The sequence below is a fragment of the Xanthomonas sp. CFBP 8152 genome, from assembly GCF_014199025.1.
GTDB lineage: Bacteria > Pseudomonadota > Gammaproteobacteria > Xanthomonadales > Xanthomonadaceae > Xanthomonas > Xanthomonas arboricola_B.
In genome coordinates this window covers 111708-227050 of record NZ_JACHNO010000003.1, presented here as the reverse complement: position 1 = coordinate 227050, position 115343 = coordinate 111708, and the positions used below count along the sequence as shown (strand labels likewise).

Below are 115343 nucleotides of genomic sequence, written 5' to 3'. Positions count from 1 at the left end.
ACGCGTTCGGCTAGCGGGTGCTGGCCACGCTGGTCACTCGACGCCGCGTACGAACAGCAGCTCCAGATCGCGCATCGGCACGAAGTCGGCCTGCCTGAACTGGAAGGTCAGCGGGTCGATCTTTTTCAGCGCACCGTCGAAGCACAGGCTGAGAATGTCGCTTGCGGCCTGCTTGCGGATGGTCAGCTGGAAGTCCTTGATCGGGCCGTTCCAGTTCCTGCCGGTGGTCAGCACATAGCGCAAGTTGGCCCAGCCCAGGCCGTGCGCACGCTCGCGCCGCCGCATGCTGGCCTTGGTGGCCGGTTCGACGCAGGTGCTCTTTGCATACGACTCCAGCAGGAACGCGCTGCTCTGCGGCACGCCGGTGGACAGGCTGGGCGCGTAGGCATGCCGGATCTGCACGCTGCCGCGTGCGGGAAAGACCTGTTGCCAGACGAAGTACTCGCTGAGCGTGAAGCGTGGTTGCTGGTCCTTGTCGATCCAGCGCGCCGGCAACGGCTTGCGCCCTCTCGGCACGTCGCCCGACTCGGTGAACGCCGCGATATCGTCGGTGCTCCAACCGGTTGCGGCCAACGCCTTGGAGATGTCGCTGCCATCGTCCAGCAGCACCACCAGCTTGCGCGTGGTGGTCACCGGCTTGCCGTCCACCCACAGTTTGAAATCGGTCAGCTCGCTGTGATCGGCCATGCCGAAATACATCGGCGGCATCGGGAAGGCGATCGGCACGCTCAACGCGCGCGCGCTGTGGTTGGTGAACACGTAGTCCACCTGCACCCGCTCCTCGCTGAGCAGCAGCGCTTCCTTGTCCATGCTGATATCGGGCTGATGCAACAGCCGGATCGTGCCGTTGTCGTCGCCGAAGCTGCTGTCGTTGGCCTGCGCACTGCCGCAGCCGAGCGCGGCCAGCGCAAGGATCAGCCCAAGCGGACTGCGCGGAAAAGAAAATGGCTGCATGGATCCCCTGGAGACCGGCACGCACCGACGCGCCGCAGGCGCACAGCATGCCACGCAGCTGCCAATACCGCAGCGCGGGCATGCACGACATCAACCGCTCATGGCGTAGAGTCGCACGCCCCGCGCCTCCAATCCCACGCTCCGATGCCGTCCTACGTTTTCCTGCTGGCGGTCGCCGCCTGCCTGGTGCTGCCGCTGCAAGACGGCCTCGCTGCTGCGCCCGAGCGCAGCGAGCCTGCCGGCGTTGTCCCAAGCTGCACGGCCGATGCATACAGCAGTTGTCCGTCCTGGATGCCGTCGCAGCGGGAGATGCGCACGGTGCTTGCCGATTACTTCTGCGATGCCGCCGATCGCGGGCTGGTCCGGCCACGCGTGAGTCGCGTGGTGCGCGCCGAGACCTCCCAGATCACCTGCGCTGCCCTGGGTCCGGAACCGGATTCCAACATCGTCTGTGGAGGCGATATGTATTTCATTGGCCCCGACGGCCGTACCGATTTCGTCACCTTCAGCCCGACCATGCATCGTCAGGACGATGGGCGCTATGCGATCTACGAAGGCGAGGACGACAACGAAGACGCGGTGTGGCACGTGCCATCCCCACAAAGCGCGTCCAAGGTCTGCACGGGCCAGCCGTTGCGCTGATTGCCGTCTGCGCAGGTGACCTCACGCGACGCGTCGCTGCGGCGATCGGTCTGCGCACTGCAGACCAGCGGACGAATCCGCTCAGTCTTCTTCGGGCGGCGGCAGCACGATGCCGTCGGCATCAATGGCGAGCTTGCCGGCCATCAGCACCGCCTGGGTGCGGTTGGTGACGCCCAGCTTGCGCAGGATCGCGGTGACGTGCGCCTTGATCGTGGCCTCGGACACGCCCAGATCGTAGGCGATCTGCTTGTTGAGGCGCCCGGCGCCGAGCATCTGCAGCACGCGGAATTGTTGCGGAGTGAGATCGCGCAGGCGCTGGCCCACTTCGCGTTCTTCGCTGTCGGTCGGCGGCAGGTTCTGCGCTTCGGCCGGGATCCAGCGCTCGCCATCGAGCACCGTGGCCAGGGCCCGGCCGATGGTGTCCGAATCGGCGGATTTGGGGATGAACCCGAACGCGCCATGGTCGATCGCACGCCGCATCACGGTCGGTTCTTCGCGCGCCGACACCACCACCACCGGCAGCTGCGGGTGCAGCGAGCGCATGTGCACCAGCGCGCTGAATCCCTGCGCGCCCGGCATATTGAGATCCATCAACAACAGATCGGCGTCCGGTTGCGCATCGGCCAGGGTGTACAGCGCATCCACCGTGTCGGCCTCGAACAACTGCACCCCCGGCATCACACGCTGCACTGCCCCGCGCAAGGCCTCACGGAACAGGGGATGGTCATCGGCGATCAGCAGGGTGGTCATTGAGGGGCCGGGAATCGGGAATTGGGAGTGGGGAATCGAGAATCGGGAATCGCAAAGGCAACAGCGAAGGCAGCAAGGCAAGCAACAGCAAGACGGCGAGGTAACGGCGACGTCAGTGTGACGGGGTTGAAAATCAAGATCTGCAGTGGAGAGGAGTGGGCCGGGGACCGCTTTTATGAGTCCCAATCCGAACATTTACTCACCGCTCCTCAGGGAACGGCTCTAACCATTCCCCACTCCCGATTCCCCATTCCCGACGCGCGTCAGCGCGCCAACCGTTCGCTCACCAACGAATCCACCACCGACGGGTCGGCCAGGGTCGAGGTGTCGCCGAGTTGGTCGGGTGCGTTTTCGGCGATCTTGCGCAGGATGCGGCGCATGATCTTGCCCGAGCGGGTCTTGGGCAGGCCCGGTGCCCATTGCAAATGATCCGGCGAGGCGATCGGACCGATTTCCTTGCGCACCCAGGTCACCAGTTCCTTGTGCAGTTCCTCGCTCGGGGTTTCGCCGGCGATCAGGGTGACATAGGCATAGATGCCCTGGCCCTTGACGTCGTGCGGGAAGCCGACCACGGCCGCCTCGGCGACCTTCGGGTGCGAGACCAGCGCGCTTTCCACCTCGGCGGTGCCGATGCGGTGGCCGGAGACGTTGATCACATCGTCCACGCGGCCGGTGATCCAGTAATAGCCATCGGCATCGCGGCGGCAGCCGTCGCCGGTGAAGTAGCTGCCCGGATAGGTGCGGAAGTAGGTGTCGATGAAGCGCTGATGGTCGCCATAGACCGAGCGCATCTGGCCCGGCCACGAATCCAGCAGCACCAGGTTGCCTTCGGTGGCGCCTTCCAGGATCTTGCCTTCGGCATCCACCAGCGCCGGCTGCACGCCGAAGAACGGCAGGGTGGCCGAACCCGGCTTGAGATCGACCGCGCCGGCCAGCGGCGAGATCAGGATGCCGCCGGTTTCGGTCTGCCACCAGGTGTCCACGATCGGGCAGCGACTGTCGCCGACCACCTCGTAGTACCAGCGCCAGGCTTCCGGATTGATCGGCTCGCCGACACTGCCGAGCAGGCGCAGGCTCTTGCGCGAGGTCTTCTTGACCGGCTCCTCGCCGTCGCGCATCAGTGCGCGGATCGCGGTAGGCGCGGTGTAGAAGATGCTGACCTTGTGCTTGTCGATCACTTCCCAGAAACGCGACACGGTCGGGTAATTGGGCACGCCTTCGAACATCACTGCGGTGGCGCCGTTGGCGAGCGGGCCGTAGACGATGTAGCTGTGGCCGGTGACCCAGCCTACATCGGCGGTGCACCAGTAGATGTCGTCCTCGCGCAGGTCGAACACCACTTCGTGTGTGTAGCTGGCAAACAGCAGATAGCCGGCGGTGGTGTGCAGCACGCCCTTGGGCTTGCCGGTGGAACCGGAGGTGTAGAGGATGAACAACGGATCTTCCGCGTTCATGCGCTCGGGTTCGCACTCGGCCGGCTGGCCGTCGACCACATCGTGGAACCAGCGATCACGCGGTGCCTGCATCTCGACCGCACCACCGGTGTGACGCACAACGAGAACCGTTTCCACGGTGTTGGTGCCGGGCAGTTTCAGCGCCGCATCGACATTGGCCTTGAGCGGAATCTTCTTGCCGCCGCGCAGGCCTTCGTCGGCGGTGATGATCAGCTTGCTCTGGCAATCGATCACACGGTCGGCGATCGAATTGGCGGCAAACCCGCCGAACACCACCGAGTGCACCGCACCGATGCGCGCGCAGGCGAGCATGGCCACGGCGGCATCGACGATCATCGGCAGATAGATGGTGACCCGGTCGCCCTTCTTGACGCCGAGATTGCGTAGCGCATTGCCGAGCTTGCAAACGCGCTCGTACAGCTCGCGATAGGTGACCGGGTAGGACTGCGCGTCCGGGCTGTCGGGTTCGAACAACAGCGCGGTCTTGTCGCCGCGCGTGGCCAGCTGACGGTCCAGACAATTGACGCTGGCATTGAGCTCGCCATCGCCGAACCAGCGGATATGGAAATCGTCCAGCGCATAGCTGACGTCCTTCACCTGGGTGGGTTGCTTGAACCATTCCAGCCGCTGTGCGGCCTTGCCCCAGAATTGCTCGGGGTGTTCGATCGATTCGCGGTACAGCGTTGCGTACTGCTCGCGCGTAACGCGCGCATCGGCGGCGAACGCGGAATCGACGGGATAAACATCAGCCATGGCACCCTCACTTGCGATGAGCTTGTCGGAAGAGGGCGCGACAGCCGCCCTCGGTAGACAATCAGTGTGCCGTATCCATTCTGTCCCGGTGTTCAACCGGGCGTTAGACCTTGGTCTTAACCGTCACCGCCGATGCTCCGCAATCCGTTGCCGGTCCTGATGCGACGATCTGTCACCTTGTGGAATGCTGCGTTGCAGCTACGACCAAAGGCGAATAGGCTCCAAAGCGCCCACTGCCTCACGCTCCGCACAGCATCGCCATCAAGTGCGAGGCCATATCGGGGAGAGGGGTCCATGACACACCGTACTGCACCGTTGGTGCGCCATCCGTTGGCGGCTGCCTTGTTTGTGGCCAGTCTCCTGCCGGGCGTGGCGTTCGCGCAGACCGCCAAGGAAAAGGCGCTGGAAACGCGCATTGCCGAGCTCGAGCGTCAGGTGCAGCTGCTGGTGTCCGCGCAGCAACAGCAGCAAGGCCAGATCGCCCAGACGCAGACCCAGGTGACCGAGGTGCGTGCCGTGCAGGCGCAGGCACCTGCCGCGCCTGCGGTGCCGGCAGGCAAGCGGCCGATCCAGATAACCAGCATCACACCGAACGCGGCGGCGGGGACGACGTTCCGTTACGGTGGTTTCATCAAGGCCGATTTCCTGACCACCCGCACCTCCGACGGCGCATTGCCCGAGGGCGCGGTGGGCCGGTACCTGTACATCCCGACCCAGACGCCGGTCGGTGGCCAGGCCTCGAGCACCGACACCGACTTCCACGCCAAGTTCTCGCGCTTCAACCTGGGCGTGGACACGGTCACCGAAAACGGCGACAAGCTCACCGGCTTCATCGAACTGGATTTCTTCGGCAACGCGCTGGCCAGCCAGGTCAACAATCTGTACGGCGGCACCTTGCGACACGCCTACATGAGCTGGAACAACTGGCTGGCCGGCCAGACCTGGTCCAACTTCATCGATGCGACCATCCTGCCCGAGGCGGCCGATATCGTCGGGCCGACCGACGGCGCGCTGTTCAGCCGTCAGGCCCAGATCCGCTATACCCGCGGCGCCTTCAGCGTGTCGGCGGAAAACCCCGAGACGCTGACCACGCCCTACCAGGGCGGCAACACCATCCTGGCCTCCGACCATGGCGCGATGCCGGACCTGACCGCGCGCTACAACTGGAAGGGCACCTGGGGCACGTTCGGCCTGTCGGCGATCGCGCGGCAGTACCGCACGCGTAGCGCGCTGACCAACGACACCGACTTCGGCGGCGCGATTGCCGGCGGCGGCCGCTGGATCATCAATTCCAACAACGATCTGCGTTACCAGCTCAGCTACGGCGAGGGCCTGGGGCGCTACCTGGGCCTGGGCAACGGCTCGGATGTGGAGATCGACATGGAAGGCAACATCCAGACCGTCAGCACGATCGCCGGCTGGGTGGCCTGGCGCCACGACTACAACGCCAAGCTGCGCAGCACGATCATGTATTCGCGCGTGAACTACGACCACGACATCGCCAATACCGGCGCGCTTGCGAGCAAATCCCAGCAGAGCATCCGCGCCAACGTGTTCTATTCGCCGTTGCCCAAGGTCGATGTGGGTGCGGAACTGATGTACGGCCGTCGCGAAGCCGAAAATGGCGACAGCGGCGACATCTCGCGCATGCAATTCACCACCAAGTACAGCTTCTAGTTTTTGCCACTGGCGGCTCGTTCCACTGCGGTGGGACGGGCGAGGCCACCGTCGTTTTACCCGCGCTCTACCAGGAGACAGACAATGACCGTCTCGAATGACGCATTGATCGCCAAGATCGATGCCAATCCGAAGTACCACGCACTCAAGCGCCAGCGCAATACGCTGGGCTGGACCCTCACCGTGCTGATGTTGCTGGCCTATTACGGCTACATCGGCCTGATCGCCTTCGACAAGGCCTTCCTGGCCAGACCGATCGGCAACGGCGTGACCTCAATCGGCATTCCGATCGCGATCGGGGTGATGGTCTTCACCATCGCCATCACCGCCATCTACGTGCGTCGCGCCAACAACACCTACGACCAGCTGACCGCGCAGATCCTCGAGGACGCCCGCAAATGAGCAAGTATTCGCGCCTTCTCCTGATTCTGGCCGGCCTGATGCCGGCCGGCATCGCGCTGGCAGCCGGTGGCGACCTCGGCCAGGTCGACAAGCAGCCCACCAACTGGGTGGCGATCGGCATGTTCGCCTTCTTCGTGTTGGGCACCTTGTGGATCACCAAGTGGGCGGCCAGCAAGACCCGCTCGGCGTCGGACTTCTACACCGCCGGCGGCGGCATCACCGGTTTCCAGAACGGCCTGGCGATCGCCGGCGATTACATGTCCGCCGCCTCGTTTCTGGGCATCACCGCAGCGGTGATGGCCAATGGCTACGACGGCCTGATCTATGCGATCGGCTTTCTGGTCGGCTGGCCGATCCTGACCTTCCTGATGGCCGAGCGGCTGCGCAACCTCGGCAAGTACACCTTCGCCGACGTGGCTGGCTACCGCTTCGCGCCGACCGCGATCCGCAGCTTTGCCGCATCGGGCACGCTGGTGGTGGTGCTGTTCTATCTGATCGCGCAGATGGTCGGTGCCGGCGCCTTGATCAAGCTGTTGTTCGGCCTGGACTACTGGGTGGCGGTGACCCTGGTCGGCGTGCTGATGATGGTCTATGTGCTGTTTGGCGGCATGACCGCCACGACATGGGTGCAGATCATCAAGGCGGTGCTGCTGCTGACCGGCGTGACCTTCATGGCGGTGGCGATCATGTGGCACTTCAACTTCAGCTTCGAGGCGCTGTTTGCCGAGGGCGTGCGGGTGAAGACCGCGATCGCGGCCAATGGCGGTGCATCGCCCGAGGACGCAGCCAAGGCTGGGCTGTCGATCATGGGCCCGGGCGGTTTCGTGAAAGACCCGATCTCGGCGATCTCGTTCGGCATGGCGCTGATGTTCGGCACCGCCGGCCTGCCGCATATCCTGATGCGCTTTTTCACCGTTCCCAATGCCAAGCAGGCGCGCAAGTCGGTGCTGTGGGCCACCACCTGGATCGGCTATTTCTACATCCTGATCTTCATCATCGGCTTCGGTGCGATCGCACTGGTGCTGACCAACCCGCAGTTTGCCGATGTCGCCACCGGCACCATCCATGGCGGCAAGGGCGCGGCCAACATGGCGGCGGTGCTGGTCGGCAATGCAGTCGGCGGCAACGTGTTCATGGGCTTCATCTCGGCGGTGGCCTTCGCCACCATCCTGGCGGTGGTCGCAGGCCTGACCCTGTCCGGCGCCTCGGCGGTGTCGCACGACCTGTACGCCACGGTGATCAAGAAGGGCAATCCGGCGCCGGGTTCGGAGCTGAAGGTCTCGCGTGCCACCACCCTGGTGCTGGGCGTGATCGCGGTGCTGCTGGGCATCGTGTTCGAGAAGCAGAACGTGGCCTTCATGGTGTCGCTGGCATTCGCCATCGCGGCCTCGGCCAATTTCCCGGTGCTGATCCTGTCCCTGCTGTGGAAGAACTGCACCACCCGTGGTGCGGTGGTCGGCGGCTTCCTGGGTCTGATCTCCTCGCTGGTGCTGACGGTGCTGTCGCCGTCGGTGTGGGTGGACACGCTGGGCAATGCAGCCGGCTCGGCGCCATTCCCGTACACCTCGCCGGCGCTGTTCTCGATGACGATCGGTTTTGTCGGCATCTGGCTGTTCTCGATCCTGGATCGCAGCCCGCAGGCCGCCAACGAACGTGCCGCATTCAAGGCGCAGCAGATCCGTGCCGAAACCGGCCTGGGTGCCACCGGTGCATCCGGCCACTGAGGACCAGCGGTCAAGTGATACGCAAACGCCGGCCTCGTGCCGGCGTTTTGCATGTTGGCCGTCACGATCGGGGCGCGCCGTGGCCGACCGCGACGTCATGCCGTGTGAAGAGCGTTTGTGCGCCAACGTCGACCCACGCGATCTACGCAGCGGTAGCGCGATCAGGACTGGGTGGTCAGACCGCGGCCATGATGGAACGCCCCGGGCGTCATGGCCGGGTGGGCGTGCCGGACTGACTGGCGGGGCCACGGTACCATTGGCGGTTTGAACCACGGTCCGCGCCACGCCATGAAGATTGCCTCCTGGAACGTCAACTCGCTCAATGTGCGCCTGCCGCACCTGCAACAGTGGCTGGGCACATTCGCGCCCGACGTGGTCGGTATCCAGGAAACCAAGCTGGAGGATCACAAGTTTCCGGATGCGGCGCTGGCCGCTGCCGGCTATCGCAGCGTGTTCTGCGGGCAGAAGACCTACAACGGCGTGGCGATCCTGTCGCGCTCGCCGGCGCTGGACGTGCAGATGGGCATCCCCGGTTTCGACGACGTGCAGCAGCGCGTGATCGCCGCCACCGTCGACGGCGTGCGCATCGTCAACCTGTATGTGGTCAACGGCCAGGACGTGGGCACCGACAAGTACGCCTACAAGCTGCGCTGGCTGGCCGCGGTGCACGACTGGCTGGCGCAGGAACTGCACAAGTACCCGCAGCTGGTGCTGCTGGGCGACTTCAACATCGCCCCGGATGCGCGCGATGTGCACGATCCGGCGGTGTGGAACGAGCACCACATCCTCACCTCCACCGCCGAGCGCGCCGCATTGGAACAACTGCTGGCGCTGGGCCTGTATGATGCGTTCCGGCTGCATCACGACGCCGCCGAGCAGTTCAGCTGGTGGGATTACCGCCAGGCCGGATTCCGTCGCAATCTGGGCCTACGCATCGATCTCACCCTGGTCTCGGAAGCCTTGCGCGCACGCGCGGTGGAGTCGGGCATCGATCGCGAACCGCGCACCTGGGAGCGTCCCAGCGACCATGCGCCGGCCTGGGTACGCCTGGCCGAGGCGGGCGCATGAGCGAGCGGCACCTGCGGCGTAGCACGCACAAGATCGGTGATGTCACCCTGGGGCCGGTGCATCGGCTGAGTTGCCACTGCGGCGCGGTGCAGATCGATCTGGATCTGCCGCACGGCCTGCTCGATCCACGCCGTTGCGACTGCTCGATGTGCCGCCGCCGCGGCGCCATCGTCGCCTCGGTGACGCTGGATGGCCTGCACGTGCTGCAGGGCGAAGACGTGCTGCGGCTGTATCAGTTCAACACGCACGCGGCGGCGCATTACTTCTGCGGCGTGTGCGGTATCTACACGCATCATCGGCGGCGTTCCAATCCCAACCAGTACGGCTACAACGTCGGTTGCCTGGAAGGCGTCAATCCCTACGCGTTGAATATCGCCGTGCCGGTGGAAGACGGGGTGCACCATCCATCCGATCGTGCTCCGGCCGATGGCTGAAACGACAACGCCCGGGCGAGCCCGGGCGTTGGATGGTCCAGCGTTGTACGCAACGTTAGCGCACGCGTCCACGCGTAAACAGATTGACGATCGCCAGCAGGATCACCGCGCCCACCAACGACCACACGAAGGTCCACAACGTGATGGCCTGATTGATCCCGCCACCGAACAGGAACCCGGCGATCAGCGCGCCGACGATGCCCACCACAATATTCAGGATGATGCCTTGCTGCGCATCGCGACGCATGATGATGCTGGCCAGCCACCCCACGATGCCGCCGACGATCAACCAGATGATGATGCCCATGGTGCCTAACTCCTCATGCGATTGCACCGGAAGTAGTGCATGGGCGCCATTCAACGCAGATGGGCGTGAAGTGACTGTCGAGCGCGGTCGCACGCGCATGCGGCTGTTGTGCTTGGTGCACGGAGCGTGACAGCGCACGCAAGCTGGCGGATCGGTCCGGTGCAACTGTGGCTGCGTCCGCACCGGCCTGGCGAGCGCGGCGAACCGCAGGCGCGTGAACTGTTGGGCCAGGCCCTGGCCCTGGAACCGGCCCGGGTGCCGCTGCTGCGTGACGAGCGCGGGCGGCCTTCGCTGCAACCGGCCTTGCCCGACCGGGACACTGGCTGGAGCCACAGCGGCGGCTATCTGCTGGTCGGCCTGGGGCAGGGCGTGCGGCTGGGCGTGGACCTGGAACGCATCCGCGCGCGCGCGCGTTTGCTGGAGATCGCGCAGCGATTTTTCCATGCAGAGGAAATCGCGCTGCTGGCCGGCCTGGAGCCGGACGCGCAGCAGGCACTGTTTTTCCGCCTGTGGTGTGCCAAGGAAGCGCTGCTCAAGGCGTACGGGCATGGCCTGTCGTTTGGCCTGCATCGGCTCGCCTACGCAGTGGCGCCCGACGGCGCATTGCGGTTGCAGTGGTGCGACCCGGCGCTTGGCCAAGCCGCGCGATGGCAGTTGCACGAATGGTGGGCCGCACCGGACTGCCGCGCGGCACTGGCGTTCTATCCGTTGCCGACCGAATAGGCGCGGCAATCGATTCACCGCCTGTCTGCAGCGCAGGTGCGCGCTGCGTCCTGGACCGGAATGCGGGATATGCCGGCCGTGGGTTCCTGCCGCGGCCGGCCCGACCGGCGTCTCAGGCACGTTCCCGCCGCGCCGCCGCGTGCGGCAAAATCGGCTGACGGAACAGCGCCACCCCATCAGGATCGCGCAGCGTCACCGAGACAAGGTGCGCCACAGCAGCGGATGATCCTGCCCACGCACCCATGTGGTCCACGCCACCATCGCCAGCATGCGCGGCATGCATGCACCTGCACGCCAGCCAGCTGCGATAATCGCGCCATGAACGATGCCGCACTTCCCCCCGATGTAGCCGCTGCGCTGGCCGACGGCCTGCAGGCCCAGTCCCTGGATGCGGCCTTTGCCGCGCCGTTGTTGCGCTATCTGACGCTGCTGGTGCGTTGGAACAAGACCTACAACCTCACCGCCGTGCGCGACCCGCGCGAGATGGTCACCCGCCATCTGCTCGATTCGCTGGCCATGCAGCCCTACATCGCCAGCGGCACGCTGGCCGATCTGGGCACCGGCCCCGGCCTGCCCGGCATCCCGCTGGCGATCACCCGCCCGCAGCTGCAGGTGACCCTGGTGGAAAGCAACGGCAAGAAGGCCCGCTTCATGCGCGAGGCGCTGCGCCAGCTGGCGCTGGGCAACGCACGCGTGGCCGAGTCGCGCGCCGAGGCGCTGGACGAGCCGGCCGCCTACGACCATCTCACCGCGCGGGCGCTGGATACGCTGGCCGGCATCATTGAGGTCGGCGGCCACCTGCTGCGCCCGGGCGGCAGCCTGCTGGCGATGAAGGGCATCTACCCGCACGACGAGATCGCCGCACTGCCCGCCGGCTGGACGGTGGGCGAGGTGCATCCGCTGCAGGTGCCCGGCCTGGACGGCGAGCGGCATCTGGTGGTGGTGCGCAAAGCAGGCTGAAACGGCCGGCCTGTCCGGTCGCGTGCATTCACTCTGCAACCCGCAATCCCCAACCCGCAATCCCCAATCCCCAATCCCCAATCCCCACGCTGGGACTTCCGGCCCATGGCAGCTGCCGCCCGGGCTGCCATGATCGAACGTTCGATCCGAACGCAGGCCGCCCGCACGTGACATCTCCTCTTGCCGCCGCACTCTCGCTCGCCCTGCTGGGCGCAAGCCTTGCCGCCACCTCGGCGCAGGCCGCCGCACCGGCACCAGTAGCGCCTGCCACGCTGACCGCCGAGCGCCCCGCCGATGCGCGCTTCCGCGCCATCTACGAAAAAGAATGGAGCTGGCGCCAGGCCGAGACCGGCCAGGCCGACGAAGACAGCGACACCACCGGCGACAATACCCATCTGCCCGATGTCGGCCCGGCCGCGCAGCAGGCGCGCCTGGCGGTATGGGACGGCGTGCTCAAGCAGCTCGACGGCATCGACCCGACACAGCTCTCGCCCGCCAACCAGGTCAACTACGCCATCTACCGCCCGCAGGTGGAAAACCTTGCCGCCGAGGTGCGCCTGCGCCTGTACGAGATGCCGTTCAATTCGGACAGCTCGTTCTGGTCCAATCTCGGCTTCATGGCGCAGCGGCCGATGAAGACCGCTGCCGAATACCGCGCCTACATCGCGCGCCTCAACGATGTGCCGCGCTACTTCGACCAGCAGACCGCCAACATGCGCGCCGGCCTGGCACGCGGGTTCAGCGTGCCGCGCGCGGTGCTGGATGGCCGCGACGTTTCCATCGCCACCGTGGCCGATGTCAAAGATCCCACCGCGTCCAGCTTCTACGCGCCGTTCAAGCAGCTGCCGGCGCAGATGTCCGCCTCCGAACAGGCGCAGTTGCGCGCACAGGCCAAGGCCGCGCTCAGCAATGCAGTGCTGCCGGCCTACAGCAAGCTGCTGAGCTTTTTCCGCGACGAGTACATGCCCAAGGCGCGCACCACGCTGGCGGCCGAAGCGCTGCCCGAGGGCAAGGCGTTCTATCGCCAGCAGATCCGCGAATACACCACGCTGGACCTGACCCCGGAGCAGATCCACACGATCGGCCTGGACGAGGTGGCGCGCATCCAGGCGCAGATGGACGCGATCATCCAGCAGGTCGGTTTCAAGGGCAGCTTCGCGCAGTTCCTGAGCTTCCTGCGCACCGACCCGCAGTTCTACGCCAAGACCCCGCAGGAACTGCTCGATCGCGCCGCGTGGATCTCCAAGCGGGTGGACGGGCAGGTCGGCAGGTTCATCGGCACGCTGCCGCGTGGGCGCTTCACCATCAAGCCGGTGCCGGACGATATCGCCCCGTTCTGGACCGCCGGCCGCGGCGGTGCCACCACCTACTGGGTCAATACCTACAACCTGCCGTCGCGGCCGTTGTACAACCTGCCGGCGCTGACCCTGCACGAGTCCTCGCCGGGGCATTCGCTGCAGGGCTCGCTGGCGCTGGAGCAGGGCGACCAGCCGGCGTTCCGCCGCGAAAACTATATCTCCGCCTATGGCGAAGGCTGGGCGCTGTACACCGAGAAGCTCGGCCAGGAGATGGGCATCTACGAGACCCCGTACGAGGAATTCGGCCGGCTCACCTACGAAATGTGGCGCGCCTGCCGGCTGGTGATCGACACCGGCGTGCACCACGACGGCTGGAGCCGCGAGCAGGCGCTGGCTTACCTGCGCGAGCGCACCGCGCTGAGCGAGCACGAGGTCACCACCGAGGTGGACCGCTACATCTCCTGGCCCGGCCAGGCGCTGAGCTACAAGCTGGGCGAGATCAGCATCGTCAAGCTGCGTGCCGAGGCCGAACAGGAGCTGGGCGACCGCTTCGACATCAAGGCCTTCCACGACGCGGTGCTGAAGCAGGGCTCGGTGACCTTGCCGGTGCTGGAGCAGCAGGTGCGCGCGTTTATCGCCGCGAGCAAGGCGCGCCCGGCAACGTCCAAGCCCAGCGCCGCCGCGCCCTGACTCAGGCCAACGGTCCGCTCCACGTAGGAACGGACCCGGCCGCGACGCCGTGCCGACCCTGGCGCCGTCATGGCCTCGATCCCAGTTCCAGGTAATCGTCGGCAGCTTCTCGCCCTCCCGGGCGCTGTCTGCGAACAACCAGCTGTAGGCGGAGTGCCATCGAGCTGACCAGGACGGCGTCGCGGCCAGGTCCGCTCCTACGACGCTGCGTGCCAGGCCGTGCATGCGATTGTGTAACTGCCCGGCCCCCGGATACGCATGCGCCGATGTTGCTGCGTCTCGCCCGCCTGTTGCGTCTGATGGCGCTGGCCAACGGTCCGCTCCACGTAGGAGCGGACCCGGCCGCGACGCCGTGCCGACCCTGGCGCGGCCGCGGCTTGGGTCATCCAGGTGGTCGCTGGCGACCGACGTTCCGCGCGCTGTGCGCGAGAAACCGGCATCTTGGCGTGATGCCATCGATCCGACCGGACGGCGTCGCGGCCAGGTCCGCTCCTACGATGCTGCGCGGCAGGCATGCGATTGTGTAACTGTCCCGGCGCCGATACGCTGCGCCCATGCTGCTGCGTCGCGCCCGCCTGTTGCACCCCTTGCTGCGGCTGATGGCGCTGGCGGTGCTGGCCATGGGCGTGCTGGTCGCACCGGTGGCCTGCGCGCTGGGCGATGTGCATGCGCTGGCGCACGACCGGATGCATCTGGATGACACCGCGCCGCACGGCCATGACGGCGCCGACGAAGGCGATGCCGGCGAGCGCGATGGGGCCGGTCTGATGCACGCCCTGATGCACAGCGGCTACTGCCACGGCCAGAATCCTGCCGTGGTGCCGGCGCTGGGCTGGCTGCCGTTGTCCACGTACCCGCAGGCCCAGCCCGTGGCCGTGTTCGCACACTACCGCTCGCAGCTGAGCGAGACCGGATTGCGTCCCCCGATCGCGGCCTGATGCATCGCCGGCAGCTGCCGGCCTGTCCATCGATCCCGATTCCGGAGACACCCCATGTGGTTGCGACTGACGGCACTTGCCGTCTTTGCGGTCGTGCCGTGCGCCATGGCGCAGGACGCACCGCCCAAACCCGTGCTGACCCTGGACGACGCCATCGCGCGCGTCGCCCGGCAGCACCCCGACCTGCGCCTGGCCGATGGCCAGCGCACGGTCCTCACCGCCGAAGCCGAGCGCGACGCGCTGCGTCCGCCGTTGCGCGTCGGTGCCGAACTGGAAAACGTATTCGGCAGCGGCTCGACCCGCGCGCTGGACCAGGCCGAGCTCACCGTCACCCTGGCCGGCGTGCTGGAGCGTGGCGGCAAGCTGGACGCGCGCCGCACCCTGGCCCAGGCACGCATCGACGCACTGGCCCCGCAGCGTGCGCTGGCGCGCCTGGACGTGCTGGCCGAAGTCGCGCGGCGCTATCTGGCCATTGGCATGGCCGCGCAGCGGCATGCGGTCGCGCTGGAAGCCCTGGCCCAGCGTCAACGCACCGTCGGTGCCGCGCGCCAGCGGCTGCAGGCCGGCGCATCGCCTGAATCGGTGCTGCTGACCGCACAGGCCCTGCAGGCGCGCGCGGAACTGGAGCGCGATCGCGCCCAGCAGGAACTGCTGGCCGCACGTCGCCAGCTGGCGGTGCTGTGGGGGCGGCGCACGCCGGACTTCGGCGATGTCACCGGCGACCCATTGCAGCTGCCGGCGGTTCCCGAGTTCGAGGTGCTGGCGCAGCTGCTCGATGCCACCCCCGAACTGGCGCGCTTGAACGGTGAGCAGCGCGTGCGCGAGGCACGGGTGCGGCTGGCACGTAGCCAGGCGCGCCCGGATCTGGACTGGCAGGTGGGCGTGCGCCGGCTCGAAGCCAACGATGCCACCGCACTGCTCGGCAGCGTCTCGCTGGCGTTGGGCAGCGCCGCGCGTGCGCAACCGGAGATCCGCGCCGCCGAAGCGGAGCTGTCGTTGCTGGACATCGAACGCCAATCGCAGGCATTGGTGCTCTACACCACGCTGGCCGACGCGCATGGCCGCTACCGCGCCGCGCAGCTGGAAGTGGCGCGCATGCGCAGCGATGTGCTGCCCGCACTTGCGCGTGCCGATGCCGCCGCCGAGCGCGCGTACCGCGCCGGTGCCACCAGTTATCTGGATTGGGCGCAGCTGCAGGCACAGCGCAACGATGCACGCCAGCAGCAATTGGCCGCCGCGTTGGAAGCGCAGACCGCATTGATCGAGATCCAACGTCTGACCGGGCAGCCGTTCGTGGCCGACAGCGCTACGCAGGTGGGGCCATGAGCGCTACCTCCGCTGCGCGTTTTCGCCCTGCCTGCCTGCGTCCGCCTGGATCTGTTGTGCCGGCATCGGTATCGACGCCTGCAACCGCGTCGGCATCCAGCAGTCGCCAAGCGCTGCTCGCGCCTAGCGCGCACCCAAGGCATCCGGCGCACATCTTCTTCGTTCGTTCGCCCGACGCACAGCGTCGGCGCCAGCCAGGATTTTCTTCGATGACACGTTTTCTGATCGCGCCGCTGTTGCTGGCGCTGCTGCTGGGCGGCTGCGGCCGCAACGGCGAACAATCGCAGGACCACGCAATGCCCGGCGCCGAAAGCGAAGCCGACGCACATGGCGAGGAAGCCGAAAAAGGCGCGCACGGCGGGCGCCTGCTCCGCCAGGACGGCGACAGCGTGGAGCTGGCGATTGCCGAAGACGGCACGCCGCCGACCTATCGCGCCTGGCTGTACCGCGACGGCAAGCCTTTGCCGCCCGGCGCCGGCAGTGTCGAAGTGCGCCTGACCCGGCTCGGTGGCATCAACGAAGTGCATCGGTTGCGCGCGCGCGACGATGGCAGCCTGTTGGCCGATAGCACGGTCGGCGAGCCGCATTCGTTCGATGTGGAGGTGCGCGCCACCGTGCAGGGCAAGTCGCATCGCTGGGCCTATCCCAGCTATGAAGGGCGCACCACCATCGCGGCGAAGATCGCGCAGGACGCCGGCATCCGGGTCGCGCCGGTCGGTGCCGGCAGCATCGCCGACCAGCACGAGGTGCAAGGTCTGCTGACGCCGGCAGAAGGTGCGCAGGCGCAGGCCGCCGCGCGCTTTCCCGGGCCGGTGTGCAGCCTGCGCGTCAACGTCGGCGACCAGGTGCGTGCCGGCCAGGTGCTGGCCACGGTGGAGAGCAATCTGAGCCTGACCACGTATTCGGTCAGCGCACCGATCAGCGGCACCGTGCTCGCCCGCAATGTCAGCCTGGGCAGCAACGCCAACGAAGGCCAGGCGTTGTTCGAGATTGCCGACCTGTCGCGCTTGTGGGTGGATCTGCACATCTTCGGCGCCGATGCCGGGCACATCACTGCCGGCGCACCGGTGACGGTGACCCGCATCAGCGATGGCGTGGTGGCGCAGACCACATTGGAGCGCGTGTTGCCGGGTACGGCCACCGCGAGTCAGAGCACGGTGGCGCGCGCGGTGTTGCGCAACAGCGATGGCCTGTGGCGGCCGGGTTCGGCGGTGAAGGCGCGGGTGACGGTGGCGCAGCAGCCGGCGGCGATGGTGGTGCCGGTGGGGGCCTTGCAGCAGTTTCGCGACTGGGAGGTGGTGTTCGTGCGGGTGGGGGATGTGTACGAGGTGCGGCCGGTGAAGTTGGGTGCGCGCGATGCACGGCAGGTGCAGGTGGTGTCGGGTTTGACGGCCGGGGATGCAGTGGTGGTAGAGCAGAGCTATCTGGTGAAGGCCGATATCGAGAAGTCGGGGGCGTCGCATGATCATTGATCGCTGCGCTTCCGGATTGTGTCTGCCTCGACCGCAAGCGCGTGCTTGCGAACAGCTCGTCCATTCTTCGGTGAAACCTTTTTTACGTCATCCACGCGCTCACGTCGCAGGCGATCACACACGCAACCGGGTGAGAATCTGCGCGGCGAAGATCGGATGCGCCGGGGGCGATCGCGATGTTGGCGGAGGTCGGGATCCCGGCTGCAGTGCCGCCGGCCGACGGCAGCCCGCTGCGATTGCACAGGCGTCGTGCGTGCGTACGCACGCACTGATCGGTGTGGCTGCGCACGCCGTTGCGCCGAGTGTGCGCGGAGGTGTGCGTCATGCTTACTAACATCATTCGGTTTGCGATCGCGCAGCGGTGGTTGATGCTGGCGTTGACGGCGGTGTTGATTGCGATCGGGGCGTGGAGTTTTTCGCGCCTGCCGATCGATGCCACCCCGGACATCACCAATGTGCAGGTGCAGGTCAACACGGCCGCGCCGGGGTACTCGCCGTTGGAGTCGGAGCAGCGGGTGACGTTTCCGCTGGAGACGGTGTTGGCGGGCTTGCCGGGGCTGGAATCCACACGCTCGTTGTCGCGCTACGGCTTGTCGCAGGTGACGGCGGTCTTTGCCGATGGCACGGACCTGTATTTTGCGCGGCAGCAGGTGGCCGAGCGGCTGCAGCAGGTCAAGTCGCAGCTGCCGGCCGAGTTGGAGCCGCAGCTGGGGCCGATCGCGACCGGGCTGGGCGAGATCTTCATGTACACGGTCGAAGCCAAACCGAATGCGCGCAAGCCCGATGGCAGTGCGTGGACGGCCACCGATCTGCGCACCCTGCAGGACTGGGTGGTGCGCCCGCAGTTGCGCACTGTGCCCGGCGTCACCGAGGTCAATACCATCGGCGGCTACGCGCGGCAGATCCACATCACCCCGGATCCGGCACGCCTGGTCGCCCTGGGTTTCACGCTGGACGATGTCGCGCGCGCGGTGGAGGCGAACAATCGCAACATCGGCGCCGGCTATATCGAACGCAACGGCCAGCAGTTCCTGGTGCGGGTGCCGGGGCAGGTGGACCACATCGCGCAGATCGGGGCGATCGTGCTGGATCGGCGCCAAGGCGTGCCGATCCGGGTGCGCGATGTGGCGCAGGTCGGCGAGGGGCGCGCGTTGCGCACCGGGGCGGCCACCCAGGACGGCACCGAAGTGGTGCTCGGCACGGTGTTCATGCTGGTTGGCGCCAATAGCCGCACCGTGGCGCAGGCCGCCGCGCAGCGGCTGGAAGTGGCCAATGCCAGCTTGCCGGCCGGCGTGCAGGCGGTGCCGGTCTACGACCGCACCGCGCTGGTGGACCGCACCATCGTCACCGTCGCCAAGAACCTGATCGAAGGCGCGTTGCTGGTGATCGTGGTGCTGTTCCTGCTGCTGGGCAATGTGCGCGCGGCCCTGATCACCGCGGCGGTGATCCCGCTGGCGATGTTGTTCACCCTCACCGGCATGCTGCGCGGTGGCGTGTCCGGCAACCTGATGAGTCTGGGTGCGCTGGATTTCGGCCTGATCGTCGATGGCGCGGTGATCATCGTGGAGAACTGCCTGCGCCGCTTCGGGCAGGCGCAATTGCGGCTGGGGCGGGTGCTCGAGCGCGACGAGCGTTTCGAACTGACCGCCGAAGCCACCGCAGAGGTGATCCGGCCCAGCCTGTTCGGCCTGGGCATCATCACGGCGGTGTATCTGCCGGTGTTCGCGCTCACCGGCATTGAAGGCAAGATGTTCCATCCGATGGCGATCACCGTGGTGCTGGCGCTGACCGGTGCGATGTTGCTGTCGCTCACTTTTGTCCCGGCGGCAATCGCCTTGTTGCTCGGCGGCAAGGTGGCTGAGCACGAGAACCGCGCGATGCGCTGGGCGCGCGGCGTGTATGCGCCCTTGCTGGATCGCGCGCTGCGTCACGGCCGTTGGGTCGGTCTCGGTGCGGTGGTGGCGGTGGCGCTGTGCGCGGTATTGGCCACGCGCCTGGGCAGCGAGTTCATCCCGAACCTGGACGAAGGCGACATCGCGCTGCACGCCCTGCGCATTCCCGGCACCAGCCTGGAACAGGCCATCACCATGCAATCCACGCTGGAAAAACGCATCAAGCAGTTTCCGGAGGTGGCGCATGTGTTCGGCAAGCTCGGCACTGCCGAAGTGGCGACCGATCCGATGCCGCCGTCGGTGGCCGATACGTTCTTGATCATGCATCCGCGCGCGCGGTGGCCGGACCCGCGCAAACCCAAGGCGCAGCTGGTAGCCGAGATCGAGGAAGCGGTGAAGCAGCTGCCCGGCAACAACTACGAGTTCACCCAACCGATCCAGATGCGCATGAACGAGCTGATTTCCGGCGTGCGTGCGGATGTGGCGATCAAGGTCTACGGCGATGACCTGGACACCCTGGTCACGCTGGGGCAACGCGTGCAGCAAGTCGCCAGCACGGTGCCGGGCGCGGCCGACGTGAGCCTGGAGCAGGCCACCGGCCTGCCGATGCTGGCGGTGGTGCCCGATCGCGTCGCACTGGCCGGGTACGGGCTCAATCCCGGCGCGGTGCAGGACACGGTGTCGGCCGCGGTGGGTGGGCAGGCGGCCGGGCAGTTGTTCGAAGGCGACCGCCGGTTCGACATCGTGGTGCGCCTGCCGGAAGGCCTGCGTCAGGACCCGACGGCGTTGGCCGATCTGCCGATCCCGCTGCGTGGCGATGGCGAGCGTGCCGATGTCGACGAGTCCAGCCGCGCGGCCGGCTGGCGGAGTGGCGAACCGACCACGGTGCCGCTGCGCGAGGTCGCAAAGGTACAAACCGTGCTCGGGCCCAACCAGATCAATCGCGAAGACGGCAAGCGCCGCATCGTGATCACCGCCAATGTGCGCGACCGCGACCTGGGCGGATTTGTGGCCGAGGTGCAGCAGCGCGTGCAGGCCGAGGTCGTGCTGCCCACCGGCTACTGGATCGGCTACGGCGGCACCTTCGAGCAACTGATCTCCGCCGGCCAGCGCCTGGCCTGGGTGGTGCCGGGCACCTTGTTGCTGATCTTCGCGCTGCTGTACTGGTCGTTCGGTTCGCTGCGCGATGCGCTGGTGGTGTTCAGCGGCGTGCCGCTGGCGCTGACCGGCGGCGTGGTGGCGCTGGCGCTGCGCGGCCTGGCGTTGTCGATCTCCGCGGGTGTCGGCTTTATTGCGCTGTCGGGGGTGGCGGTGCTCAACGGCCTGGTGATGATCGCCTTCGTGCGCAGCCTGCGGGCCGAGGGCATGTCGCTGGAGCAGGCCTTGCGCGAAGGCGCGCTGAGCCGCCTGCGCCCGGTGATGATGACCGCGCTGGTGGCCGCACTGGGCTTTGTGCCGATGGCCCTCAATGTCGGCGCCGGGGCCGAAGTGCAGCGCCCGCTGGCCACGGTGGTGATCGGCGGCATCGTCTCGTCCACCTTGCTGACCCTGCTGGTGCTGCCGGTGCTGTATCGCTGGCTGCACCGCGAGCGGGCGGGGCCTGCCAGTGCGGGCTAAGTGCTTGCGGCACATAGGAAAGCCGTGCATAATGCGCGGCTCGCTGTGCCCGGATCGCTCCGGATGGCGGCACCCAACGCGATGGGGTTGCCGGCTTGTTCCCAGCGTAAGTTCTTGATTCCCAACGTTGCGTGGCAGCTTGACGCTGTCGGGGCCGCCGCTCCCCAGGCTATGGGTGGCAATTCATTTATCGAGGTGCGTAATGTCCCGCGTATGCCAAGTGTCCGGCAAGCGTGTGCAGACGGGTAACAACGTCTCCCACGCAAACAACAGAACCCGTCGTCGCTTCCTGCCCAACCTGCACGAGCGTCGCTTCTGGGTCGCCAGCGAGAACCGTTGGGTGAAGCTCCGTGTCTCCGCGCATGCATTGCGCACCATCGACAAGAACGGGATTGATGCCGTTCTGAAAGAGCTGCGTGCGCGCGGCGAAAAGGTCTGAGGAGTAAGCAGTCATGGCAAAAGGCAAGCGTGACAAGATTCGTATGATTTCCTCGGCCGCTACCGGCCACTTCTACACCACGGACAAGAACAAGAAAAACACTCCGGGGAAGATGGAAATGATGAAATACGACCCGGTCGTGCGTAAGCACGTGATGTACAAGGAAGGCAAGATCAAGTAATCCACCGATTACCCGATCTGCATTCCAGCAAACACCCGCCGAAAGGCGGGTGTTTGCGTTTGGGGAGCGTTGCGGGGTTTGATCGCAACAATGGTCGGCGTGCACTCCCCTCTCCCTCGGGGAGAGGGGTTGGGGTGAGGGTACGGGGCAAAGCCACTCGCAGTGGTTGGAGCACCAGAGGCTTCGCACGTACCCTCAGCCGCCCCTGCGAGGCACCTTCACCCGATGGGAGAAGGGAGCGAGACCTCGTTTTTCCGATTGCACGCACCGTCAGTGGCTTGCAGTTCGAGGCGAAGCAGCCGGCGTTTCACTTCTGAAGGCGCGTGGCGACGCGTTTTACGTCGCAGGCGGTGACCGTTCTCCGAGGCGCCCCCTCATCCGCTCCTGCGGGACACCTTCTCCCGATGGGAGAAGGAAGCACAGCTGCAGCCGCGCGCGCAATTGCGTATCCAGGCGCGGATACGCCCGCTGCGCATTGCCTTCGAACACTTGGCCCTGGTCGGCGTCGGAAAGCGCCAATGCATCGAGGTAGCGCTTGGTGCTGTCGAAGTACTGGCCAGTTTGCGGGCCGATGCCGCGCACCGCACCGACTATCTCCGGGACAGGACCGCTACGCCATCCAGGGCGTCCACCCTGGTGCCGGTTGGCAGCAATGCGCCACACCAGGAGCCGGCGATGTCGGTAAACGCCAGCACTCGGTGCAGCGGTGCCGGGCATGCCGGACCCATTGCGTTCACGCACCGGGCCGTCAGAATCGGAGCCTTCTTGAGAACGGATCGCTGATGCTGCCTGACTGGTTGCAAGGGACCTGGCTGCTGGCGCTGGACTGGGTGATTCGCCTGGCCGCGCTGTTGTGGATTCCGGCCCGCACCACGCCGGGTGCGGCGCGCAGCTGGTTGCTGCTGATCGGCTTCGTGCCGGTGGTCGGCCTGCCGCTGTATCTGCTGTTCGGCCACCCATGGTTGTCGCGGGTGCGGGTGCAGCGCCAGGCCACCGCCTCACAGGTGATCCGCGAGCAGCAACTGCCCCTGCACGCCTTGCGCTGGACCCCGCAGGCGGACACCAGCAGCGCCGAGGTGGTGCCGCTGATCGAACGCCAGGGCGATTTCATGCCCACGCTGGGCAACGCGGTGGAACTGCTGGACGACTACACGCAGTCGCTGCAGGCCTTGATCGCCGCGATCGACACGGCGCAAAAACGCGTGCATCTGCTGTATTACCTGATGTTCGACGACGCGGTGGGCGATGCGGTGGTTGCCGCACTGCTGCGCGCCGGTGCGCGTGGCGTGCGCTGCCGCGTGCTGCTGGATGCGGTGGGCGCCAAGCGCGGTCTGCGCCACTATCGCAAACGGCTGCAGGCCGGTGGGGTGGACGTGCTGGCGGTGTTGCCCGGCGGCCTGCGCTGGCGCCGCAGCGGGCGCATGGATCTGCGCAACCATCGCAAGATTGCGGTGATCGACAATCAGGTGGGCTTTGTCGGCTCGCAGAATCTGGCCGAGGCCGGCTTCATCGACGGGGTGCCCAATCGCGAGCTGGTGGCGCGCGTGCGCGGGCCGGTGGTCAATCATCTGGAAGCGGTGTTCGCCAGCGACTGGTTCACCGAAACCGGACAGCGTCTGGACGTATGGCCGGATGCGTCGGTGTGCGAGGCCAACATCGCCACGCAGTTGCTGCCCAGCGGGCCGGCGTATCCGTTCGAAAACGCGCGCGATGCGATCAACGCGGTGATCCATCTGGCGCGGCGCAAGGTGGTGCTGGTGACGCCGTATTTCGTTCCCGACGAAGCCTTGCTCAGCGCGTTGCGCATTGCTGCGGTGTCGGGCGTGGATGTGCAGCTGATCCTGTCGGAGAGCAACAACCAGATCCTGGCGGCCTGGGCGCAGGAGGCGTATTTCGAAGAGCTGCTGCGCTGCGGGGTCAAGATCGCGCTGTATCGCCCGCACTTCCTGCATGCCAAGCACTTGAGCATGGATGAGGACATCGCGCTGGTCGGCTCGATCAACCTGGATATCCGCTCGTTCGCGCTCAACGCCGAGATCGGCATGCTCTGCTACGACCAGGGCGTGGTGCAGCGGCTGCGTGCGATCGAGCAGGATTATCTGGCCAATGCACGCCAGCTGGAGCTGGAGCAGTGGCGCACGCGCCCGGCCTGGCGCCGCAGCCGCGAAGGCATTGCGCGCCTGGCCGATGCGTTGATGTAGAAGTTACGTGTGTACCCGGTCCGTGCGGATGCAGTGCCCATGGGGCATGGGGTGATGCCTGCGGCGGCAGGTGTCGTGGTGATTAGGCGGCCTGCGCCGGCAAGCTCCCGCTGGGTGCGCGTGTGCCCGCGTTCGAACGGACGCGTCAGGCGACCGGCACGTCTGCGTGGCTATCCCGGCCATCGCGGCGGGCATGGCCGCTGTCATCGGTGCGGCGCGACGCATCGCCTACAATCGCCGGATGAATGAACTGCGTGATCCCGGCGATGCAGTGATCGCCATCGTTGGCGGTGGCGCATCCGGTGTGCTGGTGGCGCTGCAGCTGTTGCGTCAGGCCGTGGCGCCGGTGCAGATCGTGCTCATCGAGCCGCACGCGGTGCTGGGCGAGGGCGTGGCGTACTCCACCGCGCGGCCGGAACACCTGCTCAATGTGCCCGCCGCGCGGATGAGTGCGTTGGTGGAGGCGCCGCAGGATTTCGTCGATTACCTGCGTGCGCACGCCTGCTGCCCGGAGCTGGAGGACGCGCAGCTGCCGCAGCACTTCGTCGGGCGCAGGCACTACGCGCCCTACTTGCGCGATCGTCTGCAGGCCGCGCGGGCGCAGGGGCCGGCGACGCTCACCGTCCACAGCGCCCGCGTGCAGAGGTTGCAAACCGATGCCGATGGCGCGCTGTTGCAGCTTGACGATGGACAGACCGTGCAGGCCAACAGCGTGGTGCTGGCGGTAGGCAATGCGTTGCGGCCCTTGCCGCTGCGCGGGGCCACCGGCCTGTCGGCAGCGCAGCGAGTGGAAGCCTGGGATACCGACGCAATCGCCGCGTTGCCGCAGGACGCGGCGGTGTGCATCGTCGGCTCGGGACTGAGCATGGCCGACACGGTGGTGACGCTGGTCGCGCAGGCGCATCGCGGGGCGGTGCACGTGGTGTCGCGGCATGGGCTGCTGCCGTTGCCGCAGGCGCACTGCGTGGCGGCGGACTTCGATCCGCAGCCGTTGCTGGCGCTGTCGCTGCGTGCGCGGATGCGCAGCTTGCGGCAGCACGCGCGGGTTGCGGTGGCGCAGGGTCTGCCCTGGCAGAGCGTGATGGAGCGTCTGCGCCCGTTGAGTCAGGCCCTGTGGCAAACGCTGTCGGTTGCCGACCAACGCCGCTTCCTGCGCCACGTGGTGCGCTATTGGGATGTGCATCGTCACCGCATCGCCGCGCCGGTGCATGCGCAACTGCAGGCGATGCGCGCGCGCGGACAATTGCAGCTGCATCGCGCGCGGCTGGATGTGGCATTCCAGGCCGGCGCGTGCGTGCGGGTCAGTGCCGGCGCCAGTGCAGGGCATGCCTTGCAGCTGGATGTGCAGACGCTGGTCAACGCCACCGGCGTGGAAATGCGCGTGCAGGCAATGCGCAACCCGCTGCTGCAGCAGCTGCTGGGGCAGGGCATTGCGGTAGCCGGTCCGCATGGGATCGGGGTGGATACCGCTGCCGATGGCTGTCTGATCGATGCCGATGGGCATGCCAATCCGCGGTTGCGGGTGATCGGCAGCCTGCGGATCGGGTCGTTGTGGGAAAGCCTGGCAGTGCCGGAGTTGCGTGAGCAGGCGACGGCGATTGCGCGGGACCTGTTGGAATTGCCGGGGCGGTGAGGGGCGGTGTTCCCTTCTCCCGGCGGGAGAAGGCGGCGCGTCGCGGCGGATGAGGGTACGAGCGAAGCCCCGCATTCCCAACCGCTTCATCGCAATCTCAGCCGCAGCGACGCCACAACCGGTAAAATGCGGCGGTGGATGTCTCTCATTTGCTCGATCATTTAAACCCCGCCCAGCGCGAGGCCGTTTCCGCGCCGCCGGGGCACTACCTCGTGCTGGCCGGCGCCGGCTCCGGCAAGACGCGCGTGCTGATCCATCGCATCGCCTGGCTCAATGAAGTCCAGGGCGTGCCCAACCACGGCATCTTCGCGGTGACCTTCACCAACAAGGCCGCCGGCGAAATGCGCCACCGCACCGACCTGCAGCTGCGTAACGGCAGCCGCGGGATGTGGATCGGCACCTTCCACGGGCTGGCGCATCGGTTGTTGCGTCTGCACTGGCAGGATGCGCGGCTGCCGGAAGGCTTCCAGGTCATGGACAGCGACGACCAGCTGCGGCTGGTCAAGCGTGTGGTGCAGGCGCTGGAGCTGGACGAGGGCAAGTATCCGCCCAAGCAGATGAGCTGGTGGATCAACGAGCAGAAGGACGAAGGCCGTCGTCCGCAGCATATCCAGCCCGAGCCCAACGACGACTGGACCGAGGTGCGCCGGCAGGTCTACGCCGCCTACCAGGAGCGTTGCGACCGCTCCGGCCTGCTGGACTTCGCCGAGTTGCTGCTGCGCGCGCACGAACTGCTGCGCGACACCCCGGCCTTGCTGGCGCATTACCGTGCGCGCTTCCGCGAGATCCTGGTCGACGAGTTCCAGGACACCAATGCCATCCAGTACGCCTTCGTGCGCGTGCTGGCCGGCGAGACCGGCCACGTGTTCGTGGTCGGCGACGACGACCAGGCCATCTACGGCTGGCGCGGCGCCAAGGTCGAGAACGTGCAGCGCTTCCTGAAGGATTTCCCCGGCGCGCAGACCGTGCGGCTGGAGCAGAACTACCGCTCCAGCGCCAATATCCTGGGCGCAGCCAATGCGGTCATCGCGCACAACCCGGACCGGATCGGCAAGCAGCTGTGGACCGATTCCGGCGACGGCGATCCGATCGATCTGTATGCGGCCTACAACGAGGTCGACGAGGCGCGCTATGTGGTCGAGCGCGCGCGGCAGTGGGTGCGCGACGGCGGCAGTTACGGCGAAGTGGCGGTGCTGTATCGCAGCAACGCGCAGTCGCGCGCGCTGGAAGAAGCGCTGATTTCCGAGCAGCTGCCGTATCGCGTGTATGGCGGCATGCGCTTCTTCGAGCGTGCCGAAATCAAGGACGCGTTGGCGTATCTGCGCCTGCTCACCAACCGTAGCGACGATGCCGCGTTCGAGCGCGCAGTCAATACGCCGACGCGTGGCATCGGCGATCGCACGCTGGATGAAGTGCGTCGCCTGGCACGCGCCAATGCGTTGTCGCTATGGGAAGCGGCGATGCTGTTGACGCAGGAAAACACACTGGCCGCCCGCGCCCGCAATGCGCTGGCCGCGTTCCTGAGCCTGGTCGGCCAGCTGCATGCCGAAACCGGGCAGATGGAACTGGCCGAACGCATCGACCATGTGCTGATGCGCTCGGGCCTGCGCGAACATTGGGCCAAGGAAAGCCGCAGCGGGCTGGATTCGGAATCGCGTACCGAGAACCTGGACGAGCTGGTGTCGGTGGCCTCGCGCTTCACCCGCCCGGACGATGAAGACAGCCAGGGCATGACCGAGCTGGTCGCCTTCCTGGCCTACGCCTCGCTGGAGGCCGGCGAAGGCCAGGCGCAGGCCGGCGAAGAGGGCGTGCAGCTGATGACGCTGCATTCGGCCAAGGGCCTGGAATTTCCCATCGTGTTCCTGGTCGGCCTGGAAGATGGCCTGTTCCCGAGCGCACGCTCGCTGGAAGAAAGCGGCCGGCTGGAAGAAGAGCGCCGCCTGGCCTATGTGGGCATCACCCGCGCGCGCCAGAAGCTGGTGCTGTGCTACGCCGAATCGCGGCGCATCCACGGCCAGGACAACTACAACGTGCCCTCGCGTTTTCTGCGCGAGATTCCGCGCGAGTTGCTGCACGAGGTGCGCCCGAAAGTGCAGGTCTCACGCACTGCCTCGCTGGGCGCGGCCCGCGGCGGACCGGTGCATGGCGTGGTCGAAGCCGCACCGATCAAGCTCGGTGCCAATGTCGAACACCCCAAGTTCGGCGGCGGCGTGGTCGTGGACTACGAAGGCGCCGGCGCGCATGCGCGCGTGCAGGTGCAGTTCGACGACGTCGGCGCCAAGTGGCTGGTCATGGCGTATGCGAATTTGACGGTGATGTAAGCGTTTCTTCTATTACTGGGAGAAGCACCGTAGTAGCCGCCGCTAATTGGACGACGAGGCGTTTCCTTCTCCCAACGGGAGAAGGTGGCGCGCAGCGCCGGATGAGGGTACGTCGTGGCGATATAACGCCACACGCCTGTACAGACTTAGTCTTGCAGACAGGCAAAACGTTGCTTCTTATAATGCCTGGAACGCTGATCTCGCATGCAATGCAGTCGAGGAGATATCGATGCGCTCGGCGACGCTGGCAGTGGCGATGAGAAAATTTCGACAGCACGGAGCGAGGCAATGATGGTGGAAGCTACTATAAAAGCTTTTGTGGAAGCCTCGATTTCTGCGGAGGAATTTGAACGGAGTATTCAGTCCGATGCATCCTTTGAACGTCTTCTAAAGAATGAAGTGCGACTGCCTGCCTACATCCAGGAAGCTGATCTCTACACGCATCTGATCAGTCAAGACTACAGTCGGATCGGTTCTGTCTACAATGTTCAACAACTACTTTGCAGCTTCTTGAAGAAACACGAGATTGCGCATATTTGCAGTGAAAAATATGGCGAATTATTCGAGTTGACGCTGAAAGTTCAGCCTAAATGGCTTGATCTTCCAGCGTGGTACTTTTCCCGCGCTATCGATGGTGAAGGCGCTAGCAAGGGGAAGGCGCTGGTGGGGATGTTGAAGAAGAAGATCGCGCAGGATTTTCGCTTCTTGAAAGCTGCACCGAAGTGGTTGCAAAGTCCCGATTGGCCCTTTGTTGAAGGAAGACCGTTGGTGTTTGTAGGGCAGATCGACATTGGCAGTCTTCGTCACGACACGGCGCAGCTGTACATTTTCTATGATGAGCACACTGGAACATTCGTAACTTCCAGCCAATCCTGTTAAAGGCTGTTGGTCTGGGCAATATAGCGGTCAGCGAAAGCTTCAATATGATGCGCACACGTGCGACGCATCCGACACCCAAGGTGCGGTCGTAAACTGGACATCTGACTGTCCTTGCGGACGCGCCGTTGTGCGCTGCCCGATGCATCACCGCGTCATCCATGACACCCTGCGATCGAATCGGACGCAGAGGAACACACGAGCGGATGTGCATAAAATGAGGCCAGCAGGCGAGCTCTACAATCCTGCTTGAGTGCTACTGCAACCCAGCAGCAGAATTGATCCGCATCAAGGTCGACGTCGCTGCACCCTGTCAGGCTGCCATTACCGGCGATGCAGCCGGTCACTTCGGAGGTCACCATGTACAAACGTATCCTGATCGCCATTGATGCATCCGAGCTGTCGCATCGTGGTTTGTTTCAGGGCCTCGAGCTGGCCAAGGCGACGGGCGCGAAAGTGGATATCGTCACCGTGTCCGAGCCGTGGGCGATGGGCATGTACGACGCGATGGGCTGGAGCGTGGGCTACGAGGCAAGTCCGGAGTACCGCAAGGAGCGGGAAGCTGCCGCAGAAAAGATCCTGCGCCCGGCGCTGGAACTGGCGGCCGCAGCCAACATCAAGGCCACGTCGCGTCACGTGCTGGACCGCTTCGCCGCCGAAGGCATCGTGCAGACCGCCAAGGAGTGCAACAGCGACCTGATCATCATGACCTCGCACGGCCGCCGTGGCATGCGCCGCATGCTGCTCGGCAGCCAGACGGTGGAGGTGCTCACGCATAGCTCGATTCCGGTGCTGGTGATCCGCTGATCGTCGGATGTTCTGCTGCGCAACGACACGCTCGGTACATCCCACGCTCAAGTCGCGCGCTCTGTCGTAGGAGCGCGCCCGAGCGCGCCGAGGCATTACCGGTAACGCCTCTTCGCGCAGGCACGCTCCTACGCCGATTGAGGGGCGTTTCTACACTGGCTCGGGCTGAGCGGCAACGCGGCCGGTCGGCCGCGCAACACGCCGTAACGCGTCGGTACGCAGGGGTGCGAGGTGCATCAGCGGCATGCCCGCACGCACCGGCATGTCATCCCGGTGCGTGTGCTGGCTCAGCTCGCGCATGAAACGCCACACCGGCATGTAGTGCCCGCGGCGTGGCGCATGTGGCGGCGGCGCGGCGCGGCACTGGCGGCGCCACTGCATCGGCGGCATGCCGAAACGCTGCTGGAAACAGCGTTGAAACTGCCGCTCCGATGCAAAGCCCATTTCATACAGCAACCAGGTCAGGCTGCACTCCGGGTAGGCCTGCAGATAACGGTACGCGGTGTACAGGCGCTGCGCGCGGATATGGCTGGCCACGCCCCCGCGCGACTGGAACAGCCGGTATAGCGACGCACGCGACAGCCCGAACGCCTGCTGCAGGGACTCGGTACCGAGCTCGGCCTCACCGATGTGCTGCTCGATGTAGGCCAGCAGATCGACCATCAGCGGCGCAGGTGCCACCCCCGATGCCGATGCCTGCGGGACGATGGCGCTGTAATCGCTGGTGTTGCTCATGCGGGTGCTGCCTGCGGCCCACTCCCCGGGGCCTGTCACCTGATCAACCGAGAAAAGCTGCGCCAACCCATCATCGTCTTTCGTGAACCCGGCGCTGCGTCACGCATTAGCGCGATCGACCGCGATCCAGGCCAACCGGCCGGCCCTGTCCTCGATGCGCCACCGCGCTCCGGTCGCCAATGCGGGATACTGCGCTTCCACGCAGGCGAGATGGACCGGATGTCCGAGCTGCCGATCACCGAGTTGTTGCAGGCCTGGCAGCGCGACATACCCGGCGCGAGCGACGCATTGGCGCGGCAGGTCTACGAGGTGCTGCGCGCCACCGCATTGCGCGAGCTGCAGCGCGATGCGCGTGCCGGCCTGCAGGCAACCGAACTGGTGCACGAGGCCTGGATGCGGCTGGAGCAAGGCCAGCAGGGGTTTCGCTCGCGCGCGCATTTCTATGCAGTGGCGGCACTGCAGATGCGTCATCTGCTGGTGGATCTGGCGCGGCAGCAGGCCAGTGCCAAGCGGCTTGGGCAGGCAGTGACCTTGACGATCAGCTTGTCCGACGGTGCGCCACGGCCGGAGGCCTTGATGGTGGTCGCCGATGCCTTCGACAAGCTGGCGCGGGTGGACGAGCGCAAGGCCAAGGCCTTCGCGCTGACCGAGCTGGTGGGTTTCAGCGTGGCCGAGGCGGCCGAGCAACTGGAGGTGTCGGTGCCGACGCTGGAGCGCGACCTGCGTTTCGCGCGCGTGTGGCTGGCGGCGCAGCTGTGAGCAGTGCCGCCACCTCCTGGCAGCGGCTGGAGGCCTTGTTCCATCATGCGTGCCTGCTGCCGGTGGAGGCGCGCCAGGCATTCGCGCGTGCGCAGGCCGGCGACGATGCGGTCCTGCGCGATGAGTTGCTGGCGATGCTGGCGGTGGAAGCGCAGGCCACCCTGCGCGTGCGTGCGCCGCTGCAACAGGCCGCCGCGGCACTGCGCGCGCCGCTGCCGGAACTGCCTGCCGGCACGCGCTTCGGTGCATGGGCGATCGACCGCCTGATCGGCGCCGGCGGCATGGGCCAGGTCTATCTGGGCCATCGCGCCGACGGTGCCTACGAGCGCGAGGTGGCGATCAAGCTGGTGGCCGCCGAAGCCCTGGATGCGCAGGGCCGCGCCTTGTTCGAATTCGAATGCCGGCTGCTGGCGCAGATGGTGCACCCGGCGATCGCGCAGATTCACGACGTCGGCACCGACGCGCACGGCCGTCCGTATCTGGTGATGGAGTATCTGCGCGGCGAGCCGATCACCCGGTGGTGCGATGCGCACCAGCTGTCGCTGCAGGCGCGCGTGCTGCTGATGCTGCGGGTGGGCGAGGCGGTGCAGCACGCGCATCAGAAAGGCGTGATCCATCGCGATCTCAAACCGAGCAACGTGCTGGTCAGCGCGGTCGACGGGCGACCGATGCCGGGCGTGATCGATTTCGGCATCGCCATCGATGTGTCCAACCCCGGCATGACCTCGGCGCATGGTCGCGGCACGCCCGGCTACATGAGCCCGGAGCAGGCGCGCGGCGCGCCAGAGGTGGACGCACGCAGCGATATCTATGCGCTGGGTGCGATGTTCTACGAACTGAGTTGCGGGCTGGCCCCGGTGGCAGACCGCGACGGCGTGCCGCAGCCGCCATCGCAGCGGGTGGCGGCAGTGCCGGCCGATGCGCGCGCGCGGATCTGCGCGGCGCGTGCGACCACCCACGGCAAGCTGCAGGATCGGCTGCGCGATGGCCTGGATGCGATCGTGTTGCGCGCGTTGGCGCTGGAACCGGGCGCGCGCTACGCGTCGGTGTCGGCCTTGCTGGACGATCTGCACCGTTGGCTGGATGGTTATCCGCCACGCGCATTGCAGGCCGGCGGCTGGTTGCGGCTGCGCAAGTTCACCCAGCGCCATCGCAGTGGCGTGCTGGCCGGTGGGCTGGCATCGATTGCGCTGATCGGCGGTCTGGGCGTCACGTTGTGGTCGCAGCAGCAGGCCGCACGCGATGCGCAACGCGCGCAGGTCACCGGCGATTTCATGAGCTCGGTGCTGTCCAGCGTGGACCCGGGCATTGCGCAGGGTCTGGACAAGACGCTGATGCTGCGCGTGCTGCAGCAGGCCTCGCAGCGCGCCGCGCGTGAGTTGGCCGATCAGCCGGACGCGCGCACGCAAGTGGAGCTGACCCTGGGCCGCACACTGATCGCGCTGGGCGATTACCCGCAGGCGATGCCGCATTTGCGTACCGCCCAGGCATTGGCGCAGCAGCACACCGGCGCGGCCAGCGTGCCGGCCCTGGAAGCGGCCTGCATGCTCGGCCAGGCGCTCGCCGGCGCCGGCAAGGCGAACGAAGCCGAACAGGCGCTACGCCAAGGCATGGCGCAGGCGGCACGCGGCAACGCAGAACAGCAGGCGCTGGGCAACGAGATGCGTGCGCGGCTGGCGTGGGCGTTGCGCGACCAGGGCCGCATGGCCGATGCCATGGCAGAGAGCCGGCACGCCTATGTCGCCGCGCTGGCCAACGCCGCCACCACTGCGGATCAACGCATCGATGCCGGCAATGTCCATGCCGGCATCCTGGCCGAGGTCGGCCAGCTAGTGCCGGCGATTGCCCTGCAGCGCAGCCTGCTGCGCGAGCGCATCGCCATGCGCGGGCCGGAGCACCCCCTGGTACTGTCGATGCGCAACAGCCTGGCGGTGTTCTTGCTGATGCAGCGCGATTTTGCCGCTGCCGAAACCGAACTGGCCTCGCTGCTGCGCCTGACCCGCAGGCTCTACGGCGACAACGCCGCCGACACCTTGATGGTGGAAAGCAACCTGGCCCACGCATTGCGACAGCAGGGCAAGCTGGCAGAAGCCGGCCCGCATTACCGCGCAACACTGGAGCGTGCGAGCGCCCTGTTTGGCGACGATGCGCCGGCCACCATCACCTATCGCAGCAACCATGCGTTCTGGCTATTGGACGAGGGCCAGCTGGATGCCTCGCTGGCCGAACAGCGCGCTGCGCTTGCGACATCCCTCCGTGTGTTGGGCCGTGCGCATCCACAAACCGCCGAGATCCTGCGCGGCCTGTCCGAAGCCGAGCGCAGGCTCGGCCAGATGGCCGCCGCGCGCGATCACGCCGAGCAGGCGCTGCAGATTCTGACCGGCATCTACGGCGATGCCGAACAACCCTTGCATGCCGTACGCCAGACCTTGGCGCTGGTCGCACCGGCCAAGGCGCTTCCCGCGACTTCCAGCGTAGAAACCACCACCTCGGTCGCACAACGCTGAGATCAAGCGTCGGGCCGGCCAAGTGCCGCCGGCCGACAGCTGCCGCAGGGCGACAGCACAGGCAATCCCTGTCGCCATGCGGCGGCGTAGCGAAACCGGCCGGCCATCTCGCCCGGCATTAACCACACAAGGCGGACGTCACCGCAACCAGCGCCCCAAGACCCGCCAGGCTCACGCTCTACGAATCCCGAATCCCGAATCCCGAATCACCAGCTATACAGCTTCCAATACACCTTGTTGACCTTGTCCTTCTCCGCATCGGTATGCCCGTCGTGATCGCGGTCGTACAGGAAGTACGGGGCACCGCGGGCAGGCGTTACCCGCACCATTTCCAGCTGTCCATTGACGCGGTACTCGTCGACCTTGTCGCCGTTGCCCATGGTCTTGCTGGTGACATCCGCACCGGCCGGCACGTCGCCGACCGCACCGCTGGTGGCGCAGCCGCCGAGCAGCAGCAACGGCAGCAGCAAAAGACTCGCTCTCTTCATTGTCGTCATCCGTTCTAGGTCGTCGGCAAGTATGCGCTGGCACGGTGTGGCGTGAGTGTGCAGCGTAGAATTGGCGCATGAGCAGATTAGTCCTGATCGACGGGTCCAGTTACCTGTACCGCGCGTTCCACGCGCTTCCGCCGCTGACCAATGCCCAGGGCGAGCCTACCGGGGCCTTGTTCGGCGTGGTCAACATGCTGCGCGCCACCTTGAAGGAACGCCCGGCCTATGTCGCGTTCGTGGTGGATGCGCCAGGCAAGACCTTCCGCGACGACCTGTATGCCGACTACAAGGCCAATCGCCCGTCGATGCCCGACGACCTGCGCGCGCAGGTGCAGCCGATGTGCGACATCGTGCATGCGCTGGGCATCGACATTCTGCGCATCGATGGCGTGGAGGCCGACGATGTGATCGGCACGCTGGCCCTGCAGGCGGCCGCCGATGGCCTGAGCGTGACCATCTCCACCGGCGACAAGGACTTTGCCCAGCTGGTGCGCCCGGGCATCGAACTGGTCAACACCATGAGCGGCAGCCGCATGGATTCGGACGAGGCGGTGATCGCCAAGTTCGGCGTGCGCCCCGACCAGATCGTCGACCTGCTGGCGCTGATGGGCGACACCGTGGACAACGTGCCCGGCGTGGAGAAGTGCGGCCCCAAGACCGCCGCCAAATGGCTGGCCGAATACGACTCGCTCGATGGCGTGATCGCCAACGCCGACCGGATCAAGGGCAAGATCGGCGACAACCTGCGCGCCGCATTGCCACGGCTGCCGCTCAACCGCGAACTGGTCACCATCAAGACCGACGTGACCCTGGCCAGCGGCCCGCGCGCGCTGGACCTGCGCGAGCCCAACGCCGAAACGCTGGCGGTGCTGTACGCGCGCTACGGCTTCACCCAGGCGCTGCGCGAACTTGGCGGTGCCGTCGCCCAGGCCGGCCTGCCGACCGAGCCGGTGGCACTCGACGCTGCCGCAGCCAGCGCCCGCACCGAACCCGGCCGCGCGCGCGGCACCGGCTTTGTGTCCGGCCCGGTCAGTGTCCCGGTGGAAGTGGACCCCGCGCTGTCGGCGCCCGGCCAGTACGACACCATCCTGACCCAGGAACAGCTCGACAGCTGGATCGCACGCCTGCGCGCCGCCGGCAAGTTCGCCTTCGATACCGAAACCGACAGCCTGGATCCGCTGCAGGCCGACCTGATCGGCCTCAGCGTGGCGGCCGAGCCCGGCCAGGCGGCGTATCTGCCGTTCGGCCACAACTTCCCCGGCGCCCCGGCCCAGCTCGACCGTGCCCAGGCGCTGGCGCAACTGGCGCCGCTGCTCACCGACCCTGCGGTGCGCAAGCTCGGCCAGCACGGCAAGTACGACCTGCATGTGATGCGCCGGCACGGCATCGCCTTGGCCGGCTACAGCGACGACACCCTGCTGGAGAGCTTCGTGCTCAATTCCGGCAGCGCCCGCCACGACATGGACAGCCTGGCCAAGCGCTACCTGGGCTACGACACGGTCAAGTACGAAGACGTCTGCGGCAAGGGCGCCAAGCAGATCCCGTTTGCCCAGATCAGCCTGGAAGACGCCACCCGCTACGCCGCCGAAGATGCCGACATCACCCTGCGCCTGCACCAGGTGCTAAGCCCCAGGCTGGCCGCCGAGCCGGGCCTGGAGCAGGTCTACCGCGACATCGAGATGCCGCTGGTGGAAGTGCTGGCACGCATCGAAGCCAACGGCGTGTGCGTGGACGCGACCGAACTGCGCCGCCAGAGCGCGGACCTGTCCAAGCGCATGCTTGCCGCCCAGCAGAAAGCCACCGAGCTGGCCGGGCGTACTTTCAACCTGGATTCGCCCAAGCAGCTGCAGGCGCTGCTGTTCGACGAGCTCAAGCTCCCCGCCGTGGTCAAGACGCCCAAGGGCCAGCCCTCGACCAACGAGGAGGCACTGGAAGCCATTGCCGACCAGCACGAGCTGCCGCGTGTGATCCTGGAGTACCGCGGTCTGACCAAGCTGCGCAGCACCTACACCGACAAGCTGCCGGAGATGATCCACCCGCAGTCCGGACGCGTGCACACCAGCTACCACCAGGCCGGCGCCGCCACCGGGCGGCTGTCCTCGTCCGATCCCAACCTGCAGAACATCCCGATCCGCACTGAAGACGGTCGCCGCATCCGCCGCGCCTTCGTCGCCCCGGCCGGACGCAAGCTGGTCGCCTGCGACTATTCGCAGATCGAGCTGCGCATCATGGCGCACCTGTCCGGCGACCCCGGCCTGGTCGGCGCGTTCGAGTCCGGCGCCGACGTACACCGCGCCACCGCCGCCGAGGTGTTCGGCCGCACCATCGACACCGTCAGCGCTGACGAGCGCCGCGCCGCCAAGGCAATCAACTTCGGACTGATGTACGGCATGAGCGCCTTCGGCCTGGCCCGCCAGCTGGGTATCGGCCGTGGCGAGGCGCAGGACTACATCGCGCTGTACTTCAGCCGTTACCCAGGCGTACGCGATTTCATGGAAACCACCCGCCAGCAGGCACGAGACAAGGGCTACGTGGAGACGGTGTTCGGCCGCCGGCTATATCTGGACTTCATCAATGCCGGCAGCCAAGGCCAGCGTGCCGGCGCCGAGCGCGCCGCCATCAACGCACCGATGCAGGGCACCGCGGCCGACATCATCAAACGCGCCATGGTCAGCGTGGACGGCTGGATCGCCGACCACGCCGAGCGGGCGCTGATGATCCTGCAGGTGCACGACGAACTGGTGTTCGAAGCCGAGACCGATTTCGTCGATACGCTGCTGAGCGAAGTGACCACGCGCATGTCGGCCGCTGCCGAATTACGCGTGCCCCTTGTGGTGGATTGCGGCGTTGGCGATAACTGGGACCAGGCGCACTGACGCAGCAGATCAGGCTGATATGCTGAATGTGCAGACCAGACATAATGCGCGTCGCGCATATGCTCATGGAATGAATAAGCGTTAAATTCTACATTTTTTTAACAGATATCTTCACGATCCATCAATGTAGAAAATGGTGTTATATCCCTCGACGGGCGCAACGCCTGTCGGCAGATCTCTCCCATCCCCTGGAGCAGATCTCGGAGCGGAAACTACTCCCCAAGTTTTCCGTTCCCTGGCCCCGCCGACCTCCCCCTGGTCTGCGGGGCTTTTTATTGTTCGGCCTACGGTTATTTTGCTACGCAACATAACCGGTTCATCGGATTGCACCATTCACTGCTAGCCTTGGCAATCACAAATTTAAATAGGCTGGATTTATTCAATTAATCAACACAGCGTCTCATCAACGCTATGTTTTCTATATTGACGGATTCAACCCAACCAGTCGCGCGGAACCAGATAGTCCATCAGCCGTGCCTCTGCGCTGCCCGGTTCCGGGGTGAAGCCATACTCCCAGCGCACCTGCGGGGGCAGGCTCATCAAGATACTTTCGGCCCGCCCGCCACTCTGCAGGCCGAACAGCGTGCCGCGGTCATACACCAGGTTGAACTCCACATAGCGGCCACGGCGATAGAGCTGGAACTCGCGCTCGCGTTCGCCATAGGGCGTGTCCTTGCGGCGCTCGACGATCGGCAGGTAGGCATCCAGGAAGCCATCGCCGACCGCGCGCTGGTAGGCGAAGTCGCGTTCGAAATCCTGACCCAGGTCGTCGAAGAACAGCCCGCCCACGCCACGCGTCTCGTTGCGGTGACGCAGGAAGAAATAATCGTCGCACCAGCGCTTGTGCGCTGCATAGCGCTCCTGGCCGAATGGCGCGCATAGCGCCTGCGCGGTGCGGTGCCAGTGCAGCACGTCCTCGTCGACCGGATAGAAGGGGGTCAGATCGAAGCCGCCACCGAACCAGGCCGCTACCACTTCGCCATCGCGCTCTGCGCGGAAGTAGCGCACATTGGCGTGCGTGGTGGGGACGTGCGGATTGTGTGGATGGAACACCAGCGACACGCCGCAGGCGCGCCATGTCGCCCCCGCCAGCTCGGGCCGATGTGCGCTGGCCGAAGGCGGCAGGCGCGAGCCGGACACATCTGAAAACCCGATGCCGGCCTGCTCGAACACCGCCCCATCGCGCAGGACGCGGGTGCGTCCCCCGCCGCCCTCCTCGCGCTGCCACAGGTCTTCGGCAAAACGCGCGCTGCCATCGATGGCTTCCACGGCAGTGCAGATACGGTCCTGCAGGCCGGTCAAATAATCCCGTACACGGTCGAATTCGTTCATGCCACGATTCTAAGCGCTGCATCGCACTTCATGCAGTCGGGCAAACGCGCCCATTTGTCGCAGGGCCAGGCGGTGCATCGTGTGGGCATAGGGTGCCTGACCAGTCAGGCTTTGCCGCGTAAGATCCCGCGACGGTGAGCGGACAAGGACCCGTCGCGCTGGTCGGCGCGCATGGTTTTCAACAAAAACAGCGGGCAACCGGGGCGGCGTCCTCGCCGCGGCCTCGACTCACCGAGCTTGTGATCCAAGCCCGTACCGTGTCCAACCGTCGCCACGGCTCGAAGTCTCTATCCCTCATGCGTCGCGCCCGCGCGCGGCAGTAAATTCGGCGCGCACTGCAGGCGTGCACAACCGCCATGCCAGCGCTGCGTGGAGACAGCCGATTGCCACCACGCCCAGGCCTGTCAGCAGTAACGCTGCCTGGCGGGTCGCTTGCAGGCGTGCCTGCAGCTGCGGCCACTCGGGGCTGTGCACGACATCGGCAGGCAGCATCGCCTGCACACCCTCGAACAGCGGCCCGATCAACGCCAGGGCACCGACATTGAGCAATCCTGTCCCCAGCAACACCGCCACGAACCCGACCCGTGCCCACTCGCGTCGCTGCAGCAAGGCCCAGCTCAGCCCTGCGAAGACCACCGACAGCACCATGCCTATGACGGAAAATGACAACGCATGATCGATCAACCACTGCAACGAGGCGGGCAGGGTGATTCCTTCGGGCAAGCCCAGCGCTGCCCCGTCGGGCATCAGCACGATCATCACGATCTGCAGCAGGTTGGACAGTGCACTGACGACACCCAGCAACAGGGACACCCACGCCAACGGCGTGACGAAGCCGCCGCGCGGGCGAGGTCCCGGCGTCGGCGCGCTCATTGCAGCGATGCGATATGGGCGGCCACGGCGGCCTGGCCTGGAGGATCCAAGGCCGGCTGCAGCTGCGCGTACCAACCCGGCAGCGCGTCGGCGGGCAGGCACTGGCGCAGCAACGGTGTGCTGCGTTCCAGGAAGGCTTCGAAGAAGGGCAGCCCGCGCATGTAGAGGAAGTGGCTGTCGGTGATCGACATGCCTGCGTAGGCCTCGCGCAACCACTCCAGATGCGGCAGCGCGTGTGCGCCGTGGCCGGCCCGGGTCAGCGCGGTGAGGAAACTGGTGCGTGCGGTGGCCGGCGAGGTGGAGCGCTCCTGCGCGTTCAAGTCATCGAAAGTCAGCAACCACTGCTCGCCACGATCGATCTCGTTGCACATCACCGAGGTGGTCGCCAACTGCAGTGCGTTGTGCGCGGTGGGCTCGAGCTCGTACAGCGCCAGCCAGTGCGGGTACGCCTCGCGATAGCGGTCCAGCGCGCTCAACGCCAGCGCGCACAGGCGTTGCGCGTCGGCACCCAGGTGCAGTTGTGCCTGCGCAGCGTTGTAGGCGCCCAGCTGATCGCCGTGCTGGAACAGGGTCAGTGCGGGCTGCAGTGCCGGCTCGATCCCGACATCGGTATCGGTGTCATCGGCGGCAGCAACCGGCGCTGCGGTCGGTTCGGCTCGGGGCGTCTTCGCCACCGGGGTCTTGCGTCCAAACAAACGGTCCCACAGGCCCATCGCGATTACCTTGTGCGCGCGACAAAGTGGAAACCGCCGCGGTGCCGGCGGCGCTCCGGTCGGGCGGCGGGCCGGCAGAGGGACGCGCAATGCGCCAGCGATTCTGCCGATCCTGCGCCAAGCTTAGGGCCAGTTGCGTACGTACAGGTGAGTGCCAGGCATGGTGTGGCGTGGCGATGCGCAACGCAGGAGCGCATCACGCGTGCAACATGGCTGACCTGGTGCTTGCTGCAAGATGCGGCCGCCGCCGCACGACATGTCACCGGGCGGGCGATGCATCACGCATCGCCCGCCCGCAGCGGCATGGCTTACGGCTTCACCTGCTCATTGAACAGCTTGAGGATGCGCTTGTATTCGTCCAGCCACGAATCGGCACGCGTAAAGCCATGGCGTTCCAGCGGATACGGCGCCACCTGCCAGTTGTCCTTGTGCAGCTCCATCAACTTCTGGGTCATGTCGACCGAGTCCTTGAAGAACACGTTGTCGTCGATCATGCCGTGCGCGATCAGCAGATGGTCGCGCAGTCCGTCGGCGTAGTTGATCGGCGATGAGGCCTTGTAGGCCTCGGGATCGAGCTCGGGCGTGTTGAGGATGTTGGAGGTGTATTCGTGGTTGTACTGCATCCAGTCGCCGACCGGACGCAATGCCGCGCCGGCCTTGAAGGTGCCGGGGCTGCGGAACAGCGCCATATAGGTCATGAAGCCGCCGTACGAGCCGCCGTAGATGCCGGCGCGCGCGCGGTCGCCCTGCTTCTGCGTCGCCAGCCACTCCAGCCCGTCCAGATAGTCTTCCAGCTCCGGATGGCCCATGTTGCGGTAGATCGCGGTGCGCCAGTCGCGGCCGTAGCCTTCCGAGGCGCGGTAGTCCAGGTCCAGCACGATGTAGCCCTGCTGCACCAGCAGGTTGTGAAACATCTGCTCGCGGAAGTACGGCGTATAGCGTTGCGAGACGTTCTGCAGATAGCCCGCGCCATGCACGAACATCACGATCGGATATTGCTTGCCGGGCTCGGGGTTCTGCGGCCCGTAGTACTTGCCCCAGACCGTGCCGGCGCCATGCCGGGATGGTACCTGCACATACTGCGGCGCGATCCACGGCTGCGCCTTGAAGGCGGGCGTGCGGGTGTCGGTCAGCAGCGTGGCCTGGCCGCCTGCGGCCGGCACTACCGCCAGCTGCGGTGGCAGATAGCTGCCTGAGTAACGCACCAGCAACTGCTGCCCGTTTGGCGACAGGCTGAAGCCTTCCACGCCATTCAGTGCGGTGACCTCGGTGAGCTGGTCGCTGCCCAGATCCAGCTTGCACACCTCGTAGTCGCCCGGCCATTTCTGATTGCACAGGAAGAACATGCTGCTGCCGTCGGCGCTGGGCACCGGCATCGACACTTCCCACTTGCCGCGGGTACGCCGGCGCGGCTTGCCGTTGCCTTCCACGGTGTACAGCTGCGAATAGCCGGATTCTTCCGACAGCAACCACAGCGTGCGGTTGTCGGGCAGCCAGCCGAAGTCGTTGAAGTCCCAGTTGATCCAGGCGCTGTCGCTCAGGCGATGCCGCGGCTGCAACGTGGCGTTGGCCAGGTCCACGCTGGCGATCCAACGGTCCTTGTTGTCCACCGCGCGAATCTCCACCGCCACATTGCGCCCGTCATCGCTCCAGTGCACCGCCGGCCCGCTGCCGTCGCCGTCGCTTTCCACACGCACGGCGCGGTTGCCCTTGAGCGCGTCGCGCTTGGCGGCCTTGCGCAGCGCGGCCAGCGGGTCGGTGGCGATACCCGGCAGGGTGTCGAAGGACAGCGGTCTTGCAGTGCCGGCACCGACATCGACCAACCACAGCGCATGCGCCACCGGCGCATTGCGACCGACGCGGGTACGCACTTCCTGGAATTCCTCGTAGCCGGATTCGGTCACGTACTTGGGCATCTTGCCGGCGTGGCCCTCTTCGGCAGCCTTGGCCTGGGTGACCACCAGCAGATGGCGGCCGTCCGGCGACAACGCGCTGTCGACGATCTCCACCTCATCGCCCAGATACACCGGCGCTGCCGCACGTGTGGCATCGGCGCGGCGCCAGATGTCTTCCTGCGTGCGTAACGCATCGCGCTGCTCACGGTCGCGCCGCAGCGTGGCCAGCGTGGCCAGTTGCTGCGCGCGCAACACATCGGCCTTGGGCGCAGCGTTGGGATCGCGCTCGGCCTTGACCACCGCAACCTGCGCGGTGCCGCCGTCGGCGCGCCAGTGGTACCAGTCGTTGCCCGCGCGCCAGATCGCGCCGCCATCGCTGGCAAATTGCGGCCGCGATTCGACCTCGTTGCTGCGGGTCAGCTGGGTCAGCGCGCCAGAGCGCAAATCGCGCAGGAAGATGTCGCCATTGCGCGCGAACAGCATGCGCTGGCGGGTCGCGTCGTAGCTCGGGTTATCCGCATCCAGGCCGGCACGTGCGTCGTCGGCCACGCGTTCGGCGGTGCCGCCGCCAGCGCCCTGGCGATAGGTGTCGCGCACCGGGGAACCGTTGCGTTTGAGCAGGTATTGCACCTGTTTGCCGTCCCACTGCCACCAGGCCTGATCCACCGACGGCCCGATCCAGTCCGGATCGGCCATCACCTGTTCGATGGTGAGCGGTGTGGCCGATTGCGCATGCGCGGTGACAGCCAGCAACAACAAGGACAGCGGCAACAATCTGGGCATCGGTGACAACTGGACGCAACGAGGAGCGGACAAGCCTAGCAGCTCGCTTCCGCCGGGGGCTTGGGCCACAGGTCATGTACGCGGTGGGGCGAGTGCGTCATCGAAGAGGCGAGGCGTCGGCGAGTGGCGGACGCGACAATATGCGTGGTTTGCAGCTTGACCCGAAGGGCGCGTGCGCCGTGCGGCGGCAGGACGAAGTCTTCATCTTCCATCGCAGGCGACGGGTGCTGCAGCTTCTGCCACGCATTGCGTGCTGCGCTGCCATCTGCGGCCCGAGCGACCGCGTGAGACCTGATGCGCTGCAAGTGTCCGCTTGGGCGACCTGGCCGTCGATGCCGGCAAAGCGCCTGAAAACGCAGTGTGGTCCGGGGCGATGGCCGCGCACTCCGCGCACCGCGTCCACGCGCGAGCTCGCCAATGTCACCGTAGCGGCTCGATGCACGCGCGCCACACCACGCAGCTGCAAAGCCGTGGAAATCTGCTTCGCGCCGGCCTTGGCCGAGGTTCCGAAGTTCGGCCACCGCCGCGTAGCCGGAAACCTCCCGACTTGCCAGCAGGGCAGGTGGCGGCCAAGCTAGCGCGCTTTTGCGATTGCCGGTTCCCATGTCCAGCCTGCCTGTTCCTGCCGTTTCCCACCCGATGGCCGTCGGCGCGCCCGGCCGGCCGCTGGCCTGGCGCGCGGGGCAGCCGGTCGATCTGGCCACCTTCATTGCACACGTGCATGGCCTGGCCCAGCAGCTGCCGGACGGTCGCCACGCGGTGAATCTGTGCGAGGACCGCTATCGCTTCATGGTCGCGTTCTATGCCTGCGCGTTGCGGGGGCAGGTGTCGCTGCTGCCGTCCTCGCGCGCGCCGGCCGTGGTCGGCGAAGTGCAGGCGCGGCATGCCGATGCATACTGCCTGGGCGATCTGGCGCTGGAACTGGCACCGCCGCGTTACTGGCAGCTGCCGGCCGAGTTGCCGCAAGCCGAGGGCCAGATTCCGCAGCTGGCCGACGACGCCCTGGTGGCCATCGGCTTCACCTCCGGCAGCACCGGCAGCCCGCAACCCAACCCCAAGACCTGGGGCAGCTTCCTGACCAGCACGCGCCAGGATCTGGTCGCGCTGGAGAGCCTGTGGGCGCACACCGATGCGGTGCCGCACGTGGTCGCCACGGTGCCGCCGCAGCACATGTACGGCATGGAATTGTCGGTCCTGCTGCCGATGGTGACCGAGCTTGCGGTGCATGCGGGCCGCCCGTTCTTCCCGGACGATGTGGCGCGCGCGCTGTCGGACATTCCTGCCCCGCGCGTGCTGGTGACCACGCCGGTGCATCTGCGCGCGCTGGTCGAATCCGGCGTGGCGCTGCCGCCGCTGGTCGGCATCGTCTCGGCCACCGCGCCGTTGGCGCAGGAGGTGGCCGCTGCCGCCGAGGCGCGATTTGGCGGCGAGGTGCGCGAGATGTTCGGCTCCACCGAGACCTGCGTGTTCGCCGTGCGCCGCACCGCACTGGAGGCGGCGTGGACACCGTTGCCCGGTGTGCGCCTGGAAACGCAGGCGGCGGGCACCTTGGTGCACGCACCGCATCTGGCCACGCCGGTGCTGCTGGCCGACATGATGGACGTGGCCGCCGACGGCCGCTTCCAGGTCCGCGGCCGGCAGGCCGATCTGCTGGAAATCGCCGGCAAACGCGCCTCGCTGGCCGATCTGACCCGTCGCCTGCTGGCCATCCCCGGCGTCGTCGACGGCACTATCGTGCAACTCGTGCCCGACCCCGGTCAGGCGGTCGGCCGCATCGCCGCACTGGTGGTCGCCCCGACCCTGGACGAAGCGCAGATCCTTGCCGCCCTGCGCGTCAGCGTCGATCCGGTGTTCCTGCCGCGGCGCCTGCGCAAACTCGCCGCCCTGCCGCGCAACGAAACCGGCAAGCTGCCACGCGATATGGTGCTGGGTTTGCTCAACGGCTGAGTGCAGGTCCCGCCACGGAGCCTTGCTGTTGCGTGGCGGCAGCGGGCATCAGAACCGACGCCCGCAGTCACTCACCCATGCACCCCATCGATCTCCACTGCCAGCTCGTCGCGGCAGATCACCGCGTGCAGCAGCAGACGCGGCACCGCATCGCCGAAGCGGGCGTCCAGCGCCTGCGCGACCTTGGGCAGGTCGTCCTGCTCGCGCACGTAGACCTTCAGGCGGGTGCCGGCGCCGAACTGTGCGGGCAGGGTGGGGGCGTGCTGGCGTGCGGCGCCGAGCAGGGCGTCGAAGTTCGCGAAGGTCTCTTCCAGCTGCGCCAGCAACTGGCCGGTGTGCATCGAGGCATGCCCGACCACGGCGGCGGTGCCTGACAGCAGCAGCGGCATGTCGCTGCCGGCCGGCGGCAGCATGGCGCGCGCGAAACTCGGCGGCTGCGGGCCGTATTGGCGCGGGTAGTTGTAGGCGCTGACCTGGCGCGGATTTTCCAGCGGGGTGCCGGCGTCGCTGGCGGCCAGCCAATAGATCTGGATGATGCGCTCGGCATCGCAGCGTCCCACCGCAGTGGCGGCCGGCAGCTGCGCATTGTCGAAGGCGCCCAGGCCGCGCGCACGGCCCACGCAGAACTGCCGGTAGCGTTCGCGGTCGCCACTGCCCAGGGTGATGGCATCCAGATAGTTCCAGATACGCAGCAGGCGCGGGGTCTGGCTGCCGGTGACGAAGGCGGTGATCTCCGCATAGGCCCTGGCGGCGGCGGCTTCGATATCGACATCCTGCTCGTCGATTTCGATCACGCCGAACTGCAGGCGGCCGTCGCTGGCCCAGGCGATGTTGCCATCGCGGCCACTGTGCACCGCTGCGTCGCTGCGCCACACCTCCAGCACGTCGGCCTGATACGGTTGCAGCGGCACGCGCAGGTAGCGCGGGTCGTCCAGGCGCGGCGCCGCAGTGCCGAAGCCGAACACGGCCAGCACCTGCGGATCGGCCAGCAGGGCAGACGGGTCGGTCTGATCGACATAGTCGACCTGCAGACGGGGATGGCGCACGGTGTGCGTGGTCTGGGCCTGGGAAGCGGTCATCGCGTGTCTCGTTGTTGCGTGTCGCGTTGCAAGGTGTCGCCGTCGAAGCCGAGCGTGGCCTGACGCCGGCGTTGGCGCCAGGACTGCCAGGCGCGCGGCATCATCGACAAGGTGGTCAGTGCATAGATGGCGCGGAACGCGCGCAGGCGCAGGCGCACCTTGGGGCTGTCGAACACATCGCCGGCCAGCATCGCCACCACCGCCTGTTCGATCTGCCAGGTGTTCTGCGGTTGCGCGAACAGGGCGCGCATGGTCGGCGAGGTGAAGCGGTAGATGAACCACTTGAACTCGTCCACGCCGCGCTTGAGCTCGCGCTGCAAGGCGCGCTGCAGTTTTGCCTCGTGCTGCGGCATGCGCAGGGCCTGGTCCACCATGGCCGCACCGCGCTCGGCGCTGTGCATGGCCAGGAACACGCCCGACGAAAACATCGGGTCGACGAAAGTGTAGGCATCGCCGAGCATCAGCCAACGTGGCCCGGACATGCGTGTGCATTCGTAGGCGTAGTTGCCGGTGGCATGCACCGGTGCCACGCGTTCGGCGCCGAGCATGCGCGCGTTGAGCTCGGCGTTGAGCGCGAGCGTGCGCATGAAGAAGGCCTCGCTGTCGCCTTTGCGGGTCTTCATGTACTCCGGGTAGCAGACCGCGCCCACGCTCATGATGTCGTCCGGCAACGGGATCAGCCACATCCAGCCGTGCGCGTGGCGGTAGATGCTGATGTTGCCGGCATCTTCGCCCGGTCGGCGCGTCACGCCGCGGAAGTGGCTGAACAGCGCGGCCGATTGATGCCTGGCATTGGCGCGTTTGAGCTTGAAGCGGGTGCCCAGGAAGGTGTCGCGGCCGCTGGCATCGAGCAGATAGCGCGGACGGAACTGCTGCACACCCGCCACGCCTCGTGCCTGCAGCACCGGCTGCTGCCCATCGAACTGCACCGCTTCGACCATGACCTGATCGCGCGCATCCACGCCCACCGCCCGCGCGCGCTCGAACAGCACCTGGTCGAACTGCGCACGCGGCACCTGGAAGGCGAAATCGGCCTTGGCATCCAGCGCATGCGAAAAACGGAAGGTGTTGTAGCCGCCGCTGTCGTTGGGAAAGTCCGCGCCGCGCTTGAGCACGCCGATGCTGCGCACGTCTTCCAACACGCCCAGGCGTTCGAGAATCGGCATGTTCATCGGCAGCAGCGACTCGCCGATATGGAAGCGCGGGTGCTGCGCTTTCTCCAGCAAGGTCACCTGCCAGCCCTGCTGGGCCAGCACGATGGCGGCCGCGCAGCCCGCCGGCCCGCCGCCGATGATCAGCACATCCGGGCACTCGGGTCCGGGAGCCGACCCGGCTGCCGGCTTGGCGGTCGGGGTAGGGCCAACAGCGGTGGAAGTCATCCTGGAGCGAACCTGCAGCGGGCGAGCGTCATGCAGTCATGATAGCCTGACCGGCGGCCCGGACAGGTATGCCGGCCGCCGGATCGCTGTTGCAGACCGATCGACACCCTCGCCGATGCGGCCGCAAGGCCGGCGTGGCGAGTGCTCGGAATCGGCCCGCACGGCAACGTACACTGTCCGTGGTTCCGCAGCATCGCCCACGCCAACCTGACGGTTGGCTGCGCCGCTGTGGTGGTTGCCCTGAAATTTCGCTGCGAATCTGTCGCCCGACCCTCACCTGGAAGCTCTCTGGATGTCCTCGCAAACCGCTGCCGAACGTGAACTGGCCGAACTCCTGGTCGAAAGTCTGAACCTGGAAGACGTCCAGCCCGCCGACATCGACCCGGAGGCGCCGTTGTTCAACACCGGGCTGGGACTGGATTCGATCGACGCGCTGGAACTGGCGCTGGCGATCAGCAAGCGCTATGGCTTCCAGCTGCGCTCGGACAATGACGAGAACCGTCGCATCTTCGCGTCGCTGCGCGCATTGTCGGCGCATGTCGAAGCCAACAAGACCGTCTGAGGTTGCGACCGCCGCGTCCGGCGATGCGCCCCCGTGGGTGCTGGGGCTGGGCGTGTTGCTGGCGGTGGCGTATTCGCCGCTGGCGCATTGGGCCAACGCCAGCCATCGCCCGGAACTGGCCGTCATCGCCGGCGCCTTGCTGGTGCTGATGGTGCTGATCGAACCGATGGCCGCGCGCCGGGCCTGGGCCTGGACGCTGGGCGTGCTGACCTTGCTAGGCCTGAGCGCGTTGTGGCACTCGCCGTACGCGATGCTGGTGCTGGCCGCGCCGCCGGTGGTGTTCACCGGCTGGATCGCCTGGTTCTTCGGCCGCAGCCTGCGCCGTGGGCGCACGCCGCTGATCAGCCGCATTGTCGAAGGGCTGTATCGCCAGGCCGGCATGCCGATCACTGCGGAGCAATACCGCTATACGCGTCGTCTCACCCTGGCCTGGGCGCTGCTGCTGTGCGCGCTGACCCTGGTCAACCTGGTGCTGGGCCTGTGCGCCGAACCCAGTGGCGTGTTGGCGCAACTGGGCTACCCCTCGCCGCTGCCGATCAGCGACGCGCGCGCGTCGTTGTTCGCCAATCTGCTGGCGTACGGGGTGGTTGGCGGGTTCTTTATAGGCGAATATCTATTGCGCGGCCGCTGGTTTCCACAGCGCCCCTATCGTAATCTGCCAGACTTCTTGCGCCAGATGGCGCGGCTCGGGCCGGAATTCTGGCGCGATCTGCTGCGCTGAGTGCGTGGCCAGGGGCAGCGACGTACGTGCACATTTTCGGGGACAATACAAAAATGCCGTTGGCAAGGATGCCGTCGCGCCTGGCGTGGGCCGTGTTCAATCTGTTGCAGCTGGCCTTCACGCTGACGTTTACCGCTGGCGGAATCGTCTATGCCCTGGCGTTGCTGGCGATCACGCGCGATGCCGACCGCCTGCTGCGCATGGGCGCCTGGATGTGGTCGCCGGTGCTGTTTCGCGGCGCCGGTGCCAAGGTGATCGTGGAAGGCCGCGAGCGCGTGGACTGGTCCAGGAACTATCTGTTCGTCAGCAACCACCAGTCGGTCATCGACATCTGCGCGTTGTTCTACGCCTTGCCGGTGCCGCTGCGGTTCCTGCTCAAGGACGAGATGCTCAAGGTACCGTTCGTGAACTGGTATGCGCGCGCCACCGGCATGCTGTTCCTGGACCGCGACAGCCGGCGTGCCGGGGCGATGGTGCGCCGGCAGGCCGCCGCCCTGCTGCGCGAGGGCAAGCAGCTGTGTCTGTTTCCCGAAGGTACCCGCAGCCGCAGCGGCGCATTATTGCCGTTCAAGGCCGGGCTGTTACAGGCCGCTATCGATGCTGGCGTACAGGTGGTGCCGGTGGCGGTGGATGGCTGCGGCAAGGTGCTGCCGGTGGAGGGTGTGTTCAGGGTGCGCCCGGGCATCATCCGTGTACGCATCGGCGCGCCGATTCGGGTGACCGGGCCGGACGCGCCGGACCGCCAGCAATTGACCGAGCAGGCACATGACGCCGTGGCTGCGATGCTTCAACCCAGGATCTGAGTTACCCGCTTATGGATTTCGTCGTGCCGCATGATCACCCCTGCCTGCCCGGGCACTTTCCGGGACGCCCCGTGGTGCCTGGCGTGGTCGTGCTCGACCACGTGCTGCAGGCGCTGGAAGCTGCGTATGGCCCACGTGCCGCGGCACGCCTGCCGCAGGTGAAGTTCGTGCAGCCGTTGCTGCCCGGGCAGACGGCATCGGTCACGCTGGACGGCATGGGTCCGCGTTGGCGCTTTCGCGTGCAGCGCGCCGACGAGCTGCTGGTCAGCGGCGAAGTGGTGGCGGAGGCGGCGCGATGAGCAGTCAGTGGAAGCAACGCCCGGAAGGCGGTGGACGTTTCGCGCTGTGGCTGATCCGCGGCATCGCCCAGCATGCCGGGCGCGCGGTGGGACGCGCGCTGCTGTACCCGATCACGCTGTACTTCCTGCTGGTGCGTGGGCCCGAGCGCAGCGCCTCGCGAGCCTATCTGACGCGCGTGCTGGATCGCCCGGCCACGCTGCGCGATGTGGCGCGGCATATCCACACCTTCGCCTCGACGATTCTGGACCGCGTGTACATGCTGTGCGGGCAGATGCAGCGCTTCCGGGTCGACATCACCGGGCTGGATCAGCTGCATACGCAGATGGATCGCGGCCGCGGCGTGCTGATCTTCGGCTCGCACCTGGGCAGTTTCGATGCGCTGCGCGTGCTGGCCACCGAACGGCCGGACGTACAGGTCAAGGTGGTGCTGGACAAGGCGCACAACCGCGCCATGACCGAACTGCTGGGCGCGCTGAATCCACAGCTGGCCGCCAACATCATCGACGCCGGCATGGACGCGACCTCGATCGTCATGGCAATCAAGGACGCCACCGACGCCGGTGCGCTGGTGGCGCTGCTGATCGATCGCCCGCGCGAGGGCGACCCGGCGTTGCCGGCGACGTTCCTCGGTCGCAACGCGATGTTCCCGACCTCGCCGTGGCTGATCGCCGCAGCGCTGAAGGTGCCGGTGGTGCTGGCCTTCGGCCTGTATCGCGGCGGCAATCATTACGAGCTGGCGTTCGAGACCTTCAGCGAAGGCCTGGACGTGCCGCGTCGCCAGCGCGCGCCGGTGCTGGCGGTGCTCATGCGCGATTACGCGGCCAGGCTGGAACATTACACACGCTACGCGCCGTATAACTGGTTCAACTTCTACGATTTCTGGAACACCCACCATGCCGATGTGCCGCACCCTGCCGTGGATGCTGATACTGCTGTTCAGCGCCGCACCGCTATGCGCCGCACCGCCTGAGACGCTGGACGTCGGCCAGGTGCTGCAGCGCCTGGCGCGCCCCGCACCGGTCAGCACCGAGTTCGTCGAACTGCGTGGCTCGGCCCTGCTGAAGACGCCGATGCGCGTGCAGGGCCATTACCGTCGCCCGGATGCGCAGACCCTGGTGCGCGAGGTCAGCACGCCGTATCGCGAGACCACCACGTTGCAGGGTGACGAAGGCGTACTGGAGCGCGAAGGCAAGTCGCCGCGGCGTTTTTCGCTGAGCCGGGTGCCGGAGCTGGCCGGCTTGAAGTCCGGCTTCGGCGCGTTGCTGGCCGGCGACCGCGCGCTGCTGGAGCAGCACTACCGCATCAGCGGGCAGGGCCAGCCGCAGGCCTGGCAACTGACGCTGCAGCCCAAGGACGCTGCCGTGGCCAAGCAGGTGCGCGAGTTGCGACTGTACGGACGCACTGATGAGTTGCGCTGCATCGAAAGCGTGCCGGCCAAGGGCGAGGTGCAACGCACGCTGCTGGCCGCTGCAGCGCGCGAGGCCGCACGCGTGACCGATGCGGCGGCCCTGACCACGCTGTGCCACGGGTCGGGCGCGTGACGCAGCGCGCCTTCGGCGCAGGCAAGGCGCTTGCACAACCCGATGCCGCGCGCGCGGCCGGTGGACGTTCCGCTGGCACAGCGAGGCGTGCGCATGGCGTTTAAGTTGAACGCAAACCGCCGCATCGGCCTGGCGCTGCTGTGGCTGGCGTTGCTGGCGGTGGCCGGGTTCTGGTTGAGCGAGACGCTCAAGGTCACCGGCGATCTGCGTAAGTTCATGCCCGCCCCGCGCACGCCGGCGCAGAAACTGCTGATCGAAGAACTCGGCGAAGGCCCCGGCGCGCGCCTGTTGCTGATGGCGCTATCCAACAGCGAACCGGCCACGCTGGCCGCGCAGTCGCAGGCACTGCAGCAGGCCCTGGCCGCACAACCGCAGCTGTTTGAGCTGGTCGGCAATGGCGGCACTGCGGGGCTGGATGCGATCCCCGAGCGCCTGCTGCCGTATCGCTATCTGCTCAGCGACAGCTTCGACACCACGGCGCTGGATGCACACACCCTGCAAGCGGCCTTGCAGTCGCGCGTGCAGGATCTGGGGTCGCCTGCGGCCGCGCTCGTGGAGCCGTTGCTGCCGCGCGACCCCACGCTGGAAGTGCTGCATCTGGCCGAAACCCTGCAACCTGCAGCGGCGCCGCAGACGCGCAACCAGGTGTGGTTCGACCGTGCCGGTACCTCGGCCTTGCTGGTCGTGCAGACGCGTGCGGCCGGCTTCGATCCCACCGGCCAGCAACTGGCCTACGACGCGGTGCAGGCGGCCTTCGCCAAGGTCGGCAAGGGCAGCACGACCCGGCTTACCTTGACCGGCCCCGGCGCATTTGCCGTGGAAATCACCGCGCGCACGCAGGGCGAGGCGCAGTGGATCGGTACGCTGGATACGGTGGGACTGGTGGTGTTGCTGCTGGTGGCCTATCGCAGCTGGAAGATTCCGGTGCTCGGCGTGCTGCCGTTGGCCAGTGCCGGCCTGGCCGGTCTGGCGGCAGTGGCGCTGTTGTTCGATGGCGTGCACGGCATCACCGTGGCATTCGGCTTCACTTTGATCGGCGTGGTGCAGGACTATCCGATCCACCTGTTCAGTCATCAGCGCCCGGGTCTGGATCCACGCGACAACGCGCGCCATCTGTGGCCGACGCTGGCCACCGGCGTGGTGTCCACCTGCATTGCCTATGTGACTTTCCTGTTCTCCGGTGTGGACGGCTTGCGGCAGCTGGCGGTGTTCACCATCGCCGGGCTGGCGACCGCCGCGATCACCACCCGTTGGCTGCTGCCATCGTTGATCGACCCGGCGCCGCGCGACTACGCCGATTCGCGCATGCTCGCCGCGCTGTGGCGCGGCATTGCGCGCCTGCCGCGGCCGCGCATCAGCCTGGCGGTGATTGCGCTGATCGGCATCGCGGTGATCGCGTTCGCGCCGGGGCAGTTCTGGCAGAACGATCTGTCGAAATTGACCCCAGTGCCGCCCAAGGCGTTGGCGCAGGACACGCATCTGCGCCAGGAACTGGGTGCCCCCGACGTGCGTTACGTGCTCGCGCTGCCTGCCGCCAACGACGAGGCGGCCCTGCAGGCCAGCGAGCAGTTGCGCCCGCGCCTGGATGCGCTGGTGCGCGACGGCGCATTGACCGGTTACGACATGGCCGCACGCTATCTGCCCAGCATCAAGACCCAGCGTGCGCGCCAGGCCGCGTTGCCGGATGCGTCGCAAGCGCGCGCATCGACCGACGCTGCGGTGGCCACCACGCCGTTTCGCAGCGATGCGTTTGCGCCGTTCCTGCAGGACCTGGACGCTGCCAAGCGCGCCGCGCCGCTGTTGCCGAAGGACCTGGCCGGCTCGCCGCTGGCAACGTCGGTCGGTGGGCTGCTGCTGGGCCGCGGCGATCGCAGCACTGCGTTGGTGTCGTTGACCGGCTTGCGCGATCCATCGGTACTGGCGGCTGCCGTGCAAGGCAGCGGGGCGCAGTTGCTGGATCTCAAGGATGCGTCCGAATCCCTGGTTGCCGCGTATCGTGGACGTGTGCTCGGCGCGCTGGCGTTGGCCGCGCTGCTGCTGGCGGTGACGGTGGCGATCGCGTTGCGCAGCCCGCGCCGGATCGTGCGCGTATTGCTGCCGATGGCGTTGACCACGCTGCTGATCCTGGCGATCCTGCGCGGCATGGGGGTGGAGCTCAATCTGTTCCATCTGATCGCGCTGATCCTGGCGGCAGGTCTGGGCCTGGATTACGCGTTGTTCTTCGACCATGCCGGCGACGATCACGCCGACCAGCTGCGCACCCTGCATGCGTTGATCGTGTGCAGCCTGATGACACTGCTGGTGTTCGCGTTGCTGGCTGCGTCCAGCATCCCGGTGTTGCGTGCGATCGGCAGCACGGTGGCGCTGGGGGTGTTGTTCAATTTCATCCTCGCCTTGCTGGTGTCGCGCGAGCCGGCGCTGGAGCGCGCAAGAAACGGAGAGGCACATGCAGGGACGTGAGGCGATTGCGGCGCTGATTCCGCATCAGGGCAGCATGTGCCTGTGGGAGGAGGTGCTGGAATGGGATGCGCAGCGCATCGTGTTGCGCAGTGATGCCCATCGCAGCGATACGCATCCACTGCGTTGCAACGGGCGCCTGCGTGCCCTGCATCTATGCGAATACGGTGCACAAGCCATGGCCGTGCACGGCGGCTTGCTCGGCCGGGACTCGGGCAAGCCGGTGCGCCCGGGCATGCTGGTGGCGCTGCGCGCAGTGGACCTGCACGTCGCGTATCTGGACGACCTGCCCGATGCGATCGTCTGCGAGGCGCAGGTATTGATGCAGGGCGAGGACAGCCAGCAATACAGTTTTCGCCTGAGCCACGGCGCGCAATTGCTCGCCGAAGGGCGCGCCACGGTGATGCTGGGCGCTGCGCAGGCCACCCAGGCCCTGTAGAGGGGCGGCAGCGCGCGATGAAGCGTGACCGCTGACGCCGCATCGCGCACAAGTACGCTCCTACATGATGTGGGCGATCAATGCTGGCGATCTATTCCTGCGCTTGCTGCGAGTCGTTAGGATGAGGCTCTTTCCGCCGTCGTGTCTGCGGCTTTCATCGAGGCTTCCATGAGCACTTCCATTCCACAGCGCCGCGCACTCGTCACCGGCGGCAGCGGCGATCTTGGTGGTGCGATCTGCCGTCAGTTGGCGGCGCAGGGGCGCCATGTGATCGTGCATGCCAACCGCAACATCGCCCGCGCCGATGCCGTGGTCGCAGCGATCGTGGCAGACGGCGGCAGCGCCCAGGCGGTGGCATTCGACGTGGCCGATGCGCAGGCCAGCGCATCGGCGCTGGCGAGCCTGCTGGAGGCCGGCCCGATCCAGATCGTGGTCAACAACGCCGGCATCCATGACGATGCGCCGATGGCCGGCATGAGCGCCGAACAGTGGCATCGGGTCATCGACGTGTCGCTGCACGGGTTCTTCAACGTCACCCAGCCGCTGCTGCTGCCGATGGCGCGCACGCGCTGGGGCCGCATCGTCAGCGTGTCGTCGGTGGCGGCAGTGCTGGGCAATCGCGGGCAGACCAACTACGCCGCGGCCAAGGCTGCCTTGCACGGCGCCAGCAAATCGCTGTCGCGCGAGATGGCCAGCCGCGGCATCGCGGTCAACGTGGTCGCGCCGGGCGTGATCGAAAGCGAGATGGTCGGCGAAAGCTTCGCCCCGGAAGTGATCAAGCAACTGGTGCCGGCCGGCCGCGTCGGCAAGCCCGACGAAGTGGCCGCATTGGTCGCGTTCCTGTGTTCGGAGTCAGCCGGTTACATCAACGGCCAGGTCATCGGCATCAATGGTGGGATGGGCTGAGAGCGGGTGATCTGCTGGTTTGCTGCGGGGTCCTTGCCCGCCCACCATCGCAGGACACGCTGCAAGTACGTCCTTGTAAGCTCTTACGCGGCATCCATGCCGCGTAAGGTCCCGCGACGGTGGGCGGGCAAGGACCAGTCGAGATGGTCGGTGTGCATGGTGCAAGCAATGCACGCTGCGCGGCTCTTCGATGAGGTGCGGTCTAGGATCAGCTCAGTTTCATCGGAACACTGCGCTGCACATCGACAGCAGTGCATACCAAATTAGCCACCGGTCTCGTCGATCCTCATGACCAGATCGCGCTCGTGCGCACCGCGCGCGGCACTGCAATGCACCGACACGGTATTGCCATTGGCACGCAGGCGGCCGTCGACATACAGGCCATCGCCGCGATCGTGATACGACGCCGTCCAGTTGTAGATGCTGGCGCCTTGTGCAAGGTAATGGGTTTCAGCGGCACGCCGACACACAGGAACCAAGTCGCTACCGTTCATCAGCAGCGGTTCGGGGACGTATTGCACGATGTTTTGCGCCACAGCCTGCGTACTGATCGCGCCGGCGATTGCCAGGACAAGCGGATAGAACAGACTTCGATACATGGCTCACCTCCTGTGAGTGCGGATGCCCGAAGTATAGGTGCTAGGTTTGAATGCAGAAACGCACGCGCCGTTGCCGACGCGATTCTAAAACTCACGCCGCGTCGGCGTACCAGGCGGCGGTGAGGATCGGTTCGCCGATGGCGTTGGCGGTCAAGGCATCCAGCCCATGGTCCGGCAGTGCGGGATGGCGCTGGCGTGCCTGCTGCAGGATCTCGCGTGCCAGCACCGCCATCTGCGCCACGTTGCTGTGGATGCGTGCGGCAAAGGCGTCGTCGTCGAGGGTGGCGTTCAAGGCGCCATTGAGTTCGTTGAACCAGCCGATCAGGTACTGATCGAGCAGGCGCCCATCGTCGGCGGCCAGGCCTTGTGCAGCGTTGTGCTGGCCCCAGTCGTGCAGCACACGTTGCATCGCCAGATTCATGTCGCGCGCATAGAGGAAATCCGACTTCATGCGCGAGAGCAGGCTGAGGTCGGCGATCCGACCGCTGCAGAACAACGGCGCCAGCAACGACCAGTAGTAGGTGTAATCCCAGATCACCTTGACCGGCATGACCTGCGCGTCGCCGAACAGCGCGTACTGGTCCTGATACAGGGTCAGGGTGTTTTCGTAGAACGAGAAATACAGCTGCTGATACAGCTCGACGTACGGGCTGAGCGACCTGCCGGCGCGGTCGCGGCCGATCAGTTCGCAGATGTAGGTGTTGGAAATCGCAATGAAGTCGCTGCCGGGCGAATAGAACGGGTCCAGGAACAAACCCGCTTCGCCGGTCAGCGCCCAGCGCTGCGGCGAGAACACCTGCTTGCAGCCATAAGAGAAGTTGCGCAGGAACAGGAAGTCCTGCAGCCGGTAGTCGGCCTTGTCGAGCGTGGCGGCGACCTGCGGCTGATGCGTGCGCAACCAGGTCATCGCCTTGGCGTGGGTGTTCATGGTGTCCAGCGGGTGCATCGACGCATCGCAGACGATGCCCAGCGAATGCGCGCCGGACGACAGCGGAATCAGCCAGAACCAGTAGCCCGGCCCGCACATGTGGTTGGTCGAGCGCCAGCGGTCCGGTGGTGTGCAGCGCTGCAGCCAGCTGCTGTCCTGCGACCAGACATTGGGGTCGATCAGGCCTTCCACGCGCCACCACACCGCATTGGCGTCGTGCGCATTGTCCTGCGCCAGGCCGAGCTTGCGCTTGAGCAGGCCGGCGCGGCCGCTGGCATCCACCACCCAACGTGCGCTCAGCGTGCCGGCCTCGCCGGCGCGCTCGTAGCGCACGGTGTGGTCGGCCTGGTCATCGGACAGGTCCACGCCCTTGACGCTGCAGCTGTCGACAAACGTGATGCCCTGCGCGCGGGCGCGCTCGCCGAGGAAATTTTCGAAGCGGCCGCGATCGATCTGCCACGACGGGGTCGGCAGGATCTGGCTGACGCCCAGCTCGGTGCAGCGGTCGATGTCCTCGCGCTTGTCGGAGAAGAAGAAGCGGAAGCCGAACTTGCGGATCTGCTCGGTCTCCAGATGCTCGCGCAGGCCCAAGACCTCGGCGAAGTAGTGCGCGCCGATCTCCACCGTGGACTCGCCCACCTTGAACGCCGCCTCGCGCACCGGGTGCGCACGGCGCTCCAGCACGGTGATCGCCAGTTCCGGATCGCGTTGGCGTAGCTGCAGGGCCAGACTCAGTCCGGCCAGGCCACCACCGGTGATAACGACGTCGGCATGCTGTGCATTCATGGGGATGGCTTGCTCTTGGTAACCGCCGGCACAGTAGCAAATTCGCCGTCAGCGTCGTCGATCAGCACCGGGTTGGCGCGCACGCGGCGGTACTCGCGCCAGATATGCCCGTAGCTCCAGGCCTGGACCACCACATGCGAGGTGATTTCCCACAGATCGCGCACCAGGCGGAAATGGCTCTTGCGGAACGTGCCCGGCGAGGTGCCGGCGTAGCGGGTCTCGATCGGCACCGCGACCACGCGCGCGCCGGCCTGGCGTGCGGCGGAAATCAGCAGTTGCGCTTCGAATACGAAGCCCTCGCCGGGCACCTCGGGCAGGGTGAACACCGAGGCCGGATACAGGCGCTGGCCGCTCTGGCTGTCGACCAGCTGGAAGCCGCAGGCCCAGGCGATGCCCCAGTCGCCGAAATCGTTGCCGATGCGGCGGATGGTGGGCTGGGTGGCGCGCTTGCGCATGCGTGCACCGACGATGACGCAGCCGGGGTGGCGGTTGGCCGCGGCCAACAGACGCGGGAAATCGGCGGCCTTGTGCTGGCCGTCGCCGTCCATGGTCATCACTGCGCGCATGCCCATCCGCTGCGCCTGCGCAAACCCGCTGCGCAACGCGGCGCCCTTGCCCTTGCGCTGCGGATGCCGGATCAAGGTGATCGGCAGGCCGGCGATGCAGTCGGCGGTGCCGTCATCGGACCCGTCGTCGATCACGATCACGTTGGAGCAATAGGTCAGTGCATCGTTGACCACTTCACGGATGCGCAGCGACTCGTTCAGCGCCGGCACCAGGATCGCGGTGTCGTCGCGGGTCAGTGGCTGCCGGCTCACTGCTGTAGCTCCACGCGCAACACCCGCCCCGGGCCGGCGTACAGCGCCACGCGCTCGCCGCCAGCGGCGATCAGGTCGAACAGCGGCAGCATCAGCGCCATCGCATTGCAGGCGACATGGCGCGACAGCGGCCCCTCGCCCGGCGAGGGCGTGCCGTCGTCCAGCCGCGCCCGCAGCTGCAGCTTGCCGGCCTGGCCGGGCACGCCCAGCACCAGCGCACCGCCGAGCAGCCCCTGGCTGGGGGCGACCCGGCCCAGCGGCCCGACCGAACGGGCGTCGTAGCCGGCCAGCAGCACCGCGTCCATGCCGGCGGCACGTTGGACCAGCGCCTCCAGCAGGCCTTGTGCGAAGCTGCCCAGGCTGGCGCTGATCGCGGTGGCCGGGGTCATCGCCCCGGCGCCGATGGTCCAGTAGCCGGCCGCGGCGTTGTGCACCGAGTTGTGGAACTTGGTCGGCGAGATTGCCGTGGGGTCGCTGGCCAGGGTGGTGCACATGTAGTCGGAGATGGCCAGGTCGCCGTACGTGGAAGTGAAGATCGACGGCAGGCTGGCCGGCTCGCGGCCGGCGGCGGTGCAGGCGGCCAGCGCGGCCTCCAGCGAAACCGCCACCGTGTCCGGTGCGCGACGGCGCTCGTTGGCGGCCAGCAGTTGCGGCGCCGGGCGTGCCCCGGTGTCCTGCAGCGCGCCGCCACGCACGAACGCCGCAGCGGCATCCCAGCTCGGCAGGCCCTGGGTCCAGAAGCCGATCCCCTCGATGGTGGCAGCCAGCATCAGCGGGCCTGCCCGAACAGCAGCGAGCAGTTGTTGCCGCCAAAACCGAAGGAGTTGTTCATTGCGTAATCGATCTTAGAATGGGCATTGTCGAAACGGATCTGCGGGCCGCAGGCGGGGTCGGGCACTTCGCTGTTGAGCGTGCCCGGCAGCACGCCGTCGCGCAGCGCCAGCAGCGCGATCACCGACTCGACGATGCCGGCTGCGCCCAGCGTGTGGCCGGTCCAGGCCTTGGTCGAGCTGGCGTGCAGGGTGGCGGGGAAGATCGCCGCCACCGCGGCGGCTTCGACGCTGTCATTGGCCGGGGTGGCAGTGCCGTGCAGGTTCAGGTAGCCCACCGCGGCCGGCTCCAGGCCGGCGCGTTCGAGCGCGCTGCGCATCGCCAGCTGCGCGCCCAGGCCCTGCGGATGCGGGGCGGACATATGGTGTGCATCGCTGGATTCGCCATAGCCGTACAGCCACAGCGTTGCGTCCGGCGCAGCGGCGGTGCGTTCGAGCAGGGCAAAGCCGCCGGCCTCGCCCAGGCTCAGGCCGACCCGGCGCGCATCGAACGGCTGGCACAGCTCCGGCGCCACCACCTGTAGCGAGTTGAAGCCGAACAGCACGCTGCCGCACAAGGTATCCACGCCGCCGACCAGGGCGGCATCCACCACCCCGGCATCGATCAGGCGCGCGGCCTGGGCAAATACCTTGGCGCTGGACGAACAGGCGGTGGCCACGGTCACGCTCGGGCCGCGCAGGCCGGTGGCGTGCTGCACGAAGTCGCCCAGCGAGTGCGGGGTGTGCACGATCGGGCGATCCAGATCGTCTGGGAAACGCGCGCCGTCGGCATCTTCGACCAGGCGCGTGTAGGCCTCTTCGCTGGCGCCGATGCTGGAGGTGGAGGTGCCGATGATCACCGCCACGCGCTCGGCGCCGTAGCGCTGCGCGGCGGCCTGTACGGCCTCGGCCATGCCGTCCTGCTGCAGGGCCAGCCAGGCCAGGCGATTGTTGCGGCAGTCCCAGCCTTGCAGGGCCTCCGGCAGCACGACGTCTTCCACGCCGTCGACGCGGCCGATCCAGCACGGCAGCGGTTGCGGGCCGAAATCGTTGCGACGCATCCCGCTGCGGCGAGCAGCCAGGGCGGCGGCCTGGGCATCGCGCCCGGCGCCGAGCGCGGTGGTGGAGGTAAAAGCGGTGACGGCGACCGGGGCCATCTGGGACGAATGCTGCGCTTGGCTCACGGTGGTCCGGCTGGCAAGAAGTGGGCTCAGTATATCGATGGCGGGTCCGCTTCCCGTCGATGACGCACCTGAACGTGCCGGTCATGTCGCTGACGCGGCTGGGGTTTTCGCGTGTTGCCGCGCTTTCGCCATCGGCGCAATTGGGACACAATCCTGCGACACACTTGCCGATCGAGCGCGACCACGCGCGCATGCACGCCTACGTCTACAAAAGCCAACGCAAGCAGGACACCTTCGTCTATCTCGCCACGCGCGACGACTTCTCCGGTCTTCCCGCCGCCGTGCACGCGCAGCTGGCGCCGTTCGCGTTCGTGCTGGAGGTGGCGTTGACGCCGCAGCGCCGTCTGGCGCAGGCCGACGTGGCCACGGTGCGCGAAGCGCTCGCCAAGCACGGCTTCTATCTGCAACTGCCCAAGACGGTGGTGCTGGCGGGCGAGTGCGACTATGACTGAGGCCGCACGGGCCGCACGCTTGCGGGCCGCAGCGCTGGCCGGCGTGGCCGGCGTGGCGTTGTCGTTGCTGGGCGGCATCGGCGGCGGTGTTGCCGCAGTGACGCTGTGGCTGGCGCAGCCGGCGTTCGCGCTGGCGGTGTCGTGGGCGCGCGGTAGCCGCGCACTGCCCAGCCGGCCGCGCGCGGTCGCGCACGCCCTGCCGCCGCTGTTGACGGTCTGGGGCGTGGGCCTGCTGGTGTTGGCCGCCCTGATCAGCTGGCCGCTGACCGCCCTGCGCGACAGCGGCAGCCTGGCCGCCGCGTTGGCCTTGAGTGTGGCGGTCAGCGCCGCGCTGCTCGGGCTGTGGCGGACCTGGCCGCTGTGGGGCGAGGTCGAACGCGACGGCAGCGCGCTGGCCCCGCGCTGGCATGCGCTGGCGACGCAGGAGTTGCACGCCTGGCGCGGCTTGCTGGCCGCTGCCCTGGTGCTGGCGATGTGCACGCTGGTGGTGGCGCTGGCCTGGCCGGGCTGGTTGTCGAGCAGCTTGCGCTGGAGTCTGGCGATCGCGGCCAGCGTGCTGCTGCCCGCCGCCCATCTGCTGTTGCAACGCACCGCCGCACCGGCGCGCAGCGATGCCCCGGCGGCCTTGCAGGCGGCCGATTTCTTTTCCGAAGCGGCGGCCGAGCCGCGTCCGCTGGAGCCGGTGGCCCAGCATCAACTGGTGCCCGAACTGTTCGAGGCCGCGCGCAGCGGGCGCGTGGACCGCGCGCTGCAATTGCTCGACGCCGGCGCCGACCCGCAGGCAATGCCGTTGCCGGAGTGGCGCGACCAACGCAGCCTGCCTGCGCTGGCCGCGGTGCTGCCCGATCTACGCCTGCTGCGCGAACTGATCGTGCGCCGTGTCGACGTCAACCAGCCGCACCGCGGCATGACCCCGTTGCTGGCCGCCACCCGCGACAGCTGGCACGGCCGCCCGGACGCGGTGATGACGCTGCTGGCCAACGGCGCTGACCCGCGCGCCAGCGACAACGACGGCAACACGCCGCTGCATCACGCGGTGCGCAGTTCCGACCCGGGCGTGGCCGCGCTGCTGCGCGATGCCGCCGCCGAGCTCGACGCGCTCAACAACGAAGGCCACTCGCCGCTGGCGATGGCCTGCCAGGTCGGCAACTGGCGGCTGGCCAAGTTCCTGCTGGAACGCGGCGCGCATTCCGAGCCGGACGGTGGCGCGCCGGTGCTGCTGGCGGCGGCCGGCACCGAGGAAGACGACCCGGCCGGCGTGCAACTGCTGCTCAAGCACAAGGCGCGCGTGGATGCGCGCGACCGCCAACGCCGCAGTGCCCTGCACGAAGCCGCCCTGGCCGGGCACGGCGACATCGTCGAGGCGCTGCTGGCGGCCGGCGCCAATCTGGAAGCGCGCGATCTGCTTGGCCGTACGCCGTGGCTGGATGCGGCGCGGCAGGCGCGCAGCGGCGTGCTCGAACGCCTGGTCGCGCGCAAGGCCGATGTGCTGGCCATCGACGGTGAGGGCCGCAATGCGGTGATGCTGGCCTGCGCCGCCGACAGTGTGTCGCCGGCCCTGATCCGGCGCCTGCTCGACCTGCAGGTGCCGGCCGACAGCACCGACGGGCACGGCCGGCGCGCGGTGGATGTTGCCGCCGAAGCCGGGCGCTGGGCGATCGTGCAACTGCTCGATCCCGGCTATCCATTGCCGGCGGCGGTCAGTGATGCGCAGGGCGAGACCCCCGGCGTTGCGCTGCTGCCCGACCGCCCGCCGTTAGTGCTGCTGCGCGAAGGCCTGCAGTTCGGTCAACGCGACGGGCTGGTCGCACTGGCCCGCCTGTGCGGCCCGGAAGAACTTGGCGGTCTGCTGCACGACGCGCACCTGGCCTTGAACGCCGATGCGGTGGACTGGCTGCTGCGCCACGGTGCCGATGCCGAGGTGCGCGATGCCTGCGGCGATGTGCCGATGTTTGCGCTGCTCTCGCGGGGCGTGGAAGCGGTGCCGGCGCTGCAGGCGCTGCTGCGCCATGGCGTGTCGCCGGCCGGTGCCGGCGGTCTGACACGGCTGCTCAGCGCCTGCGTGCAGCACGATGCGGCATCGCGCGGGCTGGAACAGTTCGCGCTGGAACTGCTCGAACGCGGCGCCGACCCGTTCGCCGCGTCGGCCGCGGGCGATCCGCCCTTGTCGCTGGCGGTGCGGCTGGGCTGGCTGCGCCTGCAGCAGTGGTTGCTGGAACACGGCGTGGACCGCGAGGCGCGCGACAGCCACGGCATGACCGCGCTGCATCTGGCCACCGCGCTGGGCCGCGAGGCATCGCTGAAGTTGCTGGTCAAGCAGGGCGCCTCGCCGGAAGCGCGCGCTGCCGACGGACAGACCCCGTTGGGCGTGGCGCTGTCGATCGGCCGCCGCGACCTGGCCGACTGGCTGGACTGGCGCATCTGGTCGCTGCCACACCGCAGCCTGCGCGAGGCGGATGTGCCGGCCGCCGCGATGGTCGGCGACACCGATGCGGTGCGGCGTCTGATCGATCTCGGCCTGCCGGTCGATGCCATCGATGCCCAGGGCTGCACCGCGCTGCTGCGCGCTGCCGGCGGCGGCCATCTGGGGGTGGTGGCGCATCTGCTCGATCGCCACGCAGACCCGCAACGCGCAGCCAATAGCGGCGCCACGCCGTTGTCGGCGGCGGTGAGCATGCGTCAGACCGAGATCGTGGCCGCGTTGCTGCAGGCCGGTGCGCAGATCGAGCATCGCCTGCCCGGCGGCGTCACCGTGCTGATGCTGGCCTGTGCGCTGGGCCTGCCGGATATTGTGGCGCGCCTGCTCACTGCGGCGGCCGATGTGCACGCCAACGACGACCAGGGTCTGGCGCCGCTGCATTGCGCCGCGCTGTATGGCTTCACCGCGCGCGACAAGAGCCGCCTGCTGGCCTTGCTGGATACCTTGCTGCTGGCCGGCGCCGACCCGGACTATCTGGCCGGTGGCCGGGTCAGCGCCTTGTTGCTGGTGCTGGGTGCACGCGCCGAGCCGGGCACTGCCTGCGACGAGCAGGTGGTACTGGCCGGCGTCGAACGCCTGCTCGACGAAGACGTGTCGCTGGATGTGGCCGATCAACGCGGCTTCGGCCCGTTGCACCTGGCCGCGCTGCACGGTCTGCCGTTGCTGGTGCAGCGCCTGCTGCGTGCCGGTGCCGATGCCGACCGCCGCGACGCGCTCAACCGTACCCCGCGCGAGATCGCGATCATGCGCGGCTTCATCGATGTGGCCGGCCAGTTCGAACCCGCCTTGCCGGGTGTGTCCTCGATGGCGCGCTTTTTGCGTGAAGGCCGCTGAGCCAGCGCGGCGGCGCACCGCTGCGGGTGCTGTTCGTGTGCAGCCGCAAGCGCCTGCGCAGCCCCACCGCCGAGCGCGTGTTCGCCGACTGGCCGGGCGTGCAGACGCAATCGGCCGGGCTGGCCGCCGATGCGCAGGTGCAGCTCACCCCGGAGCTGTTGCATGAAGCGCAGCTGGTGCTGGTGATGGAGCGTCGCCATCTGCAGTCGCTGCGCAAACGCTTCGCCGCGCATCTGCGCCATTGCCGGGTGATCTGCCTGCAGATTCCCGACGACTACGCGTACATGGATCCGGCACTGATCCGTCGCCTGGAACACACGGTGCCACCGTTGCTGCGCCTGCCGGCGCAGTCGTAACCTGATCCCGACACCGCGCATGCAAGACTGGGTTTTTCCTCGCACGAAGGAAGCGCCTCTACGATGAGCGTGCGTATCGAGGACCACGCCATGCTGGGCAATTGCCACAGCGCGGCTTTGGTCGACCACCGCGGCACCATCGACTGGCTCTGTCTGCCACGTTTCGACTCCGATGCGTTTTTCGCATCCCTGCTGGGCGATGAGCAGCATGGGCAATGGGCATTGTCGCCGGCTGGCGACTTTCGCAGCGAACGCGCCTACGAGGACGACAGTCTGGTGCTGTGCACGCGCATGCGCACCGACACCGGCACGGTGGAACTGGTCGACTTCATGGTCGCCAGCGCCGAAGGCGACGGCCACCAGCATCTGGTGCGGATCGTGCGGTGCGTGCAGGGCGAGGTGCCGATGCACATGCGCCTGACCTTCCGCTTCAACTATGGCCGTACCGTGCCATGGGTGACGCACATCGATGGTGGCATCCGCGCCATTGCCGGTCCCGACCAGCTTGCCCTGCGCTCGCCGCAGGCGCTGCACGGCGAGGACATGGGCACCGAAACCGACTTCACGCTGCGTCAGGGCGAGAGTACCTGGTTTCTGCTCAGCCACGGCCCGTCGCATCAGCCCACGCCGGCGGCGATCGATCCGGAACAGGCGCTGCAACGCACGACCGCGTTCTGGCATGGCTGGGCGCGTCGCTGCACCGATGTCGGCCCCTGGACCGCGCAGGTGCGTCGCTCGTTGGTGGTGTTGAAAGGGCTCAGCTATCTACCGACCGGCGGCATCGTCGCTGCGCCCACTGCATCACTGCCGGAGCATCTGGGCGGCACCCGCAACTGGGACTACCGCTACTGCTGGCTGCGCGATTCGGTGTTCACGCTGATTGCCTTGCTGCAGGCCGGGTACCGCGATGAAGCAGGGGCCTTCCGCGATTGGGTGCAACGCGCCATCGCCGGTTCGCCGGATCAGCTGCAGGCGCTCTACGGCATCGCCGGTGAGCGCCGGCTGCAGGAATGGGAAGCGCACTGGCTGCCCGGCTATGAAAATTCCGGCCCGGTGCGTATCGGCAACGGTGCGGTGGATCAGTTCCAGCTCGACGTCTACGGCGAGCTGATCGGCGCGTTGCATTACGCGCGCGAAAAGGGCGTGGCGCCGCCGTCCGATGACGAGGGCTCGTCGGCATCGTTGCTGGAGAAGGTGCTGGAGACGCTGGAAACGGTGTGGCGCCTGCCCGACGAAGGCATCTGGGAAATCCGCGACGAGCGCCGTCATTTCGTGCATTCCAAGGTGATGGCCTGGCTGGCATTCGATTGCGGCGCGCGCGATGGCATCACCGACGCCGATGCGGCCAAGCGCGCGCACTGGGGGCGCATCGCCGACGACATCCGCGCCGAAGTGCTTGAAAAGGGCGTGCACCCGGACGGTCACTTCGTGCAGAGCTACGGCTCCGATCGCCTGGATGCGGCGTTGTTGCTGATCCCGATCGTGGGGTTCCTGCCGGCCGATGATCCGCGCATCGCCGCAACCGCCGATGTGATTGCACGCGATCTGACCATCGATGGATTGGTCGAACGCTATCGCGCCGACGACAGCGCCGACGGCTTGCCGGCCGGCGAGGGCACCTTTCTTGCCTGCAGCTTCTGGCTGGTGGAAAACTACGCCCTGCTCGGGCGCACCGAGCAGGCACGGGTCCTGCTCGAACGTCTGCTCGGGCTGTGTAACGACGTGGGCCTGCTCGCCGAAGAGTACGACCCGCGCAGCAAACGCATGCTTGGCAACTTCCCGCAAGGGTATTCCCACGTGGCTCTGGTCAATGCGGCATTGCGCCTGCACGGACGCATGGGCGAAGAGGAAACACATCCATGAACGAACAAGCCACAACCCCGTGCATCATCGTGGTGTTCGGTGCGCGCGGCGATCTGACCAAGCGCCTGGTGATGCCGGCGCTGTACAACTTGCGTCGTTCCGGCGCACTGGGCGAGCAGTTCGCCATCGTCGGCATGGATCACGGCGATATCAGCGAGCGTTCGTGGCGTACGATGATGGGCCAGTCGATGACCGCCCTGCTCAGCAGCCGCGATGCCGAATTCCAGACCGACGAGTTCGATACCGGCACCTGGGAATGGCTGCGCGAGCGCATGCATTATCTGCGCGGCGATTTCACCGACCTGGGCGCCTATCAAACCTTGGATGCCGCACTGGAAAAACTGCACAAGCGCTACGGCACCCAGGGCAACGTGCTGTTTTACCTGGCCACCGCCGCGCGCTTCTTCGAGCCGGTGTTGCTCAACCTGGGCGGCGCCGGGCTGGTCAAGCAACGCGAGGGCGAGGGCTGGCGTCGGGTCATCGTGGAAAAACCGTTCGGCCACGATCTGCCCAGCGCCGTCGCGCTCAACGCCACCGTCGCCAAGGTCCTGCACGAGGATCAGGTGTTCCGCATCGACCATTTCCTCGGCAAGGAAACCGTGCAGAACATCCTGGCGTTCCGCTTCGCCAATGGCCTGTTCGAGCCGGTGTGGAACCGCGACCGCATCGACCATGTGCAGATCACCGCCGCCGAAACCATCGGGGTGGAAGGGCGCGGACGTTTCTACGATCCCACCGGCTGTCTGCGCGACATGGTGCCCAATCACCTGTTCCAGTTGCTGGCGATGATTGCGATGGAACCGCCGGCCGCGTTCACCACCGAAGCGATGCATCGGCGCCGCGCCGAGGTGATCGAAGCGGTGCGCCCGATCAAGCCCGAAGACGTGGTGCGTGGCCAGTACGCCTCCGGTGCGGTGAGCCGCAGCGCAGTGCCGGGATATCGCGAAGAAGACACGGTGCCGGAAGATTCGGAAACCGAAACTTACGTGGCGATGAAACTGCAGGTCGACACCTGGCGCTGGGCCGGCGTGCCGTTCTACCTGCGCACCGGCAAGCGTTTGCGCGAGCGCACCACCGAGATCGCGATCCGCTTCAAGCCTGCGCCGCTGGCGCCGTTCCGCAGTACCGAGGTAGGCGGTTACGGCCCCGACTGGCTGGTGCTGCACATCCAGCCCGACGAAGGCATTTCGCTGCAGTTCGATGTCAAGCGCCCAGGCGCGCAGGTCAGTCTGGCACCGGTGCGCATGGACTTCCGCTACCGCGACTGGTTCCCCAAGGAATACACGGTGGGCTACGAGCGTTTGCTGCAGGACTGCATGAATGGCGAAGCCGGCCTGTTCCAGGACGCGGCAATGGTGGAAGGTGCCTGGCGCATCGTGCAACCGATCCTGGACGCCTGGAAGCAACCGCCCAGCGACTTCCCCAATTATGCCGCCGGCAGCGCCGGCCCATCGGCTGCCGATGCCTTGCTGGCCATGAACGGCGGACACGCCTGGCGCGCGCTTACCCCGGGCCGCAAGCCACCGCCGCGGCGCGCACCGGAGGCGCGTGGCAGCGCCACGACGCCGATCAAGAAAGCCACTGGCAAATCTGCCAAGAAGGTCGCCAAGGTCGCCAAGGCGCCAGCCAAAGAGGTCAGCAAGGCGCCAGCCAGACGCGCATCCGCCGCTTCAGCAAGACCATCGCAGGATGCGGCTACGGCGCCTAGCAGCGCGGCCAAGAGCGCTGTGGGCAAACGCGCAACCGGCAAGGTCGCAAAGACCGCTGGCAAAACCGCGGCAGGCAAGGGCGCAGCGAAGACGTCGGCCAGCAAGACCGCAGCGCGTACACCACGCCGCTGACGGAGGCGAGCGGCATACAGCCGCCGCAGCTCCACGTAGGAGCGTGCCTGCGCGCGACGGGCTTTATCGGTAATGCCTGGTCGCGCGCAGGCATGCTCCTACGAAACGCTCAGCGATCCTGCGTGGTGGGCGCGGGTTCGGCCTTCACGTCGGCCTCGAACAGATTCATCAGATCCGTGCGTGCGTCGCGCGAGGTCTGGATCACCTTGGCTTCGTCGTCATAGACAAGGTGTTGGCGATGCAGTAACTCTTCGTCGTGCTGGCGGAACCGTTTGACATGATCCCTGGCGACCGCCTCGCCCAGTCCGAGCGAGGTCAGCACGCGTTCGCTCAGTTCCAGGCTGGAGGCAAACACCTCGCGAAACGGTTCGGCACCCAGGTCCATCAGTTTCCAGGCGTGCTGGCGATTGCGTGCACGTGCCAGCACGGTGGCCTGCGGGTACAGGCGGCGGATCAGCCGCACCGTCTTGATGTTGGTCTCCGGGTCGTCCACCGCGATCACGAACACCTTGATGCGATCGGCGCCGGCGGCGCGCAGCAGTTCCGGTCGCGTGGGGTCGCCGTAGTACAGCTGGCTGCCGAAGCGGCGCAGGTCTTCCACGGTATCCGGGTTGTGTTCCAGTGCCACGAACGGCACATGCCGCGCGGTGAGCAGGCGCGCGACCACCTGACCGAAGCGGCCCATGCCGGCGACCAGCACCTTGGGCGTTTGCGCATCGATGGTGTCGAACGGGCGGTCGGACTTGGGCGCATGCAGCCGCAGCGGCCCGTTGAGGATGCGCTGCATGCCGAGCAGCAACAGCGGCGTCAGCGCCATCGACACGCCGACGATGGCCACCAGCCGGTCGTGGTTGGCGCGCTCCAGCAAGCCGACCCGATCGGCCTCGTTGAACACCACGAAGGCGAACTCGCCGCCCAGCCACAACACGCTGCCCAGCATCAGGCTGCTGCGCAGCGGCAGCCTGGCCACGCTGCCGATGCCGACCAGCAGCGAGAACTTCACCACCAGCAGGATCGCCACGCCGCTGGCGATCAACCAGGGCTCGGCGACCACCCGGTTCAGATCGATCCCCATGCCCACCGAGATGAAGAACAGCCCCAGCAGCAATCCTTCGAACGGCTCGATCTGCGATTCGAGCTCGTGGCGGAATTCCGAATCGGCCAGCAGCACGCCAGCCAGAAACGCGCCCAGGCTGGCGCTCAATCCGGCTTCCTGCATGATCCAGGCGGTGCCCAGCACCACCAGCAAGGCGCTGGCGGTGAACACTTCCGGCATGCGCGTGCGCGCCACCATGTTGAACAGATAGCGCAGCACGAAGCGTCCGCACAGGATCACCAGCGCCAGTGCCGCGACCGCCTTGGCCACGTCCGGCCACGCCAGCGTGGCGTTCTTGCTGCCGCCGAGCAGCGGAATCGCCGCCAGCAACGGAATGGCGATCAGATCCTGAAACAGCAAGATGGCGAACGCCAGGCGCCCGTAGTCGCTATTGAGCGCCTTGCGTTCGGCCAGCAGCTGCAGGCCCACCGCGGTGGACGACAACGCCAGCGCCACGCCGACGATCAACGCGCTTTTCCAGCCCAGGTTGCCGAGCATCAGCAGGCCACCCAGGATCAGCGTGGTCACCACCACCTGGGTGGCGCCGGCGCCGAACACCGAATGACGCATCACCTTCAGGCGGGCCGGCGACAGTTCCAGGCCGATCACGAACAGCAGCATCACCACGCCGATTTCGGCCGCGCCGCTGATGCGCTCGGCATCCTGCACCACGCCCACGCCATCGGGCCCGAGCACCACACCGGCGACCAGATAGGCCAACACCGCGCCCAGGCCGAAGCGCTTGAACACCGGCACCGCCACGATGGCGGCCAGCATCAGCACCAGAGCCAGTTCCAGACCACCGCTATGCATGCGCGCTCTCCGTTGAGGGACGCATTATGCCGCCCGCAGCGACATGTCGGCCTGGATCAGCGTGTGCTGCCTGCCACACTGCAGGCGATCGCCATCGAACGCCGGGGCATCCTGCGCGACATACGCGCCATCTTCCGGCTGCTCCCCATGTGGATCTGCCGCAGGTGCGCGTGCTGCGTCCGACGCCCGGCCGCCCGATCGAGCGCTTGAAGCCATGCCGTGCACGGTCGCCTGGACGCGCGCTGAGCGCCGCCCGCGCAGGGCATTGACCAAGGCGGCGCAGGCGCGCAGACTGCGCCGCGCCGCCGCCCGGACCACCGGCCGGTGCGCACTCTCGGAGCCCTTTTCATGTCCAGCGACAGTCACCCTAGACCCGGGTCGATGACCCAGCTGGCGCGCGCCTGAGACGTCAAGGTTCGCCGGCTGTCATCGACGACGGTCGTCACCAGGCGAACCCCATGTACAACGAAACCCTGCGCCTTGCCCAAGGCGTCGATGCCTTGATCGCACCCATCGCCGACTTCAACACGGCCGATGCGGTGGAATACCTCAACACCCTCGGCCGCGACGAGGCCGCACAGGTGCTGGCCGCGTTGCCGCAGCCGCGTGCGGTGAAATTGCTCGAACAACCCGAGCTGCACGCCGCCAGCGCGCTGGTCGCGCTGCTGCCGGCCGAGCAGGCCGCATCCCTGCTCGGGCAGATGGCCGACGACCGCGCCACCGACATCTTCCACGGCCTGGATGCCGACCAGCGCGCGCCACTGCTGTGGTTGCTCAGTGCCGAGGCGCGGCTGTCGATCCAGGCGTTGATGCGCTACCCGCCCAATACCGCCGGCGCGCTGATGACCACCGAGTTCGTGGCGGTGCCGGCCGACTGGACGGTGGGCCGCACCCTGCAGCACATCCGCGAGGTGGAGCGCAGCCGCGAGACGGTCTATGCGATCTATCTGCTCGATCCGCACAGCCGCGTGCTGACCCAGGTGGTCACCATGCGCCGGCTGATCACCGGCGCGCCGGACGCGTCGATCCTGGAGGTGGCACAGGTCAACCCGCCGGTCACGGTGGACCCGGCGCTGGACCAGGAAGAAGTCGCCCGCCTGATCCGCCGCCACGACCTGCTGGCGATCCCGGTGGTGGATGCCCATGGCCATGTGCTCGGCATCGTCACCGTGGACGATGTGCTGGATGCATTGATCGCCGAGTCCACCGAGGACGTGCACAAGTTCGGCGGCATGGAGGCGCTGGACAAGCCCTACATGCAGATCGGCTTCGGCCAGATGATCAAGAAGCGCGCCGGTTGGCTGAGCGTGCTGTTCCTGGGCGAAATGCTCACCGCCAGCGCGATGCAGCACTTCGAGGACGAGTTGTCCAAGGCGGTGGTGCTGACCCTGTTCATTCCGCTGATCATGAGCTCCGGCGGTAACTCCGGCTCGCAGGCCACCTCGCTGCTGATCCGCTCGCTGGCACTGCGCGAACTGCGCCTGGGCGACTGGTGGAAGGTGGCGCTGCGCGAGCTGCCGACCGGGCTGACCCTGGGCACCATCCTGGGCATCCTGGCGATCGTGCGCATCACCATCTGGCAGACCGCCGGCCTGTACGACTACGGCCCGCACTGGCAGATGGTGGCGCTGACCATCGGCGCGGCGCTGATCGGCATTGTCACCTTCGGCTCGCTGTCCGGCTCGATGCTGCCGTTCGTGCTGCAGCGGCTCGGCTTCGATCCGGCCAGCGCCTCGGCCCCGTTCGTGGCCACGCTGGTGGATGTCACCGGGTTGGTGATCTATTTCAGCATTGCTGCCGCGATCCTCAGCGGCACCTTGTTGTAGCGCAGCGGGAAGGGGGCGGGGTGCGCGGACAGTTGCGCCCCGCCATGTCCTGGATGAGGACTGCGATGGTCGAGGTGCCGCATGTGTTGCGGCACCTCTGACCTGATGGCTGACTCCGCGACCGGCACCAGGCGTCGCGCGGCATGTGCAGGCTCGGGTCCGTAGTGCCTGGTCCACCGCGCATCGCTGCACGGCAGGCCATGCAGCGATGCGCAACAGCGATCGCATCAGAAGGTCACGTACAGCGTGGCACGCAGGTTGCGCCCCGGTTCGCTGTAGCGACCGATGCCGTCGTCGGTGGCATAGCCGTACAGATAGAAATCGCCGCGGGTGACATTGCGGATGCGCGCCCACTGGTAGTAGCGCTCGTCGAACAGGTTGTAGACGCCGAGATTGACGCGCACGTGCGCGTTGAAGCGGTAGCTGCCGAACAGGTCGACTACGCTGTAGGCGTCGCTGAGGAACGGCTCGGCCGCAGCGCCGAAGATATCGTTCTCGACGTTGACGTCCTTGGCCTGCTTGGCCAGCGCGTGGGTGATGTTGGCGGTGACACGCAGGCGCTCGTCCAGGCCCTGCCAGCTCAGGCCGAGCACGCCGCGATCCGGATTGATGCTGTCCAGCGGGCGGCCATCTTCCAGCTCGCCCTGATTGTGGGTCCATGCCGCGCGCAGCAGCCAGGCGTCGCCGAGCTTGAACTGCGCATCCAGTTCCACGCCCTTGACCTGGACCTGACCGACGTTGAGCAGCGTGGTGTAGGCGTAGCCGTTGCGCGTGGTGCACACGCCGCGGGTACAGGTCTGGTAGAGCGTGCCGGCATCGGTGGTGACCGTCTCGCTCTGGATGAAGTCGTCGTAGCGGTCGCGGAACACCGACAGGCCCACGCGCGCCCAGTCGCTTTCCCAGCGCCAGCCCAGTTCCAGGTTGAGGCTGCGCTCGGCTTCGAGCGCGGGGTTGGCGGCCACCGTCGGCACGTTGACGGTGGCCCCTGTGTCCAGCCGGGTCAGTGCGGTGATGCTGGTCGGGGCGTACATCTCGGCGGTGGTCGGCGCCCGGAAGCCGCGCCCGGCCTGGAACCACAACGTCTGCTGCGGGGTGAACGCGTAGCTGATGCCGGCCTGCCAGGTCGGCGAGGCGAAGGTCACCTCGCGCACCGTGCCGGTGACGTCGACGAAGGTGGACGACAGCGTCGGCGCGTAGCGGTAGTGGTCGTAGCGTGCACCCAGGGTGAGCTGCAGGCGGTCGTCGAGCAGGCCGATGCGGTCGCGCAGGTACACGCTCCACGTGTCGGCATCGGTCTTGGGCACCTGCGCCGGGTCGACGGTGGCGGTGTCCAGCGTGCCGGCGTTGTTCCAGCGGTAGTCGATCGCGCTGAAATCGATGCTGCGGCGCTGCCAGGCTGCCCCGTACAGCAGCGCTTGCGACCAGCCGCTTCCCTGCAGCCGCTTGTCGAAGTCGACCGCGAGGCGGTCCAGGGTCTGCTCGGTGTCGCGGTCCTCGGCACGGCGACACGGCAGCGCCACCGTGCAGCGGGTGGTGGCAGCGGTGGCCGGGGTGCTCGAGCTGCCGCTCTGGGTGAGGATGCGGGTGGTGCCGCGGCTGTCGGTCTGCTGGCGGTCGAGCTGCGCCTCCATGGTGTCGAACAAGGTGTTGTCGGCGTTCCAGATGTAGCGCAGGCCATAGCGGTCACGGTCGTTGCTGTCTTCGCCGATGCGCTCGGCGTAGCTGGGCGCGCTGACGCGGCTCAGGTTGTCGACCCGGTTCTGCGAGCGATTGCGTTCGTACACCACGCCGATGCGGTGCTGCGCATTCGGCACCACGTCGAGCTTGGCCAGCACGTTGTCGCTCTGGCTGTCGACCGGGTCGGGCGTGCGCCGCGCGCTGCCGGTGTCGATGTCGGTGCTGGAGTACCAGCCTTCCGATTCGTGGCCCTCGCGGCGGGTGTAGGTCAACATCGATTCGACGATGCCGCTGCGGTTGGCGACGGTGAGGTTGCCGAGCAATTGGTCGTTATGGCCGGTGTAGCCGGTCTTCAGGCCGACATAGCTGTCGTTGCCCTGTGCCTTGAGGTAGTCGTAGGGATCCTTGGTGGTGAACACCACCGCGCCACCGAGCGCGCCGCTGCCGGCACTGATGGAGTCGGCGCCCTTGACGATGTCCACGCGCTTGAGCGAATCGACGTCAACGCCGCCACGGCCGGCGCGGAAGAACTCGTAGTCGCGCGCGGTCTCCACGCCCTCGGCCATCGACAGGCCATCGATGGTCATCGCCACCCGGTCGCCTTCCAGGCCGCGGATGTTGAAGCCGTTCTCGCCGAAGCGGCCCATGTCGGCGATGCTGACGCCGGGGATGTAACGCACCAGGTCTTCCATGCTCTCGGCCTGCTCCTGCTGCAGCTGCGCGGTGTCGAGGGTGGTGACGTTCTGGTTGCTGGAGGCGCGCTTGTCGCGCGCGGCCTTCACTTCGACCGGGTCGAAGGTGGTGGCGTCGGCGGGTGCCTGTTCGGCATGCAGCGGGAAGGCCAGGCCGGCGGCGATCGCTAGGGCCAGCAGGGTCGGTGTCGAGGTCATCGTGGAGTCCACAGTCAGGAAAGAGGGAGGGCGCCGGAAGGCGCGCACCTGGCTGCGGGCGGCAAGAGCGGTCGCGTGGCTGGGTGGGCCCGCCGGTGGCGGGCCAGGGGCGCGGGCGCCAAGGCCCGCATCAGCAGGTCAGTCGGCCCGGGCCGATGTGGTGGCCGGCGCTGGCGGCGGCAACGCGGCATCGCCGGCATCGACCACGCCGTCGTGGTTACGGTCGACGCGGGCGAAGGTGCGCAGCCCCGAGGCCTGATATTCGGCAAAGCTCATGCGCTGGTCCTTGTCGGTATCGAGCACGGTGAAACGCACATGCACCTGGCGGTCGTCGGCCTGCTCGAGCGCGGTAAGGCGGCGGTTGAGGCGGTCCTCGAACTCCACCCGGTACTCGTCCAGCGACAGCGCCGCGTTGCGGTCGCCGTCGGCACTGGCGAACTGCGCTGCGCGCAGGTCCGCGTACTCCTTGCGGCCCACCTTGCCGTCGCCGTTTTCGTCGTACAGCGCGACAAAACCCTCGGCCGAGCCGCTGTCGGGCATGCCCGGGCGGCCACCGTCGCGATCGAAGGCGAGCGTCCGCTCGGTGCCGGCCTCCTTGGCCGCCGCCTCCAGCGCCGCCTGGCCGCGCGTCCAGTCCTGCGCCCCGGTGGCATCGAATTCGGCGCGCGACACCTGCCCGTCGCCGTCGATATCGAGTGCGGCAAAACGGGTCCGGCCCTGTGCCGCCTGAGCGCCGCGTTCCTGCTCCAGCGCACGCTGGCGGCGCTGGCGGAACTCGTCCACGTACTCGTCCTCGTCGACGCTGCCGTCGTGGTTGCGGTCGGTGGCGTCGAAGCGGGCGCGGCGGAAGGCCGCAAAGTCGGCGGCGGTAATGCGGCCGTCGTGGTCGTCGTCATGCTGAGTGATGAAGGCTTGCACGTTGTTGCCGTGCCCGCCGAGCAGCGGGCGCGGGTCGGACTGGGCGATTGCGGTCGCAGGAAGCAGCAGCAGCGCGCACAGGCACGCGCCGGCCAGGGAGCCAGGGTTCATGGGTTGCCTCTTGAGGGAAAAACGGTGCCGGGCCGTGGCGCTGGCTGGGCCTGCAGGCGGATCGGTGGGCCGGGCGGATGCGCCGCGCCGGTGGCGTCATGCTGGTGGGGCAATGCAACCGCCGCAGCGGTTGCGCGGCGCTATGGCTCCCGCACCTGGAAGGTGAGCGTGGTGCTGTTGCTGTACTCGCGCACCGGGGCATCGGGCGGGGCTGGGGTGCGGTGGCGGGTCAGCGCCAGCCAGGTGCCGGCGCGGTCCAGTTGCAGGGTGGCGCGGCCCGCCGCGTCGGTGGTCACGCTGACCTGCGCCGGCTTGCGGTCGGAGGTCCAGACCGCCTCGCTGATGTCCACGCTCTGCCTGGCCAGCGGCACGCCGTCGTACTGCACCGTGAAGGCGAAGGTCTCGCCGACGTACAGGTCGTTTGGATGCGTTACCGGCACCAGCTCCAGCCCGCGGTTGCGCGGCGCCAGTGCGCGGCGATCGGGTTTGCCGACGCTCAGATAGGTTTCCGCCAGGGTGCGCGACTGGAAACTGGCGATCAGCGTGGCGCCCTTGGGCATGGCCACGTTCGGGTCGCGCACGGTCTGCCGTTTGCCGTCCAGCTCCCAGGTGCGGAACTGCGCACCCACGCGCAGGCCGGTACTGACCCGATAGGTGCCGGGCTGTTTGCCCAGGGTGTGTTCGACCACGGTGCGGGTGTCGAGCGGCTGCACCCGGGCCGGTTCGACATCGCGGCCGTCGGGCCCGGTGATGCTGAAGTGGCTCTGGTCGAAGGCCGCTTCCGGGACGAAAAAGGTCTCGGCGAAGGCCGCGTCCAGGGTCACCGTCTGGCCGGGCTGGGGCGCGAAGGTGTTGGGTGCCAGATAAGGGGTGTGCGCAGAGGCGGACGCAGCGAGCAGCAGCGCCGACAAGGTCAGCAGTTTCATTGGGGGGCCCTGTTCCGAGTGGGTCGCTGGCGGAGGGCGCGGGGCGGCGCAGGAAGCTGGCTGACCACATGATATTAACGAAAATGCGAATCGTTCACAACAAATAAGGGGCGGTGCGTCGCTGTTCTGTGCCGCGCGATCGATGACGTGCGCTCGGGCCGACGTGTACCGTGTCCGTTTCTCCGCGTCTCTTTTAGCCATGAGTACCTACCACCTGCAGCAGGTCTTTCGCCCCACCACCGTGGCGGTGGTGGGCGGCAGTCCGCGCGATCGCTCGGCCGGGCGGGCGGTGGTGTGCAACCTGCGCGCGGCCGGGTTTGCCGGGCAGATCGGCTGGGTGAGCCCGCGCTACAGCGAGATCGATGGCGTGCGCACGGTGGCGCGGCTGACCGATCTGGCCTGGGTGCCGGACCTGGTGGTGATCACCGCGCCGGCGCGCATCGTGCCGCGCATCGTGTCGATCGCGGCGCGGCGCGGGGTGGCCGCGGCAATCATCCTCACCGCCGGGCTGGGCAGTGGCCCCGGCTCGCCGGCTGCGCGGATGGAGGCGGCCGCGCGCGCCAAGGGCATGCGCATCCTCGGCCCGCACTGCCTGGGCGTGATCGCCCCGCATGCGCGGCTCAATGCCAGCATCGCCGCGCATTGCCCGCAGGCCGGCGACCTGGCGCTGATTTCCGAATCCAGCGCGATTGCCGCCGCACTGGTGGAATGGGGCGTGGCGCGCTCGGTGGGGTTCTCGGCGGTGGTGTCGCTGGGCGATACGCTGGATGTGGATTTCGGCGATCTGCTCGACTACTTCGCCACCGACTACCGCACCCGCGCGATCCTGCTGTATGTCGAACGCATCGGCGATGCGCGCAAGTTCATGTCGGCCGCACGCGCCGCCGCGCGTGCCAAGCCGGTGGTGGTGGTCAAGTCCGGGCGCCAGTTCCGCATCAATCCCAATGCCGACACCCACGCGCAGGCGCTGGCCGGCTCGGATGCGGTGTATGGCGCGGCATTCGCGCGTGCCGGCCTGTTGCGGGTGGGTGCGCTGGACGAATTGTTCGCCGCCGCCGAAACCCTGGGCCGGCTCGGCAGTTTTCCCGGCCGGCGGCTGGCCATCCTCAGCAATGGCGGCGGGGTGGGGCAGCTGGCGGTGGACCAGTTGGTGCTGCGCGGCGGCACCCTGGCCGAGCTGTCGGCCAAGACGCTGGAGCGGCTGGATCAATCGCTGCCGCAGGGCTGGTCGCGCAGCAATCCGGTCGACATCATCGTCGATGCCGACGGGCCGCGTTATGCCGCGGCGATCGAAGCCTTGCTGGACGACCCCGAGAACGACGCACTGCTGGTGGTCAACGTGCCCACCGCATTCACCTCCTCGGCCGATGCGGCCAAGGCGCTGACCCGCGCGCTGGACCAACGCAACCGCCACCAGCGCGAAAAGCCGGTGTTTGCGGTATGGCTGGGCCAGGACGATGCGGCGATTGCCGCGCTCAATGCCGCGCGCGTGCCCACCTTTGCGACCGAATCGGACGCGGTGCGCGGCTTCACCCACCTGGTGCGCTACCGCGAGGCGCAGGCGGCGTTGATGGAGACCCCGCCCAGCCTGCCGGAAGATTTCGTGGTGGATGCCGGCATCGCCCGCGCGCTGGTGGAGGAGGCGCTGGCCGCGGGCCAGCGCTGGCTGGATCCGGTGGCCACCAACCGGCTGCTGGCCGCCTATGGCATCCCGATCGTGCCGCTGCAGGTGGCCGCCACCGCCAACGAGGCCGCCTTGCTGGCCGACCCGTTACTGGCCGTCGGCCGCACGGTGACCTTGAAGGTGCTGTCCAGCGACATCGCGCACAAGTCCGATGTCGACGGCGTACGCCTGAACCTGTCCAGCGTGGCGGCGGTGCGCGAAGCGGCAACCGGTATCCTGGCGCGTGCGCGCACCGCGCACCCCAGGGCGGTGATCGACGGGGTGATCGTGCAGCCCACGGTGCTGCGGCCCAAGGCGCGCGAATTGATCGCAGGGATCGCCGACGACCCGGTGTTCGGCCCGGCGATCGTGTTCGGGCGCGGTGGCACTGCGGTGGAAGTGATCAACGACCGTGAGCTGGCGCTGCCGCCGCTGGACTTGCGTCTGGCCCACGAACTGATCGGGCGCACGCGGGTGTCGCGCATCCTCAAGGCCTACCGCGACGTGCCGGCCGCCGACGAGCGCGCGGTGGCATTGGTGCTGGTCAAGCTGGCGCAGCTGGCCGCCGACATCCCCGAGATCACCGAGCTGGATATCAACCCGCTGCTGGCCGACCGCGATGGCGTGATTGCGCTGGACGCGCGCGTGGCGGTGGCACCGGCGCGCAAGCTGCACAAGGGGCGCGGTCATCCGCGCTTTGCGATCTTTCCGTATCCGAAGGAATGGGAGCGCCAGATCGGGCTGGGCGATGGCACGCATGCGCTGGTGCGCCCGGTGCGCCCCGAGGACGATGCATTGTTCCGCGCGTTCTTCGCGCGGGTGACCGACGAAGACCTGCGGCTGCGCTTCTTCCAGTTGGTCAAGCATTTCAGCCACGAATTCATCGCGCGGCTGACCCAGCTCGATTACGCGCGCTCGATCGCGCTGGTGGCCATCGACCCCAAGACCGGCGACATGCTCGGCGCGGTGCGGCTGCATGCCGACGCCGACTACGAGCGCGGGGAGTACGGCATCCTGATCCGCTCCGACCTCAAGGGCCACGGCATCGGCTGGCAGCTGATGCGCATCATGATCGAGTACGCGCGCTGGCTGGGCCTGAAGCAGATCGAAGGCCAGGTGCTGCGCGAGAACCGCACCATGCTGGCAATGTGCCAGAGCCTGGGCTTCGGGGTCCGCCCGGATCCGGACGATGCGACCCTGATGGCGGTGACACTCCCTATAATGGGCGAGCCACGCCCGGCCTGACCTTGCGTCACGCCGCGGTCCCCCATCCTCCACCGCATGCCGGATCTGCCGGGCCCCGCCCTGGCCGGTTGCTCCGGCTGTCGTCTCGGCCCGCCTGGGAGTGTCAATGTTTCGCGATTTCAGAATGTCGTTCTTGGTCACAGCGATCTGCCTGGGCCTGGCTGCCTGGTGGGGTCATACCTCCGCGATGGGCATCTGGCAGGCGCTGTGGCTGTGCCTGGTGCTGAGCGTGCTGGAGGTGTCGTTGTCGTTCGACAACGCGGTGGTCAACGCCGGCGTGCTCAAGCACATGAATGCGTTCTGGCAGAAGCTGTTCCTCACCGTCGGCATCCTGATCGCGGTGTTCGGCATGCGCCTGGTGTTTCCGATCGTGATCGTGTCGGTGGCCACCGGCATGGGTCTGGTGCCGGTGATGCAGATGGCGCTGAAGGAGCCGGACCGCTACAGCCAGGTACTGACCGACAACTACCCGTCCATCGCCGCCTTCGGTGGCATGTTCCTGCTGCTGGTGTTCCTGAACTTCCTGTTCGACCAGGAGCGCAAGCTGCACTGGCTCGGGCCGGTGGAACGGCTGGTCGGCAAGCTGGGCAAGGCCGATGCGATGTCGGTGATCGTGGCGGTGTCGGTGCTGCTGGGCACCAAGCTGTTCCTGCCTGACGAAATCTTCCAGAGCGTGCTGTTCGCCGGCCTGGGCGGCATCCTGCTGTACCTGCTGGTCGGCAGCGTGGACGCGCTGTTCGAGGCCGAAGAGGGCGAGGACGGCATGGGCCCGGCCAAGCGCTCGGGTATTGCCGCCTTCCTGTACCTGGAAGTGCTGGACGCCTCGTTCTCGTTCGACGGGGTGATCGGCGCGTTCGCGATCACCCGCGATGTGGTGATCATCATGCTGGGCCTGGCGATCGGCGCGATGTTCGTGCGTTCGATGACGGTCTATCTGGTGCACAAGGGCACGCTGGACGAGTTCGTGTTCCTGGAGCACGGCGCCCATTACGCCATCGGCGTGCTGGCGATCATCATGCTGGTCGGCACCGTATACCACGTGCCGGAAGTGCTGACCGGCCTGATCGGCGTGGCCTTCATCGCCGCCTCGGTGTGGTCGTCGATCCGCTACCGCAAGCGCCACCATATCGGCCCGACCGAGATCTGATTGCTGCGCACGGGCAGCGCGCAAGGCGTCACGCCGTTTACTTGAGAGCGGCTGACAGCGCCTTCGTGGCCATCGGACCGGCGTCGCTGGTTCTGTGGCTTGGCTGCAGGGCTCTTGCCTGCCCACCCTCGACGCAGTGAGTTGCTGCAGGGCCCTTGCCCGCCCACCATCGCGGGACACGCCGCAAGTACGTCCATGTAGGCTCTGGCGCGGCATCCATGCCGCGTAAGGTCCCGCGACGGTGGGCGGACAAGGACCAGTCGAGATGGTCGGTGTGCACGGGTGGAGCCGTGTTTGATGCGCGTTGTTCGATCATGACGCGCCGGCTCAGCGTCCGACGCGCAATGCGCTACAGCAGCTTTCACGCGACCACCGACCAACTTTCTGGTGCGGTGTCCTCGCCGATTGCGGGACCGTTGGCGGCATGGATGCCGCCATCGAGCCCCCAGGGACGGGTTCACGGCGTGTCCCGCGAGCGGTGAGGGCACCGCACCCTCGACCTAAAGTCGGCAGGGCGAGTTTCCTCCCGTCGCCGGGGCCAGAGCAGGCGCCCCAGGCGTGGGGTGCCGCCTGAGGCAGTCACGGCCAAGCGCGACCGGCCTCAGCATCGATGGGTGTCGCAGCCGACCCAACCGGACCCAACCGGTCGACAGAATTGCCGTTTCGGGCCTTGACTGCGCACTCAGATTGGGCAGTCCGTGGCGGCGAATCGACCGTTCGTCAGATGGCGCTTTGCACCACAAGGGTTTACGGGCTTTTCCCACATTATGTGTTGACCCCTCATGGGTACCCCACTATCTTGGGGGAGTCGGTGGTTGGCTGCCCCAAGCAGCTGGACCTGAAAGAGCACGATCTGCAGTCGGTATGCGGTCGATCAGCCTCCTCGCCGCAACCGCATTCGGTGTCATCCAGCCATCCATGGCAATGCCGTGGCGCGGACTGCGTGGGCCGATGGGGTTGCGGTTGTTTCGCCACCGACCACTGCGCGACAGCACACCGCGCGGTGGCGGCCGTGGAATCTCCGGGAAGGAGATGGCTGGTGAAGGCGATGCCGCCGCAGACCGTGGGTCTTGCGTGCTGGTCGTCGCGCACCGCCATCGCTGTCCAGGGAATCCGGTCGCAGCCCGTCCCCAGCCGGGTTCGTGTGCCTACGCATGGAGGACGCATGACCACCAACGACACCCTTGCCGCGATCGCCGCCGGTACCGCAACACCCACCAGCGTTCCCGCCAGTGTCGCCGCGCCCGGTTGCGGCGCGCCGGAATTGACCGACCCGTCGGATATCGTGCCGCCTCCCCGCCAAGCCATTGCAATGCACGCACAGACCATCGAAGAACAAGCCGTCGCCACCTGGATCACCAAGGAAGCCGGCAACCGCCGGATCCCGTTCGAGCCGGAGCGCCTGGAGCGCGCCATCGACCAGATCCACGCCGAATTCCCGCAGCTGGACGTGTCCGACTACAAGCGCTCGGTGTTCGGCTTCGTCGACCGCAAGGACAGCGTCAACGCCGACGACCTGGTCGACCATCTGATCCGCGAGGCCGAGGCCCGCGTCGATCTGACCACCCCGGAGTGGGAGCACTTTGCCGCTCGCCTGTACCTGCGCCGCCTGTACAAGCGCGCCAGCCGCAACCGCTTCTACGACGCCAGCCAGAAGTACGGCTCGTTCGTCGGCCTGCAGGAGAGCCTGGCCGACCGCAATGTCTATTCCAACGACATCCTGCGCCGCTACTCCAAGGACGAACTGATCGAAGCCGGCAAGATGATCGAGCCCGAGCGCGACAAGCTGTTCGCCTACAACGGCCTGTACCTGCTGGCCACGCGCTACCTGGCCACCGACAACTCGCGCGGCGTGTTCGAGCTGCCGCAGGAGCGTTGGCTGACCATCGCGCTGTACCTGATGCAGGACGAGATCGGCAACGGCAAGGGCAGCCGCGAGCGCCGCATGCAGCTGGTCGGCGAGGCCTACTGGGCGCTGTCCAACCTGTACATGACCGTGGCCACCCCGACCCTGGCCAATGCCGGCAAGGTCGGCGGCCAGCTGTCGAGCTGCTTCATCGACACCGTCGACGACAGCCTGCAGGGCATCTACGACTCCAACACCGACGTGGCGCGCGTGTCCAAGCACGGCGGCGGCGTGGGCGCCTACCTGGGCTATGTGCGTTCGTCCGGTTCGGCGATCCGCGGGGTGTCCAATTCCTCCGGCGGCGTGGTGCCGTGGATCAAGCAGCTCAACAACACTGCGGTGTCGGTGGATCAGCTGGGCCAGCGCAAGGGCGCCATCGCGGTCTATCTGGACATCTTCCACCGCGACATCGAGTCGTTCCTGGATCTGCGCCTGAACAACGGCGACCAGCGCCTGCGCGCGCACGACGTGTTCACCTCGGTGTGCATCCCCGACCTGTTCATGGAAGCGGTCGAGCGTCGCGGTGACTGGTACCTGTTCGATCCGCACGAAGTGAAGCGGATCAAGGGCTGGTACCTGCAGGACTTCTTTGATGAGAAGAAGGGCGACGCCAACAGCAGCTTCCGTCGCAAGTACGAGGAAGTGGTGGCCGACGAGCGCATCACCCGCAAGACGGTCAAGGCGATCGAGATCTTCAAGCGGATCATGGTCAGCCAGCTGGAAACCGGCAACCCGTTCATGTTCTATCGCGATGAGGTCAATCGCAAGAACCCGAACAAGCACGAGGGCATGGTCTATTCGTCCAACCTGTGCACCGAGATCCTGCAGAACATGAGCCCGACGCGGATGATGCAGGAGATCATCAGCGGCAATCAGATCGTCACCACCAAGAAGGCCGGCGACTTCGTCGTGTGCAACCTGTCCTCGATCAACCTGGGCCGTGCGATCACCGTGCAGGCAGACCAGGCCGATCTGCTGGGCGCCGACGTGCTGGAGCGCTTGATCCCGATCCAGGTGCGCATGCTCGACAACGTGATCGATCTGAACCAATTGCCGGTGCCGCAGGCCACCATCACCAACCAGAAGTACCGCGCCATCGGCCTGGGCACCTTCGGCTGGCACCATCTGCTGGCGCAGAAATCCATCCACTGGAATGCCACCGAAGCCGAGGACTACAGCGACGAGTTGTACGAGCGCATCAACTATCTGACCGTCCAGGCGAGCATGGAGCTGGCCAAGGAAAAGGGCACCTACAGCGTGTTCCGCGGCAGCGACTGGCACACCGGCGAGTATTTCCGTGCGCGCGACTACAACAGCCCGCAGTGGCTGGAGCTGTCCGCGCAGGTGGCCGTCAACGGCGTGCGCAATGCCTGGATGCTGGCAGTTGCGCCGAACATGAGCACCGCGCAGATCGCCGGCTCCACCGCCTCGATCGACCCGATCTACAGCGCGTTCTACTACGAAGAAAAGAAGGATTTCCGTCGCCCGGTCGCCGCACCTGGCCTGTCGCTGGAAACCTGGCCGTACTACGAAAAGGGCGCCTACAAGGTCGACCAGTTCGCCAGCGTGCGCCAGAACGCGCGTCGCCAGCGGCATATCGACCAGTCGATCAGCTTCAACTTCTACGTGCCCAGCACCATCCGTGCGAGCACCTTGCTGGACCTGCACATGACGGCCTGGCGCGAAGGCCTGAAGACTACGTACTACGTGCGCTCCAACGACATCGACATCAGCGAATGCGAGTGGTGTAGCAGCTAAGCGCATTCGCGCTTCGCTTCCACGGTTCGCGTTGCGAACCGTGGACCCTGCTTCATCAGCTCCCACACCCCGCGCCCTCGGCGCGCCCCCTGACTCAGGGGGCTTTCCTCCAGAACGATCGCTGCCGTCGTCCCTGCTGCGCGCGCGCGACGCCTGAAATACGAGTAAAGACCCATGTCCGCAACACCGCTTGAGCGCATCAAGATCCTGGAGCCGCGTCACCCCAATCGCTCCACCGCCATCATCAATGGCCAGACGTCCGGCATCCTCAACTGGAACGACATCCCGTACCCGTCCTTCTATCGGGCCTACAAGGAGCTGTCGACCAACTTCTGGATCCCCGACGAAGTGGACATGAAGGGCGACGCACGCCAGTACAACGAGCTGTCGGCGCGCGAGAAGAATGCCTACGACTCGATCATCGGCCTGCTGGCAACGCTGGATTCGCCGCAGACGCGCTTCATCTACAACGTCGCCGAATACATCACCGACCCGGCCGCGCATGCCAATGCCGCGATCATCGGCCAGCAGGAAGTGATCCATAACGAGAGCTACAGCTACGTGCTGGCCTCGATCACCGGCCTGGCCGATCAGAACCGCGTGTTCGAGATCGCGCGTACGCATCCGACCATCATCAAGCGCAATGCGCCGATCATGGGCGCCTACGAAGACTTCATGCGCGACAAGACGGCCGAAACGCTGATCCGCGCGCTGATCCAGTCCTCGATCCTGGAAGGCATCAACTTCTATTCCGGCTTTGCGTATTTCTACAATCTGGTGCGCCAGAACCGCATGACCGGCACCGGCAAGATCATCAGCTTCATCAACCGCGACGAGCTGGCCCATTCCAAGTTCATCAGCGAGCTGATTCGCGCCATCATCGGCGAGAACCAGGCATTGCAGGGCGACCAGCTCACCGATTACGTGCACAAGGCGTTCGAGCACGCAATCGACCTGGAAACCCAGTGGACCGCCGAAGTGCTGGACGGCATCGACGGCATCGACGTCGACGAGATGATCCGCTACGTGAAGTACCGCGCCAACAAGATGGCCGGCATGCTCGGCATCGAGAAGCTGTACGAAGGCGCCAACGACAACGTGATGCCGTGGATCAAGGCCTACGCCGACAACTTCACCGAGACCAAGACCGACTTCTTCGAAATGCGCAACGCCTCGTACAAGAAGACCAACTCGGACAACGGCTTCGACGATCTGTGAGTCATCGGGAATAGGGAATCGGGAATGGCAAAAGCAGACAACGCCGCGCTCTTCCGATTCCCTATTCTCCATTCCCAATTCCCCGCCTCATGAACATCCTGCTCGCACTGGCCTCGTTGAGCGGTAACACGCGTGATGTCGCGCGCAGTGTTGCACTGCGTTGCGAAGCGGACGGGCATGCGGTGACCTGGGTGGAAACCGATGTGCAGACCCTGGCGCAGGTGCCGCACGCGCCGGGGCAGTACGAGCTGTTTCTGCTCGGTAGCTGGACCGACAACGGTGGCCGCACGCCGGCAGAGATGAAACGCTTCATCGTCGAATTGGTCGAAACGCTGGGCAGGCCACGGTGGGTGGCGGTGTTCGGCACCGGCGAAACGCAGTGGGGCGAGGACTATTTTTGCGGTGCGGTGCATCGCATCGCCCAGTTCTTCGCCAGCCCGTTTCCGCGTTTGACCATTGAACAGATGCCCCACGGTGTGCGCGACGCGCAGGCCATCGCCGCCTGGACCGACGAAGTCCTGGCCCAATGCAAGAACGATTCCCATGATGCAGACCATTACCGTCACCTCGCCTGAGCACTACACCGCCACCCTGGCCGCGCATCCGCGCGTGCTGGTGGATTTCTACAAGGACAACTGCCCCGGCTGCCGCATGCTCGACATGTCGCTGGAAAAGTTCGCCAACAGCGATGCGGCCGAAGGCGTGGCCTTGTTGAAGGTCAAGCTGGAAGTGGTGGGCGAAGAGTTCTTCCGCGATCTGGGCCTGCGCCAGACCCCGACCCTGGCGCTGTACCGCGATGGCAGCGAGGTGGCACGCCTGCCCGGCTTCCAGTCGCCGGCGCAGGTGGAAACCGCGGTCAAGACCAGCCTCTGAGCCACGTGGCCGTGCAGTTGCCTGCGCGCCTGCGGTTGCACGTCATTGCATCGGAAAGGTGGCTGCATGCCGCCGCCTTGGCAAGTGATCGCGACGCCATCTTGCTGCTCCCGTAGGAGCGGCCCCGGCCGCGACCGCCGTCCCGACAAACCCCATCGTGCGCGTGGCGGTACACGACAGCCACGCCGCATGCCGGCCACCGGCCAAAACCCGCCCACGGCAGCCGCGCGCAAGCGCAGTGCAGCGCCCGCGTCGGCAAGATGGCTGCCAATCGCCGCTGCGCTACGTTCCGGCGTACGCCGCTGCAGCCGACCGCCTATCCTGTCGGTGCCAGGCCGCTGCAATCGCCCTGGCACGCAATGCCCCCTTCACTGGAGACCCCTCATGTCAGACAGCCTGCAGACCCAGCCACCGACCGAAGTCCGCATGGCCGAGATCGTGTTCCCCAACCACACCAACCACATGGGCACGCTGTTCGGTGGGCAGGCGCTGGCGTGGATGGACAAGGCCGCCTTCCTGGCGGCATCGCGCTATGCGCGCCGTGCGGTAGTGACAGCGCGCTCGGACCAGGTGGATTTCAAGCTGCCGATCCGTCAGGGCCAGATGGTGGAAACCATCGCGCGGGTGGTGTCGGTGGGGCGCAGTTCGATCAAGGTGGAAGTGGAACTGATCGCCGAGGATCTGCTCAGCGGCGCACGCGAGCTGTGCACCCGCGGCCACTTCGTGATGATCGCGCTCGGCGACGACGGCAAGCCGACCACGGTGCCGCCGCTGCCAGCGGCCAGCAGCTGACGGCGCTTATTCCTCGACCTCGCGGTCCTCGCGCTTGGTTTCTGCCATTGCCTCGGGCTCCAGCTCTTCGGCGCTGCGATTGAGTTTGACGAAGACCCCCCAGGCGATCAGCAACAGCGCCGCGCACAGGCCCACCGCCGCCGCATACGGCAGCTTGGCCGGGTCGTCGTGCATCAGCTCGAAGATCGACACCAGCGTCTCGATCGCCAGCGCAATCACGATCACCACGAAGAACCGCGACAGGTAGCGGCGCACACGCGTAGGACCGCTGACCTTGACGTCGCGCAGGATCTCTTCCTCGAAGATGGTCTGGCCTAGTTCCAGCGTCACCAGCGCCACGGTGAGCAGGCCGATCGCCTCCAGCACCACGTTGAAGCGGTCGCGCACCACCATGTCGCCGCCGGGGGTAAAGCCATGCCACAGCTCCAGTGCGGCCATCGCCACCAGACCCGCCGCGCACAGCACGAAAAACGCCAGGATCACGAAATGACCGGCACGGAACAGGTGGCTGAGCAGCTTCATCGGAGGCGACACGGGCGAGGGGAGGCAGAGCATCGTGTGCACCGCGTCGTGATGGCGCGAAGGCAGTGGCAACATCCACGTCGGAGGCATCGCATTGCGGAGGTATCGCGTGAGGTGTGTCGACGCCTCGCGCCAAGGCGACGCATGCGCCTGATCGAAGCAGGCCCCAGCGGCCGGTTGTTTGCGCAGATTGCCCGATCGGGGCCACAAGGGTGCCAACTAGCTGCGACCTCCGCTACCCGAGGTGCAAGCCGCGCCCAAAAGAAAAGCCGGTAGCCGGAGCGCACCCTTCCCCACCGGGGACGGTGCCCGCAGAGGGGATGGCGGTACGGTCTACACGTATCCCTGCCGCACCCGCACGCCATCCCTCAGCTATGCCGCAACACCTGATACGCCTGCAGATGCACATTCGCCGCCATCAGCAGCGGCGCATTGCGCCCTGTCTCGCGCACCCGCTTCAACATGTCGCCGACGATCTGCGCCGCTTCCACCTCCTGGCCGGCTTCCAGGTCGCGCAGCATCGAGGCCTTCAGCGGCGAATCCACCTGCAACAAGGTCTGCAGCGCCTTGGCGCGCGAGGCTTCCGGAATCGGCTGCCCGGCCGCATCGGCGGCCCACAGGCATTCGTTGTACAAGCCGTTGATCAACGCACGCCCGTCGTCGGTGGCCACGATCGCCCCGACCGGCGCACGCATCAGGCAGGTGGCTGCAGCCAGCGCTGTGAGGAAGCTGTACTTGATCCACTGCTCCTGCGCGATCTGCTCGCTGGCCACATGATCGATGCCGGCCTGCGCGCAGGCCGCCGCAAGCGCCTGCACCCGCGCGGACGCGGCGCCGCCATCGCGCTCGCCGAAGGTCATCGCCGCCGGCTTGCCCAGGTGCAGGATCTGCCCGTGCTCGCCCTTGGTCGCGCTGATGAAGCACAGCCCGCCCAGCACGCCTGCGGCACCGAAACGCTCGTCCAGCGCCGCGTAATGGCGCAGGCCGTTGAGGATCGGCAGCACCGTGGTGTGCTCGCCCACCGCCGGCGCAATCGCCTCGATCGCGCTGTCCAGGTCGTAGGCCTTGCAGCTCAGGATCACCAGATCGAACGGCCGCTGCGCCACCAGGGCCGGCAGGTCCTGCGCGGTGACATGCGCCACCGGCAGATCCGCATCGCCCAACGGACTGCGGATGCGCAGGCCATCGGCCTGCAGCTGCGCCGCGCGCGCGTCGCGCACCAGAAAGGTCACATCGACACCGGCCTGCGCCAGGCGTCCGCCGAAATAGCCGCCGGTACCGCCGGCGCCCAGGATGAGGATACGCATCGCCATCGTCATCAGCTCCGCAGCCCCACGCCACGGCGCAGCAGCCACAGCGCCAGCGCGCTGAGGACCGCGACAAAGCCCAGCATCAGCGCGTAGGCGACCCAGATCGGCACGTCCGAGCTGCCGAGCAGGCCGTAGCGGAACGCGTTGACCATGTAGAAGATCGGGTTGGCGTGGGTGGCCGCTTCGGCCCATGGCGGCAGCAACTTCACCGAGTAGAACACGCCGCCCAGATAGGTCAGCGGGGTCAGGATGAAGGTCGGCACGATCGCCACGTCGTCGAACTTCTTGGCGTACACCGCGTTGACGAAGCCGGCCAGCGAGAAGATGGTCGCACCCAGCAGCACCGTGGTCAGCGTGACCAGCGGATGCGGGATACGCACAGGCGTAAAGAACATCGCAATGATCAGCACCAACGCCCCGACCATCACCCCGCGCAGCACCGCGCCGGAGACGTAGCCCCACAGGATCACCCAGTTGGGCATCGGGCTGACCAGCAGCTCTTCCACATGCCGGCCGAACTTGGCGCCGAAGAAGCTGGAGGAGATGTTGCCGTAGCTGTTCTGGATCACGCTCATCATCACCAGGCCCGGCACGATGAACTGCATGTACGAGTAGCCGCCCATGTCGCCCACGCGCGAGCCGATCAGCCCGCCGAAGATCAAGAAGTACAGCGTCATGGTGATGGCCGGCGGCACCAGGGTCTGGCCCCAGATGCGCAGGATGCGCTGCACTTCGCGGCGCACGATGGTGCCCAGCGCAATCCAGTTGCGGCGCGCATTGGTGGGTTCGGTCACGGTGCGGATCTCGTTCATGGCTGGCCTCCGCTGCGCGGCTGCGCAGGCGGTGTGCCGTTGGGGGCGACAGGCGTGGGGGCGCTGGCCGGTACCGGGGCGTCACCGGTCAGGCGCACGAACAGCTCTTCCAGGCGGTTGCTCTTGGTGCGCATCGAGCGCACCCGGATGCCGGCGCTGCCGAGCGTGGCGAACACGCGGTTGAGGTCCATCGCGCGCGGCATGTCCAGGTCCAGCGTGTGGCCGTCGATGGCGGTGAGCGTGGTGCCTTCGATCACCGGCAGTTCGGCCGGCAGGGCGCCGTCGATATCGAACAGGAAGCCTTCCACGTCCAGCTTGGCCAGCAGCTCGCGCATCGGCCCCTGGGTGACGATCTGGCCGTGGTTGATGATGGCCAGGTTGCGGCACAGGTGCTCGGCTTCTTCCAGGTAATGCGTGGTGAGGATGATGGTGGTGCCGGCGGCGTTGATCTCCTTGAGCACGCGCCACATGTCGCGGCGGATCTCGATGTCCACGCCGGCGGTGGGCTCGTCCAGGATCAGCAGGCGCGGCTGGGTCATCATGGCGCGGGCGATCATCAGCCGGCGCTTCATGCCGCCGGACAGCGTGCGGCTCATCACCTGGGCCTTTTCCCACAGGTGCGAGCGGCGCAGCTCCGCTTCGGCCAGGCGCTCGGCCTCGGCGCGCGGCATGCCGTAGAAACCGGCGTAATTGACCAGGATGTCGAAGGGTTTTTCGAATAGATTGAAGTTGACCTCCTGCGGGACCAGCCCGATCAGGCGCATCGCATCGCTGCGATGGCCGACCAGGTCGGTGCCGAACACTTCCACCTGGCCCGCGGACAGGTTCACCAGCGAGCTGATGATGCCGATCAGGGTGGATTTGCCGGCGCCGTTGGGGCCGAGCAGGGCAAAGAAATCGCCTGGCGCCACATCCAGCGAAACGCCCTTGAGCGCCTGGGTGCCGTTGTCGTAGGTCTTGCGCAGATCGCACACACGCAGCGCGGGTGCGGTGATCGGAGATGGAGAATTCAAGATGTTCCTTCGCGTCAGCGTGACGGCGCAGCGAGTTGCAGGCCGTTATTATAGAAGCCCGCGGGGGCAAGCCCCGATCACAGACTGTCCCAAATACGTTCGTGCCCGTTCAATTCCCCCTCAAGCTTGTCGACCGGCGCATGATTGCGCCCACCGTGGCCCACTGCCAGTTCCTGCGTGACGACGGCCAGCCGCTGGATTTCCAGCCCGGGCAGTTCATCCAGATCCATTTCGATGCCGCCGACGGTACGCCGACCAAGCGCAGCTATTCGCTGGCGACCATCCACGACCATGCGTTCGGACCGGGCGAGGCAGTGGATATCGCGGTGAGCTTCGTGCCCGGCGGCTCGGCCACCGCGCTGTTCGAAGGCCTGCAGATCGGCGACCAGTTGCAGGCCAGCGGTCCCTACGGACGCTTCTGCCTGCCGCCGGGCGACCACAACCGGCGTTATGTGCTGATCGCCACCGGTACCGGCGTCACCCCATACCGGTCGATGCTGCCGCTGCTGGCCGAGGCGATCGCCACCCGCGGCGTGCAGGTGCTGCTGCTGCAGGGCGCACGCACGCCGGCCGAGCTGTTGTACGGCGAGGACTTCCGTGCGTTTGCCGATGCGCATCCGCAATTCCGCTATGTGCCGTGTTTTTCGCGCGCATTGCCCGAGCAGCCGCATGCGGATGTGCGCCAGGGTTACGTGCAGCAGCAGCTGGCCGAATGCGCGCCCGACGCGCAGGGCGATATCGCCTACCTGTGCGGCAACCCGGACATGGTGGACAGCTGCATCGAGGCGTTGAAGGCCGCCGGCCTGCCGAACGCGCAGATCCGCCGCGAGAAATACGTCAGCCCGGCGCCGGCGAAAACCTGAGCCAATCCACGGTGCCGGGCTGGCTTGCTCGGCAACTGCCGATCGCGCCGGTGCGCCGGCGCCGACGCGTTCAAGCCCCTCGACAGCATCGCGATGCTGTCCCGGCCATCCCTCTCGCCCACTGTGCGCTGCTGCAGTCGCATCCTGTGCTCCGGCGTGGTGCAACTGGAGCCACTGCTGTTCGGGCTCTCGCTGACCGCTTCCGCGCTGACTACTGCAGGGCGACGAATGTAGCGCGCTGCCGAATCGTCAGGCCGCAGCCCGCGCCGCTGGCGGGCGCTGCAATTCGACGGTGATGTGCACCAGTTCTTCGTGGATCTGCAAGGCAGTGCGGACCAGGTCCGCATCGATGTTGGCCGCCGTGACCAGACTGACGACGCAGGCATAACGATCGCTGCCCACGCGCCAGACATGCAGGTCGCCGATGTCGATGGCATGCGGCAGCTCGGCGATGACCTGCTTCACTTCTTCCACCACCGGCGCATCCATCTCCGCATCCAGCAGCACGCGGCCGGTACTGCGCAGCAGCCCCCCCGCCCACACGGCGACCAGCACCGCGCCGACCATGCCCATGATCGGATCCAGCCAGGTCACGCCCCAGTACATGCCGGCAAGCAGCGCGACAATCGCCAGGACCGAGGTCGCCGCGTCGGCCATCACGTGCAGATACGCGGCACGCAAGTTGAGATCGGCATGCCCATCGTGGTGATGACCATGACCATGACCATGACCGTCATGCGCGTGGTCGTGGCCGTGGTGATGGCCATGCGAGTCGCGTAACCACCAGGCGCAAATCAGGTTGACCAGCAGGCCGATGACGGCAATGACGGTGGCTTCCTGGTACTGGATGGGCTTGGGCGAGAACAGCCGTTCCAGCGACTGGAACGCCATCAGGCCGGCCACGCCCAACAGCAGGATGGCGCTGGTATAGCCCCCGAGCACTTCGACCTTCCAGGTGCCGAAGCTGAAACGCAGGTCGTTGGCATTGCGCCGCGCGAAGCGGTAGGCGAACAGTGCCAGCCCCAGCGCCAGCGCGTGCGAGCTCATATGCCAGCCATCGGCGAGCAGGGCCATGGAGTTGAGCGTCCAGCCGCCGACGATCTCTACCACCATCATGACTACGGTCAGGATGACGGCCTTGCGAGTGCTGCGCTCGGCAAGCGGATTGGCGCTGGCGAATGTGTGCGACTGCGCGCAGTGCGGCGCGGCGTGCGTGATCGACATCGGAAGGGGCTCTGGCTACGATACCCCCCTATGGTATCTCAGATACCCCCAGGGGGTATACGGCAATGGCGCATCTGAATCAGGAAAAATCCAAACTGCTCGCCCGCGTGCGCAGGATCCGTGGGCAAGTGGAGGGGCTGGAGAAAGCCCTGGCGCAGGACGTGGACTGCACCGCGTTGCTGACGCAGGTGGCGGCGTTTCGTGGCGCTGCGCAGGGCTTGATGGTCGAGCTGCTCAGCGAGCACTTGAAGCACCATGTCGCGGCACCGGAGGCGCTGGGTGAGCGCGAACTGGCGGTAGACGACATCACCGCCATTCTCAAGACCTATCTCAAGTAAGGGCTGTCATCAAAACGACTGCGCTCACTGTCAGATAGGCGCGGCCGACGCCCGGAACCGGCGTGTGCCACTCGTGCACTGCGGTTCCTACGCGCTGTCTGCACCCACTGGTCACTGCGCGCTACGTCTTTTTTTGCCGCTTCAAGTCCTGCACATCGGGTCGATGCGATCACGCCGATTCGCTTTTTACCTTGTGCGCTGCGCGGACTGAGCGACTGCAAGCATGCGTTGGACCTTGGGGTGTGTGCCTGCAGTGTCCTGCGGCGATGCGCGCGACGTGCCGCAACGCACGCATGACGCACCCGATGTCGCGAACGATGCACGGTCGGGACGTCGCGCCGAACTGCGCGCATGGCTGCGCGCACGGAATCCACCCTCAACGCCTCGCCTGATTGCAGGCGCGATGGCGTGCTGGGCGCTCAGCGCGCCGACGGCTCCAGCGTCATCAGCACCACATCGTTGCTGCGCATCGGCACGCGGATCTCCACCACGCCATCGGCGCCGACGCGTACGCGCCGGTCCTGTTCGGGCGTGTCGCGCGTGGCCTGCTGCAACTGCGCCAGCTGCCGCGGCGCCAGGTCCTTGGGCATGCCCATGTCGATGTACAGCGACAGCGGATCGTTGCGCCGGTAGCCGGTCTTGCGCACCTGCAGCCGATAGTTGCCGGCCGGCACGTGCGCCAGGCGGAACACCAGCACTGGGCTGTCTGTGTTCGGCACCTGTTTGGCATAGAACTGGGTATTGCTCACCGCCTGCTGCCAATCCCAGACCAGTGCGGCGATGCGCTGGCCATCCACCGCCGCAAACGCATGCGCATCGCGCAGCGGAACATTGCGGCCCTTGAGCGCGTTCAGATACTTGTAGGCAAACCACGCCGGCTTGCGGATACCCTCGCGATTCACCAGCCCGAAGCCGCCATGGAAGCCGGGTTCTTCGAACAGATCGGTGTAGGTCCAGTAACTCATGCCCTGCACAAGGCCTTGCACCTGCTTGAGCTTGGTCAGGATGTAGGGCGCGTTGATGCAGCTGTCATTGACGAGATCGCGCGGCGTATAGCTGCTGCCCACTCGGTGAAATACAGCGGCAGATCCGAAACGGCGAGGCCTGGATCTGCGCACGCACGCGGCGCACATCGCCGACGATGGCATCCGGCAATGCCGACAGCTTGACGTCCTGTTTGCCGTCTTCATCGAGAAAGCCGCCCTCCACGCCATAGGTATGCGTGGTGACGGAGTCGATCGGTAGTTTGTTCTTGGCAACGAAGGCCAGCAGTTCCGGCACCCAGTCCGCACCGGCGGTGGACGGGCCGCCGACGCGCAGTTGCGGATCGATCGCCTTGATCGTGCGTGCGGTGTTCGCATACAGGTCGAAGTAGGCCTGCTGGTCGGCGTTCTCCCAGAAGTCCTTGAGGTTGGGCACGTTCCACACCTCGAAGTACCACTGCCGCACCTCGTCGGCGCCATAGCGTGCACGGATGTGGCGCACGTACGCATCAATCAGCTGCGTCCACTTGGCCGGGTCCGGATGCGAAGTGTTGCCCTTCCAGTAGAAGAGCGTCTGCTCGGAGGTCTTCATCGCGCCGGGCGTAAAGCCCAACTCGACGAACGGACGGATGCGCTTGGCCAGCAGCGCATCGTAGAGCCGATCCAGCTTGGTCCAATCCTAGAAGAGCGTGCCGTCGACGTCTTTCACCGTGCCGAGCACGTCATGGAACACATCATGGAAGCGGATATAGCGAAACCCCAGCTCCTGTACCGCCGGAACCAGCTGCGCCTGGCTGTCGCTGCGGATCAAGGTGCCGGGAAAGTCCGAGCCGATCGACAGATCGTAGAAACGGTCGACTGGTTCGCCGGCGGTGGCCAGATCCAGTTGGATCGTGCGAGGCGCAGGTGCTGCCTGCTGTGCCACGGCAGAGGTCGTCATGCAGCCGCTCAGTGCAATTGCCAACCAGATCTTCAGACGCATCACCGCTTCCGCCAATGTTCGATCGCAGAGCGTGGCCCAGCTCCGGCCCGGTGCTGCGGACCGGCGTGCTTGGTCTTCCTGCTGCCGTCGTCGCGTGGCGATGGGTAGGGACCGCATGCGGTCGAATGTGTAAAGGGTGCTTGACATACGGCCGTGCCAGGTGCATCGTGCCTGTCAAGTTGACTTGACAGGCGAAGGGAATGCGTCAGCAGCATCGGCAATGGAATTGCATACCGGCATGGTCGTCGCAGCGGCCGCTGCGTAGCGATGCCTGGATGGGGGACAGTGGCCTGCCAGTGCGCACATCGGCGCACGCGAGGCACCGCGCATGACCCGCTGCAGACGCAATGCGCTACTGGCGCTCTGTCTGGGAGCCGGCCTGCTCGCCGTGGGTGCGCTCGGCCATTGGCGGCTGCTGCCGCTGAGTGCCCACCTTGCCGGGCTTTGTGCGGGCGTGGGCGTATCCTGCCTGTTGCTGGCGCTGCTGCTCTGGCTGTCGCGCGGCAGCCTGCGCGACAGCACGCGGCCGGCACTGGCGCGGCGCTATCACCGCGAATTCGGCGTGCCGATGGGCTTGTATGTGGTGGTGATGCTGTTCTGGAGATATTTGCTTGCGCATGTGGATCCGAGCTGGGCGCGCGTGCTGATCGCCCTGTTGCCGGCCGTGCTGGTCGCCCTGGTGATCCGCGCGGTGGCGCGCTACGTACGCGATTCGGACGAGATGCAGCGGCGCATCGAACTGGAGTCGATCGCCATTGCCGCCGGCCTGGTCAGCGGCGCGTACATGACCGGCGGATTCCTGCAGGCCGCCCAGTTGATCGACATCCCCGCGACGGTGGCGATGTTGTGGGTGTTTCCGATGTTGTGCGCCATCTACGGCGTCACCAAAAGCGTCAATGCCCGACGGTTCGAATGAATAGCCGGGTGCGCGAATTGCGCGAGGCCAGCGGCTGGTCGCAAGGCGAGTTGGGCGAACGCCTGGGCGTGTCGCGGCAGACCATCAATGCGCTGGAGACCGGCAAGTACGATCCCAGTCTGCCATTGGCGTTTCGCATTGCGCGTCTGTTCGGGGAATCGATCGAGCACGTCTTTCTTTACGAAGACGGGCAGTAGCCGCTCCGGTCACACCCGACCGGATGCGGCGTCAGGGGACAGGAACTATCAGGAGAGATGGTGAACATGGTGAAGCAACCCACACTGGTGGCGGCGCTGCTGATCGCATTGCTGGCAACCGGATGTCAGCGCGCGGACAAACCGGCTGAAAACGCAGCTCCTGCGGCCAAGGCTGACGCGGCGCCCGGCAGCGCGCAGCCGCGTGCAGCCAAGCCGCAGACCGGCACCGCCGCAGGCAATCGTTACGGCACGCTGCAATTTGCACCGTGCACGCTGAGTTCCGGCAGCGCGGCCGGCAATATCGAAGCGCAATGCGCCAGCCTGCGCGTGCCGGAAAACCCGGCCGCGCCGACCGGGCGCAGCATCGACTTGAAGATCGCCTGGCTGGAAAGCGAGGCCGGCGCCGGCAGCACGCCGGATCCGGTGTTTTTCATTGCCGGCGGGCCGGGGCAATCGGCCACCCAGGTCGCCGCGATCGTGGACATGGGGCTGCATGAAGTCCGCAAGCGGCGCGACATCTTCCTGGTCGACCAGCGCGGCACCGGCGGTTCGCATCCGCTTGCGTGCCGCGATGCCGCCGGCAAGCCGCTCGTACTGGAAAACAGTAGCGCTGCCACCGCCGAGCAGTTGACCGACTACGCACGCCAGTGTGCACAAGGGCTGCGCAACGATGCCGATCCGCGTTATTACACCACCAGTGAAGCCATTGGCGACCTGGATGCGGTGCGCGCCGCGCTGGGCGTGCAGACGCTCAATCTGGTTGGCGGCTCCTACGGTACCCGGGTCGCACAGCAGTATGCGGCGCGCTATCGGCAACACACACGCACGCTGGTGATCGATGGCGTGGCGCCAAACGATCTGGTGATCGGCGGCGAGTTCGCGCGGACGTTCGAAGATGCGATCGCGCTGCAGGCCACGCAATGCCGCAAGGAAGCGGCATGCGCCAAACGCTTTCGGGTGGACACGCGCACGCAGCTGCGGCAGGTGGTGGAGCGTCTGCGTCAGGCGCCGGTTGCGGTGGATTACCGCGACCCGCGCACCGGTGAACTGCACCACGAGCAGGTGACGGCCGATACCGTGGTCGGCCTGGCATTCGGGTTTTCGTATGCGCCGGAAACCGCCTCGTTGTTGCCGCTGATGCTGGACGAAGCGGCGGCAGGGCGTTATGCCTCGCTGATGGCACTGGCGCAGATGAGCGCATCGGACATGTCCGACCAGATGAACCGCCCGATGCAATGGTCGGTGCTGTGCAGCGAAGACGCCGGTCGCTACACGCCGCCAGCCGGCAAGGACGACACCTTGCTGGGGGCGGAAGTGGCGCAGATGTTCTTCGCACCCTGCAAGGCCTGGCCGACCAAGCCGGCCCCGGCTGCCGACGCCGCACCGTTCAGATCCGACGTGCCGGTGCTGTTGCTGTCGGGCGAGCTGGATCCGGTGACGCCGCCGCGCTATGCCGAGCGTGTGCTGCAGGGCCTGCCCAACGGCCGTCACCTGGTGGCGCCAGGGCAGGGCCACGGGGTGTTCCGATTGGGCTGCATGCCCAAGGTGTTGGGCCAGTTCCTGCAGACCGCCAATGCCAAGGCACTGGATGCGCAGTGCGTGGCCACCCTCAACAACGTGCCCGCGTTTACCTCGTTCAACGGATGGGAACCATGAGCCGCACCGACCACGCCACGGAGGCGCACGCATGATCGTCGTCGACAAGTTGCACAAGTCGTTCAAGACCAAGACCGGGCTGGTGAAGGCGGTCGATGGGGTCAGTTTCAGTGCTGCCGACGGCCAGATCACTGGCCTGCTCGGCCCCAACGGCGCCGGCAAGACCACCACCTTGCGCATGCTCTACACGCTGATGTCGCCCGACCAGGGCAGCGTCACGGTGGATGGCGTGGATGCCGCCCGCGACCCGGTGACGGTGCGGCGCGCGCTGGGCGTGTTGCCGGATGCGCGCGGGGTCTACAAGCGGCTGACCGCGCGCGAAAACATCGCCTATTTCGGCGAGCTGCATGGCCTGTCGCGGGCGCGGATCGCCGAGCGCACGCGCCTGCTGTCGGCGGCGCTGGACATGGACGACATTCTCGACCGTCAGACCGAAGGCTTCAGCCAGGGCCAGCGCACCAAGACCGCGATTGCGCGCGCGCTGGTGCACGACCCGCGCAACGTCATCCTCGACGAGCCCACCAACGGGCTGGATGTGATGACCACGCGCGCTATGCGCGGCTTTCTGCAGCAGCTGCGGGCCGAAGGGCGCTGCGTGATCTTTTCCAGCCACATCATGCAGGAGGTGGCGGCGCTGTGCGATCGCATCGTCATCGTCGCCAAGGGCACGGTGGTGGCCTGCGGCAGCGCCGACGAACTGCGCGCCAGCACCGGTGAAAGCAACCTGGAAGACGCCTTCGTCAAGGCGATCGGCTCGGACGAGGGACTGCACGCATGAGCACCACATCGTTGTTGTCCACATTATGGACGGTGCTGCGCAAGGAATTGCGCGACATCGGCCGCGATCGCCGTACGCTCGCACTGGCCTTGCTGCTGTCGCCATTGCTGTATCCGGTGCTGATCCTGGGCATGGGCGCACTGAGCGAAAGCCGCGTGCGTACGCAGATCGACAAGCCGTTGGAGATCCCCATGCTCGGCCGCGAGAACGCGCCCAATCTGGTGCGGTTCCTGGCCGCGCAGGGGCTCAATGCGGTCGATGCGCCGGCCGATCTGACCGCCGCGATCCGCAATCAGGATGTGGATGTGGCACTGCGCATCAGCGACAGCTATGCCGACGATTGGCGCGCCGGGCGCCCGGCCCTGGTGGAGGTCATCAAGGACAGCACGCGGCGCGAGGCCGACGTGCCGAGCCTGCGCTTGCAGGCCGCACTCGGCAGCTATAGCCAGCAGGTCGGTGCACTGCGCCTGCTGGCGCGCGGCATCGATGCGCAGGTGGGCAGGCCGCTGGAAATCGCCGCGCAGGACCTGGCCACCGCCGAAGCCAAGCGCGGGCAGATGATGGCGATGCTGCTGCCGGTGCTGCTGGTGATCACCTCGTTCCTGGGCGGCGCCTCGCTGATCCTGGATGCCACTGCCGGCGAGCGCGAACGCCAGTCGCTGGAACCCTTGCTGGCCACGCCGGCGCCGCGCAGTGCGATCGTCAGCGGCAAGATCGCCGCCGCCTGCGTGGTCGGCATGGTGTCGCTGTTGCTGACCCTGCTGGCCTTCAAGTTGAGTGCGCAGCTGTCCACCTCGACCCTGGGCCGCCAGCTCAACGTCGGCTTCGTGCCGATGCTGCAGATGCTGTTCATCCTGGTGCCGATGCTGTTCATCGGCACGTCGCTGCTGACCTATCTGGCCGCCGCCGCCAAGAGCATGAAGGAAGCGCAGGCGCATATGACCTGGCTGTTGCTGCTGCCGATGCTGCCGGGCTATGCACTGATGGCGTATCCGTTGAAGACGCAGCTATGGCACTTCGCGGTGCCGTTTCTGGCGCAGAACCAGATGCTGCTCAAGGTGATCCGCCATGAGCAGATCACTGCGCAGACCTGGGCGGTGTACCTGCTGGCGGGCTTCGGTGTGGCCGCGGTGCTGTGGTACGCGGCGGTGCGTCGCTACCACCAGGAACGGTTGGCAATTTCCGGTTGATGCATCTTCTCCCACCGGGAGAAGCCGGCGCGTAGCGCCGGATGAGGGCGCGGATCGCCCGCCTGTACGAATGCGCGATTACTGATGCTGATGCTGATGCTGATGTTGATTGAACGTCGTTGTCTGCGCAGTGCGTGACGTCCACTCTGTCGCCGTACCCTCACCCCAACCCCTCTCCCGCAGGAGAGGGGCTTACAGTTCCTTCTCGGAATGAGAGGTGCCTAGTGTCCCTTCTCCCTTCGGGAGGCGGTGCCCGAAGGGCGGATGAGGGGACGGATCACCAGCGAACAAAAAGCCCGCATCGCTGCGGGCTTTTTGTTTGGTGCCCGACATTCGCCGGGAGTGCAGTGCATCGATCATCGGCAGCCATCAGCCATCAGCCATCAGCCATCAGCCAGCAATCAACAAACGATCGACCAATCAAGCGATCAACGACCAAGCAACCAAACAATCAAGCAATCAAGCAACCAAGCGATCAAGCAATCAAGCAATCAAGCGATCAAGCGATCAAGCGATCAAGCGATCAACCAACGGACTCACTCAGCCGCATGCAGAACTACTCGATCGCCCAACGCCCCACTCAACCGCCCGGGTTGAACGACAGCGTGCGCCGCGTGGTCACCGGTGCGGCCACCGGCTCGAAGCGCCAGCGTTTGACCGCATTGAGCGCTTCGCGGTCGAACACGCGTGGCGGGGTGGCGCGCAGCACACGTGAGGCGGTGATCGAGCCGTCGGTGCCGACGGTGATCTCCACCAGCACTTCGCCGGAAGTGCCGGCGCGCAGCGCTTCCGGTGGGTAACGCGGTGCCGGGGTGCTGATCGGGCGCAGCGACTGCGCGGCCGGTGCAGCTGCGGCGGCCGCCGGTGCCGGGCGCGGGGCGGCTGGAGTGGGTGCCGGGGCCTCGGCCTGACGGCGCGTGGCGGCCTGGCGTTCGGCCTCTGCGCTCTGCTGGCGGGCGGTTTCCTGTTGCGCGGCGATCTGCTGCGCAGCGGCCGCCTCGCGGGTCTGCTGCTCGGCCAGACGCTTCTGCTCGGCGGCCTGCTTGGCCTTGTCCTCGACCAGCTTCTTGGCCTGCTCGGCATCCTGTTCGGAGCGGCTGGCGGCGGTCTTCATGCCGTTTTCAAGGCCGCTCTTCAGGCGCGGCAGTGCCGGTGCCTTGGGGTCGACCTTTTCGATCAGCGCGATCAGGCGCTGCGCCTCGGGGAATTCTTCGCGGCTGATGCCCTGTTCGGCGGCGATCAGCGTGTACGGCAGCAGATCGGTCAGCGCGCTGTTGACGGTGGCGTCCTGCGGCTGCTTTTCACGCAAGGCCAGGTAGTACTCCACCGCGTTGTCGCCGGCCGGGGCGTACATGCGGTTGTCCTGCAAGGCCTTGGTGGCCGATGCGCGCAACTGGTCGGCGGCCATCGATTGCACCTGCGGCGACACCGCCGTGGCCGGCGTCGGCGCGGTGGCCGGTGCCGCAGGCGTGGCGCCGGTGGCAGGCGCGGTGGTGGCGGCCTTGTCGTCCTGCTTGGAGCAGGCAGCCAGGCCAACCAACAAAATGACCGGCGCGATCCGGCGTGCCATACGGCCCTGTGTCAGATCCAACATGCGTCCCCCTTACCCCGATTGCGAAAGATGCTGCGGCGAGGCCGGCCATTGTTCCCGCAATGGACGGCAAAGCGGCAATCTAGCATTGCTGGGGTGGTCTAAGCCAAGGCAGGCGCCTTCCGCGCGCGAAATTCATCCCGCCCCGGTAGCCAGCGCCGCATCGGCCGGCAGCCGTGTGGCCGGCTCGGGCAGCGGCGGCGCAGGGCAGTAGCGGTGCAGAAAGTCCGCATGCGCAGGCAGGCGTGCCAGTGCGGCATCGACCCGCGTGCGGATGCTCTCCAGGAAATGACGGAGCTCGGCATCGCCCATCAGGTCGGCCACCGGGTGATGCTGCTTCGGCGTGATGCCCTGGCCCAGCATCACCTGCACCCAGGAATTTTCCGCAAACAGCTCGTTGGCCTGGTGGAACACCCGCCCGCTCTGGCGGAACAACTCCACCCGATGACGCAGCGTGTCGGGGATGTCCATCGCCGCGCAATCGCGCCAGAACGGCGTATCGCGGCGGTCGGTGGCGTGGTAATGCAGGATCACGAAATCGCGGATATGGGTGATTTCGGCGGCGGCCTGGCGGTTGTACTCGGCAATGTCGACATCGTTGATGACCTGCGGGAAGGTCTGCATCAGCCGGATGATGCCGCGCTGGATCAGATGGATGTTGGTCGATTCCAACGGCTCCAGGAAGCCGCTGGCCAGCCCCAGCGCCACGCAGTTCTTTTCCCACACCCGATGCCGCTGATTGGGCGTGAAGCGCAGTGCGCGCGGCTGGGTCAGTGCGCGGCCGCTGAGATTGCGCTGCAGCACCTGTGCGGCGCTGTCCTGGTCCATGTAGCGGCTGGAGTACACGATGCCGTTGCCGACCCGGTGCTGCAGCGGAATGCGCCACATCCAGCCCGCCTGATCGGCGCGCGAGCGGGTGTAGGGCACCGGCGCGCCGACCGACTCGGTCTGCACCGCCAGCGCGCTGTCGGCGAACAGCCACTGCGACCAATCGTCCGTGCCCACGCCCAGCGTCTTGCCGATCAGCAGGCCGGCAAAGCCGGTGCAATCCAGGAACAGGTCGCCTTCCACCCGCGTGCCGTTGTCCAGCATCAACGCGGTGAGATAGCCACTGTGCGCGTCGGTCTCCACGCTGCCGATGCGGCCTTCGATACGCTGCACGCCGAAGCCTTCGCTGAAGCGGCGCAGGAAGCGCGCGTACAGGCCGGCATCCAGGTGATAGGCGTAGTTCATGCCGCCATTGGGCAGATGCGCAAAGCGGCCTTCCTGCGCGGCGCGCAGTTCCAGGCAATAGTCGCCGAAGTCGCGCGCCACGCCACGCTGCCGGCCCTTCAACCAGAAATGCTGAAAGCCCGCGCTCCAGTGATCGGTGCCGGTGTGGCCGAAGGAGTGGATGTAGTGCCGGTCCACGTCGCGCCAGTGTTCGAAGCCGATGCCCAGCTTGATGGTGGCCTGCGTGGCGGCCATGAACGCGGCCTCGTCGATCTCCAGCAGGCGGTGGAAGGTGACCAGGCTGGGGATGGTGGCTTCGCCCACGCCCACCGTGCCGATCTCGTCCGATTCCACCAGCACGATCTGCAGGTGCCGGCCCAGCACTTTGGATAACGCGGCGGCGGCCATCCAGCCGGCGGTGCCGCCACCGGCGATGACGACGCGGCGTACCGGGCGCTGTTGTGGGTCGGAAGGGGCGGTGTCGGTCATCGGGTCAGATCCTCAGCGATTCAGGCGTTGCAGCAATCGTGCGCGCAGGCTGCGGGCACGGGCCTCGTCCATCGGCGCCAGGACGCCGCGCGCGGACTCCGGCATGTATGCGGCGGTGTCCGCATCGGCGTCGAACACATAATGGTCGAACACGTCCTGCCAGATGGCGCGCTGTTCGGCGGGCAGGTCGCGAAGGGTGAGCAGCGCCAGCATCAGCGCGTTCATCGGCGAATCCATGTAGGCCGGGCTCTGCCGCCACCAGAAATTCACCAATACGTTGAACGGCGTCAGCGCTTCGACGTGATGCCACCACATGCTGGGAATGAACAGCGCATCGCCCGGTTCCAGCTCGGCCGCCAGCGCGTGTTCCAGCGCCTGCGCAAAGCGTGGAAAGCGCTGCAGGTCCGGCGCGGCGATATCGACCAGGCTGACCGGCTGCCCCGCAGGGGTGAGATCGAGCGGGCCGATATACAGATTGGCCAGTTGCTGCGGCGGAAACAGGGTGAAGCGGCGGCGCCCGGCGACCACGCAGGCCAGGTTGTCGGGCAGGTCCTGGTGGGCGGCGATGCGGGTGCGGTTGCCGATCCAGATACTGGCCAGCGGCTGCGCCTGCGGCAGGGCGATCGGGTTGTGCGCGCGCAGGCCGGGCAGGTAGGTGTCCAGCGTGGTGGACCCGACATAGATCGCCGGGGGTTGCGGGTTGTGCAGATCGCGCAGCAGGGTCTCCAGCACCACGCTCAGCGGCACGCGTTCGGGGCGGAAATTGAAGCCGCTCATGTCCGCGTTGTAGAAGAAGCGCCCGCCGATGTCCGGCGGGCCGACCTGCGCCACCACTGCCTCGCCGCGATCGAAACCGCGCAGGTAGGCGACCGCCGCCTGCGCAGAGGTCGCGCCGGCCTGCGCCAGTGGCCAGTCGCGCACCAGCCCGCGCAACACCAGGGGCGTGGTGGAGCGCAGCACGGCCGGGTCCAGCTGCTGTGGGTCCAGCCCGTGCCGTTCTTCGATGGCGCGCGGCTCAGCCAGCATGACGGCGCTGCATGCGGTCGAGCAGATGGCGGAACTGCGCGATCGAGGCCACCGCCATGTACAGCGGTTCCAGATCGCCATGCCGGTGCAAATCGAGCAAGGCCGCATCGTCGAGTGCGCGCAGGCGCTCTTCGTGCACGGCGTAGAGCCCGCTAAGACGGCATTCCAGGCCGTTCTGCAGCGTGGCCTCGAACACGAACGGTTCGAGCAAATCGTAGCCAAGCAAGCGTGCGACGAAGGCCTCGCTCGCCGCCAGGCCATCGTGCAAGGTGCGCAACACCTGGCTGATGTGGTCGAGAAACTCGCTGGTGCCGCCGTGTTCGCGGAACAGCACTTCCCCTTCGCTGCGGCTGATGCGCGGGCTGTCCAGATCCACGTGCACCATCGGCCCGTCCGCTTGCTCGCCGATCGAAAACGGTTGCCGCTGGATCGCCAGCGGCACGTACGGCGCATCCCAGCGTGCGCCGTCCAGGAACAGGTTTTCGCCCAGGCGCAATCCCAGCAACGCCAGCGGCCGAAAACTGCGCTCGCCGCTGCGATGGAACACGATCGGGTATTGCGCCTGCAGTTGGCGAAATTCCTGCGGAAAGGTCGCGGCCGACATCACGTCATCGCCGAAGGCGGCGCCGTGCGCGGTGATCACGCGCAGATCGCGGTGATCGAGATTGTTCAATAACACGGCATTGGTCATGGGGAAGCCACATCACGCGGGGCGCGTGGCCCATGTTTGGACAGTGACCCTTCGCGTGGCAAGTGCCGGATGCAACAACTCCGGTCGGCACGTCGGAAGGCCATGCAAGCGTCCCGGCAGGCGCGCTGCCGGGACGCTTGGTGAAGCAGTGGCATCACCAGAACTTGTAACGCACGCCCAGCATGTAGCGTGGGCCGGTCTGGGTGGCGTAGATGATCTGGTTCGGGTGCCGGCCGTGCTGGCGCTGCACCTCGTCGGTGAGGTTGATCGCCTCCAGGCTCAGCGACAGGTTCTCGGTCCACTGGTAGCCGATGCTCAGATCCAGCTGGCCATAGGCTTCGGTATAGACCGGATTGGGCTGGCCGCTGCCATCGAAGCGCGCGGCCAGGAATTCGTCGCGCCAGTTGTAGGCCGCACGCACCTGCCACTTGTCCCTGTCGTAGAAGCCGACCACGTTGGCCGAGTCGCTCAGCCCTTCCAGCGCAAACTGCTCGCCGATCACGTAGTTGTCGTAGGTCAGGCCGGAGTCGACCATGGTGTAGTTGGCCGACACGCCGAAGCCGCTGGCGCCGAACATGTGCTGCAGGTTGAGCTCCCAACCGTCCAGTGAGGCCGAGCGCTGGTTGGCCGGCGCGGTGATGGCGAAGTTGGCCACCGGATCGCCCGGCTGCCCGCTGATCACACCGGTGGCGTTGCCGTTGGAATCGTCCTGCCCGCGCACCACACCGGGCGCACCGCCGCGGTTGCGGAAGATGTAGTTGCGGATGCAGGTCAGGTCGGCCGAGGCGCAGCCGTTGCCCAGCGCTTCGTTCCAGTACGCACCACCCACCGGCGTGTTCAAGCCCAGCGAGGCATCGTTGCGCGTGGTTACGCCGATGTAGTTGTCGATGTTCTTGCGGAAGAAGCCCACCGAGGCGTAGCTGGCATCGCTGTAGTACCACTCCAGCGACAGGTCGATGTTGTGCGAGAGCAGCGGCTTGAGGCCGGGATTGCCTTCCTGGCCGGTGCCGCCTTCCAGGCGCGCGATCTGGTTGAGCGTCTGCCCACCCTGGATATCGCCCCAGCCGGGCCGGCCGATGGTTTCACCGTAGCTGCCGCGCAGCACCAGATCCTCGGTGAGCTTGAAGCTCAGGTCCAGGCTGGGCAGCCAGTACTCGTACTTGCCGTTGCCGCTGGCGAACGCAGAGTCGGCCAGGCGGATCGGCAACTCGTTGTTGGCGACCCAGTCGATGCCCACCGCCACCGGCACCAGCGCCTGCGCGTCCACCTTGGTTTCTTCGTAGCGCACACCGGCGGCCAGGCTGATCGGCACGCGCAGATCGTCCCAGCTGTTGTTCCACTGCAGGTAGGCGTTCTTGGATTTTTCGGTCACGCGGCGGTCGGTGGTGAATACCGGCGAGGTGCGGTACAGCGCCTCGTCGCCGGCCACCTGCGCGGCAGCCTGGCGAGCACGTTCGAAGTCGAACAGGAACAGCTGGTTGAACTGCGCCGGATTGCCGCTGCCGTCGATCGCATCGAAGTACTGCGCGAACGAACTGGGGATCCACAGATCGTCCGGATAATCGGCCGCGGTGCCGGCACCGCCCCAGGTGTCGCGCTGCACGTTGGAGAACGCCGAGCGGTTTTTGACCTCGGTGCTGCCGATGCCGAACTTCAACTGCGAATAGTTTTCGAAGGTGAAGTCGCCGTTGACCTGGGCCTGGTCGATCTCCGACTTCATGTAGCTGTTGCGGAACGCCGAGCCGGTGACCAGCGTGCGCGACGGATCCAGCCCGGTCAGGCCAAAGCCCAGCTGCTGCTGCAACACCGGGAAATCCTTGCTGAAATCCACCACCGAGGTGCCGCGGTAAAAACCGGACACGCCCAGCGAGTTGCTCGAGCCGTACGGGCTGTCCGCGCCGGCTTCGGCGGTGGAGCGGTGGATGTCGAAGTTGAGCTTGAACTGATCGTTGACCGCCCAATCCACGTTGAAACCCAGCGACTTGTTCTGGTTGCGCGTGGCCGCATTGGAGCCGGCGGTGGCCAGATCGCTGGTGGCCGGATTGACGATTTCCGAATAGGTCACCGGCCCGGCGACCGGGCCATTGGTCCAGGCGCTGGCCGACGGCCCATAGTTGAACCACACCGACATCTCGTTGCGCTGCTGCTGGATCTTGTTTTCCGAATAGGTGTAATCCAGCGTCGTGGTGACGTTGTCCAGCGGCTTGTACTGCAGCGTCAACTGGCCGTTGGTACGTTGGCGCTCCACGCCGACCACGCGGTAGTTGAGGTTCTGCGGCACCGAATAGATATCGTTCGGGCCGGGGCGGTTGACGATGTTCTCCGAGCCCGGCGTACCTGGCTGCGGGATGGTGCCGTAGGCGGTGGAATCGCCGCGGAACGAACGCCAGCCGTTGGGCACGCCGACCTGGCTGTAGCCGAAGTCGCGTTCCTGGTAGCTACCGCTCAGCGACACGCCGAAGCGTCCGTCGGCCGAGGTGTTGCTGAAGATGCCGGAGATTTCCGGTGTCAGCGAATCGCCCTGCAGGCGTCCGGGCAGATTCTCGTTGGAACTGTCGTGCACGCCCTTGAGGCCGACGTTGGCATGCAGGCCCGGGTTGTCCAGCGGCCGGGCCGTCTTGATGTTGATGGTCGCACCGATGCCGCCGGTGGGCGTGCTGGCGCGGCTGGTCTTGAACACTTCGATGCCGGAGATCGACTCCGATGCGAGGTTGGCGAAGTCGAACGCGCGTGAGTTGGAGGCGTTGGATTCCTCGATGCTGGCGCCCGGCATCTGCCGGCCGTTCAACAGCACCAGGTTGAAGTCCGGCCCGACGCCGCGCACGGTGACGCGCGAGCCTTCGCCCAGCGAACGGTCGATCGACACGCCGCTGATGCGTTGCAGCGATTCGGCCAGGTTGGTATCGGGGAACTTGCCGATGTCCTCGGCCACGATGCCGTCGACGATGCCTTGCGCATCGCGCTTGACGTTCATCGACGAGGTCAGGCTGCCACGGATGCCGGTGACCTGCACCGCATCGAGCGTGGCAGGATCGGCCTGGCCCGCGCCGGGGACGGTGGATGCGGACTGCGGTGCCGGCGCGGTCTGCGCGGCCAGTGGCGTCGACAGGGCAAACAGCAGGGCAGACGTCAGACGCCGCGTGCGCGGCAGGGTGCGTGGCTCTCTCACGATGATTCCTTCCCCAAATGAAGATAAGCCGGCCCCAGGCGGGACAGGCGAAGGTCGATGAAACAATCGAGCATTTGTGAGCGCAGCCTTAACCAAGTCAACTTGCACTGCAGCATCGGCCACGAGCCAATCGCGTCACACATCGTTCCAATCAGCGCTACGGCAGGCGCACGCGCAGGTAGCTGGCTTGGTCGTACTATCGGCCGTCAAGGCGCGCGGCCGCGTGCCATCCCCTGCCGAACTGGAGCGCACGATGATCGACCTGTACTACTGGCCCACCCCCAATGGCCACAAGGTCACCTTGTTCCTGGAAGAAGCCGGGCTGGAGTACACGCTCAAGCCGGTCAACATCGGCAAGGGCGAGCAGTTCGAGCCGGCCTTCCTGCAGATTTCGCCCAACAACAAGATGCCGGCGATCGTCGACCACGCACCGTCCGACGGCGGCCCCCCGCAGAGCGTGTTCGAATCCGGCGCCATCCTGCTGTATCTGGCCGAGAAGACCGGCCGCTTCTTGCCGCGCGACGCGCGCGGCCGCATTGCCGCGCTGGAATGGCTGTTCTGGCAGATGGGCGGGCTGGGGCCGATGAGCGGCCAGATGGGCCACTTCAGCGTCTATGCGCCGGAAAAGATTCCCTACGCGATCGAACGCTACAACGCCGAGGTGCGTCGCCTGCATGGCGTGCTCGACAAGCGCCTGGCCGAGCACGCGTTCCTGGCCGGCCCGGAGTACGGCATCGCCGACATGGCCAGCTATCCCTGGATCGAGGTTTATGGCGACCTCCGCCCCGATTACGCCGAGTTCCCGCATCTGAAGCGCTGGCACGACGCCATCGCCGCGCGCCCGGCCACGCAACGTGCGTATGCGCTGAAGGAGCAGGTCAACCCCAACGCCGGCAAGCCGCTGAGCGAGGAAGAGCGCAAGCATCTGTTCGGCAAGCGCTGAGGGTGCAGTAGCAAAAACAGCGCACGTACAGCAATTCAACACGGCGCCTGAGCCCCGCTCCCTCCGGGAGAGGGGTTGGGGTAAGGGTACGGTCCGCGCGCCTAGCGCCGCGTGCACAAAATGGCAGGACGTCCACGCGCGCCATCAGCCGCCGCGCTTCTCAAACACCCCACGCGCCCGCATCCTGTGCGTTATCTCACGACAGGATCTTCGATGCGCGCCCTGTTCGCCGCCCTTGCCCTCATGCTCAGCACGATCACCACCGCCCACGCCGAAAAACTCACCCTCGACGCCATCACCGGCCCGTTGCCGTTGTCCGGCCCGACGTTGATGAAACCCAAGGTCGCCCCCGACGGCTCGCGCGTGAGCTTCCTGCGCGGCAAGGACAGCGACCGCAATCAACTGGATCTGTGGGAGTACGACATCGCCAGCGGCCAGACCCGCCTGCTGGTCGATTCCAAAATCGTCCTGCCCGGCACCGAAACGCTCAGCGATGTCGAAAAGGCACGCCGCGAGCGCCAACGCATCGCCACCTTCGCCGGCATCGTCGATTACCAATGGGCGCCGGACGCACATGCACTGTTGTTCCCGCTCGGTGGCGAACTGTATCTGTACGACCTGCGCAAGACCGGCGCGGCGGCAGTGCGCAAGCTCACCCACGGCGAAGGCTTCGCCACCGACGCCAAGCTCTCGCCCAGGGGCGGCTTTGTCAGCTTCGTGCGCGAGCGCAACCTGTGGGTGATCGACCTGGCCAGCGGCAAGCAGCTGCAGCTCACCAGCGACGGCAGCGAGACCATCGGCAACGGCGTGGCCGAGTTCGTCGCCGACGAGGAAATGGATCGCCACACCGGCTACTGGTGGGCGCCGGACGACTCGGCGATCGCCTTCGCGCGTATCGACGAATCCGGCGTGCCGGTGCAAAAGCGCCCGGAAGTCTATGCCGACCACACCGAGGTCATCAGCCAGCGCTATCCGCAGGCCGGCCAGCCCAATGTGGCCGTGCGACTGGGTGTGATCGCACCGCGCGCCAACGCTGCGCCGCGCTGGATCGAGCTGGGCAATAACCCCGATATCTATCTGGCACGGGTGGATTGGCGCGATGCGCAGCGGCTGACCTTCCAGCGCCAGTCGCGCGACCAGAAAACCCTCGAGCTGATCGAAACCACGCTGGCCAGCGGCGAGCAGCGCGTGCTGGTCACCGAGACCTCGCCGACCTGGGTGCCGCTCCACAACGATCTGCGTTTTCTCAAGGACGGTCGCTTTATCTGGAACTCCGAGCGCAGCGGCTACGAACATCTGTATGTGGCATCGGAAGACGGGCGCACGCTCACGCCGCTGACCTCCGGCGCCTGGGTGGTCGATGCACTGCTCGCCGTCGATGAGCAAGCCAGCACGGTGTATTTTTCCGCCAGCAAGGAATCGCCGACCCAGGCCCACCTCTACGCCGTGCCGCTGGCCGGCGGTGCGATCGAACAACGTTCGACAACCCACGGCACGCACGCCGCCAGTTTCGCCGGCAATGCCAGCGTGTATGTCGATACCTGGTCCAACACCGCCACGCCGCCGCAGATCGAGCTGTTCCATGCCAATGGCGAAAAGATCGCCACACTGCTGAAGAACGATCTGGCCGATCCGCAGCACCCGTATGCCAGATACCGCGATGCGCAGCGCCCGGTGGAATTCGGCACGCTCACCGCTGCCGACGGCACCACGCCGCTGCAGTATCGGCTGATCAAACCGGACAACTTCGACCCGGCCAAGCGCTATCCGGTGGTGGTGTACGTGTATGGCGGCCCCGCCGCGCAGACCGTGCTCGATGCCTGGCCGAGCCGTGGCGATGCGCTGTTCGATCAGTACCTTGCCCAGCGCGGCTATGTGGTGTTCTCGCTGGACAACCGCGGCACGCCGCGGCGTGGCCGCGCCTTCGGTGGCGCGCTGTATGGCAGGCAGGGCACCGTCGAAGTGGACGATCAATTGCAGGGTGTGGCCTGGCTCAAGGCGCAGCGCTGGGTCGATCCCACACGCATCGGCGTGCAGGGCTGGTCCAACGGCGGCTACATGACGCTGATGCTGCTGGCCAGGCACAGCGAGGCCTATGCCTGCGGTGTGGCCGGCGCACCGGTCACCGATTGGGGGCTGTACGACACCCATTACACCGAGCGTTACATGGACCTGCCGGCCGGCAATGCCGACGGCTACCGCGACGCACGCATCGCCACTCATCTGGACGGCCTGCGCGCCAAGCTGCTGCTGATCCACGGCATGGCCGACGACAACGTGCTGTTCACCAACTCCACCGCGCTGATGAGCGCGTTGCAGGCGCGTGGCACCGCCTTCGAATTGATGACCTATCCCGGCGCCAAGCACGGCTTGTCCGGCAGCACTGCCTTGCATCGTTACAAGACCGCAGAGGCATTCATCCAGCGCTGTCTGACGCCCTGAGCGGCCGACAACCGGGTGCCAGGGCGCGCGCGAACAGCAGTGGTAAAGTGGCCGCCGATGCCTAGCATCGGCAACATCCGGCGGCGTTGGTCGCGCTGTGGCGTTGTTCGTCGCTCGCCCCACCTGCAGTCGTGCGCCAACCGCTGGTCTACAAGGACGTTGCCATGTCATCGCCGCCGCCGATTCCCGCTGCATCGCCTCGCACGCTGCAATCGCCCAACGTCTGGAGCCGGCACTGGAAGTGGATCGTCCCCGGCATCGGCGTGGCGCTGTTCCTGCTGCTGGCCTTGGCGATTGGCGGGTTGCTCTCGGTGGTTGCCGCAACGCTGAAGTCCAGCGATGTGTACCGCGATGCGCTTTGCATCGCGCGTGCCGATGCGCGCGTGACCCGGGCGCTGGGGACACCGGTCGAGGACGCGTTCCTGCCCAATGGCAGTATCCGCTACACCGGTCAGGCAGGAGACGCCCGCTTCAGCGTGGACCTGCACGGGCCGCGCGGCGAGGGAAGCCTGCAGGTGGACGCCACCCGCAGGCACGGGCAATGGCGCTACCAAACGCTGACATTCGCCAGCGGACAGGCCGATCCAATCAACCTGGTAGCTGACCCGCAAGCGCCGCCGCAACCCTGCGGGCCATGACCTAAGACGCATTGCCGCCACCGCTGCGGATGGGTAGGGTCGCGCTACTCAACTTGCGGATCCGCCCCATGAAACCACTCGTTCTCGCCGTTGCGCTGGCGCTCGGTGCTTCGCTGCCATTGCAGGCACAGCCCGGTAAAACCGCGCAGGCCCAGCCCGCCACGCCGGCCTGGGTGCAGACCAGCAACGGCTACGCACAGATCCTGCTGAACGCGCAGGCGCCGTTCCAGCCCGAATACGCCAGCTTCTTCGGCGTGCCCGGCTACGACGACCAGGTCATCGACCTGGGGCCAAACAACACCGCGCGCTACCGCGATGCGATGAGCAAGGCGCGCGCTGCGTTGCAGGCCAAGCTGGCCACCGAGCGCGACGTCAATGTGCGCCAGGACCTGCAGATCATGATCGCTGCGGCCGAGCAGAACATCGCAGGCAGCGAACTCAACGAGCGCTATCTGCTGCCGTGGAACGACGCCCCACAGCTGGTCTTCAGCGGCCTCAATGGATTGCTGTCCGACCAGACCGTGCCCGAGCGCCGCGCCAAGGCGCTGGATCGCCTCAAGCGCTACGTCGGCCTGGTGCCGGGCAGCACGCCGACCACCACACTGGCCCGCCAGCGCTACGAAGAACAGCTTGGCAACACCGCCTTGCTGCAGCCCACCCGGCGCGAAGTGGAGCAGGCGCTGGCGAATGTGGATACCTACGTCGCCGGCATCGGCGAGTTGTTCGCCAAGTACAAGATCGCCGGCGGCGACGAAGCGCTCAAGGCGATGTCCACCCAGTTGAAGGATTACGCCAGCTGGACCCGTACCACGGTACTGCCGAAGGCGCGCAAGGACACCCGCCTGCCCGAACCGCTGTATGCCTTCCAGCTCAAGCAGGTCGGCATCGATATCGGCCCGCAGCAGCTGATCCAGCGCGCGCAGCTGGAATTCATGGAAACCCGCTCGGCGATGCGTCCGCTGGCGCCGCTGGTGGCCAAGGCCAAGGGCGTGCAGGGCAGCGATTATGTGCAGGTGATCCGTGCGCTCAAGGGCAACAAGATCGCCGACGACCAGCTGGAAACCCACTACCGCAGCGTGATCGACCGGATCGACCCGATCATCCGTCAGCAGCGCATCGTCGATGTGCCCAACCGCCCGATGCAGATGCGCCTGGGCAGTGCGGCCGAAAGTGCTGCGCAACCGGCGCCGCACTTCTTGCCGGCACCGCTGATCGGCAATACCGGCCAGCAGGGCCAGTTCGTGCTGCCGCTGGGTAACCCGACCGCAGACGGCGCCAAGAAGGAACAGTACGACGACTTCAACTTCGGCTCGGCCGCTTGGACGCTCAGCGCGCACGAAGGCCGCCCCGGACACGAGCTGCAGTTCACCGCCATGGTCGAACGCGGCGTGTCGCTGGCGCGCAGCCTGTTTGCATTCAACTCGGTCAACGTTGAAGGCTGGGCGCTGTATGCCGAAGCCGAAATGGTCCCGTACGAACCGCTCGACGGTCAGCTGATCGCCCTGCAGTTCCGCCTGCTGCGCGCCGCCCGCGCGATGCTCGACCCGATGCTCAACCTCGGCCTGATCGACCGCGAACGCGCGCGCCAGGTGCTCGAAGACGACGTCGGCCTCTCGCCAGCGATGGCTCGCCAGGAACTGGACCGCTACACCGTCCGCGCGCCCGGGCAGGCCGGCAGCTACTTCTACGGTTACACCCGTATCCTCGAACTGCGCATGCGCACCGAGCTGGTCCTGGGCAAGAAGTTCGACCGCCTGGCCTTCAACAACTTCCTGCTCGACCAGGGCCTGCTGCCACCGGACCAGCTGGCCAAGGCGGTGGAAACGCAGTTTGTTCCAGCGCAGCAGAAGTAAGCTCAGCAGGGTTTGCCGAACTGATTATTCTGCGCGGTTCAAGTGCTAAAACTAAGGCGCGGCCCTGAAGGCCGCGCCGATTTAATGAATAGCGCTACTCGGAGTTGCAGCCAGTTAAGGCAATACAGCTTCATTCGGAATAGAAAGAGAGTGACCTGCGCGCTGGCGAGAAGGTCTCACTGATAAGCCACCGCACAATTAATGAGCGAATGGAACATTCTCGGGTCGCTTCTGACCTGTCCACTTTCCTTGCTTCTTTGCTTGCGGACAAATGCTCTGATATTGCGCAAGCGCAGTGATGGCAGTCGGCGTCCAGGCCTGGAGGCACACTGGGCCGGCACAGCAAGGTGACGGACTGGGGAACAGGCAATATCCAGGTACGGCAACCCAGGTCGCGCTAATCGGATCTACCGGTATCCAATTCTTGTCTTCGTCTTTACAGCCCTGCGTACAGAAGACGAACGGATCGTCAGAGCGACAAACAAGCGTGACTCCCTTCTTCTGCGCCGCGGCTTCGCCCACAAAGCACATCGCCAACATCAACATCCATATCCAGCTTTTCATGACGATTCCTTAGATGACTGAGGCCAACGACTGCACTCTGCCAAGATCAAGTGAACAAGCGCAGTAGAAAGGAAGCCTGGCACGCAAGGCTCAGGCGGTCCCAACCTGGCTGCCGCCAAAGGATACTGCATCCGATTTGGGGTTTCACTACAAGTCGGCTCGGTGCGCCTCTTGCCAGAAGCGCCCACAAAAACGCCCAGCATTTCGTTACTAGGAGTTTTGCTGACGAAGGCATCCGAATCCGAGACAGGCGGTTCATTGGCCAGGCGGAGAGCGAGTGGCATCGCTAGCCCCCGCCGGCACCCAGATCGCCATGCCCGCCGCGCGTTTCTGGGTAGTCGGGATGCCGATGCCCAGCCCGCCGCCGACGCGGCCGCCGTAACTGCCGCCGCCGACCGACAGGCCGCCGCCGGAGCGTTCCGAGCCCACCCCGACGATGACCACGCCGTTGGCGCCGAGCTTGGCGGCCTCACGCTTGAGACGTTGCACGGCCGCATCGGTCTGGCCCTGGGTGCCGAAGCCGGCAGCGCTGGTGGATTCGAGCTGGGCGATCTCCACCGAGCCAGCCGGTGCGTTGGAATATACCCGCACCAGCGCCGGGTCGATCGGCGCGCGCGCCTGGCCCAGCATCACCTTGGAACTGCTGGCGCAACCGGCCAGGAGCATGGCTAGCGCAGCGGCGATGACGACATGCTTGTTCATGGTGTGGGCCCTGTTGACGATGATGGTAGCGATGATCCGGCGCCCGGACTGAATCGCTCCGGACTTTGCCGCACCCTAGCCATGCCCACGTGAGGCTACCGCCAAGCCGCCATTGGTCAGGGTGACCATCTGCCCACAGCGTCTTGGCGGGCGCGGCGCTAAGCTGATGCCATTCTTTAAATGGCGAGGTGGCACGTGGGATTGATCAGCCTGCTGTGGGGCATTGTGGCGCTGCTGTGGATGGTGCTGGCCTTCATCCCGCTGCTGGGCTGGGGCAACTGGTTCCTGATTCCGTTCGCGGCGGTGGGCGCGCTGATCGCGGCGATCGCGCTGCTGTTCACCTCGGCCGGCAATCGCGGGCGTGCCAAGACCGGCTTGCTGCTCAACGGCCTGGTGATCGTGGTCGGGGTGATCCGTCTGAGCCTGGGCGGCGGCGTGATCTAGCACGCGGCATTGCCTTCCAAGCAGGCCGCGCGATCTCGAAGCGCTGTGTACCTGCTGGCGATGGAGACAATCGACGCGTGGCACCGCCGCCAGCCGGACACACTCCCCATGGTGAGCTGACCGTGTGGTCCAGGCGGATCACGCTTGCATTTGCATTGATCGCAGCGTGATCCGGCCCGTTGCAGCGCTGCGACACAGCGTCGCAGCGCGTCCGGCGACGGATCGCGGGCGTAAACTTGCGGGCTGCTGACAGGAGCCCCCGATGGCCCATCCCCACTACCGTCCCCGGCGCATGCGCCACGATGCGTTCTCGCGTCGCCTGATGCGCGAAAACACGCTGACCACCGATG

Annotated in this window: 91 protein-coding genes, 1 other RNA gene and 2 pseudogenes (1 of these 94 only partly in view); 60 read left to right on the top strand and 34 right to left on the bottom strand. The window is 66.7% G+C overall.

All coding sequences use genetic code 11. The features are described 5' to 3' along the window. Window positions 1-33: 33 nt before the first annotated feature. Window positions 34-954: a DUF4424 family protein gene (locus FHT09_RS12725; protein WP_104607224.1), complete on the bottom strand. Its 921-nt coding sequence runs from the start codon at window positions 952-954 to the stop codon at window positions 34-36. A gap of 144 nt (window positions 955-1098) precedes the next feature. Here FHT09_RS12725 and FHT09_RS12720 point away from each other — a divergent pair, with 144 nt between their 5' ends. Further along, window positions 1099-1596 carry a hypothetical protein gene (locus FHT09_RS12720; protein ID WP_104607223.1) on the top strand — a complete coding sequence of 166 codons (498 nt, stop codon included), beginning with the start codon at window positions 1099-1101 and terminating at the stop codon, window positions 1594-1596. A gap of 81 nt (window positions 1597-1677) precedes the next feature. Here FHT09_RS12720 and FHT09_RS12715 read toward each other — a convergent pair whose 3' ends face one another. Further along, complete coding sequence (locus tag FHT09_RS12715) at window positions 1678-2346, bottom strand: response regulator transcription factor (RefSeq protein ID WP_016901792.1); 669 nt, start codon at window positions 2344-2346, stop codon at window positions 1678-1680. 263 nt (window positions 2347-2609) lie between these two features. Next, complete coding sequence (gene acs, locus FHT09_RS12710; protein ID WP_104607222.1) at window positions 2610-4553, bottom strand: acetate--CoA ligase; 1944 nt, start codon at window positions 4551-4553, stop codon at window positions 2610-2612. A 294-nt stretch (window positions 4554-4847) separates the two neighbouring features. Here acs and FHT09_RS12705 point away from each other — a divergent pair, with 294 nt between their 5' ends. The 5 genes from FHT09_RS12705 to FHT09_RS12685 all read left to right on the top strand — a co-directional run bounded on the left by FHT09_RS12705 (window position 4848) and on the right by FHT09_RS12685 (window position 9858). After that, on the top strand, window positions 4848-6230 hold the full coding sequence (locus FHT09_RS12705; RefSeq protein WP_181141443.1) for a DcaP family trimeric outer membrane transporter: 1383 nt from the start codon (window positions 4848-4850) through the stop codon (window positions 6228-6230). 84 nt (window positions 6231-6314) lie between these two features. Then, window positions 6315-6632, top strand: a complete 318-nt coding sequence (locus tag FHT09_RS12700) for a DUF485 domain-containing protein (protein WP_104537609.1) — start codon at window positions 6315-6317, stop codon at window positions 6630-6632. Further along, complete coding sequence (locus FHT09_RS12695) at window positions 6629-8356, top strand: cation acetate symporter (protein WP_104537610.1); 1728 nt, start codon at window positions 6629-6631, stop codon at window positions 8354-8356. The genes FHT09_RS12700 and FHT09_RS12695 overlap by 4 nt, the downstream gene beginning before the upstream one ends. 288 nt (window positions 8357-8644) lie before the next feature. Further along, entirely contained in the window at window positions 8645-9424 is a 780-nt protein-coding gene (xth, locus tag FHT09_RS12690; protein ID WP_104607221.1) for an exodeoxyribonuclease III, read from the top strand. Continuing rightward, entirely contained in the window at window positions 9421-9858 is a 438-nt protein-coding gene (locus tag FHT09_RS12685) for a GFA family protein (RefSeq protein ID WP_104537612.1), read from the top strand. Before xth ends, FHT09_RS12685 begins: the two co-directional genes overlap by 4 nt. A gap of 55 nt (window positions 9859-9913) precedes the next feature. Here the strand turns inward: FHT09_RS12685 and FHT09_RS12680 are convergent, their stop codons facing one another. After that, window positions 9914-10165 (bottom strand): GlsB/YeaQ/YmgE family stress response membrane protein, encoded by a 252-nt coding sequence (locus tag FHT09_RS12680; protein ID WP_016901812.1) that lies wholly within the window; start codon window positions 10163-10165, stop codon window positions 9914-9916. Between the two features lie 126 nt (window positions 10166-10291). Between FHT09_RS12680 and FHT09_RS12675 the strand changes: the two genes are divergently transcribed. The 9 genes from FHT09_RS12675 (at window position 10292) to rpmG (ending at window position 21701) form a co-directional block, all read left to right on the top strand. Beyond that, a complete protein-coding gene (locus FHT09_RS12675) occupies window positions 10292-10888 on the top strand; it encodes a 4'-phosphopantetheinyl transferase superfamily protein (RefSeq protein ID WP_104607220.1) in 597 nt (198 codons plus the stop codon). Window positions 10889-11206: 318 nt separating this feature from the next. Continuing rightward, window positions 11207-11848 carry a 16S rRNA (guanine(527)-N(7))-methyltransferase RsmG gene (gene rsmG / locus FHT09_RS12670; RefSeq protein ID WP_104607219.1) on the top strand — a complete coding sequence of 214 codons (642 nt, stop codon included), beginning with the start codon at window positions 11207-11209 and terminating at the stop codon, window positions 11846-11848. 167 nt (window positions 11849-12015) lie between these two features. After that, complete coding sequence (locus FHT09_RS12665; RefSeq protein WP_104607218.1) at window positions 12016-13836, top strand: DUF885 family protein; 1821 nt, start codon at window positions 12016-12018, stop codon at window positions 13834-13836. A gap of 554 nt (window positions 13837-14390) precedes the next feature. Further along, window positions 14391-14774 carry a hypothetical protein gene (locus tag FHT09_RS12660; protein WP_104607213.1) on the top strand — a complete coding sequence of 128 codons (384 nt, stop codon included), beginning with the start codon at window positions 14391-14393 and terminating at the stop codon, window positions 14772-14774. Window positions 14775-14828: 54 nt separating this feature from the next. Continuing rightward, the gene (locus FHT09_RS12655; protein ID WP_104607214.1) at window positions 14829-16100 is read left to right on the top strand and encodes a TolC family protein; all 1272 of its coding nucleotides are present in this window, start codon (window positions 14829-14831) and stop codon (window positions 16098-16100) included. A gap of 209 nt (window positions 16101-16309) precedes the next feature. Further along, complete coding sequence (locus tag FHT09_RS12650) at window positions 16310-17572, top strand: efflux RND transporter periplasmic adaptor subunit (protein ID WP_104607215.1); 1263 nt, start codon at window positions 16310-16312, stop codon at window positions 17570-17572. A 323-nt stretch (window positions 17573-17895) separates the two neighbouring features. Beyond that, entirely contained in the window at window positions 17896-21081 is a 3186-nt protein-coding gene (locus FHT09_RS12645; RefSeq protein WP_104607217.1) for a CusA/CzcA family heavy metal efflux RND transporter, read from the top strand. Between the two features lie 202 nt (window positions 21082-21283). Next, window positions 21284-21520, top strand: a complete 237-nt coding sequence (gene rpmB, locus FHT09_RS12640; protein ID WP_002809459.1) for a 50S ribosomal protein L28 — start codon at window positions 21284-21286, stop codon at window positions 21518-21520. 13 nt (window positions 21521-21533) lie between these two features. Continuing rightward, window positions 21534-21701: a 50S ribosomal protein L33 gene (rpmG, locus tag FHT09_RS12635; RefSeq protein ID WP_002809462.1), complete on the top strand. Its 168-nt coding sequence runs from the start codon at window positions 21534-21536 to the stop codon at window positions 21699-21701. A gap of 605 nt (window positions 21702-22306) precedes the next feature. On the opposite strand, the pseudogene FHT09_RS20100 reads toward rpmG, so the two are convergent. Then, window positions 22307-22421: pseudogene (locus tag FHT09_RS20100) on the bottom strand (4-oxalomesaconate tautomerase); the annotation flags it as partial. Window positions 22422-22483: 62 nt separating this feature from the next. On the opposite strand from FHT09_RS20100, the gene cls reads away from it, so the two are divergent. From cls to FHT09_RS12605, 5 genes are all read left to right on the top strand, one after another. Continuing rightward, window positions 22484-23902 (top strand): cardiolipin synthase, encoded by a 1419-nt coding sequence (gene cls, locus FHT09_RS12625; protein WP_104537620.1) that lies wholly within the window; start codon window positions 22484-22486, stop codon window positions 23900-23902. A gap of 241 nt (window positions 23903-24143) precedes the next feature. Further along, the gene (locus FHT09_RS12620; RefSeq protein WP_104607234.1) at window positions 24144-25535 is read left to right on the top strand and encodes an FAD-dependent oxidoreductase; all 1392 of its coding nucleotides are present in this window, start codon (window positions 24144-24146) and stop codon (window positions 25533-25535) included. A 134-nt stretch (window positions 25536-25669) separates the two neighbouring features. Further along, on the top strand, window positions 25670-27856 hold the full coding sequence (uvrD, locus tag FHT09_RS12615; RefSeq protein WP_184416984.1) for a DNA helicase II: 2187 nt from the start codon (window positions 25670-25672) through the stop codon (window positions 27854-27856). Window positions 27857-28144: 288 nt separating this feature from the next. Further along, window positions 28145-28735, top strand: a complete 591-nt coding sequence (locus FHT09_RS12610; RefSeq protein WP_104607605.1) for a hypothetical protein — start codon at window positions 28145-28147, stop codon at window positions 28733-28735. A 357-nt stretch (window positions 28736-29092) separates the two neighbouring features. After that, window positions 29093-29539 (top strand): universal stress protein, encoded by a 447-nt coding sequence (locus FHT09_RS12605; RefSeq protein WP_016902734.1) that lies wholly within the window; start codon window positions 29093-29095, stop codon window positions 29537-29539. A 150-nt stretch (window positions 29540-29689) separates the two neighbouring features. Here the strand turns inward: FHT09_RS12605 and tagK are convergent, their stop codons facing one another. Next, window positions 29690-30340, bottom strand: a complete 651-nt coding sequence (gene tagK, locus FHT09_RS12600; RefSeq protein WP_104607457.1) for a transcriptional regulator TagK — start codon at window positions 30338-30340, stop codon at window positions 29690-29692. A gap of 153 nt (window positions 30341-30493) precedes the next feature. Here tagK and ecfK point away from each other — a divergent pair, with 153 nt between their 5' ends. Both ecfK and FHT09_RS12590 read left to right on the top strand, forming a co-directional pair. Continuing rightward, a complete protein-coding gene (ecfK, locus tag FHT09_RS12595) occupies window positions 30494-31033 on the top strand; it encodes an ECF-type sigma factor EcfK (protein ID WP_104607460.1) in 540 nt (179 codons plus the stop codon). Further along, a complete protein-coding gene (locus FHT09_RS12590) occupies window positions 31012-33540 on the top strand; it encodes a serine/threonine-protein kinase (RefSeq protein WP_104607456.1) in 2529 nt (842 codons plus the stop codon). The genes ecfK and FHT09_RS12590 overlap by 22 nt, the downstream gene beginning before the upstream one ends. Window positions 33541-33746: 206 nt before the next feature. Here FHT09_RS12590 and FHT09_RS12585 read toward each other — a convergent pair whose 3' ends face one another. Next, window positions 33747-34028: a DUF2782 domain-containing protein gene (locus tag FHT09_RS12585; RefSeq protein ID WP_039515413.1), complete on the bottom strand. Its 282-nt coding sequence runs from the start codon at window positions 34026-34028 to the stop codon at window positions 33747-33749. 77 nt (window positions 34029-34105) lie between these two features. Between FHT09_RS12585 and polA the strand changes: the two genes are divergently transcribed. Then, entirely contained in the window at window positions 34106-36907 is a 2802-nt protein-coding gene (gene polA / locus FHT09_RS12580) for a DNA polymerase I (RefSeq protein WP_104607455.1), read from the top strand. A 432-nt stretch (window positions 36908-37339) separates the two neighbouring features. On the opposite strand, the gene hemF is transcribed toward polA, so the two are convergent. The 4 genes from hemF to FHT09_RS12560 form a co-directional block, all read right to left on the bottom strand. Continuing rightward, window positions 37340-38239 carry an oxygen-dependent coproporphyrinogen oxidase gene (gene hemF / locus FHT09_RS12575; protein WP_104607454.1) on the bottom strand — a complete coding sequence of 300 codons (900 nt, stop codon included), beginning with the start codon at window positions 38237-38239 and terminating at the stop codon, window positions 37340-37342. Window positions 38240-38533: 294 nt separating this feature from the next. Then, window positions 38534-39112 (bottom strand): hypothetical protein, encoded by a 579-nt coding sequence (locus tag FHT09_RS12570; RefSeq protein WP_104607453.1) that lies wholly within the window; start codon window positions 39110-39112, stop codon window positions 38534-38536. Next, window positions 39109-39825 (bottom strand): hypothetical protein, encoded by a 717-nt coding sequence (locus FHT09_RS12565; RefSeq protein ID WP_104607452.1) that lies wholly within the window; start codon window positions 39823-39825, stop codon window positions 39109-39111. The genes FHT09_RS12570 and FHT09_RS12565 overlap by 4 nt, the downstream gene beginning before the upstream one ends. Before the next feature lie 308 nt (window positions 39826-40133). After that, a complete protein-coding gene (locus tag FHT09_RS12560) occupies window positions 40134-42494 on the bottom strand; it encodes a S9 family peptidase (RefSeq protein WP_104607451.1) in 2361 nt (786 codons plus the stop codon). A gap of 612 nt (window positions 42495-43106) precedes the next feature. Here FHT09_RS12560 and FHT09_RS12555 point away from each other — a divergent pair. After that, window positions 43107-44450, top strand: a complete 1344-nt coding sequence (locus FHT09_RS12555; protein WP_181141472.1) for an AMP-binding protein — start codon at window positions 43107-43109, stop codon at window positions 44448-44450. A 71-nt stretch (window positions 44451-44521) separates the two neighbouring features. On the opposite strand, the gene FHT09_RS12550 is transcribed toward FHT09_RS12555, so the two are convergent. Together FHT09_RS12550 and FHT09_RS12545 are read right to left on the bottom strand one after the other, a co-directional pair. Next, window positions 44522-45529, bottom strand: coding sequence for a pteridine-dependent deoxygenase (locus FHT09_RS12550; protein ID WP_181141471.1), 1008 nt, complete (start codon window positions 45527-45529; stop codon window positions 44522-44524). Beyond that, window positions 45526-46908, bottom strand: coding sequence for an FAD-dependent oxidoreductase (locus tag FHT09_RS12545; protein WP_104537632.1), 1383 nt, complete (start codon window positions 46906-46908; stop codon window positions 45526-45528). The genes FHT09_RS12550 and FHT09_RS12545 overlap by 4 nt, the downstream gene beginning before the upstream one ends. Window positions 46909-47200: 292 nt before the next feature. Between FHT09_RS12545 and xanC the strand changes: the two genes are divergently transcribed. The 9 genes from xanC (at window position 47201) to fabG (ending at window position 54637) form a co-directional block, all read left to right on the top strand. After that, complete coding sequence (gene xanC, locus FHT09_RS12540; protein WP_011260626.1) at window positions 47201-47470, top strand: xanthomonadin biosynthesis acyl carrier protein XanC; 270 nt, start codon at window positions 47201-47203, stop codon at window positions 47468-47470. 37 nt (window positions 47471-47507) lie between these two features. After that, window positions 47508-48191: a ketosynthase gene (locus FHT09_RS12535; RefSeq protein WP_181141473.1), complete on the top strand. Its 684-nt coding sequence runs from the start codon at window positions 47508-47510 to the stop codon at window positions 48189-48191. A gap of 53 nt (window positions 48192-48244) precedes the next feature. Beyond that, window positions 48245-48994 (top strand): lysophospholipid acyltransferase family protein, encoded by a 750-nt coding sequence (locus FHT09_RS12530; RefSeq protein WP_104607448.1) that lies wholly within the window; start codon window positions 48245-48247, stop codon window positions 48992-48994. A 71-nt stretch (window positions 48995-49065) separates the two neighbouring features. Further along, entirely contained in the window at window positions 49066-49293 is a 228-nt protein-coding gene (locus tag FHT09_RS12525) for a hypothetical protein (RefSeq protein ID WP_244860057.1), read from the top strand. Beyond that, a complete protein-coding gene (locus FHT09_RS12520) occupies window positions 49290-50264 on the top strand; it encodes an acyltransferase (protein WP_104537636.1) in 975 nt (324 codons plus the stop codon). The genes FHT09_RS12525 and FHT09_RS12520 overlap by 4 nt, the downstream gene beginning before the upstream one ends. Beyond that, window positions 50188-50835, top strand: coding sequence for a LolA-related protein (locus FHT09_RS12515; protein WP_104607446.1), 648 nt, complete (start codon window positions 50188-50190; stop codon window positions 50833-50835). The genes FHT09_RS12520 and FHT09_RS12515 overlap by 77 nt, the downstream gene beginning before the upstream one ends. Window positions 50836-50928: 93 nt before the next feature. Continuing rightward, window positions 50929-53295: an MMPL family transporter gene (locus FHT09_RS12510; protein WP_104607458.1), complete on the top strand. Its 2367-nt coding sequence runs from the start codon at window positions 50929-50931 to the stop codon at window positions 53293-53295. Then, window positions 53282-53731 carry a phosphotransferase gene (locus FHT09_RS12505; protein WP_104607445.1) on the top strand — a complete coding sequence of 150 codons (450 nt, stop codon included), beginning with the start codon at window positions 53282-53284 and terminating at the stop codon, window positions 53729-53731. Before FHT09_RS12510 ends, FHT09_RS12505 begins: the two co-directional genes overlap by 14 nt. Before the next feature lie 168 nt (window positions 53732-53899). After that, entirely contained in the window at window positions 53900-54637 is a 738-nt protein-coding gene (gene fabG / locus FHT09_RS12500) for a 3-oxoacyl-ACP reductase FabG (RefSeq protein WP_104607444.1), read from the top strand. Between the two features lie 263 nt (window positions 54638-54900). Here the strand turns inward: fabG and FHT09_RS12495 are convergent, their stop codons facing one another. From FHT09_RS12495 to FHT09_RS12475, 5 genes are all read right to left on the bottom strand, one after another. Next, window positions 54901-55236, bottom strand: coding sequence for a hypothetical protein (locus tag FHT09_RS12495; protein WP_208409108.1), 336 nt, complete (start codon window positions 55234-55236; stop codon window positions 54901-54903). Between the two features lie 91 nt (window positions 55237-55327). Next, window positions 55328-56950, bottom strand: a complete 1623-nt coding sequence (locus FHT09_RS12490; protein ID WP_104605860.1) for an NAD(P)/FAD-dependent oxidoreductase — start codon at window positions 56948-56950, stop codon at window positions 55328-55330. Further along, window positions 56947-57768: a glycosyltransferase family 2 protein gene (locus FHT09_RS12485; protein WP_184416982.1), complete on the bottom strand. Its 822-nt coding sequence runs from the start codon at window positions 57766-57768 to the stop codon at window positions 56947-56949. Before FHT09_RS12485 ends, FHT09_RS12490 begins: the two co-directional genes overlap by 4 nt. Then, window positions 57765-58538, bottom strand: a complete 774-nt coding sequence (locus tag FHT09_RS12480; RefSeq protein ID WP_184416980.1) for a beta-ketoacyl synthase chain length factor — start codon at window positions 58536-58538, stop codon at window positions 57765-57767. The genes FHT09_RS12485 and FHT09_RS12480 overlap by 4 nt, the downstream gene beginning before the upstream one ends. Continuing rightward, window positions 58538-59734: a beta-ketoacyl-[acyl-carrier-protein] synthase family protein gene (locus tag FHT09_RS12475; protein WP_184416979.1), complete on the bottom strand. Its 1197-nt coding sequence runs from the start codon at window positions 59732-59734 to the stop codon at window positions 58538-58540. The genes FHT09_RS12480 and FHT09_RS12475 overlap by 1 nt, the downstream gene beginning before the upstream one ends. Before the next feature lie 218 nt (window positions 59735-59952). Here FHT09_RS12475 and FHT09_RS12470 point away from each other — a divergent pair, with 218 nt between their 5' ends. The 5 genes from FHT09_RS12470 (at window position 59953) to zwf (ending at window position 67586) form a co-directional block, all read left to right on the top strand. Further along, window positions 59953-60213, top strand: a complete 261-nt coding sequence (locus FHT09_RS12470) for a YcgL domain-containing protein (protein ID WP_104537921.1) — start codon at window positions 59953-59955, stop codon at window positions 60211-60213. Next, a complete protein-coding gene (locus tag FHT09_RS12465; RefSeq protein ID WP_104605859.1) occupies window positions 60206-63526 on the top strand; it encodes an ankyrin repeat domain-containing protein in 3321 nt (1106 codons plus the stop codon). Before FHT09_RS12470 ends, FHT09_RS12465 begins: the two co-directional genes overlap by 8 nt. 26 nt (window positions 63527-63552) lie before the next feature. Further along, window positions 63553-63882 (top strand): phosphotyrosine protein phosphatase, encoded by a 330-nt coding sequence (locus FHT09_RS12460; protein WP_104605858.1) that lies wholly within the window; start codon window positions 63553-63555, stop codon window positions 63880-63882. A gap of 63 nt (window positions 63883-63945) precedes the next feature. Further along, the gene (locus FHT09_RS12455; RefSeq protein WP_104605857.1) at window positions 63946-65745 is read left to right on the top strand and encodes a glycoside hydrolase family 15 protein; all 1800 of its coding nucleotides are present in this window, start codon (window positions 63946-63948) and stop codon (window positions 65743-65745) included. Continuing rightward, on the top strand, window positions 65742-67586 hold the full coding sequence (gene zwf / locus FHT09_RS12450; protein ID WP_104605856.1) for a glucose-6-phosphate dehydrogenase: 1845 nt from the start codon (window positions 65742-65744) through the stop codon (window positions 67584-67586). The genes FHT09_RS12455 and zwf overlap by 4 nt, the downstream gene beginning before the upstream one ends. 109 nt (window positions 67587-67695) lie before the next feature. On the opposite strand, the gene FHT09_RS12445 is transcribed toward zwf, so the two are convergent. Continuing rightward, window positions 67696-69495 (bottom strand): monovalent cation:proton antiporter-2 (CPA2) family protein, encoded by a 1800-nt coding sequence (locus FHT09_RS12445; protein ID WP_104537648.1) that lies wholly within the window; start codon window positions 69493-69495, stop codon window positions 67696-67698. A 458-nt stretch (window positions 69496-69953) separates the two neighbouring features. Between FHT09_RS12445 and mgtE the strand changes: the two genes are divergently transcribed. Then, complete coding sequence (gene mgtE / locus FHT09_RS12440; RefSeq protein WP_104537649.1) at window positions 69954-71321, top strand: magnesium transporter; 1368 nt, start codon at window positions 69954-69956, stop codon at window positions 71319-71321. Window positions 71322-71548: 227 nt separating this feature from the next. On the opposite strand, the gene FHT09_RS12435 is transcribed toward mgtE, so the two are convergent. The 3 genes from FHT09_RS12435 to FHT09_RS12425 all read right to left on the bottom strand — a co-directional run bounded on the left by FHT09_RS12435 (window position 71549) and on the right by FHT09_RS12425 (window position 75843). Further along, on the bottom strand, window positions 71549-73888 hold the full coding sequence (locus tag FHT09_RS12435; RefSeq protein WP_104537650.1) for a TonB-dependent hemoglobin/transferrin/lactoferrin family receptor: 2340 nt from the start codon (window positions 73886-73888) through the stop codon (window positions 71549-71551). A gap of 138 nt (window positions 73889-74026) precedes the next feature. Continuing rightward, the gene (locus FHT09_RS12430; RefSeq protein ID WP_104605855.1) at window positions 74027-74917 is read right to left on the bottom strand and encodes an EF-hand domain-containing protein; all 891 of its coding nucleotides are present in this window, start codon (window positions 74915-74917) and stop codon (window positions 74027-74029) included. A gap of 140 nt (window positions 74918-75057) precedes the next feature. Further along, a complete protein-coding gene (locus tag FHT09_RS12425; protein WP_104605854.1) occupies window positions 75058-75843 on the bottom strand; it encodes a DUF4198 domain-containing protein in 786 nt (261 codons plus the stop codon). A gap of 199 nt (window positions 75844-76042) precedes the next feature. Between FHT09_RS12425 and FHT09_RS12420 the strand changes: the two genes are divergently transcribed. The 7 genes from FHT09_RS12420 to FHT09_RS12390 all read left to right on the top strand — a co-directional run bounded on the left by FHT09_RS12420 (window position 76043) and on the right by FHT09_RS12390 (window position 86445). Then, window positions 76043-78751 (top strand): bifunctional acetate--CoA ligase family protein/GNAT family N-acetyltransferase, encoded by a 2709-nt coding sequence (locus tag FHT09_RS12420; RefSeq protein WP_104605853.1) that lies wholly within the window; start codon window positions 76043-76045, stop codon window positions 78749-78751. Window positions 78752-78857: 106 nt separating this feature from the next. Continuing rightward, the gene (locus FHT09_RS12415; RefSeq protein ID WP_026064785.1) at window positions 78858-79898 is read left to right on the top strand and encodes a DUF475 domain-containing protein; all 1041 of its coding nucleotides are present in this window, start codon (window positions 78858-78860) and stop codon (window positions 79896-79898) included. Between the two features lie 1165 nt (window positions 79899-81063). Beyond that, entirely contained in the window at window positions 81064-83562 is a 2499-nt protein-coding gene (locus FHT09_RS12410) for a ribonucleoside-diphosphate reductase subunit alpha (protein WP_104605852.1), read from the top strand. A gap of 174 nt (window positions 83563-83736) precedes the next feature. Further along, window positions 83737-84780 (top strand): ribonucleotide-diphosphate reductase subunit beta, encoded by a 1044-nt coding sequence (locus FHT09_RS12405; protein WP_104537654.1) that lies wholly within the window; start codon window positions 83737-83739, stop codon window positions 84778-84780. 89 nt (window positions 84781-84869) lie between these two features. Next, window positions 84870-85355, top strand: a complete 486-nt coding sequence (locus tag FHT09_RS12400) for a flavodoxin (RefSeq protein WP_104605850.1) — start codon at window positions 84870-84872, stop codon at window positions 85353-85355. After that, window positions 85327-85653 carry a thioredoxin family protein gene (locus FHT09_RS12395; protein ID WP_104605871.1) on the top strand — a complete coding sequence of 109 codons (327 nt, stop codon included), beginning with the start codon at window positions 85327-85329 and terminating at the stop codon, window positions 85651-85653. The genes FHT09_RS12400 and FHT09_RS12395 overlap by 29 nt, the downstream gene beginning before the upstream one ends. 384 nt (window positions 85654-86037) lie before the next feature. Next, complete coding sequence (locus FHT09_RS12390; RefSeq protein ID WP_104605849.1) at window positions 86038-86445, top strand: acyl-CoA thioesterase; 408 nt, start codon at window positions 86038-86040, stop codon at window positions 86443-86445. Between the two features lie 6 nt (window positions 86446-86451). Here the strand turns inward: FHT09_RS12390 and FHT09_RS12385 are convergent, their stop codons facing one another. The 4 genes from FHT09_RS12385 to FHT09_RS12370 form a co-directional block, all read right to left on the bottom strand. Further along, on the bottom strand, window positions 86452-86967 hold the full coding sequence (locus FHT09_RS12385; RefSeq protein ID WP_166776095.1) for a hypothetical protein: 516 nt from the start codon (window positions 86965-86967) through the stop codon (window positions 86452-86454). 368 nt (window positions 86968-87335) lie between these two features. Then, entirely contained in the window at window positions 87336-88280 is a 945-nt protein-coding gene (panE, locus tag FHT09_RS12380; protein ID WP_181141287.1) for a 2-dehydropantoate 2-reductase, read from the bottom strand. 5 nt (window positions 88281-88285) lie between these two features. After that, entirely contained in the window at window positions 88286-89089 is an 804-nt protein-coding gene (locus FHT09_RS12375) for an ABC transporter permease (RefSeq protein ID WP_016903649.1), read from the bottom strand. Then, complete coding sequence (locus FHT09_RS12370; protein WP_104605848.1) at window positions 89086-90102, bottom strand: ABC transporter ATP-binding protein; 1017 nt, start codon at window positions 90100-90102, stop codon at window positions 89086-89088. Before FHT09_RS12370 ends, FHT09_RS12375 begins: the two co-directional genes overlap by 4 nt. A gap of 35 nt (window positions 90103-90137) precedes the next feature. Here FHT09_RS12370 and FHT09_RS12365 point away from each other — a divergent pair, with 35 nt between their 5' ends. Beyond that, window positions 90138-90965, top strand: a complete 828-nt coding sequence (locus tag FHT09_RS12365; protein WP_184416977.1) for a ferredoxin--NADP reductase — start codon at window positions 90138-90140, stop codon at window positions 90963-90965. 249 nt (window positions 90966-91214) lie between these two features. Here the strand turns inward: FHT09_RS12365 and dmeF are convergent, their stop codons facing one another. Next, complete coding sequence (gene dmeF, locus FHT09_RS12360) at window positions 91215-92189, bottom strand: CDF family Co(II)/Ni(II) efflux transporter DmeF (RefSeq protein ID WP_104537661.1); 975 nt, start codon at window positions 92187-92189, stop codon at window positions 91215-91217. 65 nt (window positions 92190-92254) lie between these two features. On the opposite strand from dmeF, the gene FHT09_RS12355 reads away from it, so the two are divergent. Both FHT09_RS12355 and FHT09_RS12350 read left to right on the top strand, forming a co-directional pair. Next, window positions 92255-92527: a metal/formaldehyde-sensitive transcriptional repressor gene (locus FHT09_RS12355; RefSeq protein ID WP_039521109.1), complete on the top strand. Its 273-nt coding sequence runs from the start codon at window positions 92255-92257 to the stop codon at window positions 92525-92527. 62 nt (window positions 92528-92589) lie between these two features. Further along, a non-coding RNA gene (locus FHT09_RS12350) (sX9 sRNA) lies at window positions 92590-92665 on the top strand. A 281-nt stretch (window positions 92666-92946) separates the two neighbouring features. Here FHT09_RS12350 and FHT09_RS12345 read toward each other — a convergent pair. Beyond that, window positions 92947-94492: pseudogene (locus FHT09_RS12345) on the bottom strand (beta-xylosidase). Window positions 94493-94820: 328 nt separating this feature from the next. On the opposite strand from FHT09_RS12345, the gene FHT09_RS12340 reads away from it, so the two are divergent. Genes FHT09_RS12340 through FHT09_RS12320 form a run of 5 tightly spaced genes read left to right on the top strand, consistent with a single transcriptional unit; the run spans window position 94821 to window position 99229 of the window. Then, on the top strand, window positions 94821-95408 hold the full coding sequence (locus FHT09_RS12340) for a hypothetical protein (RefSeq protein ID WP_104605846.1): 588 nt from the start codon (window positions 94821-94823) through the stop codon (window positions 95406-95408). Further along, entirely contained in the window at window positions 95405-95605 is a 201-nt protein-coding gene (locus FHT09_RS12335) for a helix-turn-helix transcriptional regulator (protein WP_016903655.1), read from the top strand. The genes FHT09_RS12340 and FHT09_RS12335 overlap by 4 nt, the downstream gene beginning before the upstream one ends. Window positions 95606-95665: 60 nt before the next feature. Further along, window positions 95666-97261 (top strand): alpha/beta hydrolase, encoded by a 1596-nt coding sequence (locus tag FHT09_RS12330; protein WP_181141285.1) that lies wholly within the window; start codon window positions 95666-95668, stop codon window positions 97259-97261. A 31-nt stretch (window positions 97262-97292) separates the two neighbouring features. After that, a complete protein-coding gene (locus tag FHT09_RS12325; protein WP_104605844.1) occupies window positions 97293-98039 on the top strand; it encodes an ATP-binding cassette domain-containing protein in 747 nt (248 codons plus the stop codon). Next, a complete protein-coding gene (locus tag FHT09_RS12320; protein WP_104537665.1) occupies window positions 98036-99229 on the top strand; it encodes an ABC transporter permease in 1194 nt (397 codons plus the stop codon). Before FHT09_RS12325 ends, FHT09_RS12320 begins: the two co-directional genes overlap by 4 nt. Window positions 99230-99809: 580 nt before the next feature. On the opposite strand, the gene FHT09_RS12315 is transcribed toward FHT09_RS12320, so the two are convergent. From FHT09_RS12315 to FHT09_RS12295, 5 genes are all read right to left on the bottom strand, one after another. Beyond that, entirely contained in the window at window positions 99810-100823 is a 1014-nt protein-coding gene (locus tag FHT09_RS12315; RefSeq protein ID WP_104605842.1) for an energy transducer TonB, read from the bottom strand. Between the two features lie 132 nt (window positions 100824-100955). Continuing rightward, window positions 100956-102521: a tryptophan halogenase family protein gene (locus tag FHT09_RS12310; RefSeq protein ID WP_104605841.1), complete on the bottom strand. Its 1566-nt coding sequence runs from the start codon at window positions 102519-102521 to the stop codon at window positions 100956-100958. 12 nt (window positions 102522-102533) lie between these two features. Then, complete coding sequence (locus FHT09_RS12305) at window positions 102534-103547, bottom strand: cupin-like domain-containing protein (protein ID WP_104537669.1); 1014 nt, start codon at window positions 103545-103547, stop codon at window positions 102534-102536. Next, complete coding sequence (locus FHT09_RS12300) at window positions 103537-104238, bottom strand: SapC family protein (protein WP_181141284.1); 702 nt, start codon at window positions 104236-104238, stop codon at window positions 103537-103539. The genes FHT09_RS12305 and FHT09_RS12300 overlap by 11 nt, the downstream gene beginning before the upstream one ends. A gap of 154 nt (window positions 104239-104392) precedes the next feature. Further along, window positions 104393-107407 (bottom strand): TonB-dependent receptor, encoded by a 3015-nt coding sequence (locus tag FHT09_RS12295; protein WP_104605840.1) that lies wholly within the window; start codon window positions 107405-107407, stop codon window positions 104393-104395. A 253-nt stretch (window positions 107408-107660) separates the two neighbouring features. On the opposite strand from FHT09_RS12295, the gene FHT09_RS12290 reads away from it, so the two are divergent. The 4 genes from FHT09_RS12290 to FHT09_RS12275 all read left to right on the top strand — a co-directional run bounded on the left by FHT09_RS12290 (window position 107661) and on the right by FHT09_RS12275 (window position 113283). After that, complete coding sequence (locus FHT09_RS12290; protein WP_104605868.1) at window positions 107661-108350, top strand: glutathione binding-like protein; 690 nt, start codon at window positions 107661-107663, stop codon at window positions 108348-108350. 213 nt (window positions 108351-108563) lie between these two features. Beyond that, on the top strand, window positions 108564-110792 hold the full coding sequence (locus FHT09_RS12285) for a S9 family peptidase (RefSeq protein WP_181141283.1): 2229 nt from the start codon (window positions 108564-108566) through the stop codon (window positions 110790-110792). A gap of 164 nt (window positions 110793-110956) precedes the next feature. Then, window positions 110957-111430: a cytochrome c oxidase assembly factor 1 family protein gene (locus tag FHT09_RS12280; RefSeq protein WP_258077198.1), complete on the top strand. Its 474-nt coding sequence runs from the start codon at window positions 110957-110959 to the stop codon at window positions 111428-111430. A gap of 68 nt (window positions 111431-111498) precedes the next feature. Continuing rightward, on the top strand, window positions 111499-113283 hold the full coding sequence (locus FHT09_RS12275) for a DUF885 domain-containing protein (RefSeq protein WP_104605838.1): 1785 nt from the start codon (window positions 111499-111501) through the stop codon (window positions 113281-113283). A gap of 819 nt (window positions 113284-114102) precedes the next feature. Here FHT09_RS12275 and FHT09_RS12270 read toward each other — a convergent pair. Further along, window positions 114103-114549 carry a hypothetical protein gene (locus FHT09_RS12270; RefSeq protein ID WP_104605837.1) on the bottom strand — a complete coding sequence of 149 codons (447 nt, stop codon included), beginning with the start codon at window positions 114547-114549 and terminating at the stop codon, window positions 114103-114105. Between the two features lie 201 nt (window positions 114550-114750). Between FHT09_RS12270 and FHT09_RS12265 the strand changes: the two genes are divergently transcribed. Both FHT09_RS12265 and hemB read left to right on the top strand, forming a co-directional pair. After that, window positions 114751-114993 (top strand): hypothetical protein, encoded by a 243-nt coding sequence (locus FHT09_RS12265; protein ID WP_005989387.1) that lies wholly within the window; start codon window positions 114751-114753, stop codon window positions 114991-114993. Window positions 114994-115255: 262 nt separating this feature from the next. After that, window positions 115256-115343, top strand: partial view of a porphobilinogen synthase gene (gene hemB / locus FHT09_RS12260; RefSeq protein ID WP_024939082.1) — the 5' end (the start) only. 902 nt of this gene lie beyond the right edge of the window; 88 of the gene's 990 nt are visible here — the first part of the coding sequence; it begins with the start codon at window positions 115256-115258; the stop codon falls past the right edge of the window.

Excerpts from the sequence above, each read along its gene's own strand:
- FHT09_RS12520 (WP_104537636.1), top strand. The coding sequence starts at position 49,290 with ATGAGCAGTCAGTGGAAGCAACGCCCGGAAGGCGGTGGACGTTTCGCG.
- panE (WP_181141287.1), bottom strand. The coding sequence starts at position 88,280 with ATGGCGATGCGTATCCTCATCCTGGGCGCCGGCGGTACCGGCGGCTAT.
- FHT09_RS12410 (WP_104605852.1), top strand. The coding sequence starts at position 81,064 with ATGACCACCAACGACACCCTTGCCGCGATCGCCGCCGGTACCGCAACA.
- FHT09_RS12325 (WP_104605844.1), top strand. The coding sequence starts at position 97,293 with ATGATCGTCGTCGACAAGTTGCACAAGTCGTTCAAGACCAAGACCGGG.
- FHT09_RS12385 (WP_166776095.1), bottom strand. The coding sequence starts at position 86,967 with ATGAAGCTGCTCAGCCACCTGTTCCGTGCCGGTCATTTCGTGATCCTG.
- rpmB (WP_002809459.1), top strand. The coding sequence starts at position 21,284 with ATGTCCCGCGTATGCCAAGTGTCCGGCAAGCGTGTGCAGACGGGTAAC.
- xth (WP_104607221.1), top strand. The coding sequence starts at position 8,645 with ATGAAGATTGCCTCCTGGAACGTCAACTCGCTCAATGTGCGCCTGCCG.
- FHT09_RS12475 (WP_184416979.1), bottom strand. The coding sequence starts at position 59,734 with ATGGCCCCGGTCGCCGTCACCGCTTTTACCTCCACCACCGCGCTCGGC.
- FHT09_RS12375 (WP_016903649.1), bottom strand. The coding sequence starts at position 89,089 with ATGAACGAGATCCGCACCGTGACCGAACCCACCAATGCGCGCCGCAAC.
- FHT09_RS12465 (WP_104605859.1), top strand. The coding sequence starts at position 60,206 with ATGACTGAGGCCGCACGGGCCGCACGCTTGCGGGCCGCAGCGCTGGCC.
- FHT09_RS12565 (WP_104607452.1), bottom strand. The coding sequence starts at position 39,825 with ATGGGCCTGTGGGACCGTTTGTTTGGACGCAAGACCCCGGTGGCGAAG.
- FHT09_RS12400 (WP_104605850.1), top strand. The coding sequence starts at position 84,870 with ATGAACATCCTGCTCGCACTGGCCTCGTTGAGCGGTAACACGCGTGAT.
- FHT09_RS12680 (WP_016901812.1), bottom strand. The coding sequence starts at position 10,165 with ATGGGCATCATCATCTGGTTGATCGTCGGCGGCATCGTGGGGTGGCTG.
- FHT09_RS12420 (WP_104605853.1), top strand. The coding sequence starts at position 76,043 with ATGAGTACCTACCACCTGCAGCAGGTCTTTCGCCCCACCACCGTGGCG.
- cls (WP_104537620.1), top strand. The coding sequence starts at position 22,484 with ATGCTGCCTGACTGGTTGCAAGGGACCTGGCTGCTGGCGCTGGACTGG.
- xanC (WP_011260626.1), top strand. The coding sequence starts at position 47,201 with ATGTCCTCGCAAACCGCTGCCGAACGTGAACTGGCCGAACTCCTGGTC.
- FHT09_RS12585 (WP_039515413.1), bottom strand. The coding sequence starts at position 34,028 with ATGAAGAGAGCGAGTCTTTTGCTGCTGCCGTTGCTGCTGCTCGGCGGC.
- FHT09_RS12280 (WP_258077198.1), top strand. The coding sequence starts at position 110,957 with ATGTCATCGCCGCCGCCGATTCCCGCTGCATCGCCTCGCACGCTGCAA.
- FHT09_RS12650 (WP_104607215.1), top strand. The coding sequence starts at position 16,310 with ATGACACGTTTTCTGATCGCGCCGCTGTTGCTGGCGCTGCTGCTGGGC.
- FHT09_RS12555 (WP_181141472.1), top strand. The coding sequence starts at position 43,107 with ATGTCCAGCCTGCCTGTTCCTGCCGTTTCCCACCCGATGGCCGTCGGC.
- FHT09_RS12705 (WP_181141443.1), top strand. The coding sequence starts at position 4,848 with ATGACACACCGTACTGCACCGTTGGTGCGCCATCCGTTGGCGGCTGCC.
- FHT09_RS12275 (WP_104605838.1), top strand. The coding sequence starts at position 111,499 with ATGAAACCACTCGTTCTCGCCGTTGCGCTGGCGCTCGGTGCTTCGCTG.
- FHT09_RS12530 (WP_104607448.1), top strand. The coding sequence starts at position 48,245 with ATGCCGTTGGCAAGGATGCCGTCGCGCCTGGCGTGGGCCGTGTTCAAT.
- dmeF (WP_104537661.1), bottom strand. The coding sequence starts at position 92,189 with ATGTCGATCACGCACGCCGCGCCGCACTGCGCGCAGTCGCACACATTC.
- FHT09_RS12390 (WP_104605849.1), top strand. The coding sequence starts at position 86,038 with ATGTCAGACAGCCTGCAGACCCAGCCACCGACCGAAGTCCGCATGGCC.
- FHT09_RS12320 (WP_104537665.1), top strand. The coding sequence starts at position 98,036 with ATGAGCACCACATCGTTGTTGTCCACATTATGGACGGTGCTGCGCAAG.
- FHT09_RS12620 (WP_104607234.1), top strand. The coding sequence starts at position 24,144 with ATGAATGAACTGCGTGATCCCGGCGATGCAGTGATCGCCATCGTTGGC.
- FHT09_RS12660 (WP_104607213.1), top strand. The coding sequence starts at position 14,391 with ATGCTGCTGCGTCGCGCCCGCCTGTTGCACCCCTTGCTGCGGCTGATG.
- FHT09_RS12310 (WP_104605841.1), bottom strand. The coding sequence starts at position 102,521 with ATGACCGACACCGCCCCTTCCGACCCACAACAGCGCCCGGTACGCCGC.
- FHT09_RS12515 (WP_104607446.1), top strand. The coding sequence starts at position 50,188 with ATGCCGATGTGCCGCACCCTGCCGTGGATGCTGATACTGCTGTTCAGC.
- FHT09_RS12305 (WP_104537669.1), bottom strand. The coding sequence starts at position 103,547 with ATGCTGGCTGAGCCGCGCGCCATCGAAGAACGGCACGGGCTGGACCCA.
- FHT09_RS12445 (WP_104537648.1), bottom strand. The coding sequence starts at position 69,495 with ATGCATAGCGGTGGTCTGGAACTGGCTCTGGTGCTGATGCTGGCCGCC.
- acs (WP_104607222.1), bottom strand. The coding sequence starts at position 4,553 with ATGGCTGATGTTTATCCCGTCGATTCCGCGTTCGCCGCCGATGCGCGC.
- FHT09_RS12545 (WP_104537632.1), bottom strand. The coding sequence starts at position 46,908 with ATGACTTCCACCGCTGTTGGCCCTACCCCGACCGCCAAGCCGGCAGCC.
- FHT09_RS12315 (WP_104605842.1), bottom strand. The coding sequence starts at position 100,823 with ATGTTGGATCTGACACAGGGCCGTATGGCACGCCGGATCGCGCCGGTC.
- FHT09_RS12550 (WP_181141471.1), bottom strand. The coding sequence starts at position 45,529 with ATGACCGCTTCCCAGGCCCAGACCACGCACACCGTGCGCCATCCCCGT.
- rpmG (WP_002809462.1), top strand. The coding sequence starts at position 21,534 with ATGGCAAAAGGCAAGCGTGACAAGATTCGTATGATTTCCTCGGCCGCT.
- FHT09_RS12285 (WP_181141283.1), top strand. The coding sequence starts at position 108,564 with ATGCGCGCCCTGTTCGCCGCCCTTGCCCTCATGCTCAGCACGATCACC.
- FHT09_RS12425 (WP_104605854.1), bottom strand. The coding sequence starts at position 75,843 with ATGAAACTGCTGACCTTGTCGGCGCTGCTGCTCGCTGCGTCCGCCTCT.
- FHT09_RS12505 (WP_104607445.1), top strand. The coding sequence starts at position 53,282 with ATGCAGGGACGTGAGGCGATTGCGGCGCTGATTCCGCATCAGGGCAGC.
- FHT09_RS12725 (WP_104607224.1), bottom strand. The coding sequence starts at position 954 with ATGCAGCCATTTTCTTTTCCGCGCAGTCCGCTTGGGCTGATCCTTGCG.
- FHT09_RS12435 (WP_104537650.1), bottom strand. The coding sequence starts at position 73,888 with ATGACCTCGACACCGACCCTGCTGGCCCTAGCGATCGCCGCCGGCCTG.
- FHT09_RS12695 (WP_104537610.1), top strand. The coding sequence starts at position 6,629 with ATGAGCAAGTATTCGCGCCTTCTCCTGATTCTGGCCGGCCTGATGCCG.
- FHT09_RS12495 (WP_208409108.1), bottom strand. The coding sequence starts at position 55,236 with ATGTATCGAAGTCTGTTCTATCCGCTTGTCCTGGCAATCGCCGGCGCG.
- FHT09_RS12610 (WP_104607605.1), top strand. The coding sequence starts at position 28,145 with ATGATGGTGGAAGCTACTATAAAAGCTTTTGTGGAAGCCTCGATTTCT.
- FHT09_RS12415 (WP_026064785.1), top strand. The coding sequence starts at position 78,858 with ATGTTTCGCGATTTCAGAATGTCGTTCTTGGTCACAGCGATCTGCCTG.
- hemF (WP_104607454.1), bottom strand. The coding sequence starts at position 38,239 with ATGAACGAATTCGACCGTGTACGGGATTATTTGACCGGCCTGCAGGAC.
- FHT09_RS12335 (WP_016903655.1), top strand. The coding sequence starts at position 95,405 with ATGAATAGCCGGGTGCGCGAATTGCGCGAGGCCAGCGGCTGGTCGCAA.
- FHT09_RS12355 (WP_039521109.1), top strand. The coding sequence starts at position 92,255 with ATGGCGCATCTGAATCAGGAAAAATCCAAACTGCTCGCCCGCGTGCGC.
- FHT09_RS12645 (WP_104607217.1), top strand. The coding sequence starts at position 17,896 with ATGCTTACTAACATCATTCGGTTTGCGATCGCGCAGCGGTGGTTGATG.
- FHT09_RS12395 (WP_104605871.1), top strand. The coding sequence starts at position 85,327 with ATGCAGACCATTACCGTCACCTCGCCTGAGCACTACACCGCCACCCTG.
- FHT09_RS12655 (WP_104607214.1), top strand. The coding sequence starts at position 14,829 with ATGTGGTTGCGACTGACGGCACTTGCCGTCTTTGCGGTCGTGCCGTGC.
- FHT09_RS12270 (WP_104605837.1), bottom strand. The coding sequence starts at position 114,549 with ATGAACAAGCATGTCGTCATCGCCGCTGCGCTAGCCATGCTCCTGGCC.
- FHT09_RS12300 (WP_181141284.1), bottom strand. The coding sequence starts at position 104,238 with ATGACCAATGCCGTGTTATTGAACAATCTCGATCACCGCGATCTGCGC.
- FHT09_RS12715 (WP_016901792.1), bottom strand. The coding sequence starts at position 2,346 with ATGACCACCCTGCTGATCGCCGATGACCATCCCCTGTTCCGTGAGGCC.
- ecfK (WP_104607460.1), top strand. The coding sequence starts at position 30,494 with ATGTCCGAGCTGCCGATCACCGAGTTGTTGCAGGCCTGGCAGCGCGAC.
- FHT09_RS12480 (WP_184416980.1), bottom strand. The coding sequence starts at position 58,538 with ATGCTGGCTGCCACCATCGAGGGGATCGGCTTCTGGACCCAGGGCCTG.
- FHT09_RS12405 (WP_104537654.1), top strand. The coding sequence starts at position 83,737 with ATGTCCGCAACACCGCTTGAGCGCATCAAGATCCTGGAGCCGCGTCAC.
- rsmG (WP_104607219.1), top strand. The coding sequence starts at position 11,207 with ATGAACGATGCCGCACTTCCCCCCGATGTAGCCGCTGCGCTGGCCGAC.
- fabG (WP_104607444.1), top strand. The coding sequence starts at position 53,900 with ATGAGCACTTCCATTCCACAGCGCCGCGCACTCGTCACCGGCGGCAGC.
- FHT09_RS12290 (WP_104605868.1), top strand. The coding sequence starts at position 107,661 with ATGATCGACCTGTACTACTGGCCCACCCCCAATGGCCACAAGGTCACC.
- FHT09_RS12570 (WP_104607453.1), bottom strand. The coding sequence starts at position 39,112 with ATGAGCGCGCCGACGCCGGGACCTCGCCCGCGCGGCGGCTTCGTCACG.
- FHT09_RS12470 (WP_104537921.1), top strand. The coding sequence starts at position 59,953 with ATGCACGCCTACGTCTACAAAAGCCAACGCAAGCAGGACACCTTCGTC.
- FHT09_RS12605 (WP_016902734.1), top strand. The coding sequence starts at position 29,093 with ATGTACAAACGTATCCTGATCGCCATTGATGCATCCGAGCTGTCGCAT.
- FHT09_RS12510 (WP_104607458.1), top strand. The coding sequence starts at position 50,929 with ATGGCGTTTAAGTTGAACGCAAACCGCCGCATCGGCCTGGCGCTGCTG.
- mgtE (WP_104537649.1), top strand. The coding sequence starts at position 69,954 with ATGTACAACGAAACCCTGCGCCTTGCCCAAGGCGTCGATGCCTTGATC.
- FHT09_RS12430 (WP_104605855.1), bottom strand. The coding sequence starts at position 74,917 with ATGAACCCTGGCTCCCTGGCCGGCGCGTGCCTGTGCGCGCTGCTGCTG.
- zwf (WP_104605856.1), top strand. The coding sequence starts at position 65,742 with ATGAACGAACAAGCCACAACCCCGTGCATCATCGTGGTGTTCGGTGCG.
- FHT09_RS12455 (WP_104605857.1), top strand. The coding sequence starts at position 63,946 with ATGAGCGTGCGTATCGAGGACCACGCCATGCTGGGCAATTGCCACAGC.
- FHT09_RS12490 (WP_104605860.1), bottom strand. The coding sequence starts at position 56,950 with ATGAATGCACAGCATGCCGACGTCGTTATCACCGGTGGTGGCCTGGCC.
- FHT09_RS12700 (WP_104537609.1), top strand. The coding sequence starts at position 6,315 with ATGACCGTCTCGAATGACGCATTGATCGCCAAGATCGATGCCAATCCG.
- FHT09_RS12685 (WP_104537612.1), top strand. The coding sequence starts at position 9,421 with ATGAGCGAGCGGCACCTGCGGCGTAGCACGCACAAGATCGGTGATGTC.
- FHT09_RS12340 (WP_104605846.1), top strand. The coding sequence starts at position 94,821 with ATGACCCGCTGCAGACGCAATGCGCTACTGGCGCTCTGTCTGGGAGCC.
- polA (WP_104607455.1), top strand. The coding sequence starts at position 34,106 with ATGAGCAGATTAGTCCTGATCGACGGGTCCAGTTACCTGTACCGCGCG.
- FHT09_RS12720 (WP_104607223.1), top strand. The coding sequence starts at position 1,099 with ATGCCGTCCTACGTTTTCCTGCTGGCGGTCGCCGCCTGCCTGGTGCTG.